Here is a 115,343-nt window from a genome sequence, read left to right as displayed (position 1 = left end):
ATTTCATCCTACTGGCAATTCGCTCCAATCTATCAGGAAGTTTCATTAAATAATCCCTTGCCCTTTCCGCATCATCATTTAGGCTTCTAATGCTATCCAATTCCCAATAACTATTCAATTTTTTCAAAATGTCTATATAGTCCTGAGCAGTGTAAACCCCTAATCTTTGGGCACAATTGGAAAAATTCTCAAACGCAGTACCTATGTTTCCGCCTGACTCCCTTAAGAAATGGGCCGGCATTACAATTTTTTTCTTCATCATATCGGCAAAGGCCAACATCATCTGACTTGGGTCATTTTCAAATATAACCTTAACAAATTCCCTATAGGCCAAATGATGGCGCATCTCGTCTCCTGCAATAATGGTACACATTTTACCAAGAAGCGTATTGCCTCCCTTTTTACACATTTGACCTACCCTTTTGTGTGAAATATTGGTGGCCAACTCTTGAAAAGAGGTATAAACAAAGTTTTTATAAGGATCTCTATCCGTACCTATATCAAAACCATCGGCAATAAGATGCTGAGTGGTTATTTCCATTTCCCTCATATTGACCCTTCCGGCCAAATAAAGATATTTGTTAAGCACATCACCATGTCTATTTTCCTCAGCGGTCCAATGACGCACCCACTTGGACCAACCATTCTTGTTTTCACCATGTTGATCTATTCCTTCTACGTCCATAAGCCAAGATTCGTAGGTAGGCAATGCCTCCTCGGTAATGGTATCGGCTACCAAGGTGACCCAAAGATCATACCCCAATTCCTTGGCTTCCTCACGTATCTGGGTTACGTGATCCATAAAGCCTTCACTTTGTGTGTCAGGTAAAAAATCCGTGGGTTGCCAAATGTCTTGTATTGGAATAAGGTACTGGTCTATAAAACCATCCACCTTACCCTCAATGGACTTCATCACTTCTATTCTAACGTTCTTATTAGACATTCTTCAAATTTTATGTAAATATCCTTAATAATCTTGATAATCTGTACCTCTAAACGGTAAATTTTAGTTTCTTCCCATTTCGGTGGGATAAAACAAATATACCGGATCACTTTGCCAATATTGCTTGGAACCAACATCCATAATCGTCAATGGCCCCCTAAAGGCCGCCCCTGTGTCCACATTCCAAATATTGGCAGCATTCTTTGGCGTGGTCCTACCAATCCTTGTTACCGGGGTATGGCCAATAAAAATCTCCTTGTAATGTGTTAACCTTTGAGGGTAAATTTCATCCTCTTTGGTCAATGATGGGTCTAAAGACAATGCCAATTCCCAAAGGGTCCTATCCCAATAAAAGGTTTTGGTAAAATACTCATGGTCCACACCCCTTAAGTTAGTAAATCCTGCGTGGATAAACAAGCGATTTTCGGAGTCCAGAATATAATTATCCAAATTATCGTAAAATTGAATATGGGCTTCCCTTATTTCATCCCCAACCGACCGATACGAGTTTTGGGTAGCAGTACCTCCATGTTGCAGCCAAACAGGGTTATGATCGCCACTTTTCAACCAATCATTGCATAGTTCATCGTGATTTCCCCTTATGAACGAGCATTTATGCGTAAGCCTAAGCTCCATTAAAAAATTGACCGTATTCACGGCATCACTCCAACCATCCACATAATCGCCCAAAAAAATAAGATGGTCACTGGGACTCACTTTTGCCCTTTCCAATACTTGCTTCAAGGCCTTTAACCCAGAATGCAGGTCTCCGATTACCAATGTTCTCATTTGGCAAAAATCGCAAATACCACTTTAATATCCATGGCAAAAGGACCTAAAATTGGATTTACCCGAATAATTTAAGTAACTATCCCAAAACCAATAGAAAATTAGATGCTACCTATAGACCCCAAAAAAGACTAAATCAAACAAAAACATATCCGCCAAAACAAAAGGCCTACAAGGCATTTAGTGCAAGAATTTTTATTCAGGACGGCAACATTCACAAAATAAAATTTAATAAAAAGTATAATTTATTTGTTAACTTTTTCCTGTTGATAAATCTTTAATTAATTCATTTTCAATTATTTGAATCATTTTTCTTGTAAACTTTCATGATATTTATCATGTTTTACCTTCTATTTTTTTTAATACTTTTGTTCTTTATTCCATTTGTATTACAACCTAAAAAATCATTATATGCCAACAAAAATCGCCCAAGGACCACAAAAGACCTACAGTCAGGAAGAAGCCTTTAATGCTTCGTTAAAATATTTTAAAGGTGATGACCTTGCGGCCAGGGTATGGGTAAATAAATATGCCCTGAAAGATTCCGAAGGAAACATTTACGAGCTAACCCCTGATGATATGCACCACAGGATAGCCAAGGAGATTTCCAGAATTGAACAAAAATACCCAAACCCTCTCAATGAAGAACAAGTTTTTGACCTGATCAAAAATTTTAAATATATAGTCCCCCAAGGTAGCCCAATGGCGGGCATTGGCAATCCTTTTCAAATTGCATCCCTGTCCAACTGCTTTGTAATAGGCAATGAGGGCCAGTCCGATTCGTACGGGGGAATCATGAAAATAGACCAAGAACAAGTACAGCTCATGAAGCGCCGCGGTGGCGTTGGTCATGACCTATCCCATATACGCCCCAAGGGGTCGCCGGTAAAGAACTCGGCCCTTACCTCAACTGGCTTGGTCCCATTTATGGAAAGATATTCCAATACTACTAGGGAAGTAGCCCAAGATGGCAGAAGGGGAGCCCTAATGTTATCGGTCTCTATAAACCACCCGGATGCAGAAGATTTTATAGATGCTAAAATGGAACAGGGCAAGGTAACGGGAGCCAATGTATCCGTTAGAATGGATGATGATTTTATGAAGGCCGTTGAAAGTGGACAACCCTATACCCAAAAATTTCCTGTTCAAAGCCCAAACCCTAAGGTTTCCAAAACAATAGACGCCCAAAAATTATGGGGCAAAATAGTCCATAACGCATGGCAATCGGCAGAACCTGGAATTTTGTTTTGGGACACCATAATTAAGGAATCCGTACCGGATTGTTATTCAGATTTGGGTTATAACACCGTGTCTACCAATCCCTGTGGAGAAATTCCGCTTTGTCCATATGATTCCTGCCGCTTGTTGGCCATTAATCTCTTCTCCTATGTAGACCAGCCCTTTACAGATAATGCCTCTTTCGATTTTAAACTATTTAAGGAACATATTGCTGCGGCCCAGCGCATTATGGACGATATTATTGACCTTGAATTGGAGAAGGTAGATGTAATACTGAAAAAAATAAAAGCGGATCCGGAATTGGAGGACACCAAGGCCGTGGAATTCAACCTATGGAACAAGATCAAAGAAAAGGCCGAGCAGGGGCGCCGAACCGGAATCGGAATTACAGCCGAAGGGGATATGCTGGCGGCACTTGGTTTGCGTTATGGAAGTGAAGAGGCCAACAAATTTTCAATTGAAGTACATAAGACCATTGCCTTGGAAGCCTACAGGGCCTCGGTACATACCGCCAAAGATAGAGGGGCCTTTCAAATTTTTGATGCGGAAAGGGAAAAGAACAACCCCTTTATCCTAAGACTGAAGGAAGCCGATGAAAAACTGTATTATGAAATGTTGGAATACGGCCGAAGAAATATTGCACTATTGACCATAGCACCAACCGGCACCACGAGTTTAATGACCCAAACCACCTCTGGAATAGAACCGGTTTTCCTACCGGTTTACAAACGACGTAGAAAAGTTAATCCTAATGACAAGGATGTCCGTATTGATTTTGTGGATGAAGTTGGGGATTCTTGGGAAGAATATTTGGTATTCCACCATAAATTCAAACAATGGATGTCCGTCAAGGGAATTGATACCGAAAAAAATTATTCCCAGGAGGAGTTACAGAAAATTGTAGAAAGTTCCCCGTATTTCAAGGCTACTTCCAATGATGTGGATTGGCTGAGCAAAGTTCGTTTACAAGGTGCTGTTCAGAAGTGGGTAGACCATAGCATAAGTGTTACCATAAACCTTCCCAACGATGTGTCCGAAGAATTGGTGGGTAAACTCTACTTGGAAGCTTGGAAAGCAGGTTGCAAGGGTGTCACTGTTTACCGGGATGGTTCCAGATCTGGGGTATTGATCTCCAATGATTCAAAAAAATCGGAAAATGAGGAATCCCTAACCCTTTTCTCCACAAAACGTCCCCAAATTTTGGAAGCCGATGTAGTGCGACTTCAAAACAACAAGGAAAAATGGATTGCTTTCATTGGCCTGATCAACGACCAACCCTATGAAATTTTCACTGGTATGGCCGATGACGAGGACGGTATACTAATTCCTAGGTGGGTAAATAACGGATTAATTATAAAAAGTAGGAACGAGGACGGTTCTTCGCGTTATGATTTTCAGTACAAGAACAAGCGTGGATATAAAACAACCATTGAGGGATTATCCCATAAATTTAACCCGGAATATTGGAACTATGCCAAATTAATATCGAGCACCCTACGCCATGGCATGCCAATAGAAAAAGTGGTAGACCTCATCAACAGTCTACAACTGGATAGCGAATCCATCAATACTTGGAAAAATGGTGTTGCAAGGGCCCTTAAGAGATACGTTGCCGATGGTACGGAGGCCAAGGGACAAAAATGTGATTCCTGTAATTCCAAAAATCTGATTTATCAAGAAGGATGCCTCACCTGTAAGGATTGTGGTTCGTCCAAATGCGGATAACCCAGTAAAAAAGACTAATTATAGCCTAAAAGTTACGTCCCTAAATGCAGGCATTTGGGGACGTTTTTAGCATTACTGCATTTTTCTATCTATTTTAGATAAATCAATTAAAGCCAAAGAATGAAAAACGTTTTCTGTATAGGGGAATTATTAATAGATTTTGTAGCGGAAAAGCAAGGTAGCGATCTATCAAAAGCCAATAATTTTACAAAAAAAGCAGGCGGTGCCCCGGCAAATGTAGCATCGGCAATAGCCAAACTGGGAGGCAAAAGCTTTTTCATTGGCTGTGTAGGCAAAGATCCCTTTGGTACTTTCCTGATCAATACCTTAACGGAAGGACAGGTGGACGTATCCCTGTCACAACGGTCCGACACTTTCACTACCCTGGCCTTTGTTTCCATAGCAGAGGATGGGGAACGCGATTTTGTTTTTAGCCGTGGAGCCGACAAAGAATTAAAATACGATCGCCGTTTAAGCAAGCTATTTAAAGATCAAATTGTGCATTTTGGAGCCGCTACCTCATTCTTGGGGGGCCATCTGGAAGAGGCTTATTCACTATATCTCCAAGAAGCCGTATCCAACAACAGTTTTATTTCCTTCGACCCTAATTTTAGGGCGGATCTGTGGAAAGGAACGGAAGCCATATTTGTTCAAAAATGCATCCCATTTATAGAAAAATCCCATCTCTGCAAATTTAGTTTGGAAGAGGCCCAATTGCTTTCAGGAAAGGAAAATTTGGAGGAAGCATGTGCTTTTTTACATAAGTTGGGCTCCAAAATTATTACGATCACCCTAGGTGGGGAAGGCACCTATTTAAGTACACCGGCAGTTAAAAAAATAATTCCAAGCATAAAGGTAAGTCCTATTGATACCACTGGTGCCGGAGATGCATTTATTGGATGTTTGTTAAAACAAATTGCCCTGACCACCAATCTGGACACGCTTACATCCGGTTCCGAACCTTTGGAAAATATGGTTCAACAAGCCAATAAGGCAGGTGCAATTACGACCACCAACTATGGGGCCATAGAATCCTTGCCCACCCAACAACAATTAAACCAACTATAAAAATCCACTGACCGGCAATTCCTAATTATATTTCATCTTTCTAATAATACGGAGGGATTCTTTAATAGATTGATACACAGGAAGATTATATTTCTTCATTATAGGCTTGGCGTTTTCCATAATATCCTTGGCTTCTTCAAAACCATTTACATAGCATATTAAAAAAGTATCGGATAACAAGTCCAAGTCCCTTACCTCATTTGGAGTCAATGGAGTTTCCTTTTCAATTTTCTTAATTACGGCCACATTGGCGTTGTATATATGATGAAGTGTTTTCTTATCATATAAGGGAGGTTCAAATATTAAATCGCTTTGAATGGTATAGGTTCCATTATCCAGAAATGTAATGACTACTTTTTCCAAGGGATAATATTTTTGTTGGGTACTTAGCCCCAACTGCACATATTCTATGGTAGTAAAGGAATTTTCATCATAGGATATAGTAATTTCATCGAATTCAGAAAAAAACAACTTTACTTGTTCATTGATCAATTCGATGTCGACACGGGAATAATAGGTTTCGGTTTTGACTTTTTTCTGATGCCCCGCCCAACAAACCACAAATTGCTCCTTAAAAACCTTATAATTACTGGTAAGATCCTTATGCCTTTCGTTTAAAAAATCGATTACGCCATCCAAGGTAAGCTCAATGTTGTTTTTGGCATGCTTTTCTATGGTTGCCACAATATCCGCATTTACATCCGTCAACTCAATTCCATAGGCTTTTGGCATACTTATGCTTCCGTCCCTAAAGAATACCGACCCCCCGTAATACTTCCAGATGTTCTTTCTCAATGAACAAACCTTCCCATTGGATTTTATGGTTACCAAACCCACTACTTTTCCCATGGGCAAATGCGGAAATGGAATGTTTTCATAGGTAATCCGAGGGGGGTTGTCCAAATAGGCGTTTACCAAATTCTGAATCTTGCTGTCATCAAAAAAATCGACTCCTACAATTTCATTGTCTTCGTCCTCGACCCCGATAACTATAAAAGAATTGTTTTTAGGATTACTATTGGCAAGTGCACAGACATGCTTTAAAAATTTGGCCTTACCCTCCCTCTGCCCAATATCTATAAATCGCTTTTTATCATAAAAGCTATTTTCGTCATTATGGGCCAGTAGGTTTTTTACGAGTAGGCGTTTATTGATCATAATTCCTTATTGACAATAGTAGCACTCGCTTGTGCCGTAGGCAAAATTAATAAATCTGCTATATTAACATGGGAGGGCCTAGTAACCATAAAATGGATTACATCCGCAATATCTTCCGGCTGCAACGGCTTATACCCCTTGTAGGTGGCCTCGGCCCTACCATCGTCTCCTTTAAACCTTACCTTGCTAAATTCCGTTTCCACCAATCCAGGGTTAATGGCCCCAACGCGAATGCCATATTTGTTTAAATCTATTCTCATCCCTTGATTTATGGCATCCACAGCATATTTACTAGCGCAATACACATTCCCCATAGGATACACTTCCTTTCCTGCAATAGAACCAATGTTGATAATATGTCCCGATTTTTTTTTGATCATGCCTGGCATAATGGCCTTGGAAACATACAAAAGGCCCTTGACGTTAATGTCCAACATGGCCTCCCAATCATCCAAACTTCCTTCCTCTATGGAGTCCAGACCATGGGCATTACCGGCATTATTGATTAAAATATCAATATTGGAAAACTCCTCCGGAAGGGAAGCAATAGCTTCAAAAACCGTGTTTTTATCCCGTACATCAAATTCCAAAATGAAAACCTTGGTATGTCTGGACAGTTCCTTTTTAAGTTCGTTCAATCGCTTTTTTCTCCTGCCACAAATAACCAAATTAATCTTATTGGCGGCAAAGATTTTAGCGGTTGCAAGTCCAATTCCGCTTGTGGCCCCGGTTATAAATGCTGTTGGTTTCTCATTAAAGGTTGTACTCATAAAAAAGTTCTTTGTTTTATTTCTAACAATGTCGCTTGGCTGCAACCATTATTCCTATTGTCCTATGCCGGTATCATGGAAACAACACCCAAGTTTTCTTTAAAATGTCCATATCCGGAGCATTCAAAATATGAATCATCTGTATAGGACAGATGGTCATTAAAACCTAAATCTTGCGCCCAGATATCAGCTGCGGAAAGGTTATTCAAAATAAACGGTTTACTGCCCAATGAAACCTAAATTTAGGTCTAATTAAAAGTGGTGTTTTTCCCCTGTTTAAAAATGATCGATCAACACAAACCTTCCCCCGCAAGGAATCATCTTACCCCAATCGCTACAACTAACTGTCCCTGCAATGATTTTGAAATAAGATGTTTTATTTTTCATATGTTTGTGAAATTATGAATAATTCCCTTAAATAGTTCATAAAACTGGACCCATTGCTTAACTTTTAACCATACATTAACAGCCAATAACTAAATAAATTTTCAATTTGCATCCACTTTTGGAGTAAACCACTGTAAACAAAACAAAACAAAGGATTATATGGAAGAAAATACTTCGGTAGATATCAGTGCCGTGAACGAGAAAATTGCCCAGGAGAGTGCTTTTATAGACCTACTTATTTTAGAAATGAATAAGGTAATCGTAGGACAAAAACATATGGTTGAACGATTGCTCATTGGACTTTTAGGGCAGGGCCATATTCTTCTGGAAGGTGTACCCGGTTTAGCCAAAACCTTAGCGATAAATACCTTGGCAAAAGCAGTGCAAGGAAGCTTTAGTAGAATTCAGTTCACTCCAGATCTTCTACCTGCAGACGTTGTTGGAACTATGATCTACAACATGAAATTGAACGATTTTTCAATTAAGAAAGGTCCCATATTCGCCAATTTTGTTCTGGCAGATGAAATTAACCGTGCTCCTGCAAAAGTGCAATCCGCCCTTTTGGAAGCCATGCAGGAAAAGCAAGTAACCATAGGCGACGAAACTTTTACATTGGACAAGCCCTTTCTGGTTATGGCTACCCAAAACCCGGTGGAACAAGAAGGAACGTACCCCCTACCGGAAGCCCAGGTGGATAGATTTATGTTAAAAACCGTTATTGATTACCCCAAACTTAGCGAGGAACAATTAATTATTAGGCAAAACCTTAAAGGTGCCTATGAAGAGGTAAAGCCAGTGGTTAGCGTTAAGCAGATTCTTAGTGCCCAAAAGGCGGTAAGGGATGTGTATATGGACGAGAAAATTGAAAAATACATTCTAGATATTGTTTTTGCCACCCGATACCCAGAGAAATATAATCTGGAAAGCCTAAAACCTTTGATTAGTTTCGGAGCTTCGCCAAGGGGTAGTATAAATTTAGCGGTTGCTGCCAAATGTTATGCCTTCATTAAAAGACGGGGCTATGTGGTACCTGAGGATGTAAGGGCAGTGATACATGACGTTTTGCGCCACAGGATTGGTATAACCTATGAGGCCGAGGCGGAAAACATTACTTCGGAAGAAATAATAAACAAGATCGTAAACGAAATTGAAGTACCTTAATCAGTCTACAGTTATCCGTATACAGCTTTTGGTCTTAATACCTTAAAACTGTAACCGAATACTTTTTACTGCAAACTGCAAACTGAAAATGGATACCAAGGAATTATTAAAAAAAGTTCGTAAGATCGAAATAAAGACGAGACGTCTTTCCGACCATATTTTTGGCGGGGAATACCACTCGACCTTTAAGGGTAGGGGTATGACTTTTAGTGAGGTTCGCCAATATCAATTCGGTGATGATGTTAGATCTATAGATTGGAACGTAACCGCACGCTATAATGAACCTTATGTAAAGGTATTTGAGGAGGAAAGGGAACTTACCATGATGCTCATGGTAGATGTGAGTGGTTCGGAACTTTTTGGTACCAGCAATCAGTTTAAAAAGGAAATAATTACAGAAATTTCTGCTACGCTGGCATTTTCGGCACTTCAGAACAATGATAAAGTTGGACTTCTTTTGTTTACCAATGAGGTGGAACTATACATTCCACCAAAAAAAGGAAAAAGTCATGCCCTTAGAATTATAAGGGAATTGTTGGAGTTCTCGCCCAAGAGTAGTGAGACCGATTTGGGAGCAGCCTTAAAATTCCTTACCAACGTAATGAAGAAGAAAGCAATTGTCTTTGTACTCTCGGATTTTATAACCGACGACTACCTTCAAACATTGCGTATTACGGGCAAAAAGCACGATCTTACCGGTATTAGGGTATTTGATGAAAGGGAGGAAACCATTCCAAATCTAGGCATGGTTCAAATGCAGGATGCCGAAACGGGTGCCATTCAATTGGTAAATACCCAGTCCAAAAAAGTAAGGATGGCCTATGGCAAACACTACAGTGAGCGCGTTGCCTATTTTCAGGAGACTTTTACCAAATCTGGTTGTGGGGTTTTGAGTTGTAGGGTGGATGAAAGTTATGTAAAGAAATTATTGGGCTATTTTAAGAGAAGAGGTTGATTTAAATGAGGAACTTAAATTTGAGCATTAAAAATAGTTATTCGTATTTATTACGATATATTACATGGTGTCTGCTATTTGCCTCGACACATGTTTTTTCCCAAAGTGCCCCCACCATTGTGTCAGGGGTGGATACTACTTATATAAAGATTGGGGAACAGATCAATTTTAAGGTCACCGTGGAAACAGATTCCACTGCACAGGTAATCTTCCCGGAAGGCCAGACCTTTTCGCCATTGGAAACCGTGGAAGCACTAAAGACCGATACGGTTAAAAAATTGGATAGGATGACCTTGCAAAAAATCTATGCCCTTACCCAATTTGATTCCGGTACCTATGTACTTCCAAGACAACAGATCATGGTGAACGGAAAACCATTTTTTACCGATTCCGTAAAAATTGATGTTGCTACCGTTCCGGTCGATACCTTGGCACAGAAGATGTACGATATAAAACCCCTTATCAATGTAGAAAAATCGAACGGGACCCTCTGGAAAATACTCCTTTGGATATTGGGCATCCTTATTTTGGCCGGGGCGGCCTTGTATTGGTTCGTTTTTAGAAAAAAACCGTTGAGCGAGGAGGAAAAAGTAGCCCTATTACCTCCTTTCGACCGTGCTATCCTTGGTTTAAAGCAATTGGAAAAATCTAAATATTTAATTCAGGACGATTATAAATCCTATTATTCCGAATTAACGGACATTGTGCGGTCCTATCTGGAAGAGGATGTTCATGTCACGGCATTGGAAAGTACCACGGACCAATTGATAGATAAATTGGAAATGATGAAGGATGCTGGACAGTTGAAACTGGACAACGAGACCATACAACAGTTCAAAAAGGTTTTACAGACCTCCGATTTGGTGAAATTTGCAAAATCCAAGCCGGAGTCCTCCGTAGCCGAACAGGACAGAAAATCTGTTGAACAGATTGTAATCAAGACCAAAGAGGCTATTCCAGAACCCACTGAAGAGGAATTATTGCAAAGGGAAGAGTACTTGGAGGAGCTGGAACGCAAGAAACAGAAGAAAAAAATAGTCATTGTTGCCGTCACCGCGGTCCTTGTACTTTTATTTTCCACTGTAGCAGCAATAGGTTACTACGGATTTGGACAGGTAAAGGATACCGTTTTGGGCCACCCTACCAAAGAATTATTGGAAGGGGAATGGGTACAAAGCGATTACGGTTTTCCTCCTATTAGTTTGCATACCCCCGAAGTCTTATTGCGCCAAGGGGTAAAACTGCCGCCAGAAGCCCAAGCTTCTATAAAAGAAATGCAGGCCTTTGCCTATAGGAGCTCCATAGGACTGTTTACCATTGGTGCCACCTCTATTACATTGGCACAACCGGAGGAGCCGGATTTTGAAAAGGCCTCCGAACAAATTTTGAAAAATTTTGAGAATCAAGGTGCCAAGAACATCATTACCAAGCAAGAACCTTTTTCTACCCTCTCTGGGGTAAAAGGGGTTAAACTGTACGGAAGTGGAAAATTTGCCGTGCCCGAATCCAAGGAATTGATCTCTGGAAACTATGTAGTCCTATTTTTTGGAGGAAAAGGTTTTCAGCAAAATGTAATCTTGACATGGTTGGAAGACGACCAATATGCAGACCAGATAGTAGACCGAATTTTGAACTCAGTAGAAGTAAAAACGAGCTTATAGATGTTTGAGAATATTTCCTTTGCGAACCCACAGTTTTTCTGGTTGTTTCTATTACTTCCAGTGGCAATGCTTTGGTATTTCCTCAAAAGAAAGGAACAGACCGCTTCCTTAAAAATGTCGAGCATTAAGGGCTTTCCCAAAGGTAGCATATTGCCCAAATTAAAACCTGCGCTATTTGCTATACGCTTATTGGCTTTGGCCGCAATCATAGTTGCCATGGCCAGACCGCAAACCGAGGATATCTCCACAAGGACCAAAACTACAAAAGGAATCGATATTGTAATGGCCATCGATGTTTCCTCCAGTATGTTGGCAAAAGATCTAAAACCGTATAGATTGGCAGCGCTTAAAAAAGTAGCGGCCGATTTTATTAACGAAAGACCAAACGATAGGATAGGTTTGGTGGCCTATGCAGGGGAAAGCTATACCAAAACGCCTATTACAAGTGATAAATCCATAGTCTTAAGGGCGTTGGACGAAATAACATATGGGCAATTAAATGATGGGACTGCTATTGGAATGGGACTTGCCACCTCTGTAAACAGACTAAAGGAGAGCAAGGCTTTGAGCAAAATAATTATTTTGCTTACAGATGGGGTAAACAATTCTGGCTTTATAGAGCCCCAAACAGCAGCAGATCTGGCAGTGGAGTTCGGCATTAAAACCTACACCATCGGTATTGGAACCAATGGCAATGCTATGACGCCCATAGCATATAACGCCGATGGATCCTTCAGGTATGGGATGCGGGAAGTAGAAATAGATGAAAGTCTGTTAAAATCTATTGCGGAAACAACCGGAGGGCAATATTTTAGGGCTACCGACAATAAAAAACTGGAGGCCATTTACGAGGAGATCAATAAGTTGGAAAAAACGGAAGTAGAGGAGTTCAAGTACTACAAATACGAAGAAAAATTTAGACCCTGGGTGTATTTGGCAGGGGTTTTGCTCTTGTTGGAATGGCTGGCAAGGAACACCTTTTATAGAAGTTTTATTTAAGATCAAGGAACTAGTTTTATAGGGATTTGATTTAAAAAGGATGAATACAAAATGATTCAGTTAGACGAAAAATCATATTTATATCTGTTGTCCATCATTCCGGTGATGGTGGTTCTTTTTGTGCTTCTTCAAATTTGGAAAAAAAGAACACAGAAAAAATTCGCGGACCTTGGCCTTCTAAAGCGATTGACTCCGGACAGATCCAATTTTAAATCCACTTTAAAATTAATTTTTATTCTATTGGGAATAGCCTCTTTAACAATGGCCTTGGTCAACCCAAAGATGGGTACCAAACTGGAAACCGTTAAAAGGGAAGGGGTCGATATAGTGTTTGCCGTAGATGTTTCCAAAAGTATGTTGGCCGAGGATATAGCCCCTAATAGACTGGAAAAGGCCAAACGTTTGGTTTCCGAAATTATCAATCAATTGGCGAGTGATAGAATTGGAATAATTGCATATGCCGGACAGGCATTTCCACAACTCCCAATAACGACCGATTATGGGGCCGCCAAAATGTTCCTGCAAAACATGAACACCGATATGCTTTCCTCACAAGGAACAGCTATTGATCAGGCCATTGAATTGGCATCGACCTATTATGACGATGAGGAACAAACCAACCGGGTACTTTTCATTATCTCGGACGGGGAGGACCATTCCGAAGGCAATGTAAGCAATGCCGTTGAGGACGCCACCAATGAAGGCATTAGGATATTTACCATTGGGGTAGGGAAAACAAAAGGAGCACCCATACCCCTAAAAAGAAACGGTATTGTTGAAAGCCTGAAAAAAGATAACCAAGGCGAAGTGGTCATTACAAAATTAAATGAAGATGTGCTCCAGGAAATTGCCGATGAGGGCAATGGAGAATACATAAACGGCGAAAACACGGATGAAGCCGTTGAATTTATTAAGGAGCAATTAAACCAAATGGACAAGAAAGAATTTGAGGCCAAACAATTTGCAGAATTCAAAGATCAGTTCCAGTGGTTTTTGGCCGCAGGGCTTTTATTCTTATTTTTAGACATTTTTGTCTTGGATAGAAAAACGAAGTGGCTTAAAAAATTGAATCTGTTTAACGAGCGATAAACGCAGAAGGATTATGAAAAAGATAGCATTTATCATTATTTTGATCGGAGGCCTTGTCCAAGCGCAGGAAGTGGACAAGGAAAAGGAAAAATCACTTAAACTTGCCAACAACTATACTTGGGAGGCAAATAAAGATCTGTCCGAAAGTAATTTTGTAAATGCCGAAGCCAACTATAGGAGGGCCATCTCCAAGAGTGCGGAAAACAGTATAGCTCCTTACAATTTAGGGAACGCCTATTACGAAAACGAAACCTATAGCGAAGCCTTTGGCAGGTTTAAGCAGGCGGGAGAAAATGCTACCAACAAAAAAGACAAGCACATGGCCTACCATAACATGGGCAATGTCTTTATGAAAAACAAAGAATACCAAAAAGCTGTAGATGCCTATAAGGAATCCTTAAGAAATGACCCTACGGATGAGGAGACACGTTACAATTTGGCGTTGGCCAAAGAAATGCTGAAAAAACAGCAGGATGAACAACAACAAAACGATCAGAATAAGGACGACCAAAACCAGGAAGACCAAAAAGATCAGCAGGACCAAAACCAGGATAAAAAGGAAGGGGATCAGAACGAAGATAATAAAGGAGACCAAGAAGAGGAGAACCAGGGCGACAAGAAGGAAGAGGGAGATAAAGGAGAGGAACAGAAAGAAGACAATAAAGAGGGTGAAGGAGAAGATGAAGAGAAAAACGACGAGCCCTATAAGGCAGAAGAGCAGAAGCAACAACAACCTAGACCTAACCAATTATCCCCCCAACAAGTGAAAAACCTATTGGAGGCCATGCAGAACGAGGAGAAAAAAGTACAGGAAAAAATTGATGCTCAAAAAGTAAAAGGTGCAAAAATCCAAAATGAAAAAGACTGGTAATACACGTGAATATTAAAAGATACATATCGTTATTCTCAATGTTGTTCTTCGGCATACTTTCGTATGCCCAGAACGATGAAACCGTCACCTTCGAGATGAATCTCAGCAAGGAGGTATTGGGCATTAACGAACGTCTAAGGGTAGACTTTACCATGAACAGGGATGGGGACAATTTTGTCCCTCCTGATTTTGAAGGCTTCAGGGTAATTATGGGTCCATCGCAATCCATCAGCTCCTCTTGGGTGAACGGGGTAAGGAGCTTTTCCAAAACCTACACCTATACACTGGCACCTACGGCTAGGGGGAAATTTACCATTAAGCAGGCCACCATTGTCATCAAAGGTGAAACCTATAAATCACTTCCCAAAGAAGTGGAGGTTACCGCTGCAGTTGAAAGACCGGACGGCGAAAAAACGGTAGACGATGTTGCGGATGAAAGTTTACACCTAGTTGCCGAAATATCCAAAACCAGCCCATATTTAAATGAAGCCGTTACCGTAGTTTATAAGCTTTATGCAAGTCCATCTATAGACGTAACCAATTTTAGGGCGCTGGACAATCCCAAATACAACAATTTCTGGAGCCAGGATATTCCTGTCACCAAATACGATGTACAGAATACTACCTATGATGGCAAGTCGTATAGGTCAGTAATCTTAAAGCGGGTAGTTTTATACCCGCAGAAAACAGGAGAATTGGAAATTGAACCGCTTTCCCTGGATGTAAGTCTCCAGGTTCCCACCAACAAACGGGATTTTTTTGGGGGAAGAATATTTGCCCAAACCAACAAGACCGTATCCGCTGGCAATAGGAAAATTAATGTAAAACCCTTGCCTACAGAAGGTAAACCGGCAGATTTTAGTGGTGCGGTAGGAGAATTCCAATTTTCGGTGACCACCAGTAAAACGCATCTTAACGCATCCGAATCCCTGCAGGCCAAAGTGGCCATAAATGGAAAGGGAAATTTAAAACTTTTCGAAATTCCAAGTTTAAACCTACCAAGTTCCTTGGAAGTATATGATCCGGAATTCAATGAAAGTGTCCGTACTACCCTATCCGGTATGGAAGGAAATGTAAGCAACAGCTATACGGTAGTGCCTACATTTAAGGGCAAGTATCCCATTCCCAGTATAACTTTCAGCTTCTTCAACCCTAAGACTGAAAAGTATCAAACCTTGAGTTCCGGGGAAATTATGATCAATGTACTGGAAGGCCCAACAAGCGGAGCCGCAAATAATACTGGTCCTATTTCCAATAATAAACAAAGGGTTGTGGCTACGGGAGATCAATTTGTATTCAATAAAATAAAACCAAATCTTACAGCCATTAACAATAATTACTTTTTTGGGTCCAAAAGCTTCTTTCTGTGGTGGTTACTACCGGTTTTATTAATTCCATTGGCCATCCTCTTAGGTAAAAAAAGAGAGGCTATTGCCAGTGACGTGGAAGGAAACAAAATTAAACGTGCCAACAGACTTGCGAAGAAATACCTATCCGCAGCCAAAAAAGGATTGGGATCCAAAGAGTCGTTTTACGTGGCTTTGGAAAAGGCATTGCACAATTATTTGAAGGCCAAACTTAAAATAGAGACATCAGAATTCAGTAAGGATAAAATAGCCTCTTTATTAAGTGAAAAAAATGTAGACGAAACCACTAGGGAAGGTTTTGTAGGGTTACTTAAGAACTGCGAAATGGCTAGATATAGTCCTTTCTCCGATGTTCAGATGCAACAGGATTACAATAAAGCCAGTGAGGTTATTTCACAACTGGACAAACAAATTTAAACAATGGTACGTGTATTAACTATTTTAGCGTTTCTGGTATGTACCTTGGGATTTCCCCAAAATGAACAGCTATTCGAGGAAGCTACGGCCTTGTACAACCAAGGAGAGTATACCAAAGCCGCGGACAATTATTTAAAGATCTTGCAAAATGGGGAACATTCGGCCGAACTCTATTTCAATTTGGGGAATACCTATTACAAACTAGACAAAATTGCCCCAAGTATCTATTACTATGAGAAGGCATTATTGTTAAAACCAAATGATCAGGATATTAAGAACAACTTGTCCTATGCCCAAAATATGACTTTGGATGCCATTGAGCCCCTGCCCCAGACCTCTATTTCCAAAATGTACAACAAACTCACTACCTACCTTTCAATTGACCAATGGGCCTATGTGGCCATTGGATTTATGATGCTCTTTGTATGCTGTTATATCGCCTTTTATTATTTCAAGTTTTCTACCCAAAAACGAATAGCCTTCATAAGCAGCCTTATTTTTCTGCTCTTTACATTATTGTCCGTGGTACTGGCCTATTTACAATATTCTAAATATGAATCGGAACAACCTGCCATTGTTTTTACGGAAGAAGTTGGTATTAAATCCGAGCCCAACAATAGGAGTCAGACCATTTTCACTTTGCACGCCGGTACCAAAATCAATGTACTTGAACAATTAAATGACTGGAAAAAAATTGAAATCGCAGATGGCACCACGGGATGGATTCCAACAGATGATATAAAAGTACTTAAGGATTTTTAATATTTCTTTAACGTCTAATCAAACCGTTGGTGTTATATTTGTCATAATTAATAATACTATGAAAGTTTTCGCTCGTATTCTTTTGCTTTCACTTTGGCTATTTGCCATAGTGGCTCCGAGCGCAATTACTTTGCTAGATATTGACGATCCCGTTATTGTAACCAACCTTAACGAAGAAGAACAGCAAGAAACCGGTAAGAAATCTCCCTTACAGGAAAAATTCGTAAACGATGGTTTTACAGATTTTTCTTTAATAGCCATGTCCCAAAAATCTATATTGGGTGTTTACCACCCCATGGGACATATTAACTTCACCCAAAAAATTCTACTACCACCACCTGAACATATTAGTTAATCCTATCAGTTAAGTAAAACTTTTTCGATTAATTAAAAACTTGTCCTTGATTCCCATTAAGGACCAAATTATTTTTTTATATATGTTCAAAAATATTAAAAGCGACCTTCCCGCAAGTGTCGTTGTATTCTTTGTTGCGTTACCCCTTTGTTTGGGTATTGCCTTGGCCAGTGGGGCCCCTTTATTTTCAGGTTTAATTGCCGGTATAATCGGCGGTATTGTTGTTGGAGCGCTAAGTGGCTCCAAAATTGGCGTTAGTGGACCAGCCGCTGGCCTGGCCGCTATAGTGTTGACAGCTATTGGCGCCCTGGGAGGTTTTGAAAACTTCTTGGTTGCCGTTGTACTAGGTGGAATTATTCAGTTGATTTTTGGCTTTCTCAAAGCCGGGATTATCGGGTATTATTTTCCTTCGTCCGTAATAAAAGGAATGCTGACCGGTATAGGTATCATTATTATACTTAAACAAATTCCACATTTTTTTGGTTATGACCCGGACCCCGAAGGCGATTGGGCCTTTTTTCAGGTGGATGGGGAGAATACCTTTTCGGGGATCCTGAATACCGTAAACAATATTAGCCCCGGTGCAACACTGGTGGCCATAGTGGGCTTATCCATACTATTGTTATGGGATAAGGTACTTTCCAAAAAAGGCAAGATTTTTCAACTTATCCAAGGGCCATTGGTTGCCGTTGCGATAGGTATTATATTCTTTGTATTGACACAGAACAGTACATACCTATCCATATCTTCGGATCACTTGGTAAGTGTACCAATTCCCGAAGACGCAGCATCATTTTTTGGGCAGTTCAGTTTCCCAAATTTCGCTGCCATCTCCAACCCAGATGTATGGGTTACTGCCTTTACCATTGCTTTGGTTGCCAGTCTGGAGACGCTCTTATGTGTTGAGGCTACCGATAAGATGGACCCTGAAAAGAACGTGACCCCAACCAACCGCGAGCTACTTGCTCAAGGTACCGGTAATATTATATCAGGTCTAATTGGAGGACTGCCCATTACCCAAGTAATCGTTAGAAGTTCTGCCAACATTCAATCTGGTGGAAAATCCAAACTATCGGCTATTTTTCATGGTTTCCTGTTACTTATCTCTGTTATTCTTATTCCTAAGTTATTGAATATGATCCCCCTTTCGGTTTTGGCGGCCATACTCTTTATCGTAGGATTTAAATTGGCAAAACCGGCCCTTTTTGTCCAAATGTACAAATTGGGATGGAAGCAGTTCGTTCCCTTTTCGGTAACCGTATTTGGTATCATATTTACAGATTTGCTCGTTGGTATCTGCCTAGGTCTTGTTGTAGGGGTGTTTATTATCCTACTAAAAAGCTACCAGAACTCCCATTTCCTTCATATGGAAGATGTAAGCAACGGTAAGCACAAGATAAAAATGACACTTGCAGAAGAAGTTACCTTCTTTAATAAAGGTGCCATTCTTAAAGAATTGGACAGCCTGCCAAGGGACACCTATTTGGAAATAAACCTGATTAAAACTAGATATCTTGATCCGGATATAATTGAAATTCTGGACAACTTTTCAGTGAAGGCAAAAGAGCGCAATATAGATATTCAACTTCTTTCTAAGCGTGGTGTAATTGAAAATCCGCCCAGTTTTACGGAATTTTTTAGAACTAGACCAAAATCCAAATTAAGTTTAAGCTAATGGAAATGACAAGAAATAAACATAAAATAGCTCTATTCACTGATTTACAGGGAGACATATCCAGCCTGTTAAAAAGTGCTGTTAGTTTGGCCCAAATAATCAATGGTGAGATAGAAGTCTTAAATGTAACGAAGCCAACGGCCGTTATAGGGAAAGAAAACCAATTATCGGCCATGCGTACATTAAACCGTGAATATATTCAGACGGAAAAAAGAATGAAGAATATATTATCGCCCATAATTGATAATTACGGGGTAGCTATTAATTATTCCAGTACCTTTGGCAATATTAGAAATGAGATCGATAGATATCTACACGAAAACGACCCGGACATTATAGTCTTGGGAAGACATAAGAGCAAACATTTTAATACTGCTGAAAATAGGGTAATCAACTTTGTCCTAAGTGTTTTTAAGGGTCCTGTCTTGATCGTTTCACATGACAAGGGCCTTGAACCAGGTATGAAGATAGGTATTGGCTCCCTAAATTGTTCCGAAGGGATATTTGGCTCATCCTTTACGGAAGAGCTATTTCTACATTCAAACAGTCCTTTAAAGTCTTTTAACATTGGTGAATCTTCAAATTTCCCACCGCAAACAGCCGGTTCAGAAGGGCGCAAGACCATCAACTTTGTTTTTGACCTCAATGAAAATACGGTGAATAATCTTCCTGTTTATTTATCCATTAGCAACATAGATCTGTTGCTTTTGGATGGAGGAAATAAGGAAAAAGAAGATCTTTCCAGACTATTGAATATATATGATAAGGTAAAGAAATCGGATATTAATATTATGATTACCGGGGAAAAACACACCCATTATGATTTTAACACAACACTAAAAATTGCTTAATAAAAATAAATAAATATGAAAGCGCATACAAGAGAAACACAAGCCACAATGACCCCCGAAAAGGCATTGCGATATTTGAAGGAAGGCAACCAAAGATTTCAAAACAATCTAAAAGCCAACAGAAACCTACTTGAACAGGTGAACGACACAAGTGAAGGGCAATTTCCATTTGCAACCATTTTAAGTTGTATCGACTCCAGAGTTTCCGCAGAATTAGTCTTTGACCAAGGCTTAGGTGATATTTTCAGCATTAGAATAGCTGGTAACTTTGTTAATGAAGATATTTTGGGCAGTATGGAGTTTGCATGTAAACTTGCAGGCACCAAACTGCTCGTTGTTCTGGGCCACACAAGCTGTGGTGCCGTAAAAGGAGCTTGTGATCATGCAAGATTAGGTAATCTTACTGCCTTGATCAACAAAATAGAACCAGCAGTGGAGGCTGTTAAAGAACCCACTGATGAGAGTTTAAGGAACTCCAAAAACCTTGAATTCGTGGATAAAGTTGCAGAAAAGAACGTACATTTAACAATAGGCAACATACGCAAGAATAGCCCTGTATTGACTGAAATGGAAACAAAGGGGGAAATAAAAGTTGTTGGCGCCATGTATGACGTTTCCAATGGTGAAGTTATTTTCTACGATTAATACCCTAATGACCCAGAAGGTCAGTATAGCTATACTGGCCTTCTTACTATTGAAACCAAAGGTTGGTTTCAATCTTTAGTAATGATTGCTTAAACTAACCCAGCATTAAATTCAATATTATGAAAAATTTTTTTTCAAATTTTAGAGGAGACCTATTTGGTGGAATTACAGCAGGTATTGTTGCTCTCCCACTAGCTTTAGCCTTTGGTGTAAGTTCTGGACTTGGACCAAGTGCCGGACTGTATGGAGCTATATTCATCAGTTTTTTCGCCGCGCTCTTTGGAGGAACCAACACTCAAATATCTGGCCCAACGGCTCCAATGACAGCCGTAAGTATGGTGGTTATTGCAGGGTTAGTGGCTGTTAATGACGGAAGTATAGAAAAAGCGCTTCCCGCCATTCTTATTATATTTCTATTGGCCGGCCTTATGCAAATAGGCTTAGGTCTTTTAGGTATAGGCAAATACATTCGCTACATCCCCTATCCCGTGGTTTCCGGTTTTATGACCGCAATTGGTGTCATCATTTTGGTGACCCAAATTTTACCATCCGTAGGGTATTATCCCAAAGAAGATAACGAGTTTGTATCCCAATTTAAACCGATGGCAGAGGAAATCATCCTAGAAAATATTCTAAAGGAAGAAGCTGGCGAAGGTATTCTGGTTTTGGAAAATTTTGAAGAAACTATAAAACGTTCAAAAACCATTACCCAAGATGATATGGACAAAGAGGCAAGAACTCTGGCCAAAAGTGAGGCTTCAGGGGTTTTGGGCACCTTAAAAGTTCTTCCCAGGGCCATGCAAAACATCAATTGGCTGGAACTTATCCTAGCCCTATCTACAATCGCCATTATTTATGGCTTCAAAAAAATTACCACTGCCATACCAAGTGCCTTGGTAGCCCTGATCGTTGTTTCAGGAGTGGCCTACGGATTTGGACTCAACTATCGTCCTATTGAAGAAATACCCAGCGGCTTCCCCGTTCCCAACCTTGAAATATTTACCGGATTTAAACTTAGCTCTATAACCCCCTATGTCTTTACTGCATTAACGTTGGCTTTATTGGGAGCTATAGATTCACTTTTAACCTCTGTAGTGGCCGATAACATGACCAAAACGAAACATCAGCCCAATAAGGAACTTGTAGGTCAGGGTATAGGTAACAGTATAGCCGCTATTTTTGGGGGAATCCCTGGAGCCGGTGCCACCATTCGTACCGTAGTAAATATAAACGCAGGGGGTAAAACCAAACTGTCCGGTATGGTCGCAGGTATATTGCTTCTTATCATTCTTTTGGCTTTGGGCCCAGTGGCATCGCAAATACCCGCAGCAGTACTTGCCGGGATATTGGTTACCGTAGGTATAGGTGTTATGGATTATAAAGGATTAAAAGCCATACCAAGTTTACCAAAAGACATAAGCGTTGGCCCAATTAAACTAAGTTCTGAAGTTATCATCATGCTTGTGGTACTTGTTCTTTCATCAGTATGGAATTTGGTATATGCCGTGGGTGTGGGTCTTGTAATTGCCTCCTTAATGTTCATGAAAAAAATGGGAGATCTTACAGCAGAAAGATCGGATGTAAAAACCTTGGAACATGAAAAAGGATGGGCAGATGAGGCCCATTTCCCGAAACATTTAAAGGAAAAAGTCTTTATAAAGCATATTAAAGGCCCCCTGTTCTTTGGTTCTACCAGTGAATTTCAAGCCTTGGCAAACCAAATTCCAAGAACTGCATCCACGGTTATAATCCGTATGGACAGAATGCAGTATATGGACCAATCCGGCCTTTACACCTTGGAAGACGTACTTATAGATTTACTTAATTCGAACATCGAAGTATTATTGGTAGATGTACTGGATCAACCACGTTACATGATGGAAAGGGTAGATCTAATACCAGATCTAATACCAAAAGATCGCATTTTTAACACTTTTGATGAGTGCATTTCTTATTTGAACAAAAAGACAGTTGAACAAAAGGCTGAAGCTTCAGCGTAAGCTACAAGCCAATTTATGATGAAATATGTAGTCGGTAATGCCGTAAATATCTTAAATTTGCGGCATTAGCCGAACAACATGATCGATACCATAAAAAAGCATATTACCGAGGTAGAAAATTTTTCTTCTACCGATATTGAGGCCATAGAGGCATTCCGCATAAAGTACCTGGGAAAAAAAGGATTGTTCAATCAATTTTTTTCAGAATTTAAAAACGTTCCCAACGAGCAAAAAAAAGAGTTTGGGAAAACCGTCAATTTACTAAAGACCGTTGCAACCGAAAAAGTCAATTCTTTAAAGGATGCCCTCGAAAATAAGAAAGAGGAAAAAGGTATTTATGGCGATTTAACAAGACCTGGGGAACCCTTGGGCCTTGGAACGCGCCATCCTATATCGATAGTCAAAAATCAGATTATAGACATCTTTTCCCGTATAGGGTTCAATGTCTCGGAAGGTCCTGAAATAGAGGACGACTGGCATAATTTTACCGCTCTAAACCTTCCGGAATACCACCCCGCAAGAGATATGCAGGATACGTTTTTTATACAGACAGATCCGGACATTTTATTGCGTACCCATACCTCATCGGTACAAGTGCGCTATATGGAAAACAACAAACCGCCCATAAGGACCATTTCGCCTGGCAGGGTATACAGGAACGAAGCCATATCCGCTCGCTCCCACTGCTTTTTTCATCAGGTAGAAGGACTCTATATAGACAAGGATGTTTCCTTTGCGGATTTAAAACAAACATTGCAATTTTTTACCACCGAATTGTTCGGAAAATCCAAAATAAGGCTTAGGCCATCCTATTTCCCATTTACCGAGCCCAGTGCCGAGGTAGATGTTTATTGGGGATTGGAAACCGAAACCGATTATAAAATGACCAAGGGTACCGGATGGCTGGAAATCATGGGCTGTGGAATGGTAGACCCCAATGTGCTTACCAATTGTGGCATCGATGCCAACGAATACTCCGGATTTGCTTTTGGTATGGGTATAGATAGAATTGCCTTACTGCTACATCAAATTTCAGATATTAGACTTTTGAGCGAAAATGATGTTCGCTTTTTAGAGCAGTTTAAGAGTGCTTTTTAATTTTAATTCCGGCATTCCGGCAAATGTGACAATCATATGTTGAGCAACCTTTTTTGGTAAAGGAGCTTATCTATAAAATATAGTATTAACAAAATTTCCTCAACTACCTTAGTTGGGAGAATTCTGAATTATTTTCTGTACAATTGAAAAAAGATATAGAAATTCCTATTGCAAAAAATGTACATGTTGCCATTGTACATGAATGGAACGATGAATTCTTGGAGAAAAATTGGAATGCATACATTATCAATGATAGGGATTCCAAGATAGAAGCAGTCATTGCTGTCTCCAACGGTTATGAAGGAGACCGTAAAACTTCTACCATGAGGCATGGATTGGGTGACATCCCGGCCAAAAGCTTTCGAAAAATTGAAATACTTCAGGAAGATATATTGGCTTTCAACAATGAATTCTTTGTTACTTTTTTCGCCGATGACAAACTGTACGAAAAGCGCTTCCTCTTCGAAAAGTACTCTATCAGCGAATCCAATCTAGGGCCTATCCCGGTAATGGAATTGGAAGGCGTTCTGGCCCAATAATGGTTTATTTTTATTTGTAAAACTCCCAGCCTAATAACCTATTCAGGCAAAAATCTCAATTTAACAAAACTTTAATTTCGTTTAGTTCGGTTGGTTCAGAACCAATAAGTATATTTGCGCCTTATTTTACTGATTACAAATTATTAATATCCCAAAAACAGTAATAAAGCAATTAACAATGAAACACAACATCTGCAAACAGAAAATGGCCTTGGTGGAAAAACTAGGCGTTCATTTAGAGGGTAGAGAACAATTGGCACCTGTTGCAGCGCGTATTTTGGCATATATAATCCTTACAGGAAAGAAAGGATCCACTTTTGAAGATATGGTAACTATACTCTGTGCAAGTAAAAGCACAATTTCTACACACCTTAATCATCTACAGGATTTAAATAAAATAGAGTATTACACGAAGACAGGAGACCGCAAAAAGTATTTTATAATCAATAAAAATACCATTATTCAGCACGTGGATAGAATGATCAGCCATTGGAATGCTGAGCGGGCCATTCATTTAGAAATAAAGGCATATAAAGAAACCCAAAATAAATTGAAAATAGAAAATGACGAGGAGAAGTTCGATCTATCCTTCCATAACGATTACGTCAAGTTTGTAGATGAAGCTACAGCTTCGGTTAAAGAATTAAGAGAAAAATTAATTAGCAACAAATTCCATATTTAAACTTAACTAAAAATGAAGAACAATAAATTATATACCATTCTAGGACTAAGTGTATTCTTGGTTATTGTGAGCTGTGGCAGCAAACAAGAAAACGCTGCTGCTGCACAACAAGCACCCCCATTACCTTTTCCAGTGTCCCAGGTAGAACTTAAAACCGTTACAGGATATATAGATTATCCTGCAACCATAGAGGGCAGGGTAAACAGTGATGTAAGAGCTAAAACATCAGGATATATTGAAAAAGTATATGTAGATGAAGGGGAAAAAGTAAAAAAAGGACAAGTGTTATTTAAATTGGAAACACAGTCTTTGAATCAAGATGCCGTTGCGGCAAAAGCACGTGTTAATGTAGCACAAGTTGAAGTAGACAAATTGATTCCACTTGTGGAAAAAAACATTATTAGCCCAGTGCAATTGGAAACCGCCAAAGCTAATTTAGCACAAGCAAAAGCCAGCTATAGCGGAGTGTCTGCAAACATTGGTTATGCAACTATTAAAAGTCCAATAGACGGCTATGTTGGTTCCATAAATTTTAGGGAAGGTGCATTAATTAGTCCAAGTGATGCTACCCCATTAACAACTGTAAGTGAAATTGACCAAGTATATGCGTTCTTTAGTTTCAACGAAGCACAATACATTGACCATTTACAGAGATCTGAAGGGAAAAGTAAGGCAGAACGCATTAAAAATTCACCAGATTTAAGTTTGGTACTGGCCAACGGTAAAATATATTCGGAAAAAGGACGTATTCAAACGAGTACAGGCCAAATAAATCAGAATACCGGAACCATAAAAATTAGAGCGGCTTTTAACAATCCAAACGAAATTTTAACCAATGGCAACAGTGGTAAAATAAGATTTCCGATAGAATATAAGGATGCTGTAGTGGTACCTCAGACAGCTACTTTTGAACAACAAGGCAACATAATGATATTTAAATTGGGTGCCGACAACAAAGTAGAAACTTCCATTGTAAAAATAAAAGGCTCGGTAGGCAACCTATATGTTGTGGAATCCGGTGTGGATACCAATGATAAAATTATTGTTTCCGGGGTAGGCAAACTAAGAAACGGGATGGTCATTACCCCTCAAGAAACTTCTTTTGAAGATGCCATTAAACCAGTAGCCACTTTATTTAAAAACTAGTCACCAACTAACAAAAATAGTAGTCATGTTAAAAACATTTATTGAAAGACCCGTTCTTTCAACGGTAATTTCTATTATTATAGTATTACTAGGAATTATCAGTATTACTAGCTTACCTATAGAGGAATACCCTGATATTGCACCACCGACTATTAAGGTTTCTGCAAACTATACCGGAGCCAACGCCGAAACTGTTATGGAGAGCGTCATCATCCCAATTGAAGAACAAATCAATGGTGTTGAAGGTATGACATACATTACGTCTACCGCATCCAATACGGGAGGTGCAGAAATTACTGTTTATTTTAATCAAGAAATTGATGCAGATATAGCAGCAGTAAACGTGCAGAACCGTGTGGCAAGGGCTACGCCCTTATTGCCTCAAGAGGTTACCCAAACTGGTGTTACCACTCAAAAACAGGAAACGAGTGCGTTGATGTTTATATCCATGTATTCTGAAAGCGAAGATTATGATGCTACTTTTATTCAGAATTACTTAAAAATAAACGTTATTCCGGCAATGCAACGTATTAGCGGTGTTGGGGATGTTAGTGTATTCTCGCAGCAGGATTATGCTATGCGAATCTGGTTAAATCCAGAAAAACTTGCTTCCTACGGTTTAATTCCTTCAGACATTTCCGCCGTGTTGGCAGAACAAAATTTGGAAGCGGCAGCTGGTTCCTTAGGTCAGAACAACGGAGAATCGTTTTCATATACCCTAACCTATAGTGGACGCTTTAAAAATGAAAGTCAATACAGCGACATTGTAATTAAAGCCTTGGGAGACGGGGAGTTTTTACGATTAAAAGATGTGGCTACAATAGAGTTGGATGCACAATCTTACGCGGCTAACGCCATGAGTAAAGGTCATCCTGCGGTGTTTATGGGAATCTTTCAAACAAAAGGTTCCAACGCCCAAGAAATTATTGAGAACATTAAAATTACTTTGGAATCGGTTAAAGCCGACCTTCCGGAAGGTTTGGACATTTTTGTGCCATACGATACGAGTTTGTTCCTAAATGCCTCTATTGATAAGGTAATAACCACCTTGTTAGAAGCATTTTTATTGGTATTCTTGGTGGTGTTTATCTTCCTGCAAGATTTTCGATCCACCTTGATTCCTGCAATTGCAGTACCAGTTTCTATTATAGGAACTTTCTTTTTCCTGAATATTTTCGGCTATTCCATCAACCTATTAACGCTATTCGCACTAGTGCTCGCTATTGGTATTGTGGTGGATGATGCCATTGTGGTTGTGGAAGCTGTCCATGCCAAGATGGACAACGGAGAACACAATCCTAAAAAGGCCACCTTAACAGCCATGAACGAAATATCCGGAGCTATTATATCCATTACCTTGGTAATGGCAGCGGTATTTATTCCGGTAACCTTTGTAACAGGTCCAACAGGTGTATTTTATGAGCAATTTGGTGTAACTCTTATTATTGCCATCCTTATTTCTGCCGTAAATGCTTTAACGTTAAGTCCGGCCTTATGTGCGCTGCTATTAAAAGAACACAAGGAAGATGAAGAATTAAAAGGAAAAAGCCCGATAAAACGATTTTACACATTATTCAATCGCGGCTTTAACGCAACAATAGACAAATATGGTAAATCACTTCAGTTCTTATACAGGAAAAAATTCGTTTCCGTTATATTATTGATCATTGCCATTATAGGAATTTATTGGGCATCCACAACAACTCCAACAGGTTTTGTACCTAATGAGGATAGAGGAATTATTTTCGCAAATATTGAATTGCCACCTGGGGCCTCTTTGGATAGAACAGATGCGGTGGCAAGAAAATTATTCGACAAAATAGACGGTATGGATGGTATTGTAGCCGTTAACTTTATCAAAGGTCGAAGTATCATTAGTGGATCGGGAAGTAACTTTGGGTTTGGGATTATAAAACTTAAGGATTGGAGCGAACGTAAGGATGAAGCATTATCTGCACAGGCCATTACCGGAAAATTATTTGGTATAGCAGCCACTATTCCAGAGGCCAATGTTATTTTCTTTTCACCACCAAGTATTCGTGGATTTGGTAACTCTGCTGGTTTTGAGATTAATTTACTGGATAAATTTGGAGGAGAGTTCACGGATTTGGACAAGGCTAAGAATGACTTTACCATGGCCTTAATGCAACATCCAGAAATTAAATACGCAACATCCGCATTTAATACGAATTACCCACAGTATGAAATGGAGGTGAATGTGCCTCAGGCGAAAGAAAAAGGGGTTTCCATAACCAGTATCTTTTCCACATTACAGGGATACATTGGTGGAATATACGCCTCGGATTTTTCAAGATTTGGAAAGCAATTTAGGGTATACATTCAGGCATTGCCAGAAGATAGAGCAGATGAAAGTGCGTTAAACAGTATGTATGTAAGAACCGATACTGGAGAAATGACACCAATTACACAGTTTGTCAATCTAAAACGTGTTTATGGCCCACAATCGGTTACCCGTTTCAACTTGTTCAATTCTACGACTATAACAGGTGCCACAAACGACGGATTTAGTACAGGTGATGCCATCAGGGTTATTGAGGAAGAAGTAGCAAAATTACCAACCAATTATACTGTGGCCTATTCTGGATTAACCCGGGAAGAGGTGAATGCAGGAAACCAAACCACCTTCATTTTTATATTAAGTATCCTGTTTGTGTATTTCTTGTTAAGTGCACAGTACGAAAGTTATTTACTACCATTTGCAGTTGTATTATCCTTGCCATTTGGTGTATTTGGCGCTTATATAAGTACAAAGTTTCTAGGCCTGGAAAACAATATTTATTTCCAAATAGCCCTAATCATGCTTATAGGACTGCTTGCTAAAAACGCCATCCTTATTGTGGAATTTGCCCTACAAAGACGAAAGAATGGCGAGAGTATCGTTGATGCGGCCATCCATGGGGCAAAAGCGCGTTTACGTCCAATTTTAATGACCTCGTTTGCCTTTATTTTAGGATTAATGCCATTGGTGTTGGCAAATGGTGTTGGAGCAGAAGGAAACAACTCTATCGGAACAGGAGCAGCAGGAGGAATGCTTATTGGGACCATTTTGGGTGTCTTTGTGATTCCTATCCTATTTATCTTATTTCAGTGGCTACAAGAAAAAGTCTCAAGTAAACCAGCAGTACAAACTATTGAAGATTAAGAACAATGAAATCAATTATAAAACATAGAAGTTTAAGTAAAGGTGCACTTTTACTAGTAGTTGCAATAACATTACAAAGTTGTTTTGTGGCACGGGATTATGTAAGACCGGATCTGGATATAGAAACCGAAAACCTTTATAGAACCGAAAACCTTCCAAAGGATAGTGTTTCTATGGCAGACGTATCTTGGAAAGACTTATTTACAGATCAATATCTTGAACAATATATAGAGGAAGGTCTGCAGAATAATATGGACATTCGTATCGCAATTCAGCAAATGATAGCTGCTGAAGCGTATGCAAAACAAGGGAAAGCAGGTTATTTGCCAACATTAAGTGTGGGGCCCAACTATACACATCAGGAATATTCGGAGAACAGTCAGTTCGGTTCTATATTTAGTGGAGGTTTGGACACATATGACATTACTGCAGATTTATCTTGGGAGGCTGATATTTGGGGAAAAATAAGAAGTAATAAAAGAGCATCGCAGGCAGATTATCTACAAAGTGTTGCAGGACATCAAGCCGTAAAAACACAATTGATTTCCAACATTGCCAATACCTATTACAATCTATTGGCTTTGGATGCTCAGTTGGAAGTAACAAAGCAAACCATAGCAACCAGGGCAAGTAGTGTTGAGACAATCAAGGCATTAAAAGATGCAGGTCAAGTAACCCAGGTTGCAGTAGACCAAAACATAGCGCAGTACAATAGCGCCAAGGCGCTACAAATAGATATAGAAACTGCTATTTTTAAAGCAGAAAACACTTTGAGTATTTTACTTGGCAAAGCACCTCAAGAGTTTAAAAGAAGTCGATTGGACAATCAAAGCCTTGATCAGGAAATAAAGCTGGGCGTACCTGCAAGATTGTTAAGAAACAGACCGGATGTTATGGCTGCAGAATATGCTCTGATCAGAGATTTTGAATTGACCAATGTTGCCAATAGCAGTTTTTATCCGTCCCTTACCTTAACAGCTTCGGGAGGCTTACAGAGTTTGGAATTGGATAAGTTACTAAATGCAAACTCCCTATTTGCAACCGTAGTTGGTGGTTTGACACAACCTCTTTTGAATCAAAGAAAACTAAAAACCCAAAAAGAAGTTGCACTTGCCAATCAAGAAAGTTCCTTATTGAATTTTAAGAAAACCCTATTGGTTGCGGGAAGCGAAGTGTCCAATGCGTTATTTTCCTATGAAGCTGAAACCAAGAAATTCGAGTTCAGAAAAAATGAAGTGGAAGCCTTGCGAAAAGCAGAAACTAATTCTGATGAGTTGTTAAAAAATGGTTACGCCAATTACTTGGACTTGTTAACAGCTAGACAAAGCGCCCTGAGTGCTGAACTAAACCTTATTACCAACAAACTATCCCAATTATCGGCTACGGTAGAATTGTATCGCTCCTTGGGTGGTGGCTGGCAATAGAAGCCAAGTTTATAAGTAATGGAGAACCAGGAGGAATTTTTAGAATTCGCTATTTCCAAATTTTTAAAATTTGGGAGCAAACGATTTACCCTGGATGACCTCGCCCATGAAATGGGTGTCTCAAAGAAAACGATCTACCGGCATTTTTCGAGCAAGGAAGAAATAGTACAGGAAAGCCTAAAGTACCTATTGAACAAAGTACGAAATGAGATAACAGAGGCAATAGAAAAAGAAAAAAACAACCCTATCCAAGGAATTATTTCAATTTACAGGATAGGGTTGAATAATCTTAAAAAGTTTAGTCCGTCATTTTTATTGGGCCTAAAGAAATACTATCCCAAAGCCAACGAACTTTTCAATGGATTTAGGGCAAGCGTAATACATGATAATGTCCTTGCGCTTTTGCAACAGGCCCAAATAAAAGGCCAGATCAGACAGAATGTGAATTTGGCACTTACCTCCCATATATATTTGAACAGATTGGAATATATGCTTTTTTCAACCCACAATCTCTTTGACAAATACAGCAGTTCAGAATTATTGGAACATTTGATCATAAATAATCTTAGAGGTATAGCAACAGAAAGCTATGTATCCAAACTATCTTAGTTTGAACCCCTTGGCAGCCCACCATGGATGTATCTCAATGGCCAGCCTGCCTGTTTTTACCATGGGATCCATATTTGCCAGACTATCTGCCATTTCTTGGGTAGGCACATTGTAGATAGTAATGCCACGTATGTCCCCATTATCCCCAAAAGGACCCGAAATATCGGCATATCCTTCCTCGTACATTCTACCCAAATGGGCCAAATGTAAGGCCTGTAGACTATCTGCCTCAGTCTTGGATTGGGACCGATTTGGACCACTCTTTAAAAAGGCAATAAAATATTGTTGCATCAAGATGGTATCCTTGGTCTTTTCATCTATATATTCGAAAGTTTTAAATCCCTGTGATTCCAAACGCTTCTTCAATTCGGCAACGGAAGGCTCGGGTTCAATAACTTGCTGCTCCATTTTTATACTTAGTTCCTCTACCTTATCCTTACAGGAAAAGCACTGCCACAATAATATTACAACGAATAACAACCTTATTTTTTCCATGTCTTAAAAGGGTTTTTGCTCAGCTGTGAATTGTAATATTTGATATCTGAAGTTACTTCATCCCCCAACCATTGAGGTTTTAAAAAGTCCTCATCTTCATGTTCCAATTCAACTTCCGCTATTATCAATCCCGAATTGTCTCCAAAAAATTCGTCTACCTCAAATATATGTTTCCCGACCTCAATAAAGTATCGCATCTTGTCTATTACCCCTGGCTCGGATAAATTCATCAAGGCATCCGCCTCCTTAACGGAAATTTCCTTTTCCCATTCAAAACGCGTGGTACCATTCTGGTTACCCTTTCCCTTCACCGTTATATATCCTCTGTCTCCCTTGATCCTTACCCTTACCGTCCTTAAGGGGTCCGTATTTAAAAAACCTTGTACAATTCTTTCCTTTTGAACAGCGTCTGTCTTAAAAGCTTCCGACTTCACTAAAAATTTACGCTCTATTTCTATCATTTATGCTAATTGGTTACTAATGTATTAAAAATGGCTACGGTAAATTTTTTCAATTTCATGAGACTGGATCCTGTCATTGCCAGAATTATTGTTGGCCAACCAAACCATTGTGCCCGCAATAACCTCCGGTTCAATGGACCTATATTTTTCCAAGGGTCCAACGAGAACTAAATTAAGAACCTTCATAAACTGCTTGGCCAACCATTCCCCTATCCGTTTCTCCTCCCGCTTACCTCCTATCAATGAAGGTTGTAAAATATAGGTATGGTGGATGCCACACTTTAATACAGCTTCTTCCATTTCCCCTTTTATTCTGTTGTAGCTAACACCACTTTTGGAATTGGCTCCCATGGCCGAGATGACCAGGAAGGTTTGAATCCCATTTTCACGACCTATTTTGGCCGCCGAAACCGGTATCCCAAAATCTATCTTTTTGTACATTTCCGTATCGGGGGTTTTGGCCTTGGTAGTACCAATACAACAAAACACCTCATCCCCTAGAAAATCGGCCTTATGACCTTCCAAAGTTAAGAGGTCTACTATATGTTCCTCTAATTTTGGATGGGAAAATCCAATACTGCTCCTAGAAAAGAGCCTTATTTTTATATAGCGTTCATCCTTGAGCAACATCTGCAATAAATACCCGCCAGTTAAGCCGGTTGCACCCAATACTATGGCCGTTTTCCCACTTAATTTTATTTGTCCCTTCCCCATTTTCTGCGTTTAACATTTTAGGTGGGGCGTAATAGCCCCAACTTGTTATAAATTTACGGTATGAAATTGGATTTCCCACAACGAAAAATAATCCATGTGGATATGGACGCGTTTTACGCCTCCGTAGAACAAATGGACAACCCTGCTCTAAAGGGCAAGCCTTTGGCCGTTGGTGGGGCCGAAAAAAGGGGTGTGGTTTCCGCCGCCAGTTACGAAGCCAGAAAATTTGGCGTGCGTAGTGCAATGAGTGGTTATTTGGCCAAAAGAAACTGTCCCGATCTAATATTTGCTCCCCCGCGTTTTGAACGTTATAAGGAGATTTCCCTTAAAATTAGAAATATATTTTTCGATTATACGGATTTGGTGGAACCGCTTTCATTGGACGAGGCCTATTTGGACGTTACGACCAACAAAAAAGGAAATCCCTCGGCCTCCCTTATAGCAGAAGAGATTAGACAGCGTATTTTTAACGAAGTGGGCCTCACCGCATCGGCAGGAATATCCATTAACAAATTCCTGGCCAAGGTTGCAAGCGACTACAATAAGCCCAATGGTCAAAAAACCGTTAATCCAGAAGAGGTAATATCTTTTTTGGAAGAATTGGAAATTAGAAAATTCTATGGCGTGGGGAAGGTGACGGCAGATAAAATGTATCACCTCGGTATTTTTTCGGGAAAAGACCTTAAACAGAAATCCGTTGAATTTCTAAGGGAACATTTTGGTAAAAGCGGGGATTACTACTACCATGTGGTTAGAGGTATTCACAACAGCGAGGTAAAGCCCAATAGAATCCCAAAATCGGTAGGTGCCGAGCGTACTTTCGATGAAAATTTGAGCAGTGAGATCTTTATGCTTCAAAGATTGGAAAACATTGCCACGGAACTGGAAAAACGTCTAAAAAAATCAAAGATATCAGGGAAAACGGTAACCTTGAAAATAAAATATAGCGATTTCACCCTTCAGACGCGGAGTAAGACCCTACCCTATTATATTGCGGACAAATCCTTGATATTGGAAACTACCAAAGAGTTGCTTTACCAGGAAAAATTGGAAAATTCCGTTCGCCTATTGGGGATATCCCTATCCAATCTAAATACGGAAAAAAATGAACCCTTGGAACAAAAGGTACTTACCGTACAATTAAAATTCGACTTGTAACAACAAAAAAAAGACCTGTCCAGTTTAAACATCCAGACAGGCCTTTTATAATATATTCGGTAATCCGTTTCTAAAAATTACAGCTTTCTATTTGTGAAACACGCAAGGTATTCACCATACCTTTATCTTTAATAGGCATAGCCGCCAAACTGATCAACATGTCCCCAACTTCCAAAAATCCTTTCTGACATGCCATTTTATTGACATCCTCAATAGTTTCGTCCGTAGACACATACTTATCATAATAAAAGGCCTTTACTCCCCATAACAAGTTGAGCTGTGTAAGGATCCTTTTATTGGAGGTAAACACCAATATATGGGCCTTTGGTCTCCAGGCAGATATTTGGAAAGCCGTATATCCACTATTGGTCAAGGTAGAAATAGCCTTGGCCTTTATTTCATTGGCCATATTGGCGGCATGGAAACAAATTGATTTGGTGATATATCTATTGGTCCTAACCTGAGGTGGCTCATGCGGCACCTTAATTAGATCTGAGTTCTCAACACTTTCCAAGATACTGGACATTTTTTGTATTACCTGCACAGGATAATTTCCAACGGAAGTTTCCCCTGAAAGCATTACTGCATCGGCCCCATCCATTACCGAGTTGGCCACATCGTTCACCTCGGCACGGGTAGGCGTAAGGCTGGTAATCATGGTTTCCATCATCTGGGTGGCTATAATTACCGGTATCCTGGCCTTTTTGGCCCTTAGTACCAATTGCTTTTGGATAAGGGGTACTTCCTGTGCCGGAACCTCAACTCCCAAATCTCCTCTTGCAACCATCAATCCATCACAATATGCCACAATCTTATCGATGTTTTCTACCGCTTCAGGTTTTTCAATTTTTGCAATAATTGGAATTTTATGCTCGGAATGTTCCTTAATAATATTCTGTAGGTCTATTAAATCCTGACTAAATCTCACAAAGGAAAGGGCTATCCAATCCACGTCTTGCGATATGGCAAAAATGGCATCCTTGATATCCTTAGTAGTCAATGCTGGTAAAGAGATATTGGTGTTTGGCAGGTTAACCCCTTTCTTGGATTTCAAAGGCCCGCCTTGGATTACTTTTGCCCTAACTTCATCCTTTGAGTTGGTAGAAATTACCTCGAACATTAACTTTCCATCATCCAACAAGATACGCTCCCCCGCTTTAACATCTTTTGGAAAATTAGTGTAGTTCATATACACTTTTTCCGCATTTCCTTCGAAAGGCTTACCGGTAACAAAAGTTATTTCATCTCCTGGGGCAACTACTACTTCACCGGCCATAACCCCGACCCTTAATTTTGGTCCTTGTAAATCCGCAAGAATAGAGGTGTAAGTACCTAATTCCTCATTCAAATCACGAATCATTTGTATGCGCTCTGCAACGTCCTTATAATCGGCATGGGAAAAGTTTATCCTAAAGACATCCACTCCAGCCTCAATCATGTCCTTAAGAACACTCTTCGTACTAGTAGCTGGTCCTAAGGTCGCTACTATTTTTGTCTTTTTATTTATTGGCATTATTTAAAATATTAAATTATTTTTAGATTTTAGTTTACTTGCATCCACCAAATAGGCCGTTATGACCTTAGGGATTGTTAGTACAGACTTCAAAATTTTATCTTCCACGTCCAATTCGTCGTGTTCTATCTTTAAAAAGTAGTCGACATCCCTGTATTCAGGAACCAAATGATATTTTGTAAAAGTTGGCTGATCCTGAAACAGATTTCCTATACTCAATACCTCTTCCTTTACATCATTGTTGCTTACAAATGTGTAATAGCGATCATTTACTTCATCTCTCCAATCAAAAATTGGGAACGAGCCACCTTGCGACAAATCCAAATCGTTCACGGACCTCTTCAACTTTGTTTTAAGACAAGAATTAAGTGCATATACCAGCATGAAATCTTCTATACTGCTGTGCAAAGCGATTAAAGTGAAAGTTTCTTCATAAAAATCTTCCGAAATTTTGTGTATCGCTGCCATACTTTCCGTGAAAGGCGTAAATATAGGATTAATAACGAAACTAGCCTATCCATTCCAAGTATAAAACGTTGTTCAGACTACGAAAACGTTGGAGTTTAATAAAATTTTCAACCCTTATGGCCATTGTAGAGTTTTCTATCCAAATTTTGGAGATAGTCCTTTAATTTAAGGATATCACTCATTGGATTTATCCATTTTGTCCTGTAAAGCAAAATACGCCCTTTTGGAAGCCCGTTCCTCGGCCTTCTTTTTTGAAGTCGCCCTAGCTTTGGCCACAATTTTTCCAGCAATGGACAATTTCACGGCAAAATGTTTAACAACATCATTTCCCGTATCCTCGTAAATATCGTAATTAAAGGATTTTTTTTGTTTTTGGCACCACTCTATCACCAAGCTTTTATAGCTTATGACCTTGCCCTCCAATTGTTCAATATCCACATAGGGATCTATAATCCTTTTGCTTATAAACTTTTCGCAGAATTTATATCCCCTATCCAAATAAATGGCACCGACCAAGGCCTCAAAAACATTTCCGTGTATATTGTCTCCGAAGCGCGATTTAGGAATTCTACTCTCCACAAAATCGATAAGGTTTAAATCCTTCCCTAGTTCATTCAGGTGTTCCCTACTAACGATCTTAGATCTCATTTTGGTGAGATATCCTTCGTCACCGTCCGGAACCTTACTATATAAGTGCTTGGAAATTATGGTACCCAACATGGCATCCCCTAGAAACTCCAAGCGCTCATAATTCATCGGAAAACCGGCCTTATCCTTCCTGTTGGCAGAGCGATGGACGAACGCTTTTTGATAAATTTCCAGATTTTTTGGCTTAAAACCCAAAATTTTTTTCATTCCCAAAAAAAAATCCCCATCCTGTTTTGAATGGGAATTAAATAAATTGGAAAAAGCGTTCATATTATGACTTAGCTAATTTTTTTAAATATTACACATGCATTATGTCCCCCAAATCCGAAAGTGTTGCTCAGGGCAACATTTACCTCTCTTTTTTGCGCCTTATTAAGGGTAAGGTTTAATTTGGGATCAATATTCTCGTCTACCGTAGTATGGTTTATGGTAGGTGGTACCAATCCATGCTCCATGGCCAATATTGAAGCTATGGCCTCAATAGCACCGGCAGCACCTAAAAGGTGACCTGTCATGGATTTTGTAGAGTTAATGTTTATCTGGTGCGCATGCTCTCCGAAAACCTTGGTAATGGCTTTTAACTCGGCAACATCACCTAAGGGAGTTGAAGTACCATGTGTATTTATGGCATCCACATCTTCAGGTTTTAATCCGGCATCCTTTAAGCAATTCTCCATTACCCTAACAACTCCAATTCCGTCAGGATGTGGGGCCGTCATATGGTAGGCATCACTGGATAAACCTCCACCTGCAACCTCGGCGTATATTTTTGCTCCCCTAGCTTTGGCATGCTCATATTCTTCAAGGATTAGAGCTCCTGCCCCTTCACCCAGCACAAATCCGTCCCGAGTAGCATCAAATGGCCTAGAAGCTGTTTCTGGGCTCTCATTACGTGTAGAAAGCGCATGCATTGCTCCAAAACCGCCCATTCCGGCAATGGTAACCGCTGCCTCACTACCACCAGTAACTACAACATCACAATATCCCAAACGAATGGTGTTCAAGGCATCAATTATAGCATTGGCAGAGGATGCACAAGCAGATACCGTAGTATAATTGGGTCCCATAAAACCATGCTTTATAGAGATATTGCCAGGAGCAATATCAGCAATCATTTTTGGGATAAAGAATGGATTAAACCTTGGTGTTCCGTCGCCTGCGGCAAAATTTAAAACTTCGTTCTGAAAAGTTTCCAATCCGCCTATACCAGCTCCCCAGATTACTCCTGTTCGAAACTTATCTATTTTATCAAGATCCAATCCTGAGTCTTTTATGGCTTCATCTGAAGAAATGAGTGCATATTGGGCAAACCTGTCCAACTTTCGCGCCTCTTTTCTATCAAAATAATCCTCGGCATTATAGTTCTTTAATTCGCATGCAAATTTTACTTTAAACTTCTCTGTATCATAATAAGTAATGGGGGCCGAACCACTTTTTCCGTTCTTTAGGCCTTCCCAATACTCTTCAATATTATTGCCAATAGGTGTCAAAGCACCTAGACCAGTAACCACAACTCGCTTTAATTGCATTGAACTAAATTTTTGTTTAACTTATTAAGTTAGGTGTAAATTAAAAAAAATTATCCATGCAGCGTCTTTACCACATGGATAATTTTGAAACTTGTTCAAGAAATCATAAAATTACTTGGCTTCTTCTATATAACTTATAGCTTGACCAACTGTAGCAATGTTTTCTGCTTGATCGTCCGGAATTTGAATATCAAATTCTTTTTCGAACTCCATTATCAACTCAACAGTATCCAATGAATCTGCCCCTAAGTCGTTGGTAAAGCTAGCTTCGGTTACAACTTCGTTCTCATCAACACCTAATTTATCTACGATGATAGCTTTTACTCTTGATGCAATGTCTGACATAATAATATCGGTTTTAAAAATTTAAATTGATGGCAAAAATAAAAAACTTTGGTTTAATAACACTATTTGTCGTTAAAATGTGATGTAATTTAATAAAATTAAATACAAGAGTGCTATTTTAGCCCAAAATTATTTTCTGTCCTAACCCCAAAACAACACATGAAAAGGATTGTCCTATTTGCTTCCGGCTCTGGTTCCAACGTTGAAAACATAGAACACTATTTTCGCGACAATCCAGAGGTTTCCATTAGCTGTGTACTATCCAATAAAAAGGACGCCAAAGTTTTTGAAAGATGTAACCGATTAAATTTGAATGCCATATACTTTAATAGACATTCTTTTTATAACTCGGACTGTGTTTTAAATATACTTAAGTCCTTTAATCCGGACCTCATTGTTTTGGCTGGATTTCTCTGGAAAATTCCAGACAACCTCATCGCCAACTACCCCAATAAAATTATAAACATCCATCCGGCGTTGCTCCCCAAATACGGCGGCAAGGGAATGTACGGCATGTACGTTCATGAAGCGGTAAAAAACAATAATGAGGTGGAAACAGGGATAACCATCCACTATGTAAACGAGAATTACGACGAAGGAGCCATCATTAAGCAGGCAAAGGTTGCTTTAAGCCCAAATGATACTCCTGAAATGATTGCAGAAAAGGTCCATCACTTGGAATATGAGCATTTCCCTAAGGTGATTGAGCAGGTATTAATGGGGACATAATGGCCAAAAAAGAAAAATTCTATACCGTTTGGAAAGGAAGTCGACCAGGAATCTACACCAGCTGGAAAGACTGTAAAGCAGCTATCACCAACTACAAAGGGGCCCAATACAAATCCTTTCCCACCTTTGAGGCCGCAAAAAAGGCATATAACGGCAATTATGATGATTACAAGGGCAAAAAAATTACTTCCTCTTCTCTGAGCAAGGAACAAATTAGTAAAATAGGCGAGCCCAATTATAATTCCATTTCGGTAGATGCCGCTTCTAGTGGTAATCCGGGTATCATGGAATACAGGGGAGTAGATACCAAAACCAAAAAAGAGCTATTTAAACAGGGGCCATTTAAGCAAGGCACCAATAATATTGGCGAGTTTTTGGCCTTGGTACATGGCCTGGCCTATTTAAAACAACAGAATAGCGACAGAATAATATATACGGATTCCAAAACGGCCATGAGTTGGGTCCGAAAAAAAAGCTGTAACTCCAAATTGCCCGAGACCCCTGAAAACAAAGTGGTTTTCGATTTGGTAAGGCGCGCCATAACCTGGCTTGAAAAAAACACCTACACCACAACTATAGTGAAATGGGAAACCAAGGCCTGGGGTGAAATACCTGCAGATTTTGGCAGAAAATAGGGATATCATCATTTTTTAAAATTTGATTTCCATTGCTGTGGAATTCGCAGTTCAAAAACCTATCTTTGCAGCAAATTTCGAAATTTAATGGGCAAACTTTTAATCGTAGGAACAGTTGCATTTGACGCTATAGAAACCCCTTTCGGCAAAACCGATAAAATTTTGGGAGGGGCTGCCACCTTTATTGGATTGGCAGCTTCACAGTTCAGAGTAAAATCTGCCATTGTTTCTGTTGTGGGCGAAGATTTCCCTCAGGATTATTTGAATCTTTTGACCGAAAAAAATATAGATATTTCTGGCTTACAGGTCATTAAAGGGGGCAAAACCTTCTTTTGGAGCGGAAAATATCACAACGATCTTAATTCCAGGGACACCTTATCTACCGAATTGAACGTACTTGCCGACTTTACCCCAGTAGTTCCAAACAATTTTAAGGACGCAGACGTATTAATGTTGGGAAATTTACACCCGGACACACAACTGAGTGTAATTAATCAAATGGAAGAACGACCAAAACTAATAGTATTGGATACCATGAACTTTTGGATGGACCATGCGCTTGAAGCGTTGAAGGAAGTTATTAAACACATAGATGTGATCACCATTAATGATGAAGAGGCCAGGCAGTTGACTGGAGAACACTCCTTGGTAAGGGCTGCTGAAAAAATACATGTAATGGGCCCTAAATTTGTGGTCATTAAAAAAGGGGAGCACGGAGCGCTGTTGTTTCACAAATCCAAGGTGTTTTTTGCACCGGCGCTGCCCTTGGAAGAAGTTTTTGATCCAACAGGAGCCGGAGACACTTTTGCAGGTGGCTTTACCGGATATTTGGCGGAATCGGAAAACATAAGTTTCAACAACCTAAAGAGTGCGGTTATACACGGTTCCAATTTAGCATCATTCTGTGTTGAACGTTTTGGCACTGAAAGAATGGAAAAATTAGAAAAGAAAGAGGTCAACAACAGGTTGCTCCAGTTTAAGGAGCTAACCCAATTTGATATTGAATTACAATAAATATGTGCCCTAATTTTACAGGGCATTTTTAATTTAAAGTTACCATGAGCGACGCTATTAAGCATGAATGTGGAATTTCCCTGATTCGGTTATTAAAGCCGTTGGAATATTATCAAGAAAAGTACGGTTCTGCCTTTTACGGGGTAAACAAGATGTACTTGATGATGGAAAAACAGCATAACCGTGGCCAGGACGGTGCCGGTTTTGCCAGTATTAAATTAGACATGGAGGCGGGCGAGCGGTACATGAGCAGGGTACGCTCCATAGACCAACAACCCATACAGGACATTTTTGCCCAAATAAATGACCGTATCAATACTTCATTTAAAGAAAATCCGGAATATCTGAATGATGTTGCCAAGCAAAAAAAGCATATTCCCTACATCGGGGAAGTACTTTTGGGACACGTTCGATATGGAACTTTCGGCAAAAACAGCATAGAGAGCGTACATCCTTTTTTAAGACAAAACAATTGGATGCACCGTAACCTGATCGTTGCCGGTAATTTTAACATGACCAATGTTAATGAACTTTTCGACAACCTTGTGCAAATTGGGCAGCACCCCAAGGAAAAGGCCGATACCGTTACGGTAATGGAGAAAATTGGTCATTTCCTGGACGATGCCGTTGCACAACTCTATAAGGATATTAAAAAAGAAGGGTTCAATAAAAGGGAGGCCTCCCCATTGATTGCGGAAAGATTAAATGTTGCCAAGATTTTAAGAAGAGCGGCCAAAAATTTTGACGGAGGTTATGCCATGGCCGGACTTTTGGGACATGGAGATTCCTTTGTACTTAGAGACCCTGCGGGGATTAGACCTGCGTATTACTATAAAGACGACGAGATTGCCGTAGTTGCATCTGAAAGACCTGCAATTCAGACTGTATTCAATGTTAACTTCGACGATGTTAAGGAATTGGACCCTGGGCACGCCATTATTATCAAAAAGAATGGCAAGGTTAAAATCAAGAGAATTTTAGAACCTACCGAAAGAAAGGCCTGTTCTTTTGAGCGTATATATTTCTCCAGGGGAAGCGATAAAGAAATCTATCAGGAAAGAAAAATGTTGGGAAAACTGCTTTTTCCACTTATCCTGAAATCGATAGACAACGATATAAAAAATACCGTATTCTCTTATATACCCAATACTGCGGAAACCTCCTTTTTTGGAATGGTAATCGCAGCACAGAATTACATGAACAAAAAGAAAGAAGAACAAATTCTTTCTATTGGCAGAAAAATAACACGGGAAGAACTGCATGAGATTCTGGAAGTAAGGCCTAGGATAGAGAAAGTAGCCATAAAAGATGCCAAACTACGGACCTTTATAACACAGGATAGCAGCAGGGACGATTTGGTGGCACACGTTTATGATATATCCTATGGATCTGTGAAGGAAAATGATAATTTGGTCATCATAGATGATAGCATCGTTAGAGGAACCACGCTTCAGAAGAGTATCCTAAGAATTTTGGACCGACTTTTGCCTAAGAAGATTATAGTTGTCTCATCCGCACCTCAAATACGTTATCCTGACTGTTACGGAATAGATATGGCAAAATTGGAGGATTTCGTGGCATTTAAAGCTGCTTTGGCCCTACATGAAGAAAGGAACACCATGAATCTTGTGGAAGAAATCTACAAAAAATGTCTACTACAGACCAAAACACAAGACTCTGAGGTGGTAAATTACGTAAAGGAATTCTATGCACCTTTTACTGCAGATGAGATTTCCGACAAAATTGGGCAATTATTAAGTCCGCCAGACATTAAAGCCGAGGTTCAAGTTATATATCAAAATATTGAAAACCTACATGAAGCCTGTCCCAAAAATTTGGGAGATTGGTACTTTACAGGCAATTATCCCACTCCAGGGGGTAACCGCGTGGTAAACAGGGCATTTATAAACTTTTTTGAAGGTAAGAACGAACGGGCATATTAAACATTTCATCGATGAAGGGTAGGTTTTTATGCACTTCATCGATGAAATACACTCTTTAACGTCTTTTTGATCAAAAAGCTGCTGTGCACATGTACTTTAGTAGTGCCATAGCATAAGTAGGTTAAGTTCATGGTAAGATTTGGGGCAAAAAAGGTGGAGACTTCTCCACCTTTTTTATTGGCACCAATTCTACATACAGACTCCGCTGTATTACATCCTATATAATCTACTGTTTATCGAATAAGAAGTATTTCAACTTAATAAAGAGACATTCATCTAAAACCTTTTTTCCACAACTTACATTAGTATACTTTTGGAGGACCATAGCATAAGTAGGTTAAGTTCATGGTAAGATTTGGGGAAAAAGGTAGAGCTATGCTCTGCCTTTTTATTTTTGACCAAATCTGTAATGATATTATGGAATAAAGAACTTCCTAAAGACAAATTGAATTTAATTGGACGGTTCCCACATTGCAACAGGAAGTAATTTGGCTAAACGTGTTTCCCCCTCTCCCATCCATATTTTTCTAAATACTGCTTACCACTTTCTATAGCATCATCTTCCAAGCTTGTAGCCATAGTGTCGTTCCAGCGGTTTAAAAAGCCGAACAAAGAAATGACCCCCAACATTTCAACTATCTCTCCTTCATCCCAATGTTTATATAAGGCTTTCTTTATTTTAGAATTCATGGTATTGGGTACCTGGGAAGCGGCCAATGCAAAATCCAAGGCTGCTCGTTCGGCCTCTGAGAATGCCGAATGCGTCCTATACTCCCAGATATTATCCAATTGTTCCTGTTCAGCCCCATAACGTTCTGCCGCCCTTATGGCATGCGCCTGGCAATAGCGACAACCCGTGGCATTACTACTTACCCAGGCCATCATTCTTTTCAAAGCCGAGCTTACCTTTCCCTCATTTGCCATCACCGCCATATTCAAATTAATAAATGCCTTGGAAATAGCAGGCCGATGCTGCATGGTCAATACCGAATTAGGACAGAAACCCAAAGTTTCATTAAAAAATTCAGCCAACTTTTTGGTCGCTGGATCGTGATCGGCATCTAAAGGGTCTACAAGGGACATGATTTGTGAATTATGCGTATTTTTGACCTATACAAGTAACGAAAAAAACACCTACATGACAAATCAAATCACTACCAAATGGCTTGGTAATATGGCCTTTGAAAGCAATAATCCGTCCGGAAACAACGTAATTATAGATGTAGCCCCTGAAAATGGGGGAGAAGGCATGGGATACAGGCCTAAAGCTCTTATGTTGACCGCTTTGGCCGGTTGCTCTGGTCTGGATGTTGCTTCCCTAATTAAAAAAATGAAACTGGAGGTCCAAGAGTTTAGAATAGAGACTATTGCCAACCTAACCGAGGAGGATCCCAAATATTATGACAAGGTATTGATAGAATATCATTTTTCCGGCGATAACCTCAACGAAAAAAAATTGCAAAGGGCCGTTGACCTTTCAGTAGAAAAATATTGTGGGGTAATGGAAATGTTCCGGCAGTTCTCAACATTGGAAATCAAAACTTATTTCAACAAACAATAATTAGGCGCTCAACTTTCCAATGATCAATAGAGTTTTGTTTTTATTTTGTGGTTTTCTATGTTCCCAGCAAATTTTACAGGCCCAGCATACCGAAAATATTATAAGCCACAACCAGGAAACCATTGTTACCGACCCATCAAAAGGTGAAAATAGTTATAAGCATTGGGCCGTCTTTCCTCCCAAAAGCAAGGAAATTCGCCAAATAGTCTTAAATCTTACTTTTGAGTGCCCTAACAATATGCGCTGTGCAGACTGGGATTACGTGGATCACATTAAAGTGAGGCAAAAAAATGACACCACCAACTATGAAATTGCTAGAATGCTTACACCCTATGGCGGCAGATTTCAGGAAGATTGGCGATTTGATTGGAAAGTGGACATTACGGATTTTAGTCCCATTTTAAGGGATAGCCTCGAGGTAGATTATATACATACAGGTTACGAAGACAATAAAACCCGAGGATGGAAGGTTACCGTGGATTTTGAAATTACTTATGGGACTCCAGTTGCCGAGTCACTGGCCATACATAAGGTCTACGATGGTAATTATAGTTATGGGGATAAAACCAACCCCATTGAAAATCATTTACAACCCGTATCTATAAATGCCCATAGCAAATCAACTTTTGGGAAAGTAAAAATACATCAGACTGGCCATGGAATGGATGCCAACGGCTGTGGGGAATTTTGTGACAAATACCGTGACATACTTTATAACGGCAAAGTCATCGATAGAAAACAATTGTGGATGGCATGTGGAGATAACCCCTTATATCCACAAGCCGGGACCTGGATCTTTGACCGGGCCAATTGGTGTCCCGGTTATTTGTTGCAACCAGATGAGGTAAGTTTTGACTTAAATTCGGGACAGGAATTTACCATTGACCTTAATATGGAACCCTATGAAACGGAAAAACCCAGTGCAAAAGAACTTCTAGTGGCCTATGTACTGGAATACGGCAGGATAAACTCCGAAAATGACGTAGCTTTAGTGGATATCATATCCCCTTCCAATGAAAAAATCCACAGTAGAAAAAATGAAACTGGAGCCTTGGCCGTTATCCGGATAAAGAACAATGGCCAGAACAATTTAAAATCTTTGGTAGTAAATTATTTTCTAGAAGGACAGAAACCAAAGGAATTTAAATGGAAAGGAGACCTTCCCTTTGGAGAAACGGCAATACTCACCTTACCGGAAGAAATATACCGTGAAAAGGATTCCGCTAAATTTTACGTGGCGTTAAAAAGACCCAATGGCAAAAAAGATGGTTACGGATTTGACAATTCCAAAAGCTCGGTCTTTACCAAACCTAATATCCTGCCCGAGTCCACTATTATTTATTTTAAGACGAATAGTAAGCCCGGCCAAAATGAATATTCCGTTACCGATAGCTACGGAAAACCAATATTCAAAAGAGATAGCGTAGATCTTAAACCTAATACCGTCTATTTGGATACCCTGAGACTACAAAAGGGCAACTATACTTTTAAGGTAGATGATAAAGGAGGGGATGGACTTGAGTTTTGGTTTAAGGCAAAAGATGGCAATGGTAGCGTTAAACTATTGGATACTTTGGGGCAGGCCATAAAACATTTTAATTCCGACTTTGGGAGCCATATTATGTATAACTTTAGAGTAGAACCTGGAGTTCCCTATCATTTGGACAACGAACCGTCCATAAACATATTCCCAGCTAGAACCGAGGGCCCGGTAACATTGGATTATTTTGCCAACCACGAAAAAGATGTGGAGGTCATTATTACCCAACAGGAAGATGAGACTAAAATAGTGGAAACCCATACCTACCTAAATTTCAAAAAGGGTATTTTTACATATGACCTCTCCTATTTGCCCAAAATGCGCTACTATTTTAAAGTTGTGATAGATGGCAAAGAGGTATTTAAAAATAGAATTAGGCTAAAGGAGTAATTACCATGCGATGGACCATTAAACCAAAACCCGAACAAGCACAAATAGATGCTTTGTCCTCTATATTAAAGGTAGAGGATTTGGTTGCGCAGCTATTATTGCAACGGGGCATTACCAATTATGAGGATGCCAAGAGGTTTTTTAGGCCACAGCTTTCGGACCTACACGATCCCTTTTTAATGAAGGATATGGACAAGGCGGTAGAGCGTATAGATAAGGCCATTGCGAATCAGGAAAACATACTGATTTTCGGGGATTACGACGTGGATGGAACTACCGCGGTAGCCTTGGTTTCCTCCTATTTGGAAAGTTCCTACCCCAACGTGGCCACCTATATCCCGGACCGCTACAACGAAGGCTATGGGGTATCCTATCAAGGTATAGATTTTGCCGAGGACAACGGCTTTTCATTGATAATTGCTTTAGATTGTGGGGTAAAGGCCATTGACAAGGTTAAGTATGCAAGGGAGAAAGGTATCGACTTTATTATTTGTGATCACCATAGACCTGGGAATTCATTACCCGATGCGGTAGCCGTATTGGACCCAAAAAGGACAGATTGTTCCTATCCATATGACGAACTGTGCGGCTGTGGAGTAGGATTTAAACTTATTCAGGCGCTGGGGAGCAAAAAAGGGGAAACCATTGAAGATTTAGTTCCCTATTTGGATCTGGTGGCTACGGCCATAGGCGCGGATATAGTGCCCATTACTGGGGAAAATAGGGTCATGGCGTATTGGGGACTCCAAGTGATCAACCAAGAACCTAGAGCCGGGTTCAAGGCCATCATCAATCAGATAAAAAAACAAGTCCTTACCATTACCGATGTGGTTTTTATAATTGCTCCGCGAATTAATGCTGCAGGGCGTATGGAGCATGGGCAACACGCCGTTAACCTTTTAAAGGAAACCGATTTGGAAAGGGCGGAATTTTTTGCTGCCGAAATAGAGAAATACAATACGGATAGAAGAAATCTAGACCAGATCATTGCCCAAGAGGCACTTTTGCAGATCCAAGAAAATAAAGAAGAGGAAGGTTTTACCTCTGTCGTATACAATGAAACCTGGCATAAGGGAGTGATAGGAATTGTGGCCTCACGTCTCATTGAAACCTATTATAGACCCACTTTGGTCTTTACAAAAAGCGGCAATAAATTAGCAGCCTCCGCCAGATCCATTAAAGGTTTTGACGTTTATGAGGCTTTGGAGGGATGTTCGGACACCATTGAACAATTTGGCGGGCATATGTATGCCGCCGGATTAACTTTACTTGAAGAGAATTACGAGGCCTTTAAATCCAAATTTGAGGAAGTGGTTGCCAAAACCATGGATCCAAATCTAATGTCTCCGGAAATTATGGTAGATGCTATAATTGGCATAGATCAAATTACTCCAAAGTTAATGCGCATTATTAAACAATTTGCCCCTTTTGGCCCAGGAAATATGGCCCCCATTTTCATGGCCGAAAATCTCAGGGATACCGGCTATGCAAAAGTGGTTGGCCAAGAAGGAAAACATTTAAAATGTAAACTTTTCGACAAAAATAACGGCTCCAAGAGGTCGGCAATTGATGCCATAGGATTTAATTTGGGTAAGTATTTACCTACGATTTTGGATAAAACAGTAAGTGCCGTATTTACATTGGATGAAAACGAATGGCAGGGTAATATAGCCCTTCAAATGAAGTTAAAGGACCTAAAAGAACATGATAGTTATCAATTTTGATTTATTGATAACTTGTTAGCATTAATAAATAATACTTTTAATAGGCCATAACTACTAATATAAGTAAGAATTATACTACTTTTTTGCCACTACGGCACATAGGCATATAGGATTCTAATCTTCTCTTGGGATAGTTCACAAAATCTAACAAATTTCAGCTTACAGAAGGTTCATATTTTTTCAGGGACAAGGAAGCTCCATCAAATTCCCCATAGGTATAGTACGAAATCCAATCCCCTAAATTTACGTAAGTAGAATTTTCATTTAAGGGTATTTCCAAAGGTAGGTGTCGATGTCCAAAAACAAAATAGTCATAGTGCTGCTGCTCCAGTTTTCGCCTGCAATATTGCACCAGCCATTCGTTCTCTTCCCCTAAAAATTTTATATCCTCGTCACCGGAAATCATTTTATTCTTCACGGAAAGATATTGGGCCAGTTTAACCCCAAAATCTGGGTGCAACCAATTGTAAAGCCATTTGGATACCGGGTTGGTGAATACCTTTTTCATTCGTTTGTATCCCTTGTCCCCAGGACCCAGGCCATCTCCATGCCCAATTAAAAATGACTTTCCCTTTAAAAGAAAGGATTGAGGTTTGTGAAACACAGGAATGTTCAACTCCTCTTCAAAATAGCCGTTCATCCATAAATCATGATTGCCCACAAAATAGTACACCGGAATTCCCGAATCGGTAATTTCTGCCAATTTTCCCAAGGTACGGGTAAAGCCCTTGGGCACTACCGTTTTATATTCGAACCAAAAATCGAAAAGATCCCCAAGAAGAAAAATAGCGGCAGCATCCTCCTTAATTCTATCCAACCATGCCACAAACTTTTTTTCCCGTGGAAAACTAAGGTCCTTGGTAGGGGCCCCTAAATGATTATCACTAGAGAAGTAGATTTTTTTGCCCGCGGGAACGTCAATGGTTTTCATCAAGGGCCTTTTTAATTGTCAGAAGCGTACCATTCTGCAAAAGAGGTATCGGTTTCCTGTAACTTTAATGAATGTAGGCTGATATTTTTAGGCAACCTAGCTTTAATTCTATCCGCAAAATCCAACACCATATTTTCACTGGTTGGTTGATAGTTGGCCAATATAACATTGTGCCCCCTATCCGTTAGTTCCTGTGCCAATTCCACATGGGGAGTATTTTTATTAAAAACAGTGGCGTGATCAAATTGGTCTACAATCTCTTCCTTCACAATCTTCTTCAAATCCCCAAAATCTATGACCATTCCCAATTTAACATGGGTAGTATCGGTAATAGGCTTCCCAATTACGGTTACAGAAAGTTTATAACTGTGCCCATGTACATTTCTACATTTACCATCATAACCGAACAAGGCATGTCCAGTTTCAAAATTAAATTGTTTGGTAATACGAATGTTGCCCATAATATTTATTTGGACTGCAAAGGTAATTTATTCTACGAAACTAATCGTTTAGAAGAGGCTGTGTCCAGGCCGATTCGTACTTGATGTCCTCTATTGGGTTTTTCTGAAGTTTTGTAGACGTTATTTTACTCCTTACAAAAAGTATATCATCCGTTAGCTCAAAATTGGCAATACTGCCTTCTACAGTCTTCAATTCCTTGACCTCCGTTTCCCCTTTTAGGCAGCCTATAAAAGATATGGTATAATCAATGCCGGCTTCCGGTTCTACCTCCACCTTTAAATCGTTCTTATCAAATTCCAAACTTTTAAGGGTAACCCCGGTGGAAGAATAAAAATCACCTCTTTCCATGGCCTCTATCAATGCAGGAGCAGATAAGGTATCTGCCTGCACCATCACCCAACCCCTACCGGAATTGCTCCATTTCTTTCCCATTTTATGGTAATTATGGGAATCGTCGGTTGCCAGTCCATACATAATGGGCTTTTTGGCAGCTAAATAGGATACATTGATCTGATCCCACATTTCCTCTGTAGAAATATGTGTTGAATCCCCCATATTATGAACCATGGGATGACCATTATACACCTCAAAAAACTGCTCTCCCTTTAAACTGATCATGTCTTCCAGGCTTACACTATAAAAAAAGTTAGGATGATTAATATGGGGCATAATAGGCACCCCTGTTTCTTTACGTTGTTTAAGCACTGCGTTCAGATTGTTTTGCATTACTTCAGAAATACTGTTACCTCCCTGTGGATCTATTTTTTGCTGAATATTGGTAGCATTCATATGAACATGTTTATCCTCATATCTGTCCGTAATTTCCTCCGAATGAATCACCAAAAATTCTCCTGCCCTTTCAAACATCTTGCTGTATTCTGCATAGGTTTTCAATTTTACATGCACTTTTCCGGAGTCCGTTTTATAATCTACCCAATCTTCCCCATACCTTGCCAAATAGTTCTTAAAGCTGTTTTGATAAACAGAATCTTCCCTAACCTGTATCCATTTTTCCTCCATAGAAATGGTATTATGGTCCGATAGGGCTATAAATTGGTAGTCGTTGGATTTATACCAATCCAAAATAGTCTCAGGGAACTCATCCCCATCGCTCCAAAAGGAATGGGTATGCAAATTGCCTTTATACCAGCTTTTCTTTACAGCTTCGTTAGTGCTTTTAGTACTATCACCACAGCCTCCGATCAAAAAGGCCAAAATCAATAAAATTGAGGGTACAATAAGTTTCATATCTTGGTTGGTTTGGAAATTAATGCACAAAAGTTAATGAAAATGTATTAGAAATCAGTGATTAAGCTATAAACATTACAATGAAACAACACCCCAATCATAACAAATATGAGTCACTTAACATGCGGTGTAAAACCAATTGCATTTTCATCTATTTTTGAGCGATTTTTAAAACCATAAAAACTTGGTAGAATTATTTGAACAACTGGAGTTTAAGGAGAATCCACTTTTTGAAAAAGTGATAGAGGATATCCTAATACAGAAATACAGTATTGTAGACGATTTTTTCTCTCCCGGGGATGTGGCCCAATTAAGGGATTCCCTACTGGCCAAATATGAAGAGGACCATTTTAAAAAAGCGGCTATTGGGAATCGTGTCAACGAATTGATCATTAAGGCGATCCGTGGCGATTTTATCCTTTGGATGGATGAAAGCAGCAACGATGTATTGGAACAACAATTTTTTCTGAAAATTAATGAATTGGCCAATTATTTGAACAAGACCTGCTTTATGGGCATCCTGTTCAAAGAATTTCACTACGCCATCTATCCCGAAGGCACTTTTTATAAAAGACATTTGGATACCTTTCAAAATGACGACAGGCGTAAACTTTCCATGGTCTGTTATTTGAATGAACCAGACTGGATACCAGAAAAAGATGGTGGTGAATTGGTACTATACTTGCCCACAGAACATGGGGAAGAGGCAAAACATATTACCCCCTTTCCGGGAAGGGTCGTTATTTTTGAAAGTCAGGAATTGGAGCACGAGGTAAAACCCGCCCATCGTGAAAGGCTCAGCATCACTGGGTGGTTAAAGACCAGGTAACCCAAAACTTACTTATCTTTTGAATTTTCTATTGTTTTTAATTCGATTAACGAAATAAACAACCAATAAAACCAAGGCGAGTAGAGGGAAAACAAAGTTCCCGTTTAAGAACGATAAAATATCCATTGTAAAAGTTTAAAAAAATAAAACGGTGAACGGTACCAGTTATTGCTTCTTCACAAAAAACGCCACAATCGCGGAAGTAACGATCCCCATGGTCAAGGCACCAAAAAGACTTTGAAGTATATAACTCTTTAAATTAAAATAGCTCTCCGCAGCTTCTTGATCCATTTTTCCCGAATCCACCACAAAATTAATAATATTTGTAAAATATTCGGGCGTAATTAAAGTACTGGTGATATATTGTGTTAACGGACTAATTAAGGCAATGATCACACTTAAAATAATACCGCTTATAAATCCCTGTTTCCAACTCATTTTTCCATTATAATCCACCTTTCTTTTGTCCAAAAGTGCCAACACATATACTGCTACAGCTATGATGGCAAAAAAATTGGTGTATATGGCGTGCTTTTCAATGAGTACATCGTGCCAGCCCATAGATTTCTCAAAGACCATCCAAAGCAGGGTAGCCAGTGCAAAAATAACGGCCCATTTAATTTCAATACGGTACTTACTCATAATCTAGTTATTTTTGAATTTTTCCAATGCTTTCTTAGTTGCTTCTGAAATAGCCAAACGTCCGGTTATTTCTGCCCGGTTGGTCAGTAAAGTGTCCCAATGACCTGTCCCTTCCCAAAGCACCTTTTTCCATTCCTCCAATGCCTCAGGATTATAGCTGGCCAATTTTTCAGTGAATATTCCCAGTTCCTTGTCCATTTCCACCGTTTTATCAAAAACTTTCGAAAACAACCCCTTTTCCTGCGCCCAATAAGCGTTTTTCCATTCATTGGGGGAAAGCGACAGTTCGGATAGGGCGGCAACGCCAATTTTTCGTTGAACCGCCGGTGCAATCACCATGGGTGCAATGCCTATGGTTAACTCGGATAAACGTATGGAGGCCGCCTCAACGGCAAAAACATAATCGCACGCAGAAATAATTCCTACCCCACCGCCAACGGCCTTACCTTGCACCCTGCCCACGATTATCTTTTTACAGGTCCTCATTGCATTGATAAGATGGGCAAACCCACTGAAGAATATTTTACCTTCGGACAGGTCTTTCACTTCCAATAATTCATCAAAAGAGGCTCCTGCACAGAATGCCCTATCCCCTTCAGATTTTAATACAATGACCGATACCTCAACGTTATTGGATAATTCCCCCAAAGTCTTTGTGAGTCTTTCCAATAGTTCCGATACAAATGAATTACTAGCAGGGTGTCCAAATTCTACTGTAGCTATGCCATTGATGATGCTGGTATATAAACTTCCGTTAGATCGGCTTGTACCCATATTATTATCCTTAGTGGTATTTCAAATTTACACGTTTTGAAGTAGCGGACGAAACTTTCGCCTAAATTTCCATACCAAAGCCCCTCCCCTAATAAACATCCAAAGCGTAAAGGCGATCCATATTCCATATAGTCCCCATCCAAGGAATTTACCAAGGAATAGCATAGGAACAAAGCCTAGGAAGGTGGCTACCAATAAAACATTTCTGAGGTATTTCATTTCCCCCAAACCTTTAAAAAGGCCGTCGAAAACAAAGGCGACCATATTCATTGGGATTCCTAGAATAAGGATAAAAAATATGGAATAGAAGGTTTGCAATACTGAAATGTCATTGGAAAATATACTCCCTATGGGTCTATAGAACAAAAAGCCCACTGCAGCAAGTATCAAACTTATCACAAAACCATACAACATTATTTTTTTTGCCAATTCCCAAAGTCCGTCGTAGTTCTTGGCCCCCAGAAGCTTACCCCCCATAATATTCCCCGCGGCACCATAACCATCAATAAAAAAAGCGGAAAAAAGCCAAAGGTTTATAGCAATGGTATGTGCCCCTATATATTTGTCCCCTAAGGCAGTTGCCTCCCTAACCGCCAAAATTAAGGCTATGTTTAAGGCCAGTGCCCTAACAAAAAGGTTTAGACTCATGACCACCAACCTACCCAATTCCGGGTGTAGGGGGAATTTAAGGGCCAGGCTGATATTTGTTTTTGTAATCAGCAGTACAAATGCCATTACAGCCATAATACCCTGGGCAATTAAACTGGCCCAAGCGGCACCTTCCAAATACATTGGGGAAACAATCCCTTCTACCCCATAAACCAAAATAAAATCCAATACTATATTTAAAACAGCCCCCGTGATGGCGATCAACATAGGATAATAGGTATTCTGCAATCCTCGAAAAATACCCATAACCGCAAATACAAAAAGGGTTAAGGGAAAACCCCAAACCCTAATGGAATAGTAAGAAATACAGAGTTCCAGAATTTTTCCAGAGGCGTTGAGCAAAACAAATATTTCCTCCACTATAAATACCGTGGAGAGGAGGATTACAATACTCAGCAGAATGTTTAGGAAAATGGCCTGTGCCGGTAGTGTTTTAACCCTCTCCAACTTACCCGCACCCAAGTATTGCGACAATATTGCCGAAATAGCGCTACGTGTCTGCCCCAGAATCCATATCAACATGGATAAAAAAGAGCCCACTATACCTGCTGCTGCCAAGGACTCCATGCCATCTTGGGGTATGTTGCCCACTATTGCCGTATCGGTTATGGATAGTATAGGTTCGGCAATCCCCGCAATAGTTGCGGGAATGGCAAGATTATTAATGGTTTTAAAATTTATTGGGGTTTTCAAAAAAAGAATATTTTATAAAATTAACTCATAACAATGAAAGGGCAATTTACTTTGCTTAGGGAAATATATATCCCCAACCTCCCGGTAACCGCGTGCCTTATAAAATTTATTATTGCGGCTGTTTTTGCTGAAAGTATCCAACCTAACGGATATAAACCCGCCTTTACGTGCATAGTCCTCCGCAAAATTCATTAGATCTTGGGCATAACCTTTTTTTTGTTCCTTAGGATGCACTGCCAAGCGGTGAATGTAAAGATTATTTGTATTTGGAGTTAACCAGTTAATTGGAAAATACTCATCATCCATTAACGTGGACACCACGATTGTTCCAATTATTTCACCATTTTCCTCCAAAACATAAAGCTCCTTACGGGCAATATCCTTTTCAAAGGCCTCCTTTGAGGGATAAAACTCGTTCCATTGATAAATGCCCTGGTCTATCATGCTTTTTGCACAGGCCTTTGTAATATTCAGAATATCCGGAATTTCCAATATCTTTGCCAATCGAATCATGAACGGTTGAATTTAATTTGTAAATTTATGCTATTCGTGAATAATCATATCAAAGAAAGGGAACAACCCTGTTTTTGATAATAACCAAGATGTTTAACTACGCCATGTCTGACCAACAAAAAAGTATGGGCGTTAAAAGCAATAAATACTGAACTTATGAAATGAGCCATAACAATTTTGGATATTTACAGAAATGATTAATATGGCGAATTATTCCCGATAGGTATCGGGATGACCAATAATTAAATAAATCTAAACAGATGAAAAACATCCTCGTTCCTATAGGAACCTCTGAAAATGCCCATGAAACATTACAATATGCGGTTGATTTCGCTACCGAATTCGACTCCAACATTTATGTAATGGAAGTATTTAGTGTTAGTGCCAGTGCCAGCAGCTTGGCCAATATTAGGGAAAAACTGGACGAACGTACCAAAGAGCATATAAAAGGGGTCATTGACAAGGTGGATGCGAGAAATGTTAACATAAAGATAGCCACCTATAACGGTGACATTGTTGACGGACTTAAAGATATTGATAGGGACCTAGGGATTGACCTAATTATTTTGGCACCTAGAAGTAATGACATCCGAGAAGAATATTATTTAGGAAATACTTCTGGTAAAATTGTAAAACAAACAGATATTCCTACCCTTATTGTACCAAAAGGGACCGTTTTTAAACCGTTTAAAACAATATTGACAGCCTTTAAATCGGGGGTATTAAAACAGAAGAGTATATTATACCCGTTGGTTGAAATCAAGAAAAAATTCGATTCCAAAGTGAGCCTATTATTTGTAAAAACCCCGGGCTACACCAAGGAAGACCTTAAAATAAACATGTCATTAATGGGCTTGAGTTCTGAACTTACCCAATCTGAAAATCCATCCACCTATTTGGGAGTCCTACAGCATTTTGAGGCAAAACATCCGGACTTATTATGCGTTTTTAGAAGAAAAAGAGGGTTTTTCAAAAAACTATGGGAAAGGAACACTATCCTTAAATCGGAATTCTACGCCCCGGTACCTGTATTGGTCTTAAGTGTGAAGAAAGACTAAGAAATTTGGAAATAGCTGAAATTGTGCTTTGATTATGTTGGAAAAAGTATTTTCTTTGCGGCAGCCAAATTTGGGGGATTAGCTCAGCTGGCTAGAGCGCTTGCCTGGCAGGCAAGAGGTCACCGGTTCGACTCCGGTATTCTCCACAATCAAACGCAATTAGTTTTGCGTTTTAAAACTATGGAAAGCCACTCAAGTTTATTTGAGTGGCTTTCGTGTTTTAAAAGGCCAATACTTTACCACAAAATTTGGGTAATCTTACATCCGATTGCGCTCCTCTTGGGATCCCGTTTCCCGTTTTCTATTTTCCTTTACTTTTTTATTCCCGAAGGGAAACGAATAAGTTAGCTGAAATACCCTTTCGGACCAATCGTTATTACCATAGGTCTTTATGCCCAATTCGGGCTGGTCGTATTCCCATTCTATGGTACCACTAGTGGCCGTGATATCCTGTACACTGAAGGTAAGGGAACTTTCGTTCTTGAATTTTTTACTGATCCCGAAGTTTAGGTAATGTTGCAAGTACTGCTCTTGGTCTCCGGATATGTACGGACTCATATACCTACCATCTATGTTGGCGGTCCATGAATTACCTAGTTCAAAAACGTTGGCCAATTGGGCCGTAACGGTAAATAACCCTTTTTCAAAAGGTAGGGGCCGATTAGAAGCATCTTTTACCTTTTTGTAGGTACCGTCCAAATTCCAATTCATTTTCCACATCTTACTAATTTTTATAGGGAAGCTCATATTTAACAGGAACCCATCCATTTGATCAAAATTAATGGGGATACTTGTCTGCAGATTCTTTTCCTTATCCACTGTGTTATAGAAAGCGATGGCACCCTTGGTCCTGTTTATTTCCATCGAGATCAAAAAAGAACCCTGGTTATATGCCAGCCTGACCGCATTGGTAAACGATGGCCTAATCCGCGTATTTGAACTTGCGAATAACGACGGGTCTATTAAAACGTAGTAACCTGCCAGACTAAAAAAAGACGGACGCTCAATACGGCGGTTAAAGGATAAAGTCAGCGACTTGGTCGAATCAATAGCGTAGCTGGTCCTGACGACCGGAAAAATATTATTGTAGGTAACGCTAAAGTCGTTCTCTCCAACGATATCGTCAAGTTCATAATTATAGTGCTCCAGTCTAAGGCCCAGATTACTTTCCCATTTCCCGTTCCATTGTTTATGAAACGAGGCATAGGCTGCCAAAACCTTTTCCGCAATGTCATCGTTCATTGTGAATGCTTCGTCCACTTCCCAAACACCGGATGTTCTGTTCCGAATCTGTGATTGGGTATTGGAGTTATTAAAAGTGCCTTTGAGACCTGTTTCCCATTTGTTGCCCGCTTCGGTCTCCCATTCAAAATCGGCCTTTGCCGTTTTGATTTCAAATTGTGATTCACGACCAACTTCTGTTCTTTCAATAGCTTCCGCAGGATCAAGATTGGAAAGTTCGGAAGAATTTTGCACATCCAGTGTTACCCTATCCACATCGATATTTAAAGAGGCATTAGCCCCTATTTTTCGAAAATAGTTTAGATTTATAAAGGTGTTGCTGTTAGGATTGTCAACATCAAGTAGGAATTCTGAATCGGTATTGGGCACCGAATTTATTGAACCACTTGACCTACTAGTATAATCATGGCCCAGTTCGTTATTTTTGGAATACCCAAAAAGACCCCCTACAATGTTGTTTTTATCAATTTCAAAATCGGCCCCCAATGTAAAACCCAATGAATTGCTGGTAGGGTTTTCAAATTTCAACTTGTTCTCGTAATAGTAATAATCGCCCTCATATTCATATTCCCTAAAATGATTTATCAATAACTGGGGCGATCTGCTATGAAAGCCAGTGGCATTGCCATAAATGTTCAAACTGTTATTGCGATAATTAAAGTCGGTGCTTCCGTTAAATTTTTCCCTTTGCCCAATACCAGCGGTAAAACTAGCGTTACCATTAAAACCATAAAGATTGTTTTCCTTCATGACAATATGGATAATTCCAGCGGCATTATCGGCATCATATTTGGCCGATGGCTGATGTATGAGTTCTATACGATCAATGCTTTCTGCCCGCATTCCCTTTAATTGCTGTATCAAGTTACCCTTGGGTACGCGCGATACCCTATCGTTTATCATAATCAGCACCTCACCCTTATTGTTTAGACTAATACTGTTCGAATTCTCTTGTACCATTACCCCGGGCGCCTTTTGAAGAACCTGCAGGGCATTATTGCCACTAAAAGTAGGCAGGGATCCCACATTCAATATTAACCTATCGCTCATTAGTTGGAATAAGGCCTTACGCCCAACCACCTGAACGCCTTGTAATTGTTGGCTCATTGGTGATAATTGGATATTCCCCGTGGAATGCTCTTTTAAATCGGTAAGTGCTATAGATCTATAGTAAGGTTCATATCCCAAGAGGGAAATATTAAGTATATAATTGCCAATTGATATTCCCTCCACAACAAACCCTCCCTTGGTATCGGTGGTTACGCCCTTCACCAAAACAGAATCAGGTTGTTGTAAAAGAAGTACATGTGCGAAGGGCATAGCCTCTTTGTTTTCATCATAAACTTTTCCTGTCAGCGTAGCGTTCTGTCCACTTAAGACCTGTCCTGCTCCCATAAGCAGTAGAACCACCACTAAACTATAATAATTGAGTTGTCGCATTGTGTATATAATTATCATTATTTACCCACTAAGTGAGATTTGAAGGCTCCGCCCTTTTGTCGAAATGTTATCCGTAATTTCCTTCCGATGCCTCATGAGCCTTCCATTGTCGGCAGATAGGCCTGCCCTGAGGTAATTGACTTTGAGATGGTGCTATGGATCCTATAAGATCATAATGATAGGTGGGGAAATGAAAATATAGATTCCCCACCGTGTGAATAAATATTTATTCAGATGGTTTATTAAAAGAAAATAGCCAAAGCACTTGCCTATATTTATTGTTATGGCGCGCTTTTAACTATCCTCTTTTGCCAAGGGTGAATGATGCTCGTGAACCATTTTCCATCCATTATCCGTCTTGACGAACAACAATGTTATTTGGTCATTAACCACCACTAGTTCCTCTCCAAATTTTAAATGAAAATCCGAGTGAAAGGTTAAATTGGCCACATCGCCATAAACGGCAATTTGTAAATCTTTGGCATCGAACTTTACTACCTCGGACACAGCACCAAAAACAGTTCGTTCATGCGCCTCGTTTGCATCACCCCCATTTCTTGGTTCTCCATTTTTGAATTCCGTAAACTTTGGACTGTAGGCGTGAAAGGAAATTAGTTTATCCATATCACCGTCCTTAATACTTTGTGCAATTGCGCCAAAGGTCTCCATCACTTCTTGTTTCGCTTCCGGAAACTCGTCATTTATCAAATCGATCCTATTTACTTCAGCTTGTTGTGCATATCCTGAAATTAAAATTCCAAAAGTCATAATCATTGTAAGTTTCATCTTAGTTTTCATAATCTTAAATTTATATAGTTAATAGTTTACTTTATATGTGTCCGATATTTGCCAATAAGGATTGTTTTAAACCTTATTGGCATATAATCAAAATGGTTGTATCTCCCAGCAAGAAGAAAAAGATCTAGGCCCTTGCCTCCAAAATCAAATTAAAAGGTGTTTCCGTGGCTCTTCTAAATCTACTAAACCCTCCTGCAGTAGCAACTTCCCGTAAGCGTTTTTCCCCTGCCTGGGCACCTAGGGCAAGACCTACCTCCTGGTTCAAGGAACAGGGTGTACATAGTGTAGTGGAAAATGCATAAAATGCTCTCCCAACGGGGTTTAGGTTTTCCTCCAAAGTATCATTTGCAAAAGGTTCCACAATCATACAGGTGCCATTCGGTTTTAAGGCTTTTTTTACGTGGGCACAGGCACCAATGGGGTCGCCCATATCATGTAGGCAATCGAAGAAGGCAATAAAGTCGTAATCGCTTCCTGGAAAATCTTTGGCCAGGGCCACTTCAAAAGAAATATTGTCCAACCCGGCGGCGGCGGCACTTTTCCTAGCATGTTCTATAGATTTAAGATGATAGTCATACCCTATAAAAGTGGAATTGGGATAAGCCTTGGCCATAATGATAGTAGACGCGGCATGGCCACAGCCAATATCCGCTACCTTGGCCCCATTCTTTAATTTGGCCTCTACACCATCCAAAGATGGAATCCAGTGATTCACCAAATTATTCTCATAGGATGGACTGAAGAATTTTTCGGTACCGCAGAACAAACAGGTACTGTGATCTCCCCAAGCGACCCCTTCACCCGATTTAAAAGCTTTTTCCATCTTGGGTGCATCATTGTAGACCGATGTTATTGCATAGAATGCCCCGGTCATAAATACAGGACTTTTTTCATCGCCAAAAACAGCGGCCTGTTCCGGGGTCATTGAAAAACTATTGGTCTTGGCATCATAACTTACATACCCCGATGCCGCCTGGGCCGATAGCCATTCGCGGACATATCTTTCCGCTGTATTTGTTTCATCGGCCAATTCGGTCGAATTCATTGGCCCCGATGCCGCCAATGACTTAAAAAGTCCCAATTTATCCCCCAATAAGATTAAGGGTCCATTGGCAGCAGCTCCCATTTCTGTAACTACTTTTCCCAGTAACTCGTTTAATTTTGCTTCATTTAATTCCATAGTTCTAATTTTAAGTGAATAATTCATTTAATTATGTAGGGGAACTAAAGTTTACTTTAAGGTTAAGAAGACTGCACAGAAAAGGGTTTTCACTATTACTGCATATGGAGGGAGTATTTCCGTACAACAGACTATTTATCCTATACCTCAAATTTGATGTTTTCAAAGATGGGTATAAACGTAAAGTGCTGCTTAATAGCTATGATGCAAACTTGTTAAATTTTTGGTCAGGCCTTTAAATTATGGTGCGCAACCTTTAAGAAATGTTGAAAAGCTTAGTTGGAGCTATTACTATTTGAAGAAGTTTTTATGGGTATCCCTATACTTGAAAATCCAACTTTATCATAAAGACTAATGTATCGAGGATCGTTTCTTAGCGGGACAAGAAGTGGCTCCTCCCTTAACCAGGTCATTTCTACCTCATGCCTATCGTACGACCTTTGTAGCCATTCAAAGGTCTTCTCATAATTCTTTTGAGTACTATAAAATAGTGCCATAAACCATGCCGGACTACCGGAAGAGCGATTTTCATACTTGCTTTCCAACTCCGCCAAATATTTGGAAGCATCTACAGTATTGCCATCCATTTGGGCATATACGGCATTCAGCCACATCAAAATTGGTGGATAATCCGGAAATTGGGTCAGTAATTTATGAAGTTGTTTTTTTGATTTTTGATATTCCTGTAGATAGTAATTCAGTTTAGCGGACTCCCTTAGATAAAACCAATTATCACTGTGCAGAGAATAGGTATTGTTCAAGAGTTCCAATGCTTCTTCATTTTTTCCAAGAAAAAACAAGGCTTCGGCCTTGAAGAAGAAAAGAAAGCCACTTGATGAATCGGTCAAAATAACTTCATTCATTGCATTGAGGGCATTTTGATACCTTCCTGTTTTTATAGCATAATCTGCATTTATAGAGGGTGTATTGTCTATGAAGGAATCCTTCAAAATTCGTTGGTAATATTTCTCTACTTCTTCAAAACGCCAATCGTAAAAAAAATACCCGCTGTATAATTCTTCCTCCACTTCCATATTGGTCGGATCTAGTTTAAACGCTTTCTCCAGTAATTCTTTCGCATTTCTCCAAGCTACTCGTTCATCATATATACCCCAGACCAATCCTCCGAAGCTCCATACCATAGCCTGGCCCCTATAGGCATCCACAAAATTTGGGTCTATAGCGATAGCCTTTTCATATAAGGCAACAGCATTGGAGTACGATAGTTCATTGGCCTTATTCTTTTGAAACTCGGCTTGAAGGTAATAGGAATAGGCCTGTTTACTTTTTGTGGGCACTTTTTGAATATTATCAAGCTCATTGTCGGCAATAACAGCATTCATATTGGCGGCAATACCTTCTACCACTTCGGTCTGCATTTTAAAAATTTCGTCACTTCTCCATTCCCTTACGTATTCTTCCGACCATAAATGATCGTTGGTCCGACTGTCTATCATTTGCAGGTTTATTTTGATTTGGTCACCGGAAATCTGAAGATTGCCCTGCAATAGGTTTGTCACCCCCAATTCAGTTGCAATTTCCTGGGCAGACCTATTCGTTTCCTTGTATTTTATAGTAGATGTAAAGGGAATAACCTTATCAATTGAATTAATTTTGGTGAGTCTAGAGATAACGGCATCTGTCATACCATCACTTATATATTCCAGATTTGGGTCACCAGTCCAATTTTTAAAAGGCAGCACGGCAATGGATTTTTCTACAATTAACTTTTCTAAGCCTTTGGTTTCAATATTTTTCTTTGAGGTTGTACTATAAAGAAATAAGGCCGTTGATACTATTGCAACCAACAAAACCGATAAGATCAATGATTTTTTGTAGCTTCCTTTTGGTTTTTTTGATAGGTCAAAAGGAGCGGGCATAACTTGCGCTGTTTCAGTAATGGATAGTTCCCTACCCTCTATGTCTTCGGCTCCTCTAGATTTTACTTCCCCTGGGGTGTACCCGTAAAACTTATGGAAAGAAGTGCTGAAGTAGGTGGCACTGCTGAAACCCACCCGATAAGCTACTTCTGAGGCCGTAACATCTTCCTCCCTTAACAGCTCCAAGGCCCTCTTCAATCTATATTCCCTGATAAATTGGCTTGTAGAGACACCTACTATTTTGTGCAGTTTTCGATGTAGACTGGAACGGCTCATTCCCACCGCTTGGGCAAGACTATCCACCCCAAATTGATCGTTGTTTAGGTGTACCTCAATTTCTTTGGTAAGTTGCTCGACTAGAGTACCCCCCATTGATTTTGCGTGAAATCCTTTGTCCAAATTCTCGTCCGAACTCATCTACTAATCCAATTTCTTAAAGGGGAAGTAGTACAAGTTAAGCAATTTAAAAAAAAGACGCCCCTTAACTATCAGGCATTTAACTAGTTCTTTGAGACTGTGAGCAGTATAATAATCCTTTAGTTGTTCACTTAAGGAAGTTTCGGTACAAAAAATTAAAACAGGCTTGACAAAAACTGAGATATCCTAATTCAATACAATTGGCCATAATCTGAGCATAGATTTGTCACCTCAATTTACCGGAAATAAAAGGCAACAAAACTGTTATGTCTTAAACCGTTAACCTTAGTTCCCCATCCCTTTAAGCACCTCTATTATTTCCTTTGGACCCATCCTTTCGGTATAATTGGCCTCAACATGTGCTGCTTCAATGATTTGATTAGTATTGACTATGAAAGTAGCTGGAACTGGTAAGGTTTTTAAACTCCCTCCATTTAAAAGGGTTAAATCGCGACGCTGGTGATAATACTCCCCTGGATCAAACTGAAGGTTATATGCCTTTATCACTTCCTGATCCGCATCACTAAGCACCTCAAACCCTTAATGAAATTACGACCGAAGTACTTAACAGACCCCTGACCGACTTTGAGAACAAAGGTCAGTTAATGATAGATTGCTATTAAAATAAAAGAAATTATGTACCACAATATCATGACCTTATCTAAAAATATCCTGGGACAATTGGCCTATTGCTCAAATTGTAATATCTACCAGCTACACTTTAATAACATTTATCTTGAATTTAGCAAGCGAGAACTGTAGGCCTTTCAAAAATTTGTTATTCAAATTGATATAGAATATTGTAAGACATGCTGTGGTTAAGCATTCCCAAAGCGCAAAATTCCTATACAGACATTACAACAAAATTTGGTGCTCATGTTTGACCAACAAGAACTAAGCGCTCTGAAAGATCTTATTTTTCAGAATGCCTCAAAACCAAATATGCCAATTTCTGTCCCATATCGATTATTTAAACATTTTAAACTAGGGAACTTTTTGCATTAAATATGAGTTCCGAAAGACCGATAATCCGAATATTAATCTTAAACAATGAGACATGGCCTGTGAAAGCAGTTTTATTATTATCAAAGGGGTATTCAAGTCTTTTCTGGAAGTAAATGGTCACCGTAAAACTCCTGAACGATATTCCATTCTAGAGGAAGTGTATAATGCAAACGAGCATTTAGATATTGATTCCCTCTATCTTTCAATGAAGGATAAAAACTATAGGGTAAGCCGTGCAACTTTATATAACACCATGGAGTTATTATTGGAATGCCGTTTGGTCAGCAAACATCAGTTTGGTAACAAGTCTACCTATTACGAAAAATCATTTTTCAAAAGTGAACACGATCATATTATTTTAACGGATACCGGAGAGATACTTGAATTCAGTGACCCACGCATTGAATCCATCAAAGAAACTATTGAGGAAGTATTCAATATTAAAATAGATAAACACTCTCTACATTTCTATGGAGAAAGGAATTAGGAATCAAAAACTGCACTTAATACTGGTGAATAAAGCATCTATAAAAAGTAGATTACGAAACCAAATCGCCAACTTTTTGAACTCCGTATAGCGTAAGTGTTTCGTCCTTCCCTTTTAAGAAAGCATCCCTGTATACCTGACTATCATATCGATTCTTACTATGTATTAAATTCCATATAGTTTCAGAAACCAGCAATTGTTGTTGATATTGATTACAAAGTGATTGGATTCTTGCTGTTGTATTAATTACATCGCCATGATATGCCAGTTCTTTTTTTATTGTGCCTATTTCTGCAAATATGACTTTTCCAGCATGGAGGCTAGCCTTAAATTCAGGATGAAACCCATACTTTTCTTGGAAATAGTCTTTCTTGCTTGTTAATTGTTCTTTGAACTTGAAAAAGACTTCCACACAGTTATTGTTATAAAGTCCATTTTTCATCGACCACTCAAGCACGGCTTCATCACCCACATATTGGTAAATGGTGGCACTGTGTTTCGCTACCACTTCGTTAAGTTCAATAAATGCATCTTGAATAAACTGACTGTATTTGTGATTACCTAGGTTTTCGGCAATGGTAGTCGATGATTTTAAGTCTAAAAACATAAATATGCGTTCTACTTGCTGAGGTTTTTTATAGATACCTAAAAGCATCTTCATAAAAATTCCTTTCCCAAACTTTTCGTTGGCCATTTGTATCATTAAGAATACAATGAGCGCAAACAAAAAGTAAACAATGGAAGTTCTGAAAAATTTATTTTGGAACCACCACCATCGTTCACTGGAAAAAGGCACATTGCCATCATTTAAAATAAGCATTCTAGCCATGGTGAGTAGCATAACAAGGATAACAAAATATGCCGAGGACTTGATGAGGAGCTGTAACCAAAGCACCAACCTATTAAGGACAGTTTTTTGAAAAACAATTTCAATTAAAGCAAAAAATAAACCTAAAAAAACACCTATATATATGGCGTGTAATAGAAGATTTTTAAAGGTGATGTGATTGTTTACTTCTAACTCAAGGTTGTCGATGCCATTGAATTTAATGAATATATAAAACACAAAAGCCAACATCCAAAATAGTATGGATTCAAGTGTATAGGACAGGTATTTCATTCGAGGCATCGGCTAGATTAAATTTTCATGCATATCATTCAAAGCTTCAACTAACGTAGTACCATACCCTTTTGTTATTTCAAATTCTTGATTGTCCACTAAAGACACACTGTATGATTCGCTGAATTGGTAAATTTTTAAAAACTTTAATTGATTTGAATTTAATTCCATGTTTTGTATGATTTAAGTTATTGAATGTTTTAGTTTCAGAATATATATACAGTAATAGTCCAATAGGTGATTCAAGGTTCTAAATCAAAGCTCCTAGCTTTTAAAGTTAATTGTGAGCTCTTCTACCTTACCACCTCTCAGTACTTTTAGCACGAATTCTTTCTTTTTGTAGAAATCCAATTTATTGACCATTGCATTATCAACATTTTCAAAAGCCTCTTTGGTCAATGGAAATCCATTTACCGATAGTATAATATCCCCTCCTAAAATTAAATGCTCATCTTCTATGGTAATAGTTTCAAATCCGCCTTTGATTCCGGCAAAATAAGCAGGTGAAAACCGAACTACAGATTCAACCAGCAAGCCGCCATTAATGGGGACATTTAACATCCATGCCAATTCTTTATCCAGAATAAAACCATTAATACCGTTCCATCTTCTATTGCCGTCAACAACCAATTTTTTGGCTAAATTAGAAGTAGCTGCAAAACCCAACCCTTGGAAACCACCAGATTCTGAAATGATGTAGCTTGAAATTCCGATGACCTCTCCTTGCATATTAAACATTGGTCCACCGGAATTCCCCTGATTTATCGATGCATCCGTTTGAAAGTATTCATTGATAACAAAGCCAGAGGTCCTCGTTTTTTGCTTTTGTTTACCGCTAATGTAGCCGGAAGAAAGTGATTGTTCCAAACCGTAGGGAGCACCTAGAATAATAATCTGCTCTCCTACGGAAACAGTATCCGAATCTCCTATTTTTGCCACTTTATATACTTTTGGCATCCAAGATAATTTCAACAATGCAATGTCCGCTACGGGTGCAGACCTAATTATTTTAGCGGGAATTTCTTCCCCATTTATAAATTTAACGCTCACTTTTTCCGCATCATTGACGACGTGGGCGGCAGTTAGAATTTCTCCATCCTCGGAAATAAGAACACCTGAACCGATACCCTCATCAATATTCATTTGATGGCTGTCTTCAAATAATCTGGATTCGGTCAGAATGGTAACAACAGATGTATTTACTTGTTTGTAAAGGGATGCTATATCTTGGGCACTGGCGATACCTACTGTAAAGGATAATACCGCAAGAAAGATGGATAGTTTAATTGTAATCATTGACTTCATTTTATTGTTAGTTTAAAATTTATAGGCTAACGAGAGTCCTAAATTGAATGTGATTATTTTGGGTATGTAATCTGAAGTGATACCCACATTGTCAATTGTTGTATCAACATCGGAAATTGTTACAAATCCACCACTGAAAGTAAAAGTGGGCATTAGGCAAAAGTTTTTCCCCAAATCACGCTTAAGTCCAATACCCAATTCATAGCCTAACCCTAAACCTGTCTCACTGTGGTGATGCATTCTAGTATTGGAATCCTCATTCGTATCCGTTATTGAAAACCCAGGGTTGGTAACCAGCATAGGACCCATTCCAATACGTGGATAGATACTGAATTTTCTGCCCAAATTTATTTTGTATTCAATTCCTATAAGAAGGGAATAGATTTTCCATGCATCGGAAGTTTCAACAGAATAGGTGGCTTCATCGGATGTTTCCAATTCTGTGGCCAATTGGTCAATATCGGGGGCAAAATGCTGATAACGAAAAGTTATTGTAAAATTCAGCTTTTGGCTTAAAGTACTACCTGCATAGAAATCCAACTTGTTTCCGCCTTCTGCAAAACCCGAATTGGAATTATTGATATCATCGGCCGCAAAATCTCCAATTGGAAAACTTTTTCCGTAGGAAATTCCAAAATAATACTTGCTTTCTTGTCCAACAACGGTCGTGACTATGGAGAAAATAAATATAAAAATGTATTTTTTCATTAGAAGTTAGTTTTGAGAACTTGATTAAGTGAAACTGAAATCTGGAACGGGTTTTAAGATTTAGCTCTGCTCCATTCTAGATCTGCGGATATAAATCGTGCAGTTACCTCAAGAATAAGTTTGTCACCTTCCACTTGACATTCTACATCCAACAACTTTCCTCTTTTTTTGGAATAAATCTTGCCCACCCATTTACCTTCTTTATACTCCAAGTTGAGTACTTCGATTTTCGTATTTCGCACTCCCTCCGAATTTATAAGGTTGCCTAGGTATACATTACCTTCTTTGTAGATTTCTACTTTTGTTTCATCTGCTGTAATCCAAACGGCAACTATTTCATCTTGTGGATCTTTCTTATCTTGTGCATAGAAGTTGGTCGATAGCACAAAAAAGGCAATTGTGATTAAGTGATTCATATTTCTCATGATTGTATTTTTTAATTACGCGGCGAAACTATTTTGACAGCGGGCCAGTAGCAAAAAAAATTTACCAATTGACGGTATAAATGAACCAAATGGATTTTGAGAGCAACCAAGTCTTTTAATTATCTAAATGAACAATTCGTACCATGAAATCATCATTTCATTCATTTGATTATGAAAAATTAGAAGATGATGCTAATATTGTCCCTATGAGCAGCGCATTGTCTAAAACAGAGCGATTTTTTAAAGTAGGCCCCTACATCCTATGGTTCGGGATACATATCGCCATAAGTTTGGTACTTGCATATCAAAGAAGTCTTGCAGATACTATTTACTATTTGGTAACCTATATATTTTTGGGCTCCTTGATTATTTGGCTTTTTGGATATAAACTCTTTCCCGAATACTTGGCTAGGGAAGGGAATATCAATCGAAGATTGGGATTGTTGATTACCACCAATATCATTCTTATTGGTATCGGAATCTATGCCCATACCATGATGGCAGAAATACTGGGGTTAAACCAGATCAGTGACCAATATGCCCCTAAATCCGTTCGAATAGCTTTGTGGCTTTTAATGGTTTTGTTAGGGATAATTTTTGTGGCCAGTATTCGAGTAGCACATGTATATTATCTTAATGCAGTGCAAAAAGTTGAACATAAAGCGGAAAGAGCCGAGGCCGAACTTAGATTGTTAAAAAGTCAGATAAGCCCTCATTTTCTGTTCAATACATTGAATAACATATACGGCCTTGCATATCTGAGAGATGAAAGGGCCGCTGAAATGATTTCAAAACTGTCCAAACTGTTACGGTATTTACTGTATGATTGTGATCGGCCCAAAGTCTTTTTGACCAAGGAAAAGGAACTTATAGAACACTATTTGAGCATACAATTGCTTAAGCATGAAGATTCCCGTAATGTAGATTTCTACCATGCCGGAATTACGAACAACAATAAGATCGCACCAATGATCCTAATCAATTTTATTGAAAACTGTTTTAAACACTCTGATTTGGAAACCAATCCCCGAGGTTGGATCAAGATTGGTTTGGAAGTGGATAAAAACGAACTTAGTTTTAGAACAGAAAATACCTTCAAGGATGAAGTTAAGGATGTTGCAAGAGATCATATGGGAATAGGGCTTAGAAATTCATTAAAACTTTTAAAGGCTAATTACCCAGGGAAACACGAAGTTAATATCACCAAGGAAAATAATGTGTACCAATTAGACCTAAAAATTACCTTATGAAAATAAAATGTCTAATTATCGATGATGAACATATCGCGCGAAAAATTCTTTCGGATTATGTTGGTAAAGTTCCGGAGTTGGAATTGGTGGCTTCCTGTAGTTCTGCACTGCAAGCGCTCAACTATATTAAAAATGATAATATAGATATTTTGTTTCTCGATATACAAATGCCCGATGTTTCAGGTCTTGATTTTCTGAAAATCTTACCCAACAGGCCAGCTGCCATACTTACTACTGCTTATTCCGAGTATGCAGTTCAGAGCTATGAACTCGATGTTGTAGACTATTTATTAAAACCAATAGATTTTGATCGGTTTTATAAAGCGGTCATCAAAGTCATTTCCTTAAAAGGTCCAAAAGTGATTTATCCCTTAACTACATCACAACCTCAGCCTACGGACAAACTATTTATTAAAGCCAACAGTAAAATCATCAGCGTCGCCTTTAAGGACATAATTGTCATCAATGGTCAAGGTCCCTATGTACAGCTAATTACCGTTCATAATCGTAAAATTATGACGTTGCAGTCAATGAGTAAATTAGAAGAACTACTTCCTGCCAATTTTCACAGGATACATCGCTCGCACATTGTCAATATCAATCATATAGAAAGTATTGATGGTAATATGGTAAAATTGAAAGATCATACTGCCGTAGTAAGCAAAAATAAACGGGACGAATTCCTTAAACTAATTGATCGGCACAATTTATTGGGCGAATGATTTTGGGAATACTTAAAAGGATAAGTGCACCTAAAAGAACTTTTGTTGGGACAATACCATGAAACTATTTCCGGAAGACAAGCTTTTTACATTTTAATTAATCCCAACTTAAACAAATGACCAATTTGGAATAATCCAAATGGGTCATTTGCCTTTTAACAACTCTTATTTTCTTGATAATTAAATTTTCAATCGTTTATAACTCAAAATCCTTCTATTTTTACAAAAATCAAATAGTATCATTTGAATCGTTTTGAAACCTAATGAAACTATCCAAATATTATTTGGTTCAATTTGCATTTTTTTAACATAAGTTGTTGTTTTACAGTATTTTGTGAATAAAAATTCTGATTTTACTTCTTCCATTTTTGCTAATTTTATACACTTATCCCAATTACATTGCTAGCAAGACAAAAGCGCTTTTGTTCATTCTTTAACTCTAAAAAAGAAACAAATGGATAATTTTATAATCTTGGGACGCTTGGGAAATCTGGAGAGGCTTTTGATTGGGAGGCAAGAGGTCACCGGTTCGACTCCGGTATTCTCCACCAATAAACACGAAGCTTCAAAAGTTTTTAACTTTTGAAACTTTTTTTATTTGCCTAAGTACTAAGGACAACATAAGAAGATCATAAACATTCTCGATATTTATTTATGGTAACTATTTGGTTTTATATACTTTATAAGATATTGCTTTCAAAATTGTTAAATTGTATTTCAGAATTACTGGAATACATTTTATAAAATCAGTTACTCATAATGAAAATTGGATATAAATTAATCTTCTTCATTTTACTATTCCCCCCTATTTTTTCCCAAGAAAATAATAAGGCAATTGATTTATCGGTAGCTGAAAAAATATACCTTCAACTCCATTCCAATGCCTATGCCATGGACCAGAACATTTGGTTCAAGGCCATTGTAACCGACTCGGAAAACCATATTCCATCCAACCTAAGTCGGTTACTCTATGTTGACCTAATAGGACCCAATGAACAGATTATGGCACATAGATTAGTGAAACTTACCCAAGGTATTGGCAAGGGTTCTTTTGAACTCAACAAGAATATGCCACAAGGGCGCTATTTGATCCGCGCCTATACCCAATGGAACAGTAATTTCGGCGATGATTTCATGTTCAAGGCCTATGTTGATCTATATGCTCCAACCCAAAACAATGATAAGGCCCCTATCGAGAGCCTGTCCGTAGTGGAAAAAGAACATGGTCGTTGGACATTAACAGCCGAGCTTAGGCCACAAATAATAGGGAGTGAAAATGAACGGCAGGTTCAGGTATACCTGAATTGGGGCAAGGGAAAAGATACAATCAAGGTTAACAGAAAGGGTCACAATCTATTTCCATTGGATTACGAAATTCAGGAAAAATTGGATTGGATTACCCTCACTTTGGACACTGGACAAGGTCTTCACCATACCAAAACATTAGTTATAAACACACCTCCAATAGATCTGCAGTTCTTTCCGGAAAGTGGTGACATCATCCATGGATTCCGTAACAAAATCGGTTTTAAAGCCGTAAGTTTGGACGGAAAGGGAAAGATGGTCCAGGGCGAGATATTGGATGCCAAAAGCCGAAAGGTAGCCACTTTTAGGAGCAACCATTTGGGTATGGGTTTTTTCTTTGTGGAGGCCGATAGCACTTCCACCTATAGTGCAAAAATTGTCTATTCGGACAGCCTAGTAACAGAGGTAACCTATCCCTTGCCCAAAGTAGTGTCCAAGGGGAGCATCCTATCTGTGAGCAGGGCCAAGGATAAGATCCGTATCCAAGTGGAATCCAATTATTTGAACGACCACGTATTCATAAAGGCCAGTTGCAGGGGAACGGATTATTATTTAATGGAGGGGCCCTTACGGGAAGGCCGCTTGTCTTACCACTTGCCGTCTAGCAAATTGCCCGAGGGAATCATAGTCTTTACCCTAATGGACGAAGAACGGATTCCTGTAGCGGAACGCTTGTACTTTAACGAATCCGAACACGATCGATTGGATATTTCCCTGTCTACGGACAAAAAACATTATGGACGGAAGGAATCAACCAAACTAGATATTGAGGTTTCTGGAAAAGGTTCGGCACCAACAACCACCGATCTATCCATTTTGGCCATAAACAAGGAACATTGGCATCAGGGGAAGGGAGAAACCATTCGCTCCAATTTTTTATTGACTTCTGAACTAAGGGGAGAAGTGGAAGAACCCGATTATTACTTCAGGGAAGATAGCCGCAGTCGTTATAACAACCTTGACGCCCTTCTGTTAACCCAAGGGTGGCGCCGTTACAAATATCCAGCAAAGCGAAAGGGCGCAAAGTTCTATTGGCCCCAACCCGCACTTGCAGTTAAGGGTACAGTGCGCTCGGGCTTTCCAAAAAGAGAACTTGTTAGAAATGCCGATATCTCCTTGGTCACCTTCGGCAAGGCGCCTACCTTTTATACCCAAAGAACAGATAGTATGGGAAGGTTTCATTTTTTATTGGACGACGCCTATGGAAAACGGATGAAGATATTGCTCAATAGCAAGGACCAAGAGGGCAAAAAATCCAACTACACCATTTTTATGGATACCCCTAATAGTCCAAAAGTGGAATATGAACCTACCATTTCTGTAGAAGAAGTAGATTCTGTAGCTCGGGCCGTGGTAAAGGCCCAGAAGGAGCGGCAAAAAACGGAGGCGATATTTGACTCCCTGTATGGCGTAACCCAATTGGACGAGGTGGTGGTAGAGGGCTATCGATTGACCCCTGAACGGCAAAAGGCCTATAAACAATTCGGGGAACCTGATGTGGTCATAGAAGGGGACGTCATACGTTCCAAAGAAAGGAAATGGTCCTACGGGCTGTACAGTATCCTTATGTTCGAATATGGGCACCAGTTAACAATAGAGCAATTTTCCGATGGCTTTATGCTGGCCCACGTTATAGGAGGCCGAGGAGAACCGACCTTGTTGGTGGTAGACGGCAAATTACTCACTAAAGAGGAATATGAGTTTGTTCCCCAAATGCCACCTGGTATCGTGGAGAGTGTGGAAATTATAAAATACGCCAAATTTTTTGTAAAACAATATCTGACAGTTTTTCCTGAGACAGATCCCTTGGAAGCTCCTACTTTAGGCCATATTATTTCTGTCTATACCAAAGGAGGAGTGGGCATTCATGTTACCGATAGTCCTGCACCGGGTACAATGGAATCTACTATTGAAATATTCTCCCCTGAGAAGGAATTCTATGCCCCGAAATATGACAGACCGGCTGAGGATAATCAAAAACCCGATTTAAGATCATTGATCCATTGGTCTCCAAGTATAAAGACCGATCAAGATGGTAAAGTTTCTGCTAGTTTTTACAATGGGGACATTGCAGGGGATTATATAATTGTTGTAGAGGCAATTTCCGAGGATGGCCGCATTGGATACCTAGAAAAAAATTATTCTGTTGAAGCGGAAGACTACTAAGTGAATTGAAAAATTCCAAGACCAAAATGTACCTACCAGAAACCTACAACCAACCTAGTAAACTCCACTCCTGGACTTTCTGGGAAAAATTATGGAACAAATTAGGAAGATAGGAGAAACTAATACTCAAGACAGGGTGTATATGTATAATTTTGGTATGGAAGCCTTCCATAGTACAATACCTAGGTTTTTACATCTTATTAACCATCTTTTCAATAACCTTGATTATTTCCTTTGGGCCCATCCTTTCGGTATAATTGGCCTCAACATGGGCTGCCTCAATGATCTGGTTAGTATTGACTATGAAAGTAGCTGGAACTGGTAAGGTTTTTAAACCCCCTCCATTTAAAAGGGTTAAATCTCGACGTTGGTGATAATCCTCCCCTGGATCAAACTGAAGGTTATATGCCTTTATCACTTCCTGATCCGCATCACTAAGCACCTCAAATTCCAGTTCGTTTTTTTGCGTGGCCGTAAGTGCATCATCCGGCCTTTGAGGGCTAATAGCCAATAAGGTGGCACCTAAAGACTTTATTTCTGGCAAGTGATTCTGAATTTCCCGAAGATCCAAATTACAGATGGGGCACCATTCGCCGCGATAGAATTTTAAGATTACAATACCTGATTTTAAGGCTTCAGATAGTGATACTTTTTTACCTATGGCATTAAGTAACGTAAAATCAGGAGCTATTTCCCCTTTAGATAGTCCTTTTGCCTGAGAGGCATTGGCTATAACCAACTTTTGGAAATCTTGTAATTCACCCATAATACATTGTTTGAAGTGCAAACTAAAAAAAGTATGAAGAGCCTACAACTAGAAATAGTAATTTACCAATAATTTGGGAAAGCTACCGATAACCATAGATATCCTCTAGTTCCTGTTTTTAACCATTATCATCTAAAATAGTTAGATCATATTTGGACAGGGGTATTTAAGGGCGTGTGGCAATAAATAATCCTAAGCTTCCAGCAACATTTCCTTTTTAGGATTGCACGTTCTTTTGTGGATATCTACCCTTAAAACTGGTAAGTAGGTGTTTTCGTGTCCGTACCAAATATGATTCTACCTCTTCAACGGAAATACCTTTAATCTTCGAAATTTCCTGAACCGAAAACCGTTGGTTTACGGCCAGATCGTAAATAGATTTCATAGGAGCAGGAAAGCGGTGCAGTACCATATCGATATGTTTGTGCATTTGGTCCCCGCCCAGTTCCTCATTAAGCTTTTCGATCCATTCGTCTTCTGGGTCTTCGATAAAAACATCTGCCAATTGGTAATCATATTTCGGATAGGACGGGTCGTTAAACTCCTCCAATAAGGTCCGCTCTCCTTCTCTGTCCACGCTGTAATCCTCTTGCATTTGAATCCATTCGGTATTTGAAAATTTTTCTATGTCATCAAGGAAACGCGTATTGTATTCCTCTTCGACTATGGTTTCTTGCAGCAGTTCGTCCGCCTTTTGGAAAAGCCAGAACGGTAGATCTCTTTCATCCTCTATTTCGGAGATTCGCTCAAATGCCTGAAGATAAAGTGCATTGACAAATTCCTCTACTTTGTACTTTCCCTTTGGAATATAACCATTCCTAACCGAAGTACTAAGACGGTTTGCAATATAGCCTTCCACATCTGGTAGTATGGTCTGCACCAACTTGTTGAACGCTTCTCGATCTTCGTCCTCCTTCAAACGTATCAATTCCTTAAAGTATAAGGCCGCAAGTCCATGCAGACCCCTTTGGGCACCTTGTGTATCATCTATATTTTCCATGACATCAAAACTTTAATATTCAACAATATTCAGAAAATTGTCTTGGGCAATACATCATTATCCAAAAAGGATTTGGATAATGGATAACCACATTACGATATTCAAATACTGTTCCAAAACCAAATCTTTAATAAGGTTCATTGAGAATTCCAATGGTTATGGAAAAAGCAATTTTATCCAATGACATAAACACTATAAGTGTCAGTGCTTTAACGCTTTAGGTAATAAAAAATGTCATTCAGAATGTCATTTTGACATTTTAAAACCGACGCTGCTTGGGTTGTTCGACATGATTTTCTTAAAAAGATTTTAAAATTTTGCCGTTACTTTTTAAGCAATTGATTTTGGCATTTTTATTGTTCGATAAAAGGTGAAAATATTGTTTAACTTAAATCTTTATTATTATGAGCACTTTAGCAAAAGTTTCTAACAATGGGGGTTTGACAAAAACAAATCCCTACAGGAAATCGAATCTCCCAATGTGGTCATTATTCGATGATTTTTTTGATAGGGAATGGCCATCGGTATTTTCTCAAAACTTCAACACCGGCATGAGCCTTCCGATGGTAAACATAAAAGAGACCGCTGAGGACTATTTCGTCGAAATGGCTGTTCCAGGGCTCAAAAAATCCGATTTTAACATTGTCCTAGACAATCAGGTACTCTCCATTTCAACCGAAACAGAGGAGCAAAAAGATCTGAAAGAGGAAAACTATACTCGTAGGGAGTTTGGGTACGCATCTTTCAAGAGAAGCTTTACGCTACCTGAAACCGTTGATGAAGGCAAGATCAAGGCCAAATATGACGAGGGGATTTTGAGCATTAACCTTCCAAAAAAGGAAGAGGCCAAGCAAAAACCAGCCAGAAGTATAAAGATTTCTTGAATTAGCGGTAAGGCGGGCCGAAGATTCGGCCCCCTTTTCCCTATTTACTGTTGAACCTAAAAAATTGGTGAATATGAAGATATTTGGCAAAGAATTGGGCAAGGCAATCAAGTTTCCACCATTCTTGGACAATTTTGTGGACAAGCTATTACCGCACCGTAAAAAAGATGACGAAGAACTGGTAACGATACCCTCTACAAACATAAGTGACGACAATGTTGCCTTTGAGCTTTCCGTAGCATTGCCCGGATTGGAAAAAAAAGATGTGCATATTGAAGTGGTCGATAATTATCTGACCATAAGCGCGCAGCTAGAACATAAAACTGAGGAAGAAGGCAGAAACTGGGTACGTCAAGAATTCGTTCATAATTCTTTTTATAGGGCGTTCAGCCTACCCAACAATGTAGATCCAGAACAATTGGAAGCAAAAATGAAAAATGGCCTGTTGACCCTAAAAATCGGCAAGAAAAAAGGTCGACCGACCCAAAGGATCATTAAGGTAAATTAGAAAATGGTTTAGTCGCCATAATGTGCAACCCAAAATATAAGGTTAGCGAAATACGAGCCTATAAACGAAGCAGCTAAAGTCATTAATGCTACCAATATGCCATTAGGATTTTACCGATAGTTGCCCAAACGATGGCAAGTTGCATTTAGATAAGACCATTTACATGGCCTAGACCTTAAACTTTTGTAAAGCGCCACCTCTCGTTCGCCCTTTAGACTTTAATATCTCGATATATGATCTGGTTAACGTTATACCTATTGTTTAGAGAATTGCCGAAAAAGTTGGGAAGGTTATGGAAAATACAAGGGTACAGCAAGCGAGGCAATCGCCAATGGCCTCAATAATGAGAGTGCATAAGAAGCCTATAAACTTCCCGGCTAATTCAAAAGATAAATTGTGGGGAAGTGGCCCAAAACGCACTCGTCTTCCCTGTTAAAACCCTAACCTTTAAAAACTATAAGAGTATGATAATTAAAAAATTCAAACCCGGCGATTGGGTAAAGATTAAATGGGACAATAATGCCCAAAAAATGGAGGTTGTAAGATATGTATCGAAAAAAGATCCGTTAACGGGTATCATCAACAACAACACTTTTTTGGAATGCGTCCACTATAGATACGGGGAACGATTTTCACGTACCGTACATCAGAATCGGTTGTTGAAGTTGATCGAATCTGGAGGTATTTACCAGTCTTAACCAATGTTGTAGGGCCTAAAACGGAATTTGAATGAATTGATTATAGAATAATGAAATTGCAGGTACTTAAGGAAAAGACTATTGGCCTCGTGTTATCTGGAGGAGGGCTTAAGGGAATGGCGCATATAGGAATCATCAAGGCCCTTAACGAAAGAGATATTTACCCCGATATCATTTCAGGGGTAAGTGCTGGCGCTATTGTCGGGGCATTATACGCCAATGGAACAAGTCAGTTGAATATGTTGGACTTCTTTAAAGAAACACCGCTGTTCAAATACAATTTCTTTACCATCAGGACACCAGGACTGTACGATACCGAAAAATATTATCTCTTTTTTTCGAAATACTTTGGGAAGGATTCTTTCGATATATTGGAAAAAGAGCTGTTCATTACTGCTACCGACCTGCAATCCGGGGTTCCTAAGGTATTCAGTTCTGGTGAACTGATACGGCCATTGCTGGCCTCAGCAGCGCTGCCGCCAGTTTTCAATCCCGTCACCATTGATGGACGTCTCTATGCCGATGGCGGGATAATGAACAATTTTCCCTTGGAACCCCTAACAAACAAGGTGGATTATATTATTGGCTGCTACACCTCCGGAATGAAAGAAATGGCAAAGACGGTCCTAAAAAGTCCACTCCAATTGGCCAACCGCGTTAACAGGCTTATGCTACATGCTAACAGCAGGGAAAAGTTATGTGCCACGGACATCCTTTTCCGACCAAAAGATCTGGAATATATCAAGGTCTTGGACGAAAAGGGAATTGACAAGGCCTATATGATCGGATACGAGCATGCCGCTAGGCACCTAGATAATCTCCTAGATATTTAAACGGCCTTGGGTCTTTGGGAGAACTAATGGCCTCGAATACAATTGAAGTGTTCCCTTAAATTGATTTACTTAAAACAATAAAAGCAATAGGCCGTGAACAAAATAACGATTGTAAACATTTCCAGGAATACCCAGAAAATTTTAAGGGTCTTTTTTAGTGATTGCCAATGTATTTCCCAGACGATATGATCATGGATTTTTATAAGATCAACACCATCTAAAAATCCATTATTTTTAACATTTTTTAACCTGACAACCCCTGATTATCAGATATTTTGGCAAAAATTTTGCGGAATTTCAGATGAATCAATGTGTAACTAAAAATTGTTTAACATGAAAAAAATAGCAATTCTTTCAATGGTGGCAATTTTGAACCTAAGTTGCAACGCCCAAGAGAATAAAAAAGAGGCCAACCTACAAAAGGACAGTATAGCCCAAGTGGAACCGCCCAAAGGTACTTGGAAGGTGGATAAGGAATTCGATGAAAACGGAAACCTTATTCGATACGATTCGATTTATTCTTGGTCATCTACCGATAATCTGGACGAATTGGCCCAAAGGAATCCGGATAGTCTCCTGCAATCTTTCCGATCCAAATTTTACAGGAACTTTTCGCATATAGACAATCAGCGTTTTGGAGACCTTTTCTCCGATGATTCCCCTTTTACCAAAAGGTTCTTTGACGACGATTTCTTTGACAGCGATTTTGGGGAGGATTTTATGGATATAGATAGGATCCAGAAAAGAATGGAAACGATGCAGCAAAGGTTTTTGGAAAGGTATCAATCAGAATTTGAGAAACTTGAAAACGAATCTTCACAAGACAAGAGTTAAAAACATAATCCCTTTTGGGGATTATGTTTTTTTACATCAATTGGCATTTAACTCTTCGGGTAGTGATATATTTCTATCTAATAAAGTGGGCCGACTATTGATAGTTGTAGATGTCCTTTAATTTCTGTATTTCCCCATTTTCATCCAAAATATCCAAATCATAGCGTATTTGGACAGCGGTGTTTAATGGCGCATGGTAATAAATAATCCAAGCGTCTGCCTCGGTAACTCCAATACATCCATTGGAAGACGCCTTACCCAAGGTTTCCGGATTGGTGGTGGGGTGTATCATTTGCCCATTGCGAATACCATTAATTTCTGTTTCTATCCATGGTATTTTAGGCATTATGGTCGTTTTCTTATCATCCCTTCGCGTCACATAAAATCGCTTGCCGGTAACAGGGTTATAAAAACTAGGATTCCGCTCCAACCTTACTATCTTGCCTTTTCCTGTTTTGGTCCTTAAATCTGTTACGCGATCTCCCATGGCCAAATACCTTTTTCTATCTTGCCCTACCCTGATCGGAAAGGTAAATAACAACAAGGAATCTTGATAAATGCGGAGCTTATATTCGGGAATATTTATATCTATCAAGGTATTTTCCATATCCTTGATAAGTTGCTGGCCCGTTTCGGCATCCGGTATCAACAAGGAATCATTGCTCCGTAGTACGATCATTTTCCGTTGATCATAAACAAAGGAATCTTTTGCCATTTGCCTGTAATAATCCGTATTGGCCAAAGTATCCATGATCCAAGGATTGGCTCGCACCAGCACGTGTTCGGTCAAGGCATAGGGCACTATGGAATCATACTTCTTCACCAAACCATCCATAAAATCAAAATAATTGGACACCGTAATATCCCGATCAACATATGCCATTGTAGGTTTGGCTTTCTTAGGGATACTATTTTTCGGTACTAAATGTTGCTGAACAGAGAGAGGATTTTCTGCGGAAGGGTTTTCTGCGGAAATAGGTCGGTTAACATTACATGAAACTATCAAAAGAACAAATACATGGAAGATGATTACATTCAATTTAATCATGGGGGTAAAATTTGGTGTTATTTTAAGCAAAACTAATACGGTTCCAAGGAATATAAAATGACAACGGTCACCACCCCTGTATATGACATTCCTCATTTTAAGCCCTTTACTTTCATGCTATCTTTGATGAAATAGACCCTTACAAAGGGATTAGGGTATGGGCGAAACATCTACATTATTTAAAGGGGTGAAGGAATTTTTCATAGAGATAGGAGATCTCTCCCATTTCGCTGCCCGATTTTTTAAGGAGGTCTTAAAACCTCCTTTCGAGTTTAAGGAATTATTGCGCCAATGCTATCAGATGGGAAATAGGTCGCTGATCCTGGTAACGGTAACGGGCTTTATTATTGGACTGGTACTTACGCTGCAATCCAGACCCACCCTGATTCAATTTGGAGCTGTTTCCTGGATGCCGAATATGGTAGGGATTTCCATAGTAAGGGAAATAGGACCTGTAATCACCGCCCTTATCTGTGCGGGCAGAATTGCTTCTGGAATAGGTGCGGAATTAGGTTCCATGCGAGTTACCGAACAAATTGATGCCATGGAAGTCTCGGGGACCAACCCATTTAAGTATTTGGTAATAACACGGATAATGGCCACCACTTTAATGCTACCCATTTTAGTGATATACGGAGATTTGGTAGCCCTATACGGATCCGCACTTGTAGAGAATTTAAAAGGAGACGTTTCCTTTCAACTTTATTTTAATACCGTATTCGATGCCTTGTCCTTTAGTGATCTGGTACCGGCCACCATAAAATCGTTCTTTTTTGGCTTTGCAATAGGATTGGTAGGCTGTTATAAAGGCTATTATTCCAAAAAAGGAACTGCAGGTGTAGGGGTAGCGGCCAATACCGCTGTAGTAATGGCATCATTACTATTGTTTGTAATAGATTTTATAGCGGTATTTATTTCCGATATTTTTTATGAGCTTTAACATGACAGACCAAGACCAAATAACAAATCGGAGCGAATCTGCCCAAGGCGGAAAGGCGGTTATAGAGATCAAGGACCTTTATAAAAGTTTTGGGGACAATCATGTCTTGAACGGATTTAATATGACCCTAATGGAAGGGGAAAACCTAGTGGTCATGGGGAAGTCTGGCTCCGGGAAATCGGTAATGATAAAATGCTTGGTTGGCCTGGTAAAACCAGATAGTGGAACGGTTAAGGTTCTGGGCAAGGAAATCAACTCCTTGGACCAGCAAAATTTGGACGAATTGCGTTCGGATATCGGATTTCTTTTTCAGGGAAGTGCGCTATACGATTCCATGACGGTACGTGAAAATTTGGAATTTCCCATGCGCAGGCACAAGGAAAAATTGGGAGTGGTTGCAGATACCGAACCATTGGTAAGGGAAGCCCTTGAAAATGTTGGTTTGGCCCATACTATGGATCTAATGCCAGTAGAATTATCCGGAGGTATGAAAAGAAGGGTGGCCTTGGCACGTACCCTTATCCTAAAACCAAAGGTAATGCTCTATGACGAGCCAACCAGTGGCTTGGATCCCATTACCTCCAAGGAGATTATAGAACTTATGCGTTCCATACAAAAGAAATACGGCACATCTTCCCTGATCATTACCCATGATGTAGATTGTGCCAGGGTTATTTCGGAGCGGATGATACTCTTGGTAGATGGTATTAATTATGCCGAAGGTACCTATTCACAATTATCACAATCCACCGATCCAAAAGTGGATGCTTTTTTTAAAAAATAAGAACATGGCAAAGACAAAATTAGAAAATTTGAAACTCGGAATATTCGTTGTCCTCGGCACGGCACTACTTGTTATTGCTACCTATTTAATTGGCAACAGACAAAATATGTTTGGAAAGACCATTCCTATTACGGCCATTTTTAAGAATGCCAACGGACTTCAGAACGGAAATAATGTACGCTTTTCCGGTATAAACGTAGGCACCGTGAACAAAATTGAGATGATCAATGATACCACCATTCGCGTGCACATGATCATTGAGGAAAAAATGCAAAATCACATTAAAAAAGATGCCGTAGCCACTATTGGTTCTGATGGACTTGTGGGCAGTATGCTTATCAATATCGTTCCAGGAGAAGGAAAGGCTACGCATATTGGTCCAGGGGATGAATTACAATCCTTTAGCCGGGTAGCCACCCAGGATATGCTGAACACCCTTAACCAAACCAATGAAAATGCCGCATTGTTGACAGAAGACCTACTAAAGGTAACTAGATCCTTGACCCAGGGCAAAGGCACCTTTGGCAGGTTGTTGAACGATTCCCTTATGGCCAATGAGCTTCACCAAACCATTACCAATCTGAAGCATACCAGTAATGAAGCCAACATAATGATCGCCGAGATAAACCAGATTGTAAAGCAGTTGGATTTTGATAATAGTACTGCAGGTGTGTTACTAAAGGACTCCATTACCGGGGATAAAATGAAAAATGTTATTTCCCATCTGGAAAATTCCAGTCTGGAGATCGAAAAAATGACCAAGGACATAAATTCGGTCATTGGGGATATTAAAACAGGCAAGGGGGCCATTAACTATTTGGCCACAGACACCGTATTGGTAGGGCAATTGGAAACCAGTATGGAAAACGTCACGGAAGGAGTTAAAAATTTCAATGAAGTAACGGAAGCCTTAAAGCATAACTTTCTCACCCGCCGCTATTTCAAAAAGAAGGAAAAAGAGCAAAAGAAGGAGCTGGAAAAAAATAATGAGTAAGTTCCTTAAATCCAGTTATACTTATAAGCAACCAGAAATAATGATGATGGTTAAACTATTCCTTTTCAAGCTCTATAAAGGTAATTTCCGGACGCATGCCCAATCGGCCTGGAAATCCCATCCACCCCAATCCTCGGCTTACATATAGAAATTGATGGCCTAAGCGATATAATCCTGCCCAATGCTTGTATTTGTATTTTATAGGACTCCATTCTCTATTTTTAATGTTGATCCCCGCCTGCATACCGTGGGTATGTCCTGAGAGCGTAAGGGCTATATTGGTCTTATCCACCACCTCCTCGCTCCAATGCGAGGGGTCATGGGACAATAAAATTTTAAACCCAATGCCATCAACTCCCTTTAGGGCCTTCTGAAGGTCCCCATATTGCTTAAAAGGTGGATTCCCCCAGTTTTCCACTCCCACAATGGCAATTTTCTCCCCTTTGTTTTCTATACATTCTGCTTCATTCAGCAAGAGCTTAAAACCAATTTTGTCATGGAAATCCTTTATGTCCGCAAAATTGCGCCTTCTCTCTTCTTCCGATTCCCATTTACTGTAATCCCCATAATCATGATTTCCCAAAACCGAATATTTTCCCTGTTGTGCGGTCAGTGTCTCTAGTACATCCTCCCATCCATTTAGTTCCCAAGAATAATTGTTGACCAAATCGCCGGTAAAAAAAATAAAGTCGGGCTTTAAATTATTTATGGTATTGATGGCGCGTTGCAATATATGATAGCGATAATTGAAACTGCCCAAGTGAAGATCGGATATTTGAACTATCCGCAATCCATTAAAATTTTGAGGCAACAAATCTGCTTTTATAACCACCTTGTGGACCTTAAATCTATATACGGCCCTGAAGACGGCATACACAATAACGAAGAATGGCAAAAACCCAAAAAAAACACCTACCAAAGGAATGATCAGCAAGGACTTTTCCCCTGAGATCAAAAAATTTGAGAAATAAAGTATGGAAATGACAACTACAAAGATCAGCTTGGGAATAAAGGAGGAAACGGTTAATCCATATAAGGATGAAATAAGAAGTTGCTTTCTATAAGGTGATATACTTTCCAATCTAATTTTCAATACCAATATAGAAATAATGAGACCAATGGTAAAAAACCAAAAGGCAATATAAATAGTATTCTTAATGTTGGAAGATTCAATAGGCTCCATAATAGATTTAAGCCAGTAGAACGCCAGGGCATCGATCAATAAAATGGCCAAACATAAAAGGACTATTGCAAAAAAAGTGTAGGATCGCATTAATTGGGGTTTTCTATTGGTTATTGTTATTTACAAGCCGTCTTTTATCTTTCAACGCCCAGAAATAACCTTTTACATCCTCTACCCAGTCATCATACATAAAGATAAGCGTAATTTCCTCAACAGTTTCCAACACCCCCAAAACAATCATGGTATAAAACAACCAATATACAGGTCCAAAGAACAACAACCATAAAATAAATATCCCTTGGGTAATGGCAGATAACTTGGCCAAATAGGTATGAAAGGCGGTGGCTTTACCGTATTTGGCAAAGGCAATGGACATCTGGATCAGGTAAGGTACAAATGCAATTATTATAAGAAGAAGGTTCTCCTTAATGAAAGTGATTTCAAAAAAGATCAAACCAATCAATCCCATAATAAGGGTTACTTGATCTCCCATAGAATCCAACTGTGATCCCCTGGCACTGGAAATCTTTAATCTTCTTGCCAAGAACCCATCTATGGCATCGGTACTGTAGCTAACAAGAAGCATCCAACTAAACCATTCCCGTTCCCCAAACCAAATTAGACCGAGCAATAGCGGTACGGCCAAAATTCGATAAAAGGAAAACCAGTCGGCTATATTAGAGTTCTTAAAATTATACATAACTATTCATGCGTATTTGATATCCAGTAACCAGAAACCGTATTGCAATATTTACAACTTTAATAAAGGGTTTAATTTATTTATAATTTGACCCACGTAATTGGGAGTTTCGTCCAAAATTGATTCTCCCGTAAAAGCATCAACCCCTTCCATTTTATAGGACCCTTCTCCCGAGGTAGTCAGGACAACGGTCTTGTCCCTGTAGTCCTTGGTTCTGTCCATAAACGATTTAACCGCTGAGGGTGGCTTCCAATTCTCCCAGGTATGGATTATCAATAAGGCGTCGTAATTATTAGGATTTACACCTACCAATGCGGAAATATCTATTACCTTAATATATACCGACTCCGTTTTGTAATAATCCACAATGGCGGTCGTAATGGCATTTTTAAAATCACTTCCCTGTGTGGCCAACAGCAACCTGGAATTTTCCGCGGGAGAATTTACCTCGTACTCTTGGGCATGGTCCATAGCGTATTCATTTTGATACCAAAACATAAACACCAAGAAGACCAAAGCAATCGATAAGAATACAAGAAGTATCTTTCTAAATTTTTTCATAGAATTCTATCTTTTAATATCCTGCTGCCCTTAAGAAGAAAAAGTATAGTGGTTCCTTATCCCTCTTGTATAGGGTTTTGGCAGCACCCTTTCATTAATTCGTGCTAAGGCTTATAAAGCTATACCTTAAGTCATCACCAACCTATGACCATTGTCATTAATAAATGCAAGCCACGTATTAGTTAATTAATATGTAGCACCAGTTCATTAAACCTATAGGATGAAGTGTTTAGAGAAATAATGCCAATATCCAAAAACGTAAAGGCCATTGCACTACATGATATTTATCATTTGACACCATTTGAATTGTGACTTACTTTATGGGACAACTATTATTCAGTAAACCTCTAACTATGAAAACACTATATCTTTACGTATTGGCAATTACCCTTTTCACTTCCTGTGTAAGCCAAAAAAAATATACTGCTATGCAGGACCGGGCTGTAAATTGTGAGAATGAATTAAATACCAGCAAGAACCAAATCAATTTGTTGGAAGCCGGATTGGCCAATGAGAAAAACAGGTCCAAATCCTTGGAGCAACAAATGGAATACTTTAAAAGTACCAATACAGACTTGTTGGCCCGACTTTCTGATCTATCCGTTGTAAGCAAATCAGGGGCCGAAAGCATTAAAAAATCTTTGGAAGCCCTAAACGAACAGAATAAATACATAAAAGACCTTACCAGTAGTATACAGCGAAAAGACTCCATTAATTTGGTATTGGTCATGAACTTAAAAAGATCCTTGGACAATTTTGAGGATGAGGACATTAATATTGAGGTGAAAAAAGGAGTGGTCTATGTCTCTATTTCAGACAAGATGCTCTTCCGTTCCGGTAGCTACAACATAAGTAGCAGGGCAGAGGAAGTTATTGGTAAAATAGCCAAGATCATCAATGACCATAAGGAATTGGATATTTTGGTAGAGGGCCATACAGACAATGTCCCCATTTCTACCGAATGCATGGTCGACAATTGGGATTTAAGTGTAAAAAGGGCAACATCGATTGTACGATTAATGCAGACTAAATTTGCCGTTCAACCCATAAGAATAACCGCTGGGGGACGTTCTGAATATCTGCCAAAAACCACCAATGCAACAGCAGAGGGTAGGGCCGTTAACCGCAGAACGGAAATCATTATTTTGCCCAAACTAGACCAATTCTTTGAGTTGCTGGAACCCCCGACCACAAATGTAGAGGGACAAGGAAAAGGATAATAAAAATAAAAGGATTTAGGACATTAAGCAATCCTGTTTCCTGTATTAAAAAATCCAGAAAAAAACACTCAACTGATCTATGTCATTTCGTATCCAATATGATAACCATATATTAGTATTATTAAAAAAGTAATCGTTCTTTGAAAGAAATAAAAATAAAGTTTCTAAGCAGTAATGCCTTAGCGACCATAAACCGGTGCACAAGTAACTTCTTGAGCCTTATTACCCTACCCCCTTGCACGACCGTTACAATTGTAGCTTGTTGCTTGGGACTCGGATAAGTGCAAAAGTGCTGCCCAAGCCCGGACATTAAGGATTGGGATATCTATATATCCCAATCCTTTTTTTTATATATGGTCCTTTTTTTTGAAGGACAACCATACCTTCTTTAGGTTATGAACCGATTTAAATGGATTAAAAAATTAGTATATTAAGTACTATATTAAAAACACATTAATAATCTTATTATGGAATACTATTTTAACAAGACCATTGGAAATACCCCTTTTGAAAAAGCAGTGGAAAAAACAAAATTGGCCCTACAGGAAGAGGGCTTTGGAGTACTAACAGAAATTGATATGAAGGCTACATTAAAGAAGAAATTAGATGTAGATTTCTATAATTATACCGTTCTGGGTGCCTGCAACGCCCCCTTTGCCCATAAAGCCTTACAGGCCGAAGATAAAATTGGTACCATGTTGCCCTGTAATGTAATTGTTATGGAAAAGGAACCTGGGCTTGTCGAAATTGCAGCAGTAAACCCCATGGCGTCAATGCAGGCAGTAATTAACCTGGATTTAATGAATATTGCCGATGAAGTGGGCGAGAAACTAAAAAGGGTGGTAGAAAAAATCCATTAAGCACTAAGAACCATATTTTTTAATGATGGCCATTTGACCCGAATGGTGTACGGTGTGGGATACGATTCTTCCAAAGGCCTCCGCCTTTGTCTTTGTGCCAAATTCCTTGGTGGTAACTGTAGCCTCCCAATCTTTATCTTGTTGCTTTTCCAATACCGATCCAAGCATTTGGAAAGAATATTCCACATATTCCAATAATTCGGTCAGATTGGTCCACTCCCCTGTATCCTTCTGCGCAATAACCGTTTTTGCAATGACTTTTACATCCTGTGCACCAAAAACGTTCTTGGCAAAAAGCAATTCCACGTCACCAACATGCCTAATAAGAAAACCAATACTGTTTGGTGCCGGTAATAATTTTTTGCTTAGATCCTCTTGTGTTATATTGGACAATTGGTTGGAAAACCGGGTCCTGGCCTCTTCCCATAGTTCAATAAATAATTGTGTTTTTGATTTCATTCAAAGTCAAGTTGAAGCATTAAAACATATATTTCGGGTGAAAAGTTATGGAAATGATGTAGATTCTGCAAAACCCATAATAAACAATTGGCACCCATAAAAAAATTATACTCTTCTGGAATATTTTTTTAATACGAAGGATATTAGATAAACAAAGACATAAACTAAAAGTGCTATAAATAAAGTCATGGTTTTGGTATTTAGAATGTTAAATTATTAAAGATCATCCCTTTTAGATTTTTTGGGAGTGCATCCCTGATATCGGACATTTCTCCTTGGGAAACATATTTTCTTAAATAAATAAATGTAGTGTTTACATATTCTTCAGCTACTTCGTCACTATATTCAAAATCGTTTATAGCTGCAGGCCCATCGAATTTTCTAACCAAATCCAAAAATTCGGCCATATGCTTAATTTTGGGCTTCTCCTTTTTTACGGTCCAACCATTAACATAAACGGCCTTGAGAAACATGGGCATCTGGGCAATAAATTGCAAGGATTCCTCCACAGGAATGATTTCCCTCAATGCATGAAGTACTGAGGTTAAAATACGACCCGCTTTGTCGGTATCGTTCCCCAGATCCATTTGCTTAGTGTAATCCTTAAGGAAGGTGTGCCCCTCCGTAGCATACTGATTAAAATTAAGTGCCATGATTTCTTGTTTTTAGGATATATACAAAAATGGTCTTATCTTTTTAATTGTAAAATGACCTGGGTCATTTGTACTAAAATCATGGATTAAACTAATTTGAATTTGTCCAAAAACACCGTGCTTTTCGTATCGGTTTTAGCTAATGTTTTAATATAGGGCAAGAGGATCAGAAAATTTCATTAACCCCACCTTAAGCAATATTTAAGGCTATATCTATCATGTCCTGAAAAGTAGTTTCCCTTTCTATGGAATTGGATTTTTGGCCAGTGACCAAGGAATCCGAAATAGTCAATATTGCAAGGGCCTTAACATTAAACTTGGCAGCTATGGTATATAATCCGGCCGCCTCCATTTCTACACAAAGAACCCCAAATTTCGCCCACAATTTGTAAAAATCTGGATCGTCCTCATAAAATTCATCCGATGAAAGTACATTCCCTGCCTTAATGTTAATTCCCTTTTCCTTGGCATAAAGTGCAGCTTTAAGAAGCAGGTCGAAATCGGCCGTTGGCGCATAATCCGCATTGATAAATCTGGAATTATTGATCCCAGAGGTGGTGGAAGCCGCCATTGCCAAGACAATATCGCGTATTTTCACCTCTTTTTGATAAGATCCGGCGGTACCAACACGAATTAGATTTTTCACCCCATAATCATTTATTAGCTCTTGATAGTAGATGAGCGCCGAAGGAATGCCCATACCACTTCCCTGAACAGATATCCGTTTGCCCTTAAAGGTGCCGGTATAACCCAACATACCACGAACTTGGTTATAGCAGAAGGGGTTTTCTAGAAAGGTGTTCGCTATCCATTTGGCCCGTAAGGGGTCACCTGGCATTAGTACGGTTTCTGCAATTTCACCTTGCTTGGCCTCAATATGTGTGCTCATATATAATATAATATCTAATTCCTGTTCCCAAATACTATTGGACCAACACCTTCAGTTTTGGTTGGTGACTATGGCTACTCCAGAAGATGTACCTATTCTAGCCACCCCTAAATCAATATAATTTTTGGCGGTCACCGCATCCTTAATTCCTCCTGATGCCTTTATCTTAATCTTGTTTCCTACTGCCTTCTTCATCAAAACCACATCTTCAAAAGATGCCCCCCTGGAACCAAAACCAGTTGAAGTCTTTACAAAATCGGCCTTGGCTCCTACCGCTATTTTACTTGTGGTAATTATTTCAGTATCGGTAAGATAACAGGTTTCCAAAATTACCTTTAGCACATTATTGCCTACCACTTCCTTTACTTGCCTTATTTCTTCTTGGACAGCTAAATAATTCCCAGATCTTAACCACCCAATATTTAATACCATATCCAATTCATTGGTCCCCAGCTCAATATAATCCATGGCTTCGTTCACCTTGGCCTTAGTGGACATGGCCCCTAATGGAAACCCCACCACCGAGACCACCCTTACCTTCGAATCCTTAAGTAGATTCTTGGCAAGGGCTATATGACATCCATGGATACATACCCCATAGAAATTATAATGCAAAGCCTCTGTACAAAGTTGTATAATATCCTTGTCTGTTGCCGTTGGCTTTAATAAAGAGTGATCAATAAAATTTTCAAAGTGCATTTTTCAAATTAAGTGTTTCTAAACGACCCCATTTTACCAAAAGTAAACTTCTTACATATGCCATTTTATGACAACGATCATCAAAATAATAGGTGACAAAACATTTGATCAACAAGAATTCCCAAAATAGATTTTTGAAGCTACTCCTTGTTTTCCCATTTTACGGGAAAGAAATACATAAAAATGACATTGGCCGGCAAAACTGGCAAGAGGAATGGCAGGGACCAAAATAGAAGCATAAACAATTATGAAGATATAAGGTTAATAAGGAAAGAATTAGGCAAAGGCGGTCTCAGTAGTACTATCACCTTGTAAATTGGGGCTTAATGTAGAAAGAAATTTAAAATGTCGTATGGGATATCCAATCCTCCAAAGTTCCTGTTTTACTTGTTCCAAAGCTATTGGACTATAGTAATGGAAAATGAGCCTTCCAGTGTCAACTTCAAGGTCTATTACCCTAATATCCATAATACGCCTAAGGTTCCGAAGAATCATCATCTTGTCATTATTAGAGATTAGGTTGCCAATTTTTGCTATAGCTTTCATGAAGTTTAGGTTTATAGTTTCCAATGAATACTAAAATACAACTGAAAATTCCCCTTTGAAATGATACAGATCAGTTAACGTATAATTTATACCATATAAGGGCTTTAGATCTAATAAGGTTGCTCCGAAAAGACATTTTTTCATGATTAATAGGCCAATCCAAGATGCCCAATAACCAAGAGTACTTTAGCTTATGACCGATATCATATTTATTATCGGCAAATGCCTTTAGATTTAACCTATAAATAAAGTTAACATGAAGACAATACTTTACGCCTCCGATCGCACTGAACATTCCTCACCGGCTTTGAAATACGCATATCAATTAAGCCACCAATTAAAGGCTTCGCTAATAGTCCTCTATGTTCATGAAATGGAACAAATTAGGGTTTCCGTTTCCCGGCCAGCGGCGCAAATAGAATACCATGTAATTAAGGAGCAGACCGAAATATTGACCAAATATTGTGAAAAACATTTGGGTGTTGCCGTAGATGGCAAAAAATTAAAGGTCGAGGTTGTCCATAACGATTCGGTTTCCGACGCTATATTGGAAAAATCCAGGGATTTTGGAACCGATATGATAATCATAGGGAGAAAAGACAAACATACAGATCGCGGTCTATTTGTGGGCAATATAGGAAAAGGCCTTCAGGAAAAGGTTCCCTGTCCCCTACTAATTATCCCAAATAATGTTGCGGCCAAGTCTATAAAAACCATTTTGTATGCCACAGATTTTGAGGAAGCGGATATTTTGGCGCTTAAGAAATTGGTTCCAATGGCAAAGGCACTTGGCGCGAAAATACAGATAGTACATATATCCACTGAAAAGGAATATGCAGGAAAAGAACAGATGGAGTGGTTTAAGGACATGCTTCGCCAAGAGGTTGACGATACTGCCATAGACTTCGCCTTAATTTTTTCTGACAAGATCCAGGATAAACTTAAAGCCCATGCCAATGCTATTGGGGCCGACTTAATAGTGCTCTTGGAGAGGGAGGAAAAAGGCTTTTTTCAGAAAATATTCCATATAAGCTTGGTGGCAAAAATGGAGGAACATATCGGTATCCCCTTATTAAGTTATAACGAGATTAATTTATAGGGATTCCCAACATTCAGGATTTCCCATAATGAAACTTCCATAAAAGATTCTACAGCATAAAAAAAACTCCCCTAGCGGCATTGCCTTGCCTCGGCTTTTTTATTCCGAGTTTAAGAAAACAATAACGCTTACTTTTTCATTTTTTGCCCATATAATTATAATTTCACCTAAAACTAAACATATGAATGATTTGAAGGATAAAGTAGCCTATATTACAGGGGGCTCCAAGGGGATAGGATTTGGGATAGCGTCCATATTATTGAAAGCGGGAATGAAAGTGGCCATTAGTAGCAGGCTATTGGAGAATGCGGAAAAAGCCGCCAAAGACCTTGGCCCTGAAGACAAGGTACTTGCCGTTTCCTCGGATGTGTCAAAACTTGGGGACGAACAAGCGGCAGTTAAAAAGATTTTGGATAAGTGGGGAAAATTGGATGTGATGGTGGCCAATGCAGGAGTTGGACATTTCGCTCCCGTAGATCAAATATCCGACACTCTTTGGCATGAGATGGTAAATACCAACCTTAACGGAGTATTTCACTCCCTAAAAGCTTCGGTAGAAGCCCTGAAGAAATCTAAAGGATATTATATTACGGTGGCAAGTTTGGCCGGGACCAACTTCTTTGCCAATGGTGCGGGATATAACGCCACCAAATTTGGAGTAGTAGGTTTTACCCAAGCAGCTATGTTGGATTTAAGACCCTATGATATTAAAGTTTCTACCATAATGCCCGGTTCGGTGGCCACTAATTTTAATGGTCATGAACCTTCCAAAGGGGATGCTTGGAAGATACAACCAGAGGATATCGGTGAACTGGTTTTAGACCTTTTGAAAATGAATCCAAGGACCTTGCCCAGTAAGATTGAAGTAAGACCTACGCGACCCGATAAGAAATAGGGCTATACCTCTTTTTCGGTAAACGGTACCTCCGGATTACCAATTTCAAATATTAGAGTTTTAAGAGATTCCATAAATTGGGCAATAGTATCTTGGGTAATGGAATTATCCTTGTTTCTACTGCCCTTTTTCTCTTTTGTGGCAAATTTGAGCAGACCTGAGCTTAAATTTTTAAAAGAAATAATCCCTGCTTCAATACTATCAATAGGTTTACTATTGTTGTACATTATGGCATAACACAACAGTTGGAAGGCCTTGCTGTAATTGTAGTCCGCAATGGCATCCTCCCAGTCCACAATTTCAACTTGGGAACTGGTTACATTTCCTGTTTTATAGTCGATAATTCTAAGAACCCCATCCTTTTCATCAATCCGATCCAATTTTCCTTTTAGGGCTACTGGAAAATCCAGGCCTGGAACATTAATATCCATCCGTAGTTTTTCCTCTACCCCCAATATCCTAATCTGATGCCGTTCCACCTCTGCCAATTCCAATTTTAGAAAATTTTCCACATACCTAACTACCACATTGTAGGCAATTAGGTTTTTTCCCCTGGATATATCGCCATCTGCGAAGCTTTTTGCAAAGTGGCCCAATACCAGGGGCCTGACTTTCTTTTTCATTTCCCTTAGCATGGATGCTTCCAAAAAGGTGTTTAAATAAGGCTTGTAGAGGTCCTCCAAGGTATCGTGTACAATTGTTCCAAAGGTATTGTTGGCAACGGTTTCCTCCACCTCCAGAATATCGTCTATTCCAAGTAGATTTCGCTTATAAAAATCTATAGGGTTTCTTATATAGTTACTCAGGGAAGTAGGGGAAAACCCCTTTTCGGCATGGGCCCTGATCATTTCCATTAGGCTTTCATCCTTGGCTATGGTCTGTAACACCTTAATGGAAGGGGTAATTTCTGGTGCAGCGATGATCTCAGTGATATCTGCCAATTTATTTTCATCGGTTAGCAATTGGGTAAGCAACCTACTTTTCTCCCCTCCCTCCAAAACATCGGGTTCCGTATTATATAGCAGGTAGATATTTTTCGCCCGTTGCAATAAACGATAAAAATGATAGGTATATACGGCATCCTTTTCCTTATAGGTAGGAAGTTTGTAATATTTTTTAAGATCGAAGGGGATAAAGGAATTATTGGACTTGCCCGAAGGGAGTATACCTTCGTTAACCGAAGTTAGAATTACAGTTTCAAAATCGAGAACCCTACTTTCCAACATTCCCATTATCTGCAAACCTTCCAAGGGTTCTCCCTGAAAATCCAGGGTTTCGTTCCTTACAATTTCCAAATAAAGGCTTTCCAATGATTTTAGGTCATTGACAAATGAGTATTGTTCTACCATATCCTGAAGCTGATTGAACATGGAGTAAAACTTGTACAAGTACTCCAATCCAAGTGAATCCTTGGCATGGGCAAACCTGTCCCTAAGAATTTGGATAATTTGATGGCATTTATCTAAAAAACCCTTTCCGGTGACCTCCTCCCGAAAAAAAAGTAGACTTAGCAAATCTTCATTTTCTTCCCCCAAGGACCTTAAATTATCAGAGGTAATAAATGCCCAATTCTTTGTTCTAATGGCCTCACTTATCAGGTTGGCCTTATTTTGTTGGTTTTCAGTACACAAAATCTGAATGTAAGGATGAGATAAAAAGTCCAACACCTGCTGAAAATACCAGCCTTGAGAATCCTTTTTAATATGTATGGACAGATATTGCGAAAACAAGCTGGCCAAAGGGGTACTCTTTAAGGGATATCCCATGGTGATGTTCACCGTATCCAGTTCAGAAGGGATAGAATTTAAAAGTGGGTTCAACATGGTTTCATCGCCAAGAACTATAGCGGTATTCTTAAGGATGTTGTTGTCCTCTTTTTTTAGTTGTAACAATAGGTTTCCAACATACTTGGCCTGGGAAACATTTTTAGGGACCCCTATTATTTTAATCCTCTTTTGGTTTAAATAGTTGCTCTCCACGCCCTTTAAGGCCTTCCCTTTTAGCCAGGGCCAGGTATTTAAATGATGCCTAATAAAATACCCAGCATCATGTATGGGATCCTCTACAAAATAAGTGTCCCCATCCCAGAAAATATCAGCCTTTGTCTTGGCCAGTATTTCCTGAATTATATAAGATTCCGCCGTATTTAATGCATTAAAGCCAAGGAATATATGTGTATTGTTTTTGTTATTACTTAAATACTCCTTCAGCTCTTCACAGGCCGTACGATAAATGAGTCCCTGATGGCCTAATTTTTGGGCTTTTAGCAAATCGTTGAAAGCCTCATAAAGTGGCTCAAGATTATTCCAGAATTTAATGTAATTGGTTATTATTTCAGATTTTTCCTTCTGCAAGGCCCAATGATTTATTTCTTGGATATTGGCCAAATAAGAAAATATATCTTTGGTATCTATTAAATATCTGTCTATCTCATTAAAATCCTGTAATAAGGTCTGCCCCCATTTGGAGAAGGTGTAAAAGTTATCCTTCTCTCCATATTCCATGGACGAATAAGCCTTATAAAGTGTAAAAAGCTGCTCCATATTTGAAGCTGTTCGCAGATTGGATATTTGTTCCACAAAGCCTTCAATACTGTATATTTTTGGAGAAAAAATGGTTTTATCTGCCGTATTTGCCAAGGTTGTCCTTAAAATAGTCCCTGCACGCTTGCTAGGCAAAATCAAAATTAGGTCGTCTAAGGAATCATAGGTCTTTAATAAATCATCAGCTACCTGTTGGAGAAAACTTTTCATTGGTTAGATCATCATAATATTAAAAAGTCAGAGCTTGCCTTGCCATAGCCTTGTACAAATCCCATATCACGTTTTGGTTCCAGCAATGATCAGAACTATCCTTGGCTATACCTTCCAGTTTCTTTCCTAAAAATTGCTTTAAAACATGCACTATAACCTCCATTCCAAAATTCATTTTAGAAATTAAATTTCTGTAAATATGGGGTAATTTAATTATAAAAAAGAAAACGAAAGCACGCACTTGGTTCCATTATGAAAAATAAAATAATTTCTGTTCAGGGAATGTATTCTGGAAGTTTATCCATGTTGATTATAAAACAAAAAAAGCCCCGCTAAATAGCGGGGCTCTTGTTTATAGTTTTAAAACTACTTGGAAATTACTTTACCAAGTTAATTTCAACTCTTCTGTTTTGCTTTCTACCAGCAGCAGTATTGTTTGTAGCGATTGGCTTATCCTCACCGTAACCTACAGCAGATAATCTAAACTCTTCAATACCTTTTTCTACTAAGAAAGATTTAACTGAAAGTGCTCTTGACTCAGATAACTTCTGGTTCAAAGAGTTACTTCCTACGCTATCAGTATGACCTTCTACAGTAAATTTAGCAGTAGGATACTCTTTAAGGATAGTGATAATATCAACCATTACAGAAGTAGACTCTGCTTTGATAGAAGATTTACCAGTATCGAACAAGATTGTTCTAGCGTATTCGTTCAATTGCTTCTGAACTTCTTCAGTAACTTCAGGACAACCTTGGTTAGCTACAGTTCCGGCAACATCTGGACATTTATCATCTTTATCCAATACACCGTCACCGTCTTTATCTTGGTAAGGACATCCTTTGTTAGCGGCAGGACCAGCTTCGTTAGGACAAGCATCATCTTTATCGGCAACACCGTCACCATCAGCATCTGGACAACCAGCTAAAGCAGCAAGACCAGCTTCGTTAGGACAAGCATCATCTTTATCGGCAATACCGTCACCATCAGCATCTGGACATCCGTTCATTTCCTTGGAACCAGCCTCGTTAGGACAAGCATCTTTGCTATCCTCTATACCATCACCGTCAGCATCTGGACATCCGTTGAAAATCTCAAGACCAGCAACTTCTGGACAAGCATCATCTTTGTCATATACTCCGTCACCATCAGTATCGGTACCACCAAATTTGATAGCAATACCAGCCATATGTTGGAAATGCTTAGCTAAATAATCTTCGAAAGCATGCTTGTAAGAAGACTGTAATGTTAGACCGATGTTCTCAGTGAACCAAATGTTAAGTCCAACACCACCATTTACGGTACCAGCACCAACTTCGTCAATCCAAGTGTAACCACCACCTATTTCAATAAATGGATCGATTACTGTACTTTTTAAGAAATTATATTTTATTGTACCATCAACAGCATAGTGAGACAAATCGTCAACGCTTGTATCTCCCAATTTATCAATACGGTTCAAAGAACCTCTTGCTCCAATTGAAAAGCCACTACCTACATACTTTGACACTCCTACATAGGAAATAGATGGAAGTATGTTCCAATGGTCTGTTGCGTTAAAGAATTCATTCCCAAAGCTGCTATAATCTTCGGTAGGGAAAACGTCAATTGCGTTAGCTCCGAAACTTACTTGCCATGGGTTATTCTCGTCTTGCGCTTGTACGTTGTTAAAACCTACAATAAGTAAGGCAACAACCAATAATTTGCTAAGATGTTTCATGTTCAATTTTTTAAGTTTAAGTGTTTATTAGCTGCAAATGTAAGTTGTTAAAAATTATTAACAAAATCATTCTCTTAATTTTTTTAACGTATTTCATACCAAAAAAGACGCATTTAATCGATATTTTATGCCGTCCCTACCCTGGCAAATACGGTTATTGTATAACCCAAGTCCAAAAAAGCAATATACATAAGACCCCTGTAGGCAACTTCTTGCTCAACCACAAAGTAGCACCGAAAGAATAATCCGATTAGATAAAAACTTATAGGGGCAGCAATTTGGAGTATTTACTTCTTAAAATAACCCTATACAACAGGATTATGGACCAATAATTAAGAATAACCCAATCAATTCCATCGCAACTCGCGCCCTTAAAAGCCAATATGCTCCCCCCCTTTACGATCCACGGACCATGACCATAATTTCAACTACTAATAAAGTCTAGCGTAATATCCTCATTGATATAGATAAGGATCTTGTTTTCAATTTCATATCCCATTGCTTCCAGAGCATCTGCATAGGAATAGATCTGTTCATGGTATGCCGGATTCCTTTTTCCCGTCTTATAATCTATAATGGTTACTTTCTTATCCTTGATGACCAATCTATCCGGGCGAAGCACCTTACCATTTTTGGTAAGGATATCCTGTTCATTCTTTATTAGGTTTCCTTTTAAAAAGTAGGCGTACAACTTTGGATGGTCGGCAATGTCCTTTATTCTTTGCTGCATCCCTTGGCTATCCTCATGGGAAAGATCCCCGTTTCTAATTAGCATATCCAAAGCACCGTCAATATCGTCATTGGTCTCTATCAACCCCATTACATGATGTAGCAAATTTCCCTTGCTAAGTGCTGTTCCCCGTTGCGTGTCCCATAGGGCACCGGCTTTGGTCAGAATTCTAAATTCAGGTCGCTCTTTATATGTGTATAGATGGGCTATCTTTTCCTGATGATCCCCTGGGCGGGATGGTTCATCCTGTATTTGAAGATTTCCGAACTGATAACAGGTTTTAGCCTCCTCCCAAAGTCCTTTTTCCTTTAAATAATGAATAAATAACCCAGAATAGTAATTTGGTTTATGTTCGCCCTTGGGAGTAAGATCTTTTTTGGAAATAACATAGAGCCCCTTAACCGCCCTGGTCAAGGCTACATATAAAAGGTTAAAGGCATCCAATTCCAATTTATGCTGTTCTTCATTATAAATGGTTTCCGCAAGAGGTCCATAACCTACAACTTCCTGTTTCTTGTTGATCAAAATTTCCTCAAAGCCCGCAAAGGAAATAGGATTTACCGGCAGCCATAGTTTGGCATCCCTTTCTTCATATATATTGGTGTTGGCAAATGGAAAGATTACAATAGGGAATTCCAACCCCTTGGACTTATGCACGGTCATTATTTGAACGGCATCCACATTTTCGGGGGCGGTAACGCTTAAACTGTCCTTTTTCTTATCCCAGTATGCCAAAAAGGCTTGGGTATTGGCTCCCTCTTTTTGTTCAACCTCCAAAACAACGTCCAAGAAATAAGTTATATAGGCATCCGAGCTGTCTGCCATTCCGAATTTTTTTATAGCATACTCCACGCCATCATAAACCGAGGATTGTCCAATTATATCCACATTAAAGCCGTAGGTACCCATTAGCAGTTGAGATACCTTATTTATATTGGCCTTAATAAATTGATGTCTGTTTTCAAGTTCCTCGGAAAGGAAGCTCAATATTTCATAACACCTTTCCATTTCCTTTGGTTGAAGACTAAAATGCAATAAATTAACTAGGAACCTTACCTTCGGGTTACTATTTAACAACAACGTTTCAGAGGAAATAATGGGAATATTGTTCTGCATAAGAAAATCTGCCAACAAAATCCCATGTTTCTTCTTTCGTGTAAGGATACAAACATCTTTTAGGGAATAGTTCTTTTCCAAAACCTCTTCCAAGGTTTTCATCACCAAATTACAGTATTCCCCATCTTCCTCCTGGGATTCATCAACATCAATAAAGGAAAGCTGTACCAAACCTCCTTTTTTACTATTGTAGTTTTGATTATTACCTTCTACAAACAATTTATTATAAACTGTATTCTCCAAAAAGGGACTGGTAACCGTAAAAAAATCGTTGTTAAATTTGATCACCTCTTCATGACTCCTGTAATTTGCGGGAAGATTTGCCGTAGACGGAGGAAAAACAAACGGATTTTCCTTAAGATTGATAAGGTTTAGGAATTGTTCTGCCTTGCCTCCCCTCCAGCGATATATGGCCTGTTTGGCATCGCCAACCAAAAGCAAGGAACCTATTTTTCCAAGATCGTCCTGACTCTCCAATGCGTTGCCTATTAAAGGTATTAGGTTGTTCCATTGCATTTCGGAAGTGTCCTGAAATTCATCCACAAAATAATGGCGGTACTTTTCCCCAATACGTTCATAAATAAAAGGAGCTGGCTGATCTTTGATTTCTTTGGAAATAATACTATTGAATGAGGAGATTGGCAGAAGATCGCGCTCCCGTTCCAAGGTTTTAATTTCCTGTTGAATGGCACTGAGGACCGTGAGGGGAACAATATTGTTGTACGCATTCTTAACTAGGGACAACGCATTATAATGCTCCTTAATCTCATTGAACAAACCAATAAACCTAGGATGTAGGCCGTCCAGAATATCTTTAATTGCTTGGGGACAGGTCTTGGTGTATAGGGGCTCGGATTCAAAATTTTGTTTCCAACCGGCATTAAAATCCATATTTAGATCTCCCGAAGCAATTTTGGCAATGAATTTTGGAAAATAGCTGGATTTGAAATTATTGAATTCCAAATCATTGCCTTCAATGATATCAAGTATTTCCGTTGCCCAAGCCACAATCTTAGTTTCGTTGGACTGTATTTGAAGAACCAATTCCTTTTTTAAATCCAAAAAATCATCGATGTCCTTTTCTTCAAGCTTTTTAAGGTGGGGAGCCTGATTTTCATTGAACAATAAAAACCCGATCTTTTGAAGGTCCAAAGCTATATCCCAACTCTTATCATCGTCAATTTTTTCCAAAGCAAAATCTACCAACACTTTGGTCAATTGTGTATCGGTACCCGCCTTATTGATCAGTTTGGCAATGGCTTCATCCAACAATAATTTGGTATCCAGTACCACCTCAAAATTTTGGGGCAATTTTAGATCTTTGGCAAATGTCCTTATAAGCCTATGGGTAAATTTATCAATGGTGGAGACATCAAAAAAAGCATAATTATGCAGAATTTCCTTGAGGACTTTTCTGGACCTAGTTCGCAGCGTTCCGTAATCTATTCCCAACTCTTGGGAAATATCGGCCAGCATGGATGGAATTTCGTTACTATCGGACATTTTACCAAAGGCAAACAGACTTCCTAAAATTCGCTGTTTCATTTCATTTACCGCCTTGTTGGTAAACGTAATGGCCAGTATACTGCGATAGTTCTTATTAAAATCTGAAGAAAGGATAATTTTTAAATACTCTTTTGCAAGCGTATAGGTCTTCCCAGACCCAGCAGAGGCGTTATATATTTTGTAAGGAGCGTCCTGCACGTAATTTTAGTCGCAAAATAAGCAATATTAAACAGTTCTTAACAAATTATTAGTTGAATTTCTATCATAAAACCGTAATTTTGGGAAACAACATTTTTTAACATAAAAACGAAAACATTATGGCTTTTGAATTACCTAAATTACCTTATGCGTACGACGCTTTGGAACCACATATTGATGCCAGAACCATGGAAATACATCACACCAAGCATCACAATGGGTACACTACCAATTTAAATAATGCTATTGAGGGAACGGATTTGGCAAAAAAATCCATTATGGATATTTTGACCAATTTGGACATGTCCAATGCCGCTGTAAGAAACAACGGAGGAGGCTTCTACAATCACTCTTTATTTTGGGAAATAATGTCCCCAAATGGTGGTGGGCAACCTACAGGTGAGCTTGCCGATGCCATAAAATCAGCTTTTGGTTCTTTTGAATCATTTAAGGATGCTTTTTCCAAAGCCGCAGCAACAAGATTCGGCTCTGGTTGGGCTTGGTTATGTGTCCATAAAGGAGGGAAACTGGAAATATGCTCAACTCCTAACCAGGACAACCCACTTATGCCAGGAACCGGATGTGACGGTTTTCCAATTTTGGGCTTGGATGTATGGGAGCATGCCTATTACCTAAATTATCAGAATAGAAGACCAGACTACATCAACGCATTTTTCAATGTAGTTAATTGGGATAAGGTAGCCGCTTCCTACAAAGCCAATAAATAAGGCTTACCATTAACCGGGACTTTGAAAATTCATGGTCAATAAGCGAAGGCTCCAATTGGCCAGCAGAATAATTTTCTGAAGATTTTTCATGGCATTCCTTGGAATAAATTAAAGTCCGCTCGTCAAAAATTTGACGAGCGGACTTTTTTGTATGCTAAAAATAGAAAAGGGTGGAGAAGCCTCCACCCTTTTCGTCCCAAATCTTACCATAAACTTAACCTACTTATGCTATGGCGATACTAAAATACTGGTATTGTGAGAAATAACAAAAATAATTATGACCTTTTAACCATAATTTTTTTCGATGATGATCAACAATTATCGTTAAAAGTGACTAAATATTAGTTAAAATACTGATTTTCAGCAATAAAAAAGGCGAAGCTAAGCTCCGCCTTTTTTCCCCAAATCTTACCATGAACTTAACCTACTTATGCTATGGTCCTCCAAAAGTAAACCAAAAGCCGTGGCGTAAAAAAGGTTTTAGACAAACGCCTCAATTATAGGTCAAAATACTTTTGGGAAAGTATTTTGGACAGAAAGTTCTTGGATAAATAAGATATACCTATGTAGATGATCTGTCGAGTTCAAGAATATGGGCCACCCTTTCTTGCAATACAGGTACCACTTCCTGTCCGAACCAAGGATTTTTAGATTGCCAAAATCTGTTCCTAGGAGAAGGATGGGGCAAAGGAAAATATTTCGGTAAATATTCCTGATAGCCTTTTACGGTCTCCGTCAAGGTAGCTTTGGCGGTCTTTCCAAGGTAATATTGTTGGGAATAGGTGCCAATTAGAATAATTAGTTCCAGACTAGGCATACATTTCAGTAAGGCTCTGTGCCATAAAGGGGCACATTCCGGTCTCGGTGGCAAGTCGCCACCTTTGCCCCTTCCTGGATAGCAAAAGCCCATAGGCATTAGTGCTATTTTACTTTCATCATAAAACACGGAATCCAAAATATTGAGCCAACTTCTCAACTGCTTACCACTTGGGTCATCCCAAGGAATGCCGGTTTGGTGCACCTTGGTCCCCGGTGCCTGACCTATAATAACAATCCTGGCATTGGGATGTGCTGCAAGCACGGGTCTTGGACCCAAGGGTAATTGGGACTTACATACCTGGCAACTTCTTATTTCCGATAATAATCGCTCCATTATTTTTTACCTGCCACCACAATAACGATCTCTCCTTTGGGGGGGTTGTCCGTATAATGTTGCAAGACCTCCTTTACCGTACCCCTTATAGTCTCCTCATACATTTTTGACAGCTCCCGAGAAACGGAAACCAATCTTTCCGCACCAAAATAGGCTTCAAAATGTGATAAGGTCTTAATCAATTTATGGGGCGATTCGTAAAAAATAATCGTCCTAGGCTCTTCGGCCAATAAGGTCAATCTGGTCTGTCTGCCCTTTTTTACGGGCAAGAAGCCCTCAAAAACAAATTTATCATTAGGCAAACCGCTATTTACCAAGGCAGGTACAAATGCGGTAGCCCCTGGCAGGCAGTCCACTTCTATATTATTTTCTACACAGGCACGGGTAAGCAAAAAACCAGGATCCGAAATGGCAGGGGTTCCCGCGTCGGATATCAATGCCACATTCTCCCCGGATTGCAAACGCCTTACGATCCCTTCAACGGTCTTATGCTCATTATGCATATGGTGACTTTGCATAGGGGTGTCTATATTGTAATGGTGCAATAATTTTCCACTGGTACGGGTGTCTTCGGCCAAAATAAGGTCCACTTCCTTTAGCACCCTAATGGCGCGCAATGTAATATCCTCTAAGTTACCTATAGGTGTAGGTACTATATATAATTTCCCCATCAATTTTATTAAACACCGGCCTTTCTTACAGTTGCAGGTGGAAAGCGACAAAATTAACGAAAATCAAGAAGAATAATTTTCATTGTTGTCCCTTAAAAAAATCCTTATGCAAATTTGCGGGCAATTACGTTCATAAATCTTTGTTCGTAATCCTCTTTTCCCTCCCAATTATTATAATCCGGTTTTACCATGTTCGTAATAAATGAAATAGATCTTTCTTCACTATCTATGGTACTCAACTGGGACAACACTCTGTTGTAATCTTCCATATTGTTATTGAAGAGATGCTTTACAAATGCCAAGCGATCGTTCAAGTCCACTTTCAGCACCTTTTTAGGACCATTTTCAACAGATTGGGCAGTACTTGGCGCTTTCACGGTTTTCACCTCCTTGGGCATAAATAAGTCCTTATCGTTTTTGATCAAATCCGGTTTGTTGGTAAACTGCGATAAAACCTCGTCGATGGTGGTGGCTCCAGGCATTTCGGACACCATATCCTTAATGGTATCTATCCCTGGTATGATTATATCCTCTTCGTGCGGGTTACTTTCAGGTACCGAAGAATTTGCACTTAACACGGAGTTGGCCATAGATTCAAATTTTGCCGCTATGGCATTCTTGGAAACATCTATCTCCACCTCATTTAATTTTTCCTCAATATATTTAAGAACTGCCAACTTTTCATATAATTCCCTAGCAGTTTCATATAAGGCCGAGTAATCGTTTAAATTTCTCGAGGTTATTATTTCAGTTGATAATTTTCTCAATTCCTCTTTTAGTCTCTTTTTCATCTGAATATATTTTAAAATTAGTAGGGGCTCAATTGGAGCACCAATATAGCAATTCCTTTCAGGCAATTAATGGGTGGTTAAAGAACAAGTAATCTAGATTACCAACTTTTACCAACATTAATACCAGAAGGATTATTTTTTTAATAATTTTATGCCTCCTAATAAAAAACGGAAAACAAATTACTTTCGTCTAAAATTACAAAATGTTTCTCGAAAATACTGTTAACCCTAAAGAACAATTCGGTTGGATCGAAGTAATCTGCGGTTCCATGTTCTCTGGCAAGACCGAGGAACTGATCCGAAGGTTGAAAAGAGCCAAATTTGCCAAGCAAAAGGTAGAAATTTTTAAACCTATGGTAGATAAAAGATACCATGAGGAAATGGTAGTTTCACACGATGCCAACGAAATTAGATCTACTCCAGTTCCGGCAGCTGCAAATATTCGGCTTTTGGCCGATGATTGCGATGTGGTAGGAATTGATGAGGCCCAATTCTTCGATGACGAAATTGTTACCGTATGCAATGATTTGGCCAACAAGGGTATCCGGGTGGTAGTGGCTGGATTGGACATGGATTTTAAGGGCAACCCGTTTGGACCAATGCCCGCGTTGATGGCCACGGCCGAATATGTCACAAAAGTTCATGCCGTTTGTACTCGAACCGGCAATCTTGCCAATTATAGTTTTAGAAAGGCCAATAACAACAAATTGGTTTTTTTGGGAGAAACAGAAGAATATGAACCTCTTAGTAGAGCAGCGTACTACAAAGCTATGTTAAAAGAAAAAGTAAACGCCATAGAAGTTACATCCGAGGAAGTATTACCTCCTCAAAAAAAATCGAATGACTAAGGTCGGAGAAACCGTTCTGGAAATAGACCTTAGGGCTTTGGAACACAATTATCATTATTTGAGATCCAAGGTAGATCCAAAAACCAAATTTCTAGGAGTGGTGAAGGCTTTCGCCTATGGTGGTGATTCCATAGCCATCGCAAAAAAACTGGAAACCCTTGGTGCGGACTATTTGGCCGTAGCTTATACTGCAGAAGGTGTAGCCTTAAGGGAAGTCGGAATTGAACTGCCCATCCTGGTGTTGCATCCGCAAGAGGTAAGTTTTGCCACCTTAATAGAAAAATGTTTGGAGCCCAGTCTATATTCGCGCACAATTTTCTCTTCCTTTTTAAAAGTTGCCAGAGACCTGGACCAAAGGAATTACCCTATACATTTAAAATTCAACACCGGTCTAAACAGATTGGGCTTTGGGGAAAAGGATATAGATTTTATTTTATCATCGCTGGAAGGAGCGGACCAAGTAAAAATAAGTTCCCTATTTTCCCATTTAGCCGCTTCCGAAGACTTGAACGAAAAAGAATTTACTATCTCCCAGATTAGGCAGTTCGAAAAAATTAGTTCGGCAATAATCTCCAAATTAAAGTACAGGCCCAAAAGGCATATGTTGAATACCTCCGGAATAATTAATTACCCAGAAGCCCAGTACGACATGGTAAGAAGCGGTATAGGACTTTACGGCTATGGAAACGAGGCCGCCGAAGATGAACGTTTAATTCCTGTCGCCACCCTTAAAACCATAATTTCACAGATCCACAAGATAGGGGCCAATGAAAGTGTAGGTTACAATAGGGCGTTCGTCTCCAATGCTCCCAAGGTTACGGCAACACTACCATTGGGCCATGCAGACGGAATTGGCAGACAATATGGGAACCGAAAAGGTCAGGTATCTATACACGGAAAATTGGCACCCATTATTGGCAATGTTTGTATGGACATGATCATGGTGGATATCACCGGGATTGATTGTAAGGAAGGTGATGAGGTCATAGTTTTTGGCCAGAAACATAGTGCAGAAGCCTTAGCGTCTTCGGCCAATACCATAACTTATGAACTGCTGACCGGAATTTCGCAACGGGTGAAACGGATTTATAAAGATTAAGGTTTAGAAAATAGATTTTTCCCAAATGTTTAAAACCCCATTTTATAAGATATGCTCAATGTAGCAAACATTTTCATTTTAACATTTTGTTAAGATGCCAAATTAAATTAAATTGCAGCTAGTATTAATCAAATAAAACACTAATTATGTTAAAGGAATTTAAGGATTTTATTATGACCGGCAATGTCATTGATTTGGCCGTTGCTGTACTGCTAGCGGGAGCTGCAGGCTTGGTTGTCAGTGGATTTGTCAACGATATCATGATGCCAGTCGTGGGATATTTTACCGGGGGAGTGGATTTCTCCGATATGCAAATTGTGCTATCAGAGGCAATTGTTGCTGCCGACGGAACGGTTGAAAAACCTGCCAGTGCTATCCGTTATGGGGCCTGGATAAATTCTATCATTAACTTAATTATTGTTGGATTTGTATTATTTATTATAGTTAAGGCCTACAATAAAACTAAAAAACCAAAGGAGGAAGCTCCTGCGGCACCTAAAGGCCCAAGTCAAGAAGAGCTTTTGACCCAGATCAGGGATCTACTAAAAAAATAATTTTTTTAAAACATGACGTACTTTGGCTTATAATCAAAGTACAACCGCTACACTACCAACTAACCAACAAAAACCGTCAATTGGGATTCGCTATCCAAGTTGACGGTTCTTTTATATAATAAAGTTATATTTACAACAATTTGTTATATTTTTAATATATTCTATTTTATGTATTGTTTAATATCCTATAATCAGTACATTTGCCAACTGAAATTTTAATTTAATCGTAATGAAAGTAGCTGTAGTTGGTGCAACAGGAATGGTAGGGGAGGTAATGCTAAAAGTATTGGCAGAACGTAACTTTCCAGTAACGGAATTATTGGTAGTGGCCTCGGAAAGATCTGTAGGCAAAAAGTTAAGCTTCCAAGGCAAGGAGTACACCTTAATTGGGTTGGAAACTGCGGTTGCCGCCAAACCGGACGTTGCCATTTTTTCAGCAGGAGGCGATACTTCCTTGGAATGGGCACCGAAATTTGCCGCTGTTGGTACCACGGTAATAGACAATTCTTCAGCTTGGCGTATGGATCCCACTAAAAAATTAGTGGTTCCCGAAATAAACGCTTCGGAGTTGACAAAAGAGGATAAGATTATAGCCAACCCAAACTGTTCCACAATACAGATGGTATTGGCACTTTCTTCCCTTCACAAAAAATACAAAATGAAAAGGGTCGTTGTTTCTACCTACCAATCGGTTTCCGGAACAGGCGTAAAAGCGGTTCAGCAATTGGAAAATGAAATTGCAGGAATAAAGGGAGAAATGGCATATCCTTATCCTATCGGGAAAAATGCATTGCCACATTGCGATGTATTCCTGGAGAATGGATATACCAAGGAAGAAATGAAGTTGGCCAAAGAGCCTCAAAAGATATTCAATGACAATTCATTCTCCGTTACTGCAACAGCAGTACGTATTCCAACCTCAGGAGGGCACTCGGAATCCGTTAATGTGGAATTTGAAAATGATTTTGAACTTTCTGAAGTTAGAAGGTTGTTGAGTGAAACTCCAGGAATCGTTGTTCAGGACAATACCGACACCAATACCTATCCAATGCCCATTTATGCACATGGCAAGGATGATGTTTTTGTAGGACGTATTAGAAGGGACGAAACCCAACCCAATACCCTGAACATGTGGATCGTTGCGGATAACCTAAGAAAAGGAGCAGCAACGAACGCCGTACAGATTGCAGAATATTTGGTTGAAAACCAACTGGTGTAGTAGAATTACTGTAAAAACAGCCTTCAATCCCAAAAGGAACTAAGGAGAGAAGGAAAAGATGTTAAAACCTTTGTAACCACCATTTACAAAGGTTTTTTTTATGCTATTTTTGGCTTCAGAACATCGATAAATGAAGCGATTAATATTGATCCCACTTACGGCAATACTAATGTTAGCCTGTGAGACCAACCAAAAAAAAGATACCATCATTTTGAAATATCCAAACACAAAAAAAGTTGATTCCGTAGACAGCTATTTCGGAATAAAAATACACGACCCATTCCGTTGGCTGGAAGATGACCGAAGCCCCGAGACCGAAAATTGGGTAAAGCAACAAAATGAGACCACATTTAATTATTTGGACAAAATTCCATTTCGCAAAGAGCTAAAAAAACGTTTGGAACAATTATGGAATTTTGAAAAGTTAGGTTCTCCGTTCAAAGAAGGCGATTACATGTATTTTTTTAAGAACGATGGCTTACAAAATCAGAATGTATTGTACCGTAAAAAAGGTGATTATGGGCAGGCAGAAGTATTTCTGGACCCCAATTCCTTTTCAGCAGATGCTACCACTTCATTGGCCGGAATAAATTTTTCCAAGGATGGTTCAATAGCCGCCTATTCCATTTCCGAAGGTGGAAGTGATTGGCGAAAAGTAATCGTGATCAACGCAAAAAATAAGTCGATTGTTGAAGATACTCTGGTAGACATTAAATTTAGTGGAGTTTCCTGGAAGGGAAACGAAGGCTTCTATTACTCCAGTTATGACAAACCTGAAGGAAGCGAGCTATCTGCCAAAACCGACCAACATAAACTTTATTATCACAAACTGGGAACTGCCCAAAAGAGCGATGAGGTAGTTTTTGGGGGAATTCCAGAGGAAAAGCATAGATATGTCGGGGGTTATGTAACCGAAGACGACAGGTATCTCATAATTTCGGCCGCTGTCTCCACCTCTGGGAACAAATTATTCATAAAGGACTTGACCCAACCTGAAAGCGGACTGATTACCATTTTGGATACTACGGACAGCGATAGCCAAATCATAGACAATGTAGGATCCCGACTTTTTATTTTAACCAACAGAAATGCACCCAATAAGAAAGTCGTTACCGTAGGCGCAGAAAATCCTTCACCAGAACATTGGACAGATCTAATTCCGGAAACACAAAATGTTCTATCTGTTGGTACCGGTGGAGGTTATTTCTTTGCAGAGTATATGGTAGACGCCATTTCCAAAGTGTATCAATATGACAACCAAGGCCAAATGATACGCGAAATAGCACTTCCAGGGCTCGGAAGTGCCGGTGGCTTCGGTGGCAAAAAGAAGGAAACAGAACTTTATTTCACTTTTACCAATTACAATAGCCCGGAATCTATTTATAAATTGGATATTAAAACAGGAGACTTTTCCATTTATTGGAAACCTGAAATAGATTTCAACCCAAACAATTACGTGTCCACACAAATCTTTTATCCTTCCAAGGACGGCACTAAACTACCAATGATAATCACCCATAAAAAAGGATTGCCGCTAAATGGTCAAAATCCAACCATTTTATATGGCTATGGGGGTTTTAACATAAGCCTTACCCCGACTTTTAGTGTTATTAATGCTGTATGGATGGAGCAAGGTGGCATCCTTGCGGTGCCCAACCTTAGAGGAGGTGGGGAATATGGTAAACAATGGCATGATGCCGGGATTAAAACCAAAAAACAAAACGTCTTTGACGATTTTATAGCTGCCGCCGAATACTTAATAGCCGAGAAATATACCTCATCGGACTATTTGGCCATTAAAGGAGGTTCCAACGGTGGACTACTGGTGGGAGCTACCATGACCCAAAGACCGGAATTAATGAAGGTGGCCCTGCCTGCCGTAGGGGTTTTGGATATGCTGCGGTATCATACATTTACCGCCGGTGCTGGCTGGGCCTATGATTACGGAACAGCTGAAGACAATTTGGAGATGTTCAATTATCTAAAAGGCTATTCCCCTGTACACAATGTTCGGAAAGGCGTAGAATATCCAGCCACCTTGATTACCACAGGCGATCATGACGACAGGGTGGTACCTGCGCACAGTTTTAAATTCGCTGCGGAATTGCAGGATAAACAGACGGGGGCCAACCCTACCTTAATACGAATAGAAGTAAATGCCGGCCATGGTGCAGGAACTCCCGTGAGCAAGACCATTGACCAAAATGTGGATATTTTCGGATTTACCTTGTTTAATATGGGCTTTAGGGAGCTCCCTAACAAGGGAGTTTTAAAAGATTTTGAGGAATAGTTTAAAAAAAATCGATAATTTTGTTTTGTAGTCCGTTTCTTTTAGAAATGGACTTTTTTTATCCCCTCTAGGTACATATATAGTTTTAGCCCATGTTACAAGTAAATTCCCTTTCGTTCGCTTATGATAAAAAGCCGGTACTTACCAATATCAACTTTAAGGTAGACCAAGGAGAACATGTTTCCATTGTTGGAGAAAGCGGTTGTGGCAAAAGCACCCTGCTCAAAATTATTTACGGTCTATTACAGCCAATTGAAGGTGAAATATTTTGGGGTGAAAAACAGGTATTGGGCCCAGATTTCAATCTGGTACCTGGAGAGTCGTACATGAAATACCTTTCACAGGATTTTGATTTAATGCCCTTCACCACAGTGGCCGAAAACGTTAGTCAGTTTTTATCTGTTTTTTATCCAGAGGAATTAAAGGCCAGAACAACAGAATTGTTGGAAATGATAGATATGGTGTCCTTTGCCAAGGTAAAGGTTAAAAATCTGAGTGGGGGACAACAGCAGCGGGTAGCCTTGGCCAGGGTTCTGGCACAAAAACCGGAATTGCTCTTGTTGGATGAACCCTTTGGACATATAGACAATTTTAGAAAGAATCAACTTAGAAGAAATCTCTTCGACTATTTAAAAAAAGAGGGTATTAGCTGTATCACCGCTACCCATGACCATCAAGATATTTTACCCTATGCCAATAGGATCATTGTCCTTAAGGATCAGACCATAATGGCTAACGCCAACACCAGAGACCTATATAACAACCCGAAAAATATATATACCGCTACCCTATTTGGTGAAGCCAACCTAATACCCATAAATATTATAAAATCTTATGGGGATTTGGAAAGGGAAATTATTGTTTATGCCCATGAATTTAGGGTTTCGAACAAAAAAGGAATACCGGTAACGGTAGAAAAATGCTATTTTATGGGCAGTCATTTTTTGGTTGAAGCCATGTCTGGGGAGAAAAGAATACGCTTCAATTCCGAGGAAGCGCTAACCCCTGGCAAAAAAGTATTCCTAAATATTGCCTTGGAAACCATAAGCCAACGTTTAAAACCATAATAAAATATTGAATAGGGAAGGCATCATACAGGAGCTAAAATTTAAAGCGGTGCGGAGCAGTGGTGCCGGGGGTCAGCATGTAAACAAGGTGTCCTCCAAAGTTGAATTGACCTTTGATCTTGAAAACTCCATGGCCTTGACCGATATTGAAAAAAACCGACTTCTCAGGAAACTATCGACCAAGCTAAGCAAGGAAAACATACTTATAATGCAATGTGAGGAAACCAGGAGTCAACATAAAAACAAAGAACTGGTCATTAAAAAATTCCTTGATACCCTCGAAGCCAGTTTAACGGTCCCAAAAAGAAGAAGAAAGACCAAACCTAGCAGGTCGGCCATTGAAAAGCGGTTAAAGAGCAAAAAAAAGGCTGCACTCAAAAAATTAAACAGGGGCAAGCCCAGGTTGGAGTAATCCGCCCGTAAAGACCTTACTTCCCTTCCCCAAAAACGGCAACCGCACGAACAGGAGATCCGGTACCTCCACGGATTTTCAAAGGCAATGCAATAAATCTAAAGCGTCCCCGACCAATTAAGAGCTGTAAATTGATCATATTTTCATAGTGGGTAAAGCCCATCTCCCCACAAACATGATGTACTTCCCTATTGGATTTCCCAGGAATTCCTGGAGAATTCATTTCAACCCCAAAAGCGGAAATTCCCTGTTCTCCCAGCCAAAGTGCCGAAGCAGCGCTAAGCCCCGGTCCGCGCCCCCAGTCCGCACTACCGTAGGTCCTTCTATAGTGGTCTGTGTAGATTAGGACCGTATCTCCTTTTTTAATAGTCATATTGCCATTGGAACAAGCCGATACCAAATCTTCCGGCTCTATTAATTCCATTAGCCCTTTGTGGGACAAGTCCAAACAAATTCCCTCTGTATAGAACATAGAGAGCGGCATAGTGTCTATGGACTGCCCCTTAAATTCCCTTGCCATATGGCTTAGGGAATCCACATGGGTTCCAGTATGTTCGCTCATCTCCAATTTGTAGACACTTGGAGATACCGTATTGCTATCCGTAATTCCGTCCCATTCTTCATGGGAGGCATACATCTCCATCCTTACTTCAGGAAGGCTTTTATAAACGGGCATCCCTGAAAATATTTCTTGGCTGAGATCAATAATTTCTACCATAATAAGAAATTATACCTTTTAAATTAAAAACTTTATACATCGGCATTAAAAACTACTCAATCTGCCGTATTACAATTTTTCTAGAATTAAAAACAACCATATCCCCCACCGCTTTCCCCAATAGCAGTTTCCCTATAGGCGTATTGGGCGCAATGGCAAAATATGATACTCCATCCATCTTCAATTCTCCTGCACTGATCCCCATATAATAATTATGTTGGTCGGTAATTACCAAACTACCCAATCCCACCATAGAAGTCTTCGTGTGTGGAGGTATCTTTTTAAACAACTCCTGTAACAACTGTGCTTCCGCCAACTGATTACCCAGTTTTTCGCGCTCCAATTGAATCATGGCCCTTCCAGTTTCATGTTTGTCCCCAGCACTACTTTTGGTCTCGGAGGTCAAAGCTTCTTGTAAGGAATCGATATTGCTATTAATGCGCCCCAACCTATTCTCTATAAATGATTTACAAAACTCGTATAACCGTTGTTTTACCGAAGAATCCATTCAGAATATTGTTATTAATTTTTTATGGCATTATAACTTTAAGCCTACTTCATCAAATTAGCCAATTCCCTACCTACCAAACTACCAATGGCTATTCCCATACCGCCCATCCTTACCCCACAGTACACATTATTGGCAAGTTGTTTTACAATAGGTTTCTTCTGGTTTCCCATCCCCATAATTCCGCTCCATCGTAAATCTATCTCAAAAGGCGTATCGGGCAAAATAATAGTACGTAGAATTTCCTCCAGCCTGTTCTGGATTAAAGTGGTCTCGCCAAAGGAGCTGGTTTCCTCCCCTTTAAAATCGAGATTTCTCCCTCCTCCCAATAGTATTCGATTTTCTATGTTCCTAAAATAATAGTAGCCTTCATCCAAATGAAAAGTACCCTTTACGGATAGGTTTTCTATGGGTTTGGTGATCAACACCTGCGCTCGGGCAGGCTTCACAATTTCCCCGATTAATTGGGACGCAAAACCATTGGTGGCAATAAACAGTTTGTTGGTCTTAAACTCGAATTGATCGGTTTTAACAACAACATGATCCATATTCTCTTGGTAGCCTTCCACGGCAATAGCATTCAGAATGGTCACCCCACTGTGCTGTACCTTGGCCAGTAAGGTTTTCATCATACTGCCGGTATTGATCTGGCCTTCGAATGGATTGGTTATATAATTTTTCTGAACCCCCTTAAACTTAAAACTATTGGGTTGCACTACAAAAGCGTCTGCACCAAATACCGGTTTTAATAGGGAATTAATCCTATTCAATTTATCAAGACAATCATCATATAAATCCGCCTGTTCCTTTAAAAAAATCTCATGCCCCCCGTTGTTTTGATAATCCATTTGTTCATCGCCAAGGTTCTCCCTTAGCAATTGTATCCCCTCCCAACGCTTTAGAACCAATTGGCGGACTTCCTCCTCGGAATGCTTCTTTAAGTCGGACAAAACCTCTGAAATGCTGCCAAAACAAGCAAATCCTGCATTTTTTGTGCTGGCCCCTTGCGGAAGATGACCTCTTTCCAAGATCAATATCTTTGCCTTGGGGAACAGTTTCTTTAAGTATAAGGCACAATTTAACCCTACGATTCCACTGCCAACAATAGTAAAATTTATGTTGGACAACCAGGTTTTATATTCCCAATAACTTAGGTTCATAGAGGGTAGTTGCTTTTATGATCAAAATAACAAAAGAGGAATAAAGGTATTATTAATTTAGATAAGAATATCCCATGGTGAAAGGTTCATTCAATAATCCTTTAAACTAAAAAAGCGGATTAAACTGTTGGTTGCCCACCAGTTTAATCCGCCTCATCCAAGAAATAATTATAATATTAAAATCTGATTATTCCGCTGGTTGTGGTGCCATTACAAAGTCTTCCATAAACTTTGTGGTATAGTTCCCCGCCAAGTAATCCGGGTGATCCATTAGTTGTCTATGAAAGGGAATAGTTGTTTTAATACCTTCAATAACAAACTCATCCAATGCCCGTTTCATTTTATTGATGGCTTCTTCCCTTGTTTGGGCCGTTGTAATAAGCTTAGCGATCATGGAGTCATAGTTGGGAGGAATGGTATAACCACTATAAACGTGGGTATCCAAACGTATCCCATGCCCTCCTGGAGTATGCAATGTAGTTATCTTGCCAGGAGAAGGTCTAAATCCGTTGTAAGGATCCTCCGCATTTATTCTGCATTCAATGGAGTGCAACTTTGGAAGATAGTTTTTACCTGAAATAGGTACACCCCCAGCCACTAGAATCTGCTCCCTTATAAGGTCATAATCTATTACCTGTTCTGTTATGGGATGTTCTACCTGAATCCTGGTATTCATTTCCATAAAATAGAAATTTCGGTGTTTATCTACCAGAAATTCTATAGTTCCAGCACCTTCGTATTTTATAAATTCGGCTGCCCTTACTGCCGCTTTCCCCATGTCGTCCCTCAACTTGTCCGTCATAAATGGGGAAGGGGTTTCTTCGGTCAACTTTTGATGGCGACGCTGAATAGAGCAGTCCCTTTCTGAAAGGTGACAGGCCTTTCCATATTGGTCACCAACTATCTGTATTTCTATATGGCGAGGTTCCTCGATCAACTTTTCCATATACATGCCTCCATTGCCAAAGGCAGCTGTAGCCTCTTTTACCGCACTGTTAAAGAGTTCCTCCATCTTGTCCTCGGACATAACGGCACGCATCCCTTTACCACCTCCACCTGCAGTAGCTTTGATCATAACTGGATAACCCATTTTCTTGGCCACTTTTTTGGCATCCTCTACATCCTTCAACAAGCCTTCAGAACCTGGTACACAAGGTACACCGGCCTTTTTCATGGTTTCTTTGGCAGTGGCCTTGTCCCCCATCTTATCTATATGTTCGCCTGTAGCCCCAATAAATTTTATATCGTGCTCGGCGCATATTCTGGAGAACTTGGAGTTTTCGGAAAGAAATCCATATCCTGGGTGTATGGCATCGGCATTGGTAATTTCGGCCGCTGCAATAATATTTGGTATTTTAAGGTAGGAT

General features: G+C 39.4%; 108 protein-coding genes, 1 tRNA gene and 1 pseudogene (2 of these 110 running past the window's edge). 58 read left to right on the top strand and 52 right to left on the bottom strand.

Features of this window, described 5'->3' with window-relative positions:
* Both BUA60_RS03650 and BUA60_RS03645 read right to left on the bottom strand, forming a co-directional pair.
* Window positions 1-943, bottom strand: the 5' portion of a protein-coding gene (locus BUA60_RS03650) for an acyl-ACP desaturase (protein WP_072860353.1). It extends 56 nt beyond the left edge of the window; 943 of the gene's 999 nt are visible here — the first part of the coding sequence; its start codon is at window positions 941-943; its stop codon lies beyond the left edge, outside the window.
* Window positions 944-1,006: 63 nt separating this feature from the next.
* On the bottom strand, window positions 1,007-1,732 hold the full coding sequence (locus tag BUA60_RS03645) for a metallophosphoesterase (protein ID WP_072860352.1): 726 nt from the start codon (window positions 1,730-1,732) through the stop codon (window positions 1,007-1,009).
* 411 nt (window positions 1,733-2,143) lie between these two features.
* Between BUA60_RS03645 and BUA60_RS03640 the strand changes: the two genes are divergently transcribed.
* Window positions 2,144-4,696 (top strand): adenosylcobalamin-dependent ribonucleoside-diphosphate reductase, encoded by a 2,553-nt coding sequence (locus BUA60_RS03640; protein ID WP_072860351.1) that lies wholly within the window; start codon window positions 2,144-2,146, stop codon window positions 4,694-4,696.
* Window positions 4,697-4,816: 120 nt separating this feature from the next.
* Complete coding sequence (locus BUA60_RS03635) at window positions 4,817-5,764, top strand: carbohydrate kinase family protein (RefSeq protein ID WP_072860350.1); 948 nt, start codon at window positions 4,817-4,819, stop codon at window positions 5,762-5,764.
* A gap of 21 nt (window positions 5,765-5,785) precedes the next feature.
* On the opposite strand, the gene BUA60_RS03630 is transcribed toward BUA60_RS03635, so the two are convergent.
* From BUA60_RS03630 to BUA60_RS22960, 3 genes are all read right to left on the bottom strand, one after another.
* Window positions 5,786-6,922: an ATP-binding protein gene (locus BUA60_RS03630; RefSeq protein ID WP_072860349.1), complete on the bottom strand. Its 1,137-nt coding sequence runs from the start codon at window positions 6,920-6,922 to the stop codon at window positions 5,786-5,788.
* Complete coding sequence (locus tag BUA60_RS03625) at window positions 6,919-7,692, bottom strand: SDR family NAD(P)-dependent oxidoreductase (RefSeq protein ID WP_072860348.1); 774 nt, start codon at window positions 7,690-7,692, stop codon at window positions 6,919-6,921. The genes BUA60_RS03630 and BUA60_RS03625 overlap by 4 nt, the downstream gene beginning before the upstream one ends.
* Before the next feature lie 62 nt (window positions 7,693-7,754).
* Complete coding sequence (locus BUA60_RS22960) at window positions 7,755-7,901, bottom strand: hypothetical protein (RefSeq protein WP_178346960.1); 147 nt, start codon at window positions 7,899-7,901, stop codon at window positions 7,755-7,757.
* Window positions 7,902-8,238: 337 nt separating this feature from the next.
* Between BUA60_RS22960 and BUA60_RS03620 the strand changes: the two genes are divergently transcribed.
* The 20 genes from BUA60_RS03620 (at window position 8,239) to BUA60_RS03525 (ending at window position 31,548) form a co-directional block, all read left to right on the top strand.
* Window positions 8,239-9,240, top strand: coding sequence for an AAA family ATPase (locus tag BUA60_RS03620; RefSeq protein ID WP_031445757.1), 1,002 nt, complete (start codon window positions 8,239-8,241; stop codon window positions 9,238-9,240).
* Between the two features lie 88 nt (window positions 9,241-9,328).
* On the top strand, window positions 9,329-10,195 hold the full coding sequence (locus BUA60_RS03615; RefSeq protein ID WP_072860347.1) for a DUF58 domain-containing protein: 867 nt from the start codon (window positions 9,329-9,331) through the stop codon (window positions 10,193-10,195).
* Window positions 10,196-10,200: 5 nt separating this feature from the next.
* Window positions 10,201-11,856 carry a hypothetical protein gene (locus BUA60_RS03610; protein ID WP_072860346.1) on the top strand — a complete coding sequence of 552 codons (1,656 nt, stop codon included), beginning with the start codon at window positions 10,201-10,203 and terminating at the stop codon, window positions 11,854-11,856.
* Window positions 11,857-12,855, top strand: coding sequence for a vWA domain-containing protein (locus tag BUA60_RS03605; RefSeq protein WP_072860345.1), 999 nt, complete (start codon window positions 11,857-11,859; stop codon window positions 12,853-12,855).
* A 51-nt stretch (window positions 12,856-12,906) separates the two neighbouring features.
* Window positions 12,907-13,944: a VWA domain-containing protein gene (locus BUA60_RS03600; RefSeq protein WP_072860344.1), complete on the top strand. Its 1,038-nt coding sequence runs from the start codon at window positions 12,907-12,909 to the stop codon at window positions 13,942-13,944.
* 13 nt (window positions 13,945-13,957) lie between these two features.
* Window positions 13,958-14,815: a tetratricopeptide repeat protein gene (locus BUA60_RS03595; protein ID WP_072860343.1), complete on the top strand. Its 858-nt coding sequence runs from the start codon at window positions 13,958-13,960 to the stop codon at window positions 14,813-14,815.
* A gap of 5 nt (window positions 14,816-14,820) precedes the next feature.
* Entirely contained in the window at window positions 14,821-16,599 is a 1,779-nt protein-coding gene (locus BUA60_RS03590; protein WP_394333312.1) for a BatD family protein, read from the top strand.
* A gap of 3 nt (window positions 16,600-16,602) precedes the next feature.
* Complete coding sequence (locus BUA60_RS03585) at window positions 16,603-17,361, top strand: SH3 domain-containing protein (RefSeq protein WP_072860341.1); 759 nt, start codon at window positions 16,603-16,605, stop codon at window positions 17,359-17,361.
* A gap of 58 nt (window positions 17,362-17,419) precedes the next feature.
* Complete coding sequence (locus BUA60_RS03580; protein WP_072860340.1) at window positions 17,420-17,716, top strand: hypothetical protein; 297 nt, start codon at window positions 17,420-17,422, stop codon at window positions 17,714-17,716.
* Between the two features lie 82 nt (window positions 17,717-17,798).
* Window positions 17,799-19,391 (top strand): SulP family inorganic anion transporter, encoded by a 1,593-nt coding sequence (locus tag BUA60_RS03575; protein WP_072860841.1) that lies wholly within the window; start codon window positions 17,799-17,801, stop codon window positions 19,389-19,391.
* Between the two features lie 5 nt (window positions 19,392-19,396).
* Window positions 19,397-20,242, top strand: coding sequence for a universal stress protein (locus BUA60_RS03570; RefSeq protein WP_178346959.1), 846 nt, complete (start codon window positions 19,397-19,399; stop codon window positions 20,240-20,242).
* A gap of 15 nt (window positions 20,243-20,257) precedes the next feature.
* On the top strand, window positions 20,258-20,887 hold the full coding sequence (locus tag BUA60_RS03565) for a carbonic anhydrase family protein (protein ID WP_072860338.1): 630 nt from the start codon (window positions 20,258-20,260) through the stop codon (window positions 20,885-20,887).
* 119 nt (window positions 20,888-21,006) lie between these two features.
* A complete protein-coding gene (locus BUA60_RS03560) occupies window positions 21,007-22,887 on the top strand; it encodes a SulP family inorganic anion transporter (RefSeq protein WP_072860337.1) in 1,881 nt (626 codons plus the stop codon).
* 78 nt (window positions 22,888-22,965) lie between these two features.
* Window positions 22,966-23,985 carry a phenylalanine--tRNA ligase subunit alpha gene (gene pheS / locus BUA60_RS03555; protein WP_072860336.1) on the top strand — a complete coding sequence of 340 codons (1,020 nt, stop codon included), beginning with the start codon at window positions 22,966-22,968 and terminating at the stop codon, window positions 23,983-23,985.
* A 143-nt stretch (window positions 23,986-24,128) separates the two neighbouring features.
* A complete protein-coding gene (locus BUA60_RS03550) occupies window positions 24,129-24,524 on the top strand; it encodes a hypothetical protein (protein ID WP_072860335.1) in 396 nt (131 codons plus the stop codon).
* A 178-nt stretch (window positions 24,525-24,702) separates the two neighbouring features.
* A complete protein-coding gene (locus BUA60_RS03545; RefSeq protein ID WP_072860334.1) occupies window positions 24,703-25,206 on the top strand; it encodes a GbsR/MarR family transcriptional regulator in 504 nt (167 codons plus the stop codon).
* Between the two features lie 12 nt (window positions 25,207-25,218).
* Window positions 25,219-26,352 (top strand): efflux RND transporter periplasmic adaptor subunit, encoded by a 1,134-nt coding sequence (locus tag BUA60_RS03540; RefSeq protein ID WP_072860333.1) that lies wholly within the window; start codon window positions 25,219-25,221, stop codon window positions 26,350-26,352.
* Between the two features lie 25 nt (window positions 26,353-26,377).
* Entirely contained in the window at window positions 26,378-29,515 is a 3,138-nt protein-coding gene (locus BUA60_RS03535; protein ID WP_072860332.1) for an efflux RND transporter permease subunit, read from the top strand.
* A 5-nt stretch (window positions 29,516-29,520) separates the two neighbouring features.
* Window positions 29,521-30,939 carry an efflux transporter outer membrane subunit gene (locus tag BUA60_RS03530; RefSeq protein ID WP_072860331.1) on the top strand — a complete coding sequence of 473 codons (1,419 nt, stop codon included), beginning with the start codon at window positions 29,521-29,523 and terminating at the stop codon, window positions 30,937-30,939.
* Window positions 30,940-30,957: 18 nt separating this feature from the next.
* Complete coding sequence (locus BUA60_RS03525) at window positions 30,958-31,548, top strand: TetR/AcrR family transcriptional regulator (protein ID WP_072860330.1); 591 nt, start codon at window positions 30,958-30,960, stop codon at window positions 31,546-31,548.
* On the opposite strand, the gene BUA60_RS03520 is transcribed toward BUA60_RS03525, so the two are convergent.
* From BUA60_RS03520 to BUA60_RS03510, 3 genes are read right to left on the bottom strand one after another with little or no spacing between them, the layout of a single operon-like run.
* Window positions 31,540-32,043: a YciI family protein gene (locus BUA60_RS03520; protein WP_072860329.1), complete on the bottom strand. Its 504-nt coding sequence runs from the start codon at window positions 32,041-32,043 to the stop codon at window positions 31,540-31,542. The two genes, BUA60_RS03525 and BUA60_RS03520, sit on opposite strands and share 9 nt — an antisense overlap.
* Window positions 32,031-32,504: a CYTH domain-containing protein gene (locus tag BUA60_RS03515; protein WP_072860328.1), complete on the bottom strand. Its 474-nt coding sequence runs from the start codon at window positions 32,502-32,504 to the stop codon at window positions 32,031-32,033. Before BUA60_RS03515 ends, BUA60_RS03520 begins: the two co-directional genes overlap by 13 nt.
* Before the next feature lie 24 nt (window positions 32,505-32,528).
* Entirely contained in the window at window positions 32,529-33,218 is a 690-nt protein-coding gene (locus BUA60_RS03510) for a Rossmann-fold NAD(P)-binding domain-containing protein (RefSeq protein WP_072860327.1), read from the bottom strand.
* Between the two features lie 60 nt (window positions 33,219-33,278).
* Here BUA60_RS03510 and dinB point away from each other — a divergent pair, with 60 nt between their 5' ends.
* A complete protein-coding gene (gene dinB, locus BUA60_RS03505) occupies window positions 33,279-34,376 on the top strand; it encodes a DNA polymerase IV (RefSeq protein ID WP_072860326.1) in 1,098 nt (365 codons plus the stop codon).
* A gap of 70 nt (window positions 34,377-34,446) precedes the next feature.
* On the opposite strand, the gene pyk is transcribed toward dinB, so the two are convergent.
* The 5 genes from pyk to BUA60_RS03480 form a co-directional block, all read right to left on the bottom strand.
* On the bottom strand, window positions 34,447-35,889 hold the full coding sequence (pyk, locus tag BUA60_RS03500) for a pyruvate kinase (RefSeq protein WP_072860325.1): 1,443 nt from the start codon (window positions 35,887-35,889) through the stop codon (window positions 34,447-34,449).
* 3 nt (window positions 35,890-35,892) lie between these two features.
* Window positions 35,893-36,357, bottom strand: a complete 465-nt coding sequence (locus BUA60_RS03495) for an IPExxxVDY family protein (RefSeq protein ID WP_072860324.1) — start codon at window positions 36,355-36,357, stop codon at window positions 35,893-35,895.
* Between the two features lie 174 nt (window positions 36,358-36,531).
* Window positions 36,532-37,275 carry a ribonuclease III gene (gene rnc / locus BUA60_RS03490; RefSeq protein WP_072860323.1) on the bottom strand — a complete coding sequence of 248 codons (744 nt, stop codon included), beginning with the start codon at window positions 37,273-37,275 and terminating at the stop codon, window positions 36,532-36,534.
* Between the two features lie 8 nt (window positions 37,276-37,283).
* The gene (gene fabF, locus BUA60_RS03485) at window positions 37,284-38,534 is read right to left on the bottom strand and encodes a beta-ketoacyl-ACP synthase II (RefSeq protein ID WP_072860322.1); all 1,251 of its coding nucleotides are present in this window, start codon (window positions 38,532-38,534) and stop codon (window positions 37,284-37,286) included.
* Window positions 38,535-38,645: 111 nt separating this feature from the next.
* Window positions 38,646-38,879 carry an acyl carrier protein gene (locus tag BUA60_RS03480; RefSeq protein WP_008269813.1) on the bottom strand — a complete coding sequence of 78 codons (234 nt, stop codon included), beginning with the start codon at window positions 38,877-38,879 and terminating at the stop codon, window positions 38,646-38,648.
* A gap of 159 nt (window positions 38,880-39,038) precedes the next feature.
* On the opposite strand from BUA60_RS03480, the gene purN reads away from it, so the two are divergent.
* The 4 genes from purN (at window position 39,039) to BUA60_RS03460 (ending at window position 43,200) form a co-directional block, all read left to right on the top strand.
* Window positions 39,039-39,608: a phosphoribosylglycinamide formyltransferase gene (purN, locus tag BUA60_RS03475; protein WP_072860321.1), complete on the top strand. Its 570-nt coding sequence runs from the start codon at window positions 39,039-39,041 to the stop codon at window positions 39,606-39,608.
* Window positions 39,608-40,243 (top strand): ribonuclease H1 domain-containing protein, encoded by a 636-nt coding sequence (locus tag BUA60_RS03470; RefSeq protein WP_072860320.1) that lies wholly within the window; start codon window positions 39,608-39,610, stop codon window positions 40,241-40,243. Before purN ends, BUA60_RS03470 begins: the two co-directional genes overlap by 1 nt.
* Window positions 40,244-40,330: 87 nt before the next feature.
* On the top strand, window positions 40,331-41,257 hold the full coding sequence (locus tag BUA60_RS03465; RefSeq protein WP_072860319.1) for a PfkB family carbohydrate kinase: 927 nt from the start codon (window positions 40,331-40,333) through the stop codon (window positions 41,255-41,257).
* A 44-nt stretch (window positions 41,258-41,301) separates the two neighbouring features.
* Window positions 41,302-43,200, top strand: coding sequence for an amidophosphoribosyltransferase (locus tag BUA60_RS03460; RefSeq protein ID WP_072860318.1), 1,899 nt, complete (start codon window positions 41,302-41,304; stop codon window positions 43,198-43,200).
* Between the two features lie 492 nt (window positions 43,201-43,692).
* Here BUA60_RS03460 and BUA60_RS03455 read toward each other — a convergent pair whose 3' ends face one another.
* On the bottom strand, window positions 43,693-44,283 hold the full coding sequence (locus BUA60_RS03455) for a carboxymuconolactone decarboxylase family protein (RefSeq protein WP_072860317.1): 591 nt from the start codon (window positions 44,281-44,283) through the stop codon (window positions 43,693-43,695).
* Window positions 44,284-44,338: 55 nt separating this feature from the next.
* On the opposite strand from BUA60_RS03455, the gene BUA60_RS03450 reads away from it, so the two are divergent.
* Genes BUA60_RS03450 through recJ form a run of 3 tightly spaced genes read left to right on the top strand, consistent with a single transcriptional unit; the run spans window position 44,339 to window position 48,415 of the window.
* Window positions 44,339-44,761, top strand: a complete 423-nt coding sequence (locus tag BUA60_RS03450; RefSeq protein ID WP_072860316.1) for an OsmC family protein — start codon at window positions 44,339-44,341, stop codon at window positions 44,759-44,761.
* A gap of 19 nt (window positions 44,762-44,780) precedes the next feature.
* Window positions 44,781-46,691 (top strand): peptide-N-glycosidase F-related protein, encoded by a 1,911-nt coding sequence (locus tag BUA60_RS03445; protein ID WP_072860315.1) that lies wholly within the window; start codon window positions 44,781-44,783, stop codon window positions 46,689-46,691.
* Between the two features lie 5 nt (window positions 46,692-46,696).
* Window positions 46,697-48,415, top strand: coding sequence for a single-stranded-DNA-specific exonuclease RecJ (recJ, locus tag BUA60_RS03440; protein ID WP_072860314.1), 1,719 nt, complete (start codon window positions 46,697-46,699; stop codon window positions 48,413-48,415).
* Between the two features lie 154 nt (window positions 48,416-48,569).
* Here the strand turns inward: recJ and BUA60_RS03435 are convergent, their stop codons facing one another.
* Genes BUA60_RS03435 through BUA60_RS03425 form a run of 3 tightly spaced genes read right to left on the bottom strand, consistent with a single transcriptional unit; the run spans window position 48,570 to window position 51,056 of the window.
* Complete coding sequence (locus tag BUA60_RS03435) at window positions 48,570-49,337, bottom strand: UDP-2,3-diacylglucosamine diphosphatase (RefSeq protein WP_072860840.1); 768 nt, start codon at window positions 49,335-49,337, stop codon at window positions 48,570-48,572.
* Window positions 49,338-49,357: 20 nt separating this feature from the next.
* On the bottom strand, window positions 49,358-49,807 hold the full coding sequence (locus BUA60_RS03430) for a 6-pyruvoyl trahydropterin synthase family protein (RefSeq protein ID WP_072860313.1): 450 nt from the start codon (window positions 49,805-49,807) through the stop codon (window positions 49,358-49,360).
* A gap of 40 nt (window positions 49,808-49,847) precedes the next feature.
* A complete protein-coding gene (locus BUA60_RS03425; RefSeq protein WP_072860312.1) occupies window positions 49,848-51,056 on the bottom strand; it encodes a CehA/McbA family metallohydrolase domain-containing protein in 1,209 nt (402 codons plus the stop codon).
* A gap of 184 nt (window positions 51,057-51,240) precedes the next feature.
* Here BUA60_RS03425 and BUA60_RS03420 point away from each other — a divergent pair, with 184 nt between their 5' ends.
* Complete coding sequence (locus tag BUA60_RS03420; RefSeq protein WP_072860311.1) at window positions 51,241-51,885, top strand: 2OG-Fe(II) oxygenase; 645 nt, start codon at window positions 51,241-51,243, stop codon at window positions 51,883-51,885.
* Between the two features lie 165 nt (window positions 51,886-52,050).
* On the opposite strand, the gene BUA60_RS03415 is transcribed toward BUA60_RS03420, so the two are convergent.
* Genes BUA60_RS03415 through BUA60_RS03400 form a run of 4 tightly spaced genes read right to left on the bottom strand, consistent with a single transcriptional unit; the run spans window position 52,051 to window position 55,176 of the window.
* Window positions 52,051-52,527 carry a DUF4199 domain-containing protein gene (locus BUA60_RS03415; RefSeq protein WP_072860310.1) on the bottom strand — a complete coding sequence of 159 codons (477 nt, stop codon included), beginning with the start codon at window positions 52,525-52,527 and terminating at the stop codon, window positions 52,051-52,053.
* Between the two features lie 3 nt (window positions 52,528-52,530).
* The gene (locus BUA60_RS03410) at window positions 52,531-53,301 is read right to left on the bottom strand and encodes an enoyl-CoA hydratase/isomerase family protein (RefSeq protein ID WP_072860309.1); all 771 of its coding nucleotides are present in this window, start codon (window positions 53,299-53,301) and stop codon (window positions 52,531-52,533) included.
* A 27-nt stretch (window positions 53,302-53,328) separates the two neighbouring features.
* Window positions 53,329-54,663 (bottom strand): MATE family efflux transporter, encoded by a 1,335-nt coding sequence (locus BUA60_RS03405; protein ID WP_072860308.1) that lies wholly within the window; start codon window positions 54,661-54,663, stop codon window positions 53,329-53,331.
* Window positions 54,664-54,675: 12 nt separating this feature from the next.
* Window positions 54,676-55,176 (bottom strand): GNAT family N-acetyltransferase, encoded by a 501-nt coding sequence (locus BUA60_RS03400; protein WP_072860307.1) that lies wholly within the window; start codon window positions 55,174-55,176, stop codon window positions 54,676-54,678.
* A 260-nt stretch (window positions 55,177-55,436) separates the two neighbouring features.
* Between BUA60_RS03400 and BUA60_RS03395 the strand changes: the two genes are divergently transcribed.
* Both BUA60_RS03395 and BUA60_RS03390 read left to right on the top strand, forming a co-directional pair.
* Window positions 55,437-56,234: a universal stress protein gene (locus BUA60_RS03395; RefSeq protein WP_072860306.1), complete on the top strand. Its 798-nt coding sequence runs from the start codon at window positions 55,437-55,439 to the stop codon at window positions 56,232-56,234.
* Window positions 56,235-56,306: 72 nt separating this feature from the next.
* Window positions 56,307-56,380: transfer RNA gene (locus tag BUA60_RS03390), tRNA-Ala, on the top strand.
* Between the two features lie 112 nt (window positions 56,381-56,492).
* On the opposite strand, the gene BUA60_RS03385 is transcribed toward BUA60_RS03390, so the two are convergent.
* From BUA60_RS03385 to BUA60_RS03365, 5 genes are all read right to left on the bottom strand, one after another.
* Window positions 56,493-58,916, bottom strand: coding sequence for an outer membrane beta-barrel family protein (locus BUA60_RS03385; protein WP_178346958.1), 2,424 nt, complete (start codon window positions 58,914-58,916; stop codon window positions 56,493-56,495).
* A gap of 294 nt (window positions 58,917-59,210) precedes the next feature.
* Window positions 59,211-59,714 (bottom strand): YybH family protein, encoded by a 504-nt coding sequence (locus BUA60_RS03380; RefSeq protein WP_072860304.1) that lies wholly within the window; start codon window positions 59,712-59,714, stop codon window positions 59,211-59,213.
* A 124-nt stretch (window positions 59,715-59,838) separates the two neighbouring features.
* On the bottom strand, window positions 59,839-60,894 hold the full coding sequence (locus BUA60_RS03375; protein WP_072860839.1) for a class I SAM-dependent methyltransferase: 1,056 nt from the start codon (window positions 60,892-60,894) through the stop codon (window positions 59,839-59,841).
* A 275-nt stretch (window positions 60,895-61,169) separates the two neighbouring features.
* Window positions 61,170-63,191, bottom strand: a complete 2,022-nt coding sequence (locus BUA60_RS03370) for a helix-turn-helix domain-containing protein (protein ID WP_072860303.1) — start codon at window positions 63,189-63,191, stop codon at window positions 61,170-61,172.
* Between the two features lie 285 nt (window positions 63,192-63,476).
* Window positions 63,477-63,722 (bottom strand): thioredoxin domain-containing protein, encoded by a 246-nt coding sequence (locus tag BUA60_RS03365; protein WP_072860302.1) that lies wholly within the window; start codon window positions 63,720-63,722, stop codon window positions 63,477-63,479.
* A gap of 105 nt (window positions 63,723-63,827) precedes the next feature.
* Here BUA60_RS03365 and BUA60_RS23485 point away from each other — a divergent pair.
* Both BUA60_RS23485 and BUA60_RS03360 read left to right on the top strand, forming a co-directional pair.
* Window positions 63,828-64,196 (top strand): annotated as a pseudogene (locus tag BUA60_RS23485) (DUF6686 family protein).
* A gap of 52 nt (window positions 64,197-64,248) precedes the next feature.
* Entirely contained in the window at window positions 64,249-64,683 is a 435-nt protein-coding gene (locus tag BUA60_RS03360) for a Fur family transcriptional regulator (protein WP_072860301.1), read from the top strand.
* 52 nt (window positions 64,684-64,735) lie between these two features.
* On the opposite strand, the gene BUA60_RS03355 is transcribed toward BUA60_RS03360, so the two are convergent.
* From BUA60_RS03355 to BUA60_RS03340, 4 genes are all read right to left on the bottom strand, one after another.
* Window positions 64,736-65,803, bottom strand: coding sequence for an adenylate/guanylate cyclase domain-containing protein (locus BUA60_RS03355; protein WP_178346957.1), 1,068 nt, complete (start codon window positions 65,801-65,803; stop codon window positions 64,736-64,738).
* A gap of 264 nt (window positions 65,804-66,067) precedes the next feature.
* Entirely contained in the window at window positions 66,068-67,099 is a 1,032-nt protein-coding gene (locus tag BUA60_RS03350; RefSeq protein ID WP_084532468.1) for a S1C family serine protease, read from the bottom strand.
* 21 nt (window positions 67,100-67,120) lie between these two features.
* Window positions 67,121-67,816 carry a hypothetical protein gene (locus BUA60_RS03345; protein ID WP_072860299.1) on the bottom strand — a complete coding sequence of 232 codons (696 nt, stop codon included), beginning with the start codon at window positions 67,814-67,816 and terminating at the stop codon, window positions 67,121-67,123.
* Between the two features lie 53 nt (window positions 67,817-67,869).
* Window positions 67,870-68,241 carry a hypothetical protein gene (locus BUA60_RS03340; RefSeq protein WP_143153114.1) on the bottom strand — a complete coding sequence of 124 codons (372 nt, stop codon included), beginning with the start codon at window positions 68,239-68,241 and terminating at the stop codon, window positions 67,870-67,872.
* 143 nt (window positions 68,242-68,384) lie between these two features.
* On the opposite strand from BUA60_RS03340, the gene BUA60_RS03335 reads away from it, so the two are divergent.
* From BUA60_RS03335 to BUA60_RS03320, 3 genes are all read left to right on the top strand, one after another.
* Window positions 68,385-69,491: a sensor histidine kinase gene (locus BUA60_RS03335; protein WP_072860297.1), complete on the top strand. Its 1,107-nt coding sequence runs from the start codon at window positions 68,385-68,387 to the stop codon at window positions 69,489-69,491.
* Window positions 69,488-70,213: a LytR/AlgR family response regulator transcription factor gene (locus tag BUA60_RS03330; protein WP_072860296.1), complete on the top strand. Its 726-nt coding sequence runs from the start codon at window positions 69,488-69,490 to the stop codon at window positions 70,211-70,213. Before BUA60_RS03335 ends, BUA60_RS03330 begins: the two co-directional genes overlap by 4 nt.
* A 759-nt stretch (window positions 70,214-70,972) precedes the next feature.
* Window positions 70,973-73,684 (top strand): hypothetical protein, encoded by a 2,712-nt coding sequence (locus tag BUA60_RS03320; RefSeq protein ID WP_072860294.1) that lies wholly within the window; start codon window positions 70,973-70,975, stop codon window positions 73,682-73,684.
* Window positions 73,685-73,874: 190 nt separating this feature from the next.
* Here the strand turns inward: BUA60_RS03320 and BUA60_RS03315 are convergent, their stop codons facing one another.
* Together BUA60_RS03315 and BUA60_RS03310 are read right to left on the bottom strand one after the other, a co-directional pair.
* Complete coding sequence (locus BUA60_RS03315) at window positions 73,875-74,450, bottom strand: peroxiredoxin-like family protein (RefSeq protein ID WP_072860293.1); 576 nt, start codon at window positions 74,448-74,450, stop codon at window positions 73,875-73,877.
* Between the two features lie 217 nt (window positions 74,451-74,667).
* Window positions 74,668-75,450: an RNA polymerase sigma factor gene (locus BUA60_RS03310; RefSeq protein WP_072860292.1), complete on the bottom strand. Its 783-nt coding sequence runs from the start codon at window positions 75,448-75,450 to the stop codon at window positions 74,668-74,670.
* Window positions 75,451-75,854: 404 nt separating this feature from the next.
* Between BUA60_RS03310 and BUA60_RS03305 the strand changes: the two genes are divergently transcribed.
* From BUA60_RS03305 to BUA60_RS03285, 5 genes are all read left to right on the top strand, one after another.
* Window positions 75,855-76,334 (top strand): Hsp20/alpha crystallin family protein, encoded by a 480-nt coding sequence (locus BUA60_RS03305; RefSeq protein ID WP_072860291.1) that lies wholly within the window; start codon window positions 75,855-75,857, stop codon window positions 76,332-76,334.
* 73 nt (window positions 76,335-76,407) lie between these two features.
* Window positions 76,408-76,842, top strand: coding sequence for an Hsp20/alpha crystallin family protein (locus BUA60_RS03300; RefSeq protein ID WP_072860290.1), 435 nt, complete (start codon window positions 76,408-76,410; stop codon window positions 76,840-76,842).
* A gap of 464 nt (window positions 76,843-77,306) precedes the next feature.
* Window positions 77,307-77,540, top strand: a complete 234-nt coding sequence (locus BUA60_RS03295) for a hypothetical protein (protein WP_072860289.1) — start codon at window positions 77,307-77,309, stop codon at window positions 77,538-77,540.
* A gap of 50 nt (window positions 77,541-77,590) precedes the next feature.
* A complete protein-coding gene (locus BUA60_RS03290) occupies window positions 77,591-78,373 on the top strand; it encodes a patatin-like phospholipase family protein (protein ID WP_072860288.1) in 783 nt (260 codons plus the stop codon).
* Between the two features lie 333 nt (window positions 78,374-78,706).
* Window positions 78,707-79,207: a hypothetical protein gene (locus tag BUA60_RS03285; RefSeq protein ID WP_072860287.1), complete on the top strand. Its 501-nt coding sequence runs from the start codon at window positions 78,707-78,709 to the stop codon at window positions 79,205-79,207.
* A gap of 94 nt (window positions 79,208-79,301) precedes the next feature.
* On the opposite strand, the gene BUA60_RS03280 is transcribed toward BUA60_RS03285, so the two are convergent.
* The gene (locus BUA60_RS03280) at window positions 79,302-80,255 is read right to left on the bottom strand and encodes a L,D-transpeptidase (protein ID WP_072860837.1); all 954 of its coding nucleotides are present in this window, start codon (window positions 80,253-80,255) and stop codon (window positions 79,302-79,304) included.
* A 157-nt stretch (window positions 80,256-80,412) separates the two neighbouring features.
* On the opposite strand from BUA60_RS03280, the gene BUA60_RS03275 reads away from it, so the two are divergent.
* The 3 genes from BUA60_RS03275 to BUA60_RS03265 are packed head-to-tail and all read left to right on the top strand — an operon-like array spanning window position 80,413 to window position 82,973.
* Window positions 80,413-81,195: an MlaE family ABC transporter permease gene (locus BUA60_RS03275; RefSeq protein WP_072860286.1), complete on the top strand. Its 783-nt coding sequence runs from the start codon at window positions 80,413-80,415 to the stop codon at window positions 81,193-81,195.
* Window position 81,196: 1 nt separating this feature from the next.
* The gene (locus BUA60_RS03270; RefSeq protein ID WP_072860836.1) at window positions 81,197-81,979 is read left to right on the top strand and encodes an ABC transporter ATP-binding protein; all 783 of its coding nucleotides are present in this window, start codon (window positions 81,197-81,199) and stop codon (window positions 81,977-81,979) included.
* Between the two features lie 4 nt (window positions 81,980-81,983).
* Entirely contained in the window at window positions 81,984-82,973 is a 990-nt protein-coding gene (locus BUA60_RS03265; RefSeq protein WP_072860835.1) for an MlaD family protein, read from the top strand.
* 55 nt (window positions 82,974-83,028) lie between these two features.
* Here the strand turns inward: BUA60_RS03265 and BUA60_RS03260 are convergent, their stop codons facing one another.
* The 3 genes from BUA60_RS03260 to BUA60_RS03250 are packed head-to-tail and all read right to left on the bottom strand — an operon-like array spanning window position 83,029 to window position 85,417.
* Window positions 83,029-84,246: a metallophosphoesterase gene (locus tag BUA60_RS03260; RefSeq protein ID WP_072860285.1), complete on the bottom strand. Its 1,218-nt coding sequence runs from the start codon at window positions 84,244-84,246 to the stop codon at window positions 83,029-83,031.
* Between the two features lie 13 nt (window positions 84,247-84,259).
* A complete protein-coding gene (locus BUA60_RS03255) occupies window positions 84,260-84,856 on the bottom strand; it encodes a CDP-alcohol phosphatidyltransferase family protein (RefSeq protein WP_072860284.1) in 597 nt (198 codons plus the stop codon).
* A gap of 51 nt (window positions 84,857-84,907) precedes the next feature.
* Window positions 84,908-85,417, bottom strand: coding sequence for a hypothetical protein (locus BUA60_RS03250; protein ID WP_072860283.1), 510 nt, complete (start codon window positions 85,415-85,417; stop codon window positions 84,908-84,910).
* 353 nt (window positions 85,418-85,770) lie between these two features.
* Here BUA60_RS03250 and BUA60_RS03245 point away from each other — a divergent pair, with 353 nt between their 5' ends.
* Both BUA60_RS03245 and BUA60_RS03235 read left to right on the top strand, forming a co-directional pair.
* Complete coding sequence (locus BUA60_RS03245) at window positions 85,771-86,637, top strand: OmpA/MotB family protein (RefSeq protein ID WP_072860282.1); 867 nt, start codon at window positions 85,771-85,773, stop codon at window positions 86,635-86,637.
* Window positions 86,638-87,104: 467 nt separating this feature from the next.
* Window positions 87,105-87,497, top strand: coding sequence for a DUF302 domain-containing protein (locus BUA60_RS03235; RefSeq protein ID WP_072860280.1), 393 nt, complete (start codon window positions 87,105-87,107; stop codon window positions 87,495-87,497).
* Window positions 87,498-87,500: 3 nt separating this feature from the next.
* On the opposite strand, the gene BUA60_RS03230 is transcribed toward BUA60_RS03235, so the two are convergent.
* The 5 genes from BUA60_RS03230 to BUA60_RS03210 all read right to left on the bottom strand — a co-directional run bounded on the left by BUA60_RS03230 (window position 87,501) and on the right by BUA60_RS03210 (window position 90,743).
* Window positions 87,501-87,956 (bottom strand): DinB family protein, encoded by a 456-nt coding sequence (locus BUA60_RS03230; protein WP_072860279.1) that lies wholly within the window; start codon window positions 87,954-87,956, stop codon window positions 87,501-87,503.
* 200 nt (window positions 87,957-88,156) lie between these two features.
* Window positions 88,157-88,609, bottom strand: a complete 453-nt coding sequence (locus BUA60_RS03225; protein ID WP_072860278.1) for a DUF2267 domain-containing protein — start codon at window positions 88,607-88,609, stop codon at window positions 88,157-88,159.
* Between the two features lie 190 nt (window positions 88,610-88,799).
* Entirely contained in the window at window positions 88,800-89,498 is a 699-nt protein-coding gene (deoD, locus tag BUA60_RS03220) for a purine-nucleoside phosphorylase (RefSeq protein ID WP_072860277.1), read from the bottom strand.
* Between the two features lie 51 nt (window positions 89,499-89,549).
* Window positions 89,550-90,197, bottom strand: coding sequence for a deoxyribose-phosphate aldolase (gene deoC, locus BUA60_RS03215; protein WP_072860276.1), 648 nt, complete (start codon window positions 90,195-90,197; stop codon window positions 89,550-89,552).
* A 276-nt stretch (window positions 90,198-90,473) separates the two neighbouring features.
* Window positions 90,474-90,743, bottom strand: a complete 270-nt coding sequence (locus tag BUA60_RS03210) for a hypothetical protein (protein WP_072860275.1) — start codon at window positions 90,741-90,743, stop codon at window positions 90,474-90,476.
* Between the two features lie 256 nt (window positions 90,744-90,999).
* Between BUA60_RS03210 and BUA60_RS03205 the strand changes: the two genes are divergently transcribed.
* Window positions 91,000-91,842, top strand: coding sequence for a universal stress protein (locus BUA60_RS03205; protein WP_072860274.1), 843 nt, complete (start codon window positions 91,000-91,002; stop codon window positions 91,840-91,842).
* Between the two features lie 181 nt (window positions 91,843-92,023).
* Window positions 92,024-92,737 carry an SDR family oxidoreductase gene (locus BUA60_RS03200; RefSeq protein ID WP_072860273.1) on the top strand — a complete coding sequence of 238 codons (714 nt, stop codon included), beginning with the start codon at window positions 92,024-92,026 and terminating at the stop codon, window positions 92,735-92,737.
* A gap of 2 nt (window positions 92,738-92,739) precedes the next feature.
* Here the strand turns inward: BUA60_RS03200 and BUA60_RS03195 are convergent, their stop codons facing one another.
* From BUA60_RS03195 to BUA60_RS03185, 4 genes are all read right to left on the bottom strand, one after another.
* Window positions 92,740-95,490: a PD-(D/E)XK nuclease family protein gene (locus tag BUA60_RS03195; protein WP_072860272.1), complete on the bottom strand. Its 2,751-nt coding sequence runs from the start codon at window positions 95,488-95,490 to the stop codon at window positions 92,740-92,742.
* Between the two features lie 19 nt (window positions 95,491-95,509).
* Window positions 95,510-95,653 carry a hypothetical protein gene (locus tag BUA60_RS22955; RefSeq protein ID WP_218587882.1) on the bottom strand — a complete coding sequence of 48 codons (144 nt, stop codon included), beginning with the start codon at window positions 95,651-95,653 and terminating at the stop codon, window positions 95,510-95,512.
* 214 nt (window positions 95,654-95,867) lie between these two features.
* Window positions 95,868-97,208, bottom strand: a complete 1,341-nt coding sequence (locus tag BUA60_RS03190) for an OmpA family protein (protein ID WP_072860271.1) — start codon at window positions 97,206-97,208, stop codon at window positions 95,868-95,870.
* A 424-nt stretch (window positions 97,209-97,632) separates the two neighbouring features.
* Window positions 97,633-100,758: a UvrD-helicase domain-containing protein gene (locus BUA60_RS03185; RefSeq protein ID WP_072860270.1), complete on the bottom strand. Its 3,126-nt coding sequence runs from the start codon at window positions 100,756-100,758 to the stop codon at window positions 97,633-97,635.
* A 119-nt stretch (window positions 100,759-100,877) separates the two neighbouring features.
* Here BUA60_RS03185 and BUA60_RS03180 point away from each other — a divergent pair, with 119 nt between their 5' ends.
* Window positions 100,878-101,486, top strand: coding sequence for a superoxide dismutase (locus BUA60_RS03180; RefSeq protein WP_072860269.1), 609 nt, complete (start codon window positions 100,878-100,880; stop codon window positions 101,484-101,486).
* Between the two features lie 562 nt (window positions 101,487-102,048).
* Here BUA60_RS03180 and BUA60_RS03175 read toward each other — a convergent pair.
* The 3 genes from BUA60_RS03175 to BUA60_RS03165 form a co-directional block, all read right to left on the bottom strand.
* Window positions 102,049-102,639: a uracil-DNA glycosylase family protein gene (locus tag BUA60_RS03175; protein ID WP_072860268.1), complete on the bottom strand. Its 591-nt coding sequence runs from the start codon at window positions 102,637-102,639 to the stop codon at window positions 102,049-102,051.
* Window positions 102,639-103,310, bottom strand: a complete 672-nt coding sequence (gene rsmI / locus BUA60_RS03170) for a 16S rRNA (cytidine(1402)-2'-O)-methyltransferase (RefSeq protein WP_072860267.1) — start codon at window positions 103,308-103,310, stop codon at window positions 102,639-102,641. Before rsmI ends, BUA60_RS03175 begins: the two co-directional genes overlap by 1 nt.
* Before the next feature lie 104 nt (window positions 103,311-103,414).
* On the bottom strand, window positions 103,415-104,101 hold the full coding sequence (locus BUA60_RS03165) for a hypothetical protein (RefSeq protein WP_072860266.1): 687 nt from the start codon (window positions 104,099-104,101) through the stop codon (window positions 103,415-103,417).
* A gap of 203 nt (window positions 104,102-104,304) precedes the next feature.
* Between BUA60_RS03165 and BUA60_RS03160 the strand changes: the two genes are divergently transcribed.
* The 7 genes from BUA60_RS03160 (at window position 104,305) to arfB (ending at window position 111,590) form a co-directional block, all read left to right on the top strand.
* Entirely contained in the window at window positions 104,305-104,949 is a 645-nt protein-coding gene (locus BUA60_RS03160) for a thymidine kinase (RefSeq protein ID WP_072860265.1), read from the top strand.
* Entirely contained in the window at window positions 104,942-106,048 is a 1,107-nt protein-coding gene (gene alr, locus BUA60_RS03155; RefSeq protein ID WP_072860264.1) for an alanine racemase, read from the top strand. Before BUA60_RS03160 ends, alr begins: the two co-directional genes overlap by 8 nt.
* Window positions 106,049-106,194: 146 nt before the next feature.
* On the top strand, window positions 106,195-106,602 hold the full coding sequence (gene mscL, locus BUA60_RS03150; protein ID WP_072860263.1) for a large-conductance mechanosensitive channel protein MscL: 408 nt from the start codon (window positions 106,195-106,197) through the stop codon (window positions 106,600-106,602).
* Window positions 106,603-106,831: 229 nt separating this feature from the next.
* The gene (locus tag BUA60_RS03145) at window positions 106,832-107,821 is read left to right on the top strand and encodes an aspartate-semialdehyde dehydrogenase (protein ID WP_072860262.1); all 990 of its coding nucleotides are present in this window, start codon (window positions 106,832-106,834) and stop codon (window positions 107,819-107,821) included.
* A 130-nt stretch (window positions 107,822-107,951) separates the two neighbouring features.
* A complete protein-coding gene (locus BUA60_RS03140; protein WP_072860261.1) occupies window positions 107,952-110,111 on the top strand; it encodes a prolyl oligopeptidase family serine peptidase in 2,160 nt (719 codons plus the stop codon).
* Between the two features lie 92 nt (window positions 110,112-110,203).
* Entirely contained in the window at window positions 110,204-111,178 is a 975-nt protein-coding gene (locus BUA60_RS03135; RefSeq protein WP_072860260.1) for an ABC transporter ATP-binding protein, read from the top strand.
* A gap of 7 nt (window positions 111,179-111,185) precedes the next feature.
* Window positions 111,186-111,590 (top strand): alternative ribosome rescue aminoacyl-tRNA hydrolase ArfB, encoded by a 405-nt coding sequence (arfB, locus tag BUA60_RS03130; RefSeq protein WP_072860259.1) that lies wholly within the window; start codon window positions 111,186-111,188, stop codon window positions 111,588-111,590.
* A 16-nt stretch (window positions 111,591-111,606) separates the two neighbouring features.
* On the opposite strand, the gene BUA60_RS03125 is transcribed toward arfB, so the two are convergent.
* The 4 genes from BUA60_RS03125 to accC all read right to left on the bottom strand — a co-directional run.
* Window positions 111,607-112,308: a cyclase family protein gene (locus tag BUA60_RS03125; RefSeq protein ID WP_072860258.1), complete on the bottom strand. Its 702-nt coding sequence runs from the start codon at window positions 112,306-112,308 to the stop codon at window positions 111,607-111,609.
* A 52-nt stretch (window positions 112,309-112,360) separates the two neighbouring features.
* Window positions 112,361-112,816, bottom strand: coding sequence for a 3-oxoacyl-ACP synthase (locus BUA60_RS03120; RefSeq protein ID WP_072860257.1), 456 nt, complete (start codon window positions 112,814-112,816; stop codon window positions 112,361-112,363).
* Window positions 112,817-112,860: 44 nt separating this feature from the next.
* On the bottom strand, window positions 112,861-113,976 hold the full coding sequence (locus BUA60_RS03115) for an NAD(P)/FAD-dependent oxidoreductase (protein ID WP_072860256.1): 1,116 nt from the start codon (window positions 113,974-113,976) through the stop codon (window positions 112,861-112,863).
* 187 nt (window positions 113,977-114,163) lie between these two features.
* Window positions 114,164-115,343, bottom strand: partial view of an acetyl-CoA carboxylase biotin carboxylase subunit gene (gene accC, locus BUA60_RS03110; protein WP_072860255.1) — the 3' portion only. 173 nt of this gene lie beyond the right edge of the window; the window shows 1,180 of its 1,353 coding nt (coding positions 174-1,353); its start codon lies beyond the right edge, outside the window; its stop codon occupies window positions 114,164-114,166.

This window comes from Arenibacter palladensis (assembly GCF_900129275.1).
Lineage (GTDB): Bacteria > Bacteroidota > Bacteroidia > Flavobacteriales > Flavobacteriaceae > Arenibacter > Arenibacter palladensis.
The sequence above is the reverse complement of the archived record's forward strand: the minus strand, read 5'-3'. Positions and strand labels throughout refer to the sequence as shown.

Coding starts and splice junctions, on each gene's coding strand:
- BUA60_RS03645 (WP_072860352.1), bottom strand. CDS start 1,732: ATGAGAACATTGGTAATCGGAGACCTGCATTCTGGGTTAAAGGCCTTG.
- BUA60_RS03640 (WP_072860351.1), top strand. CDS start 2,144: ATGCCAACAAAAATCGCCCAAGGACCACAAAAGACCTACAGTCAGGAA.
- BUA60_RS03635 (WP_072860350.1), top strand. CDS start 4,817: ATGAAAAACGTTTTCTGTATAGGGGAATTATTAATAGATTTTGTAGCG.
- BUA60_RS03630 (WP_072860349.1), bottom strand. CDS start 6,922: ATGATCAATAAACGCCTACTCGTAAAAAACCTACTGGCCCATAATGAC.
- BUA60_RS03625 (WP_072860348.1), bottom strand. CDS start 7,692: ATGAGTACAACCTTTAATGAGAAACCAACAGCATTTATAACCGGGGCC.
- BUA60_RS03620 (WP_031445757.1), top strand. CDS start 8,239: ATGGAAGAAAATACTTCGGTAGATATCAGTGCCGTGAACGAGAAAATT.
- BUA60_RS03615 (WP_072860347.1), top strand. CDS start 9,329: ATGGATACCAAGGAATTATTAAAAAAAGTTCGTAAGATCGAAATAAAG.
- BUA60_RS03610 (WP_072860346.1), top strand. CDS start 10,201: ATGAGGAACTTAAATTTGAGCATTAAAAATAGTTATTCGTATTTATTA.
- BUA60_RS03605 (WP_072860345.1), top strand. CDS start 11,857: ATGTTTGAGAATATTTCCTTTGCGAACCCACAGTTTTTCTGGTTGTTT.
- BUA60_RS03600 (WP_072860344.1), top strand. CDS start 12,907: ATGATTCAGTTAGACGAAAAATCATATTTATATCTGTTGTCCATCATT.
- BUA60_RS03595 (WP_072860343.1), top strand. CDS start 13,958: ATGAAAAAGATAGCATTTATCATTATTTTGATCGGAGGCCTTGTCCAA.
- BUA60_RS03585 (WP_072860341.1), top strand. CDS start 16,603: ATGGTACGTGTATTAACTATTTTAGCGTTTCTGGTATGTACCTTGGGA.
- BUA60_RS03580 (WP_072860340.1), top strand. CDS start 17,420: ATGAAAGTTTTCGCTCGTATTCTTTTGCTTTCACTTTGGCTATTTGCC.
- BUA60_RS03575 (WP_072860841.1), top strand. CDS start 17,799: ATGTTCAAAAATATTAAAAGCGACCTTCCCGCAAGTGTCGTTGTATTC.
- BUA60_RS03570 (WP_178346959.1), top strand. CDS start 19,397: ATGACAAGAAATAAACATAAAATAGCTCTATTCACTGATTTACAGGGA.
- BUA60_RS03565 (WP_072860338.1), top strand. CDS start 20,258: ATGAAAGCGCATACAAGAGAAACACAAGCCACAATGACCCCCGAAAAG.
- BUA60_RS03560 (WP_072860337.1), top strand. CDS start 21,007: ATGAAAAATTTTTTTTCAAATTTTAGAGGAGACCTATTTGGTGGAATT.
- pheS (WP_072860336.1), top strand. CDS start 22,966: ATGATCGATACCATAAAAAAGCATATTACCGAGGTAGAAAATTTTTCT.
- BUA60_RS03545 (WP_072860334.1), top strand. CDS start 24,703: ATGAAACACAACATCTGCAAACAGAAAATGGCCTTGGTGGAAAAACTA.
- BUA60_RS03540 (WP_072860333.1), top strand. CDS start 25,219: ATGAAGAACAATAAATTATATACCATTCTAGGACTAAGTGTATTCTTG.
- BUA60_RS03535 (WP_072860332.1), top strand. CDS start 26,378: ATGTTAAAAACATTTATTGAAAGACCCGTTCTTTCAACGGTAATTTCT.
- BUA60_RS03530 (WP_072860331.1), top strand. CDS start 29,521: ATGAAATCAATTATAAAACATAGAAGTTTAAGTAAAGGTGCACTTTTA.
- BUA60_RS03525 (WP_072860330.1), top strand. CDS start 30,958: ATGGAGAACCAGGAGGAATTTTTAGAATTCGCTATTTCCAAATTTTTA.
- BUA60_RS03520 (WP_072860329.1), bottom strand. CDS start 32,043: ATGGAAAAAATAAGGTTGTTATTCGTTGTAATATTATTGTGGCAGTGC.
- BUA60_RS03515 (WP_072860328.1), bottom strand. CDS start 32,504: ATGATAGAAATAGAGCGTAAATTTTTAGTGAAGTCGGAAGCTTTTAAG.
- BUA60_RS03510 (WP_072860327.1), bottom strand. CDS start 33,218: ATGGGGAAGGGACAAATAAAATTAAGTGGGAAAACGGCCATAGTATTG.
- dinB (WP_072860326.1), top strand. CDS start 33,279: ATGAAATTGGATTTCCCACAACGAAAAATAATCCATGTGGATATGGAC.
- pyk (WP_072860325.1), bottom strand. CDS start 35,889: ATGCCAATAAATAAAAAGACAAAAATAGTAGCGACCTTAGGACCAGCT.
- BUA60_RS03495 (WP_072860324.1), bottom strand. CDS start 36,357: ATGGCAGCGATACACAAAATTTCGGAAGATTTTTATGAAGAAACTTTC.
- rnc (WP_072860323.1), bottom strand. CDS start 37,275: ATGAACGCTTTTTCCAATTTATTTAATTCCCATTCAAAACAGGATGGG.
- fabF (WP_072860322.1), bottom strand. CDS start 38,534: ATGCAATTAAAGCGAGTTGTGGTTACTGGTCTAGGTGCTTTGACACCT.
- BUA60_RS03480 (WP_008269813.1), bottom strand. CDS start 38,879: ATGTCAGACATTGCATCAAGAGTAAAAGCTATCATCGTAGATAAATTA.
- purN (WP_072860321.1), top strand. CDS start 39,039: ATGAAAAGGATTGTCCTATTTGCTTCCGGCTCTGGTTCCAACGTTGAA.
- BUA60_RS03470 (WP_072860320.1), top strand. CDS start 39,608: ATGGCCAAAAAAGAAAAATTCTATACCGTTTGGAAAGGAAGTCGACCA.
- BUA60_RS03465 (WP_072860319.1), top strand. CDS start 40,331: ATGGGCAAACTTTTAATCGTAGGAACAGTTGCATTTGACGCTATAGAA.
- BUA60_RS03460 (WP_072860318.1), top strand. CDS start 41,302: ATGAGCGACGCTATTAAGCATGAATGTGGAATTTCCCTGATTCGGTTA.
- BUA60_RS03455 (WP_072860317.1), bottom strand. CDS start 44,283: ATGTCCCTTGTAGACCCTTTAGATGCCGATCACGATCCAGCGACCAAA.
- BUA60_RS03450 (WP_072860316.1), top strand. CDS start 44,339: ATGACAAATCAAATCACTACCAAATGGCTTGGTAATATGGCCTTTGAA.
- BUA60_RS03445 (WP_072860315.1), top strand. CDS start 44,781: ATGATCAATAGAGTTTTGTTTTTATTTTGTGGTTTTCTATGTTCCCAG.
- recJ (WP_072860314.1), top strand. CDS start 46,697: ATGCGATGGACCATTAAACCAAAACCCGAACAAGCACAAATAGATGCT.
- BUA60_RS03430 (WP_072860313.1), bottom strand. CDS start 49,807: ATGGGCAACATTCGTATTACCAAACAATTTAATTTTGAAACTGGACAT.
- BUA60_RS03425 (WP_072860312.1), bottom strand. CDS start 51,056: ATGAAACTTATTGTACCCTCAATTTTATTGATTTTGGCCTTTTTGATC.
- BUA60_RS03415 (WP_072860310.1), bottom strand. CDS start 52,527: ATGAGTAAGTACCGTATTGAAATTAAATGGGCCGTTATTTTTGCACTG.
- BUA60_RS03410 (WP_072860309.1), bottom strand. CDS start 53,301: ATGGGTACAAGCCGATCTAACGGAAGTTTATATACCAGCATCATCAAT.
- BUA60_RS03400 (WP_072860307.1), bottom strand. CDS start 55,176: ATGATTCGATTGGCAAAGATATTGGAAATTCCGGATATTCTGAATATT.
- BUA60_RS03395 (WP_072860306.1), top strand. CDS start 55,437: ATGAAAAACATCCTCGTTCCTATAGGAACCTCTGAAAATGCCCATGAA.
- BUA60_RS03385 (WP_178346958.1), bottom strand. CDS start 58,916: ATGCGACAACTCAATTATTATAGTTTAGTGGTGGTTCTACTGCTTATG.
- BUA60_RS03380 (WP_072860304.1), bottom strand. CDS start 59,714: ATGAAAACTAAGATGAAACTTACAATGATTATGACTTTTGGAATTTTA.
- BUA60_RS03375 (WP_072860839.1), bottom strand. CDS start 60,894: ATGGAATTAAATGAAGCAAAATTAAACGAGTTACTGGGAAAAGTAGTT.
- BUA60_RS03370 (WP_072860303.1), bottom strand. CDS start 63,191: ATGAGTTCGGACGAGAATTTGGACAAAGGATTTCACGCAAAATCAATG.
- BUA60_RS03360 (WP_072860301.1), top strand. CDS start 64,249: ATGGCCTGTGAAAGCAGTTTTATTATTATCAAAGGGGTATTCAAGTCT.
- BUA60_RS03355 (WP_178346957.1), bottom strand. CDS start 65,803: ATGAAATACCTGTCCTATACACTTGAATCCATACTATTTTGGATGTTG.
- BUA60_RS03350 (WP_084532468.1), bottom strand. CDS start 67,099: ATGATTACAATTAAACTATCCATCTTTCTTGCGGTATTATCCTTTACA.
- BUA60_RS03345 (WP_072860299.1), bottom strand. CDS start 67,816: ATGAAAAAATACATTTTTATATTTATTTTCTCCATAGTCACGACCGTT.
- BUA60_RS03340 (WP_143153114.1), bottom strand. CDS start 68,241: ATGAGAAATATGAATCACTTAATCACAATTGCCTTTTTTGTGCTATCG.
- BUA60_RS03335 (WP_072860297.1), top strand. CDS start 68,385: ATGAAATCATCATTTCATTCATTTGATTATGAAAAATTAGAAGATGAT.
- BUA60_RS03330 (WP_072860296.1), top strand. CDS start 69,488: ATGAAAATAAAATGTCTAATTATCGATGATGAACATATCGCGCGAAAA.
- BUA60_RS03320 (WP_072860294.1), top strand. CDS start 70,973: ATGAAAATTGGATATAAATTAATCTTCTTCATTTTACTATTCCCCCCT.
- BUA60_RS03315 (WP_072860293.1), bottom strand. CDS start 74,450: ATGGGTGAATTACAAGATTTCCAAAAGTTGGTTATAGCCAATGCCTCT.
- BUA60_RS03310 (WP_072860292.1), bottom strand. CDS start 75,450: ATGGAAAATATAGATGATACACAAGGTGCCCAAAGGGGTCTGCATGGA.
- BUA60_RS03305 (WP_072860291.1), top strand. CDS start 75,855: ATGAGCACTTTAGCAAAAGTTTCTAACAATGGGGGTTTGACAAAAACA.
- BUA60_RS03300 (WP_072860290.1), top strand. CDS start 76,408: ATGAAGATATTTGGCAAAGAATTGGGCAAGGCAATCAAGTTTCCACCA.
- BUA60_RS03295 (WP_072860289.1), top strand. CDS start 77,307: ATGATAATTAAAAAATTCAAACCCGGCGATTGGGTAAAGATTAAATGG.
- BUA60_RS03290 (WP_072860288.1), top strand. CDS start 77,591: ATGAAATTGCAGGTACTTAAGGAAAAGACTATTGGCCTCGTGTTATCT.
- BUA60_RS03285 (WP_072860287.1), top strand. CDS start 78,707: ATGAAAAAAATAGCAATTCTTTCAATGGTGGCAATTTTGAACCTAAGT.
- BUA60_RS03280 (WP_072860837.1), bottom strand. CDS start 80,255: ATGATTAAATTGAATGTAATCATCTTCCATGTATTTGTTCTTTTGATA.
- BUA60_RS03275 (WP_072860286.1), top strand. CDS start 80,413: ATGGGCGAAACATCTACATTATTTAAAGGGGTGAAGGAATTTTTCATA.
- BUA60_RS03270 (WP_072860836.1), top strand. CDS start 81,197: ATGACAGACCAAGACCAAATAACAAATCGGAGCGAATCTGCCCAAGGC.
- BUA60_RS03265 (WP_072860835.1), top strand. CDS start 81,984: ATGGCAAAGACAAAATTAGAAAATTTGAAACTCGGAATATTCGTTGTC.
- BUA60_RS03260 (WP_072860285.1), bottom strand. CDS start 84,246: ATGCGATCCTACACTTTTTTTGCAATAGTCCTTTTATGTTTGGCCATT.
- BUA60_RS03255 (WP_072860284.1), bottom strand. CDS start 84,856: ATGTATAATTTTAAGAACTCTAATATAGCCGACTGGTTTTCCTTTTAT.
- BUA60_RS03250 (WP_072860283.1), bottom strand. CDS start 85,417: ATGAAAAAATTTAGAAAGATACTTCTTGTATTCTTATCGATTGCTTTG.
- BUA60_RS03245 (WP_072860282.1), top strand. CDS start 85,771: ATGAAAACACTATATCTTTACGTATTGGCAATTACCCTTTTCACTTCC.
- BUA60_RS03235 (WP_072860280.1), top strand. CDS start 87,105: ATGGAATACTATTTTAACAAGACCATTGGAAATACCCCTTTTGAAAAA.
- BUA60_RS03230 (WP_072860279.1), bottom strand. CDS start 87,956: ATGAAATCAAAAACACAATTATTTATTGAACTATGGGAAGAGGCCAGG.
- BUA60_RS03225 (WP_072860278.1), bottom strand. CDS start 88,609: ATGGCACTTAATTTTAATCAGTATGCTACGGAGGGGCACACCTTCCTT.
- deoD (WP_072860277.1), bottom strand. CDS start 89,498: ATGAGCACACATATTGAGGCCAAGCAAGGTGAAATTGCAGAAACCGTA.
- deoC (WP_072860276.1), bottom strand. CDS start 90,197: ATGCACTTTGAAAATTTTATTGATCACTCTTTATTAAAGCCAACGGCA.
- BUA60_RS03210 (WP_072860275.1), bottom strand. CDS start 90,743: ATGAAAGCTATAGCAAAAATTGGCAACCTAATCTCTAATAATGACAAG.
- BUA60_RS03205 (WP_072860274.1), top strand. CDS start 91,000: ATGAAGACAATACTTTACGCCTCCGATCGCACTGAACATTCCTCACCG.
- BUA60_RS03200 (WP_072860273.1), top strand. CDS start 92,024: ATGAATGATTTGAAGGATAAAGTAGCCTATATTACAGGGGGCTCCAAG.
- BUA60_RS03195 (WP_072860272.1), bottom strand. CDS start 95,490: ATGAAAAGTTTTCTCCAACAGGTAGCTGATGATTTATTAAAGACCTAT.
- BUA60_RS22955 (WP_218587882.1), bottom strand. CDS start 95,653: ATGGAGGTTATAGTGCATGTTTTAAAGCAATTTTTAGGAAAGAAACTG.
- BUA60_RS03190 (WP_072860271.1), bottom strand. CDS start 97,208: ATGAAACATCTTAGCAAATTATTGGTTGTTGCCTTACTTATTGTAGGT.
- BUA60_RS03180 (WP_072860269.1), top strand. CDS start 100,878: ATGGCTTTTGAATTACCTAAATTACCTTATGCGTACGACGCTTTGGAA.
- BUA60_RS03175 (WP_072860268.1), bottom strand. CDS start 102,639: ATGGAGCGATTATTATCGGAAATAAGAAGTTGCCAGGTATGTAAGTCC.
- rsmI (WP_072860267.1), bottom strand. CDS start 103,310: ATGGGGAAATTATATATAGTACCTACACCTATAGGTAACTTAGAGGAT.
- BUA60_RS03165 (WP_072860266.1), bottom strand. CDS start 104,101: ATGAAAAAGAGACTAAAAGAGGAATTGAGAAAATTATCAACTGAAATA.
- BUA60_RS03160 (WP_072860265.1), top strand. CDS start 104,305: ATGTTTCTCGAAAATACTGTTAACCCTAAAGAACAATTCGGTTGGATC.
- alr (WP_072860264.1), top strand. CDS start 104,942: ATGACTAAGGTCGGAGAAACCGTTCTGGAAATAGACCTTAGGGCTTTG.
- mscL (WP_072860263.1), top strand. CDS start 106,195: ATGTTAAAGGAATTTAAGGATTTTATTATGACCGGCAATGTCATTGAT.
- BUA60_RS03145 (WP_072860262.1), top strand. CDS start 106,832: ATGAAAGTAGCTGTAGTTGGTGCAACAGGAATGGTAGGGGAGGTAATG.
- BUA60_RS03140 (WP_072860261.1), top strand. CDS start 107,952: ATGAAGCGATTAATATTGATCCCACTTACGGCAATACTAATGTTAGCC.
- BUA60_RS03135 (WP_072860260.1), top strand. CDS start 110,204: ATGTTACAAGTAAATTCCCTTTCGTTCGCTTATGATAAAAAGCCGGTA.
- BUA60_RS03125 (WP_072860258.1), bottom strand. CDS start 112,308: ATGGTAGAAATTATTGATCTCAGCCAAGAAATATTTTCAGGGATGCCC.
- BUA60_RS03120 (WP_072860257.1), bottom strand. CDS start 112,816: ATGGATTCTTCGGTAAAACAACGGTTATACGAGTTTTGTAAATCATTT.
- BUA60_RS03115 (WP_072860256.1), bottom strand. CDS start 113,976: ATGAACCTAAGTTATTGGGAATATAAAACCTGGTTGTCCAACATAAAT.